Annotated in this window: 102 protein-coding genes, 2 tRNA genes and 6 pseudogenes; 56 read left to right on the top strand and 54 right to left on the bottom strand. The window is 63.1% G+C overall.

What is annotated here, in order from left to right:
• Positions 1–194, top strand: a pseudogene (locus ABQJ48_RS29540) (porin); the annotation flags it as partial.
• 201 nt (positions 195–395) lie between these two features.
• Here ABQJ48_RS29540 and ABQJ48_RS29545 read toward each other — a convergent pair.
• Together ABQJ48_RS29545 and ABQJ48_RS29550 are read right to left on the bottom strand one after the other, a co-directional pair.
• Positions 396–587, bottom strand: a complete 192-nt coding sequence (locus ABQJ48_RS29545; RefSeq protein ID WP_367841500.1) for a 4-oxalocrotonate tautomerase — start codon at positions 585–587, stop codon at positions 396–398.
• Between the two features lie 45 nt (positions 588–632).
• The gene (locus tag ABQJ48_RS29550; RefSeq protein ID WP_367841501.1) at positions 633–1,409 is read right to left on the bottom strand and encodes a class II aldolase/adducin family protein; all 777 of its coding nucleotides are present in this window, start codon (positions 1,407–1,409) and stop codon (positions 633–635) included.
• A 401-nt stretch (positions 1,410–1,810) separates the two neighbouring features.
• Here ABQJ48_RS29550 and ABQJ48_RS29555 point away from each other — a divergent pair, with 401 nt between their 5' ends.
• Complete coding sequence (locus ABQJ48_RS29555; protein ID WP_367841502.1) at positions 1,811–2,365, top strand: putative glycolipid-binding domain-containing protein; 555 nt, start codon at positions 1,811–1,813, stop codon at positions 2,363–2,365.
• A 63-nt stretch (positions 2,366–2,428) separates the two neighbouring features.
• Here ABQJ48_RS29555 and ABQJ48_RS29560 read toward each other — a convergent pair whose 3' ends face one another.
• Entirely contained in the window at positions 2,429–3,064 is a 636-nt protein-coding gene (locus tag ABQJ48_RS29560) for a GNAT family N-acetyltransferase (protein ID WP_367841503.1), read from the bottom strand.
• Positions 3,065–3,433: 369 nt separating this feature from the next.
• Positions 3,434–4,321, bottom strand: a complete 888-nt coding sequence (locus ABQJ48_RS29565; RefSeq protein WP_367841504.1) for a DMT family transporter — start codon at positions 4,319–4,321, stop codon at positions 3,434–3,436.
• Positions 4,322–4,435: 114 nt separating this feature from the next.
• On the opposite strand from ABQJ48_RS29565, the gene ABQJ48_RS29570 reads away from it, so the two are divergent.
• A complete protein-coding gene (locus tag ABQJ48_RS29570) occupies positions 4,436–5,872 on the top strand; it encodes an aminotransferase-like domain-containing protein (protein ID WP_367841505.1) in 1,437 nt (478 codons plus the stop codon).
• Positions 5,873–5,921: 49 nt separating this feature from the next.
• On the opposite strand, the gene ABQJ48_RS29575 is transcribed toward ABQJ48_RS29570, so the two are convergent.
• The 3 genes from ABQJ48_RS29575 to ABQJ48_RS29585 form a co-directional block, all read right to left on the bottom strand.
• On the bottom strand, positions 5,922–7,001 hold the full coding sequence (locus tag ABQJ48_RS29575) for a TAXI family TRAP transporter solute-binding subunit (RefSeq protein ID WP_367841506.1): 1,080 nt from the start codon (positions 6,999–7,001) through the stop codon (positions 5,922–5,924).
• 196 nt (positions 7,002–7,197) lie between these two features.
• Positions 7,198–8,577 carry a hypothetical protein gene (locus ABQJ48_RS29580; protein WP_367841507.1) on the bottom strand — a complete coding sequence of 460 codons (1,380 nt, stop codon included), beginning with the start codon at positions 8,575–8,577 and terminating at the stop codon, positions 7,198–7,200.
• Between the two features lie 392 nt (positions 8,578–8,969).
• The gene (locus ABQJ48_RS29585; RefSeq protein WP_367841508.1) at positions 8,970–10,505 is read right to left on the bottom strand and encodes an MDR family MFS transporter; all 1,536 of its coding nucleotides are present in this window, start codon (positions 10,503–10,505) and stop codon (positions 8,970–8,972) included.
• A 73-nt stretch (positions 10,506–10,578) separates the two neighbouring features.
• On the opposite strand from ABQJ48_RS29585, the gene ABQJ48_RS29590 reads away from it, so the two are divergent.
• Both ABQJ48_RS29590 and ABQJ48_RS29595 read left to right on the top strand, forming a co-directional pair.
• A complete protein-coding gene (locus tag ABQJ48_RS29590; protein WP_367841509.1) occupies positions 10,579–11,352 on the top strand; it encodes a TetR/AcrR family transcriptional regulator in 774 nt (257 codons plus the stop codon).
• Between the two features lie 677 nt (positions 11,353–12,029).
• Positions 12,030–12,542 carry a response regulator gene (locus ABQJ48_RS29595; RefSeq protein WP_367841510.1) on the top strand — a complete coding sequence of 171 codons (513 nt, stop codon included), beginning with the start codon at positions 12,030–12,032 and terminating at the stop codon, positions 12,540–12,542.
• Between the two features lie 162 nt (positions 12,543–12,704).
• On the opposite strand, the gene ABQJ48_RS29600 is transcribed toward ABQJ48_RS29595, so the two are convergent.
• A complete protein-coding gene (locus tag ABQJ48_RS29600; RefSeq protein WP_367841511.1) occupies positions 12,705–13,301 on the bottom strand; it encodes a Fur family transcriptional regulator in 597 nt (198 codons plus the stop codon).
• A 279-nt stretch (positions 13,302–13,580) separates the two neighbouring features.
• Positions 13,581–14,207: a glutathione S-transferase family protein gene (locus ABQJ48_RS29605; RefSeq protein ID WP_367841512.1), complete on the bottom strand. Its 627-nt coding sequence runs from the start codon at positions 14,205–14,207 to the stop codon at positions 13,581–13,583.
• A gap of 174 nt (positions 14,208–14,381) precedes the next feature.
• Here ABQJ48_RS29605 and ABQJ48_RS29610 point away from each other — a divergent pair, with 174 nt between their 5' ends.
• Positions 14,382–16,055 (top strand): ATP-binding domain-containing protein, encoded by a 1,674-nt coding sequence (locus ABQJ48_RS29610; protein ID WP_367841596.1) that lies wholly within the window; start codon positions 14,382–14,384, stop codon positions 16,053–16,055.
• Between the two features lie 7 nt (positions 16,056–16,062).
• Here the strand turns inward: ABQJ48_RS29610 and ABQJ48_RS29615 are convergent, their stop codons facing one another.
• Together ABQJ48_RS29615 and ABQJ48_RS29620 are read right to left on the bottom strand one after the other, a co-directional pair.
• On the bottom strand, positions 16,063–17,010 hold the full coding sequence (locus tag ABQJ48_RS29615; RefSeq protein WP_367841513.1) for a phosphoribosyltransferase: 948 nt from the start codon (positions 17,008–17,010) through the stop codon (positions 16,063–16,065).
• Between the two features lie 269 nt (positions 17,011–17,279).
• Positions 17,280–18,134 (bottom strand): helix-turn-helix domain-containing protein, encoded by an 855-nt coding sequence (locus ABQJ48_RS29620; RefSeq protein WP_367841514.1) that lies wholly within the window; start codon positions 18,132–18,134, stop codon positions 17,280–17,282.
• Positions 18,135–18,384: 250 nt separating this feature from the next.
• Here ABQJ48_RS29620 and ABQJ48_RS29625 point away from each other — a divergent pair.
• The 5 genes and pseudogenes from ABQJ48_RS29625 to zwf form a co-directional block, all read left to right on the top strand.
• Positions 18,385–18,644: pseudogene (locus tag ABQJ48_RS29625) on the top strand (NAD(P)/FAD-dependent oxidoreductase); the annotation flags it as partial.
• A 19-nt stretch (positions 18,645–18,663) separates the two neighbouring features.
• Complete coding sequence (locus ABQJ48_RS29630; RefSeq protein ID WP_367841515.1) at positions 18,664–19,293, top strand: C39 family peptidase; 630 nt, start codon at positions 18,664–18,666, stop codon at positions 19,291–19,293.
• Between the two features lie 143 nt (positions 19,294–19,436).
• Positions 19,437–19,694: a hypothetical protein gene (locus ABQJ48_RS29635; protein WP_367841516.1), complete on the top strand. Its 258-nt coding sequence runs from the start codon at positions 19,437–19,439 to the stop codon at positions 19,692–19,694.
• A gap of 396 nt (positions 19,695–20,090) precedes the next feature.
• Positions 20,091–21,020 (top strand): bifunctional Delta(1)-pyrroline-2-carboxylate/Delta(1)-piperideine-2-carboxylate reductase, encoded by a 930-nt coding sequence (gene lhpI / locus ABQJ48_RS29640; RefSeq protein ID WP_367841517.1) that lies wholly within the window; start codon positions 20,091–20,093, stop codon positions 21,018–21,020.
• 237 nt (positions 21,021–21,257) lie between these two features.
• Positions 21,258–22,739, top strand: coding sequence for a glucose-6-phosphate dehydrogenase (gene zwf / locus ABQJ48_RS29645; protein ID WP_367841518.1), 1,482 nt, complete (start codon positions 21,258–21,260; stop codon positions 22,737–22,739).
• Positions 22,740–23,243: 504 nt separating this feature from the next.
• On the opposite strand, the gene ABQJ48_RS29650 is transcribed toward zwf, so the two are convergent.
• Positions 23,244–24,296, bottom strand: coding sequence for an NAD(P)-dependent alcohol dehydrogenase (locus ABQJ48_RS29650; RefSeq protein WP_367841519.1), 1,053 nt, complete (start codon positions 24,294–24,296; stop codon positions 23,244–23,246).
• 328 nt (positions 24,297–24,624) lie between these two features.
• Here ABQJ48_RS29650 and ABQJ48_RS29655 point away from each other — a divergent pair, with 328 nt between their 5' ends.
• Complete coding sequence (locus tag ABQJ48_RS29655; RefSeq protein ID WP_367841520.1) at positions 24,625–25,593, top strand: AraC family transcriptional regulator; 969 nt, start codon at positions 24,625–24,627, stop codon at positions 25,591–25,593.
• A 34-nt stretch (positions 25,594–25,627) separates the two neighbouring features.
• Here the strand turns inward: ABQJ48_RS29655 and ABQJ48_RS29660 are convergent, their stop codons facing one another.
• The 3 genes from ABQJ48_RS29660 to ABQJ48_RS29670 all read right to left on the bottom strand — a co-directional run bounded on the left by ABQJ48_RS29660 (position 25,628) and on the right by ABQJ48_RS29670 (position 27,765).
• Positions 25,628–26,410: a molybdopterin-dependent oxidoreductase gene (locus ABQJ48_RS29660; RefSeq protein WP_367841521.1), complete on the bottom strand. Its 783-nt coding sequence runs from the start codon at positions 26,408–26,410 to the stop codon at positions 25,628–25,630.
• The gene (locus tag ABQJ48_RS29665; RefSeq protein ID WP_367841522.1) at positions 26,407–27,039 is read right to left on the bottom strand and encodes a cytochrome b/b6 domain-containing protein; all 633 of its coding nucleotides are present in this window, start codon (positions 27,037–27,039) and stop codon (positions 26,407–26,409) included. The genes ABQJ48_RS29660 and ABQJ48_RS29665 overlap by 4 nt, the downstream gene beginning before the upstream one ends.
• 96 nt (positions 27,040–27,135) lie before the next feature.
• A complete protein-coding gene (locus ABQJ48_RS29670) occupies positions 27,136–27,765 on the bottom strand; it encodes a hypothetical protein (RefSeq protein WP_367841523.1) in 630 nt (209 codons plus the stop codon).
• A 258-nt stretch (positions 27,766–28,023) separates the two neighbouring features.
• Here ABQJ48_RS29670 and ABQJ48_RS29675 point away from each other — a divergent pair, with 258 nt between their 5' ends.
• The 3 genes from ABQJ48_RS29675 to ABQJ48_RS29685 all read left to right on the top strand — a co-directional run bounded on the left by ABQJ48_RS29675 (position 28,024) and on the right by ABQJ48_RS29685 (position 30,535).
• Complete coding sequence (locus ABQJ48_RS29675) at positions 28,024–28,695, top strand: heavy metal response regulator transcription factor (RefSeq protein ID WP_367841524.1); 672 nt, start codon at positions 28,024–28,026, stop codon at positions 28,693–28,695.
• Positions 28,692–30,116 (top strand): heavy metal sensor histidine kinase, encoded by a 1,425-nt coding sequence (locus tag ABQJ48_RS29680; protein WP_367841525.1) that lies wholly within the window; start codon positions 28,692–28,694, stop codon positions 30,114–30,116. Before ABQJ48_RS29675 ends, ABQJ48_RS29680 begins: the two co-directional genes overlap by 4 nt.
• Positions 30,117–30,232: 116 nt before the next feature.
• Complete coding sequence (locus ABQJ48_RS29685) at positions 30,233–30,535, top strand: putative quinol monooxygenase (protein ID WP_367841526.1); 303 nt, start codon at positions 30,233–30,235, stop codon at positions 30,533–30,535.
• A 175-nt stretch (positions 30,536–30,710) separates the two neighbouring features.
• Here ABQJ48_RS29685 and ABQJ48_RS29690 read toward each other — a convergent pair whose 3' ends face one another.
• The gene (locus ABQJ48_RS29690; RefSeq protein ID WP_367841528.1) at positions 30,711–31,070 is read right to left on the bottom strand and encodes a UTRA domain-containing protein; all 360 of its coding nucleotides are present in this window, start codon (positions 31,068–31,070) and stop codon (positions 30,711–30,713) included.
• Between the two features lie 60 nt (positions 31,071–31,130).
• Between ABQJ48_RS29690 and ABQJ48_RS29695 the strand changes: the two are divergent.
• The 4 genes and pseudogenes from ABQJ48_RS29695 to ABQJ48_RS29710 form a co-directional block, all read left to right on the top strand.
• Positions 31,131–31,520 (top strand): annotated as a pseudogene (locus ABQJ48_RS29695) (Ldh family oxidoreductase); the annotation flags it as partial.
• A gap of 180 nt (positions 31,521–31,700) precedes the next feature.
• Positions 31,701–34,622, top strand: coding sequence for a molybdopterin-dependent oxidoreductase (locus ABQJ48_RS29700; RefSeq protein ID WP_367841529.1), 2,922 nt, complete (start codon positions 31,701–31,703; stop codon positions 34,620–34,622).
• An 87-nt stretch (positions 34,623–34,709) separates the two neighbouring features.
• Positions 34,710–35,486 (top strand): 4Fe-4S dicluster domain-containing protein, encoded by a 777-nt coding sequence (locus ABQJ48_RS29705; protein ID WP_367841530.1) that lies wholly within the window; start codon positions 34,710–34,712, stop codon positions 35,484–35,486.
• A 21-nt stretch (positions 35,487–35,507) separates the two neighbouring features.
• The gene (locus ABQJ48_RS29710; protein ID WP_367841531.1) at positions 35,508–36,458 is read left to right on the top strand and encodes a dimethyl sulfoxide reductase anchor subunit family protein; all 951 of its coding nucleotides are present in this window, start codon (positions 35,508–35,510) and stop codon (positions 36,456–36,458) included.
• Positions 36,459–36,598: 140 nt separating this feature from the next.
• Here ABQJ48_RS29710 and ABQJ48_RS29715 read toward each other — a convergent pair whose 3' ends face one another.
• Entirely contained in the window at positions 36,599–39,187 is a 2,589-nt protein-coding gene (locus tag ABQJ48_RS29715; RefSeq protein ID WP_367841532.1) for an adenosylcobalamin-dependent ribonucleoside-diphosphate reductase, read from the bottom strand.
• Positions 39,188–39,565: 378 nt separating this feature from the next.
• Positions 39,566–39,853 carry a DUF3331 domain-containing protein gene (locus tag ABQJ48_RS29720; RefSeq protein ID WP_367841597.1) on the bottom strand — a complete coding sequence of 96 codons (288 nt, stop codon included), beginning with the start codon at positions 39,851–39,853 and terminating at the stop codon, positions 39,566–39,568.
• A gap of 338 nt (positions 39,854–40,191) precedes the next feature.
• On the opposite strand from ABQJ48_RS29720, the gene ABQJ48_RS29725 reads away from it, so the two are divergent.
• Positions 40,192–41,274, top strand: a complete 1,083-nt coding sequence (locus tag ABQJ48_RS29725) for an AI-2E family transporter (protein WP_367841533.1) — start codon at positions 40,192–40,194, stop codon at positions 41,272–41,274.
• A gap of 85 nt (positions 41,275–41,359) precedes the next feature.
• On the opposite strand, the gene ABQJ48_RS29730 is transcribed toward ABQJ48_RS29725, so the two are convergent.
• Positions 41,360–42,229, bottom strand: a complete 870-nt coding sequence (locus ABQJ48_RS29730) for an alpha/beta hydrolase (RefSeq protein ID WP_367841534.1) — start codon at positions 42,227–42,229, stop codon at positions 41,360–41,362.
• A 229-nt stretch (positions 42,230–42,458) separates the two neighbouring features.
• On the bottom strand, positions 42,459–43,568 hold the full coding sequence (locus ABQJ48_RS29735) for an OpgC domain-containing protein (RefSeq protein ID WP_367841535.1): 1,110 nt from the start codon (positions 43,566–43,568) through the stop codon (positions 42,459–42,461).
• Positions 43,569–44,159: 591 nt separating this feature from the next.
• On the opposite strand from ABQJ48_RS29735, the gene ABQJ48_RS29740 reads away from it, so the two are divergent.
• From ABQJ48_RS29740 to ABQJ48_RS29755, 4 genes are all read left to right on the top strand, one after another.
• Complete coding sequence (locus ABQJ48_RS29740) at positions 44,160–45,320, top strand: porin (protein WP_367841536.1); 1,161 nt, start codon at positions 44,160–44,162, stop codon at positions 45,318–45,320.
• A 164-nt stretch (positions 45,321–45,484) separates the two neighbouring features.
• Positions 45,485–46,486 (top strand): aldo/keto reductase, encoded by a 1,002-nt coding sequence (locus tag ABQJ48_RS29745; RefSeq protein WP_367841537.1) that lies wholly within the window; start codon positions 45,485–45,487, stop codon positions 46,484–46,486.
• Between the two features lie 266 nt (positions 46,487–46,752).
• Positions 46,753–47,169: a hypothetical protein gene (locus ABQJ48_RS29750; protein WP_367841538.1), complete on the top strand. Its 417-nt coding sequence runs from the start codon at positions 46,753–46,755 to the stop codon at positions 47,167–47,169.
• 606 nt (positions 47,170–47,775) lie between these two features.
• The gene (locus ABQJ48_RS29755; protein WP_367841539.1) at positions 47,776–48,786 is read left to right on the top strand and encodes a peptidoglycan DD-metalloendopeptidase family protein; all 1,011 of its coding nucleotides are present in this window, start codon (positions 47,776–47,778) and stop codon (positions 48,784–48,786) included.
• 20 nt (positions 48,787–48,806) lie between these two features.
• On the opposite strand, the gene ABQJ48_RS29760 is transcribed toward ABQJ48_RS29755, so the two are convergent.
• Entirely contained in the window at positions 48,807–49,625 is an 819-nt protein-coding gene (locus ABQJ48_RS29760; protein ID WP_367841598.1) for an alpha/beta fold hydrolase, read from the bottom strand.
• Positions 49,626–50,012: 387 nt separating this feature from the next.
• Complete coding sequence (locus ABQJ48_RS29765; RefSeq protein WP_367841540.1) at positions 50,013–50,411, bottom strand: hypothetical protein; 399 nt, start codon at positions 50,409–50,411, stop codon at positions 50,013–50,015.
• Positions 50,412–50,654: 243 nt separating this feature from the next.
• On the opposite strand from ABQJ48_RS29765, the pseudogene ABQJ48_RS29770 reads away from it, so the two are divergent.
• Positions 50,655–51,866 (top strand): annotated as a pseudogene (locus ABQJ48_RS29770) (xanthine dehydrogenase family protein molybdopterin-binding subunit); the annotation flags it as partial.
• A 173-nt stretch (positions 51,867–52,039) separates the two neighbouring features.
• Here ABQJ48_RS29770 and ABQJ48_RS29775 read toward each other — a convergent pair.
• The 7 genes from ABQJ48_RS29775 to ABQJ48_RS29805 all read right to left on the bottom strand — a co-directional run bounded on the left by ABQJ48_RS29775 (position 52,040) and on the right by ABQJ48_RS29805 (position 58,519).
• A complete protein-coding gene (locus tag ABQJ48_RS29775; protein WP_367841541.1) occupies positions 52,040–52,696 on the bottom strand; it encodes an amino acid ABC transporter permease in 657 nt (218 codons plus the stop codon).
• A complete protein-coding gene (locus ABQJ48_RS29780) occupies positions 52,693–53,445 on the bottom strand; it encodes an amino acid ABC transporter permease (protein ID WP_367841542.1) in 753 nt (250 codons plus the stop codon). Before ABQJ48_RS29780 ends, ABQJ48_RS29775 begins: the two co-directional genes overlap by 4 nt.
• Positions 53,446–53,486: 41 nt before the next feature.
• Entirely contained in the window at positions 53,487–54,311 is an 825-nt protein-coding gene (locus ABQJ48_RS29785) for a transporter substrate-binding domain-containing protein (protein ID WP_367841543.1), read from the bottom strand.
• A 98-nt stretch (positions 54,312–54,409) separates the two neighbouring features.
• Complete coding sequence (locus ABQJ48_RS29790) at positions 54,410–55,498, bottom strand: ABC transporter ATP-binding protein (protein ID WP_367841544.1); 1,089 nt, start codon at positions 55,496–55,498, stop codon at positions 54,410–54,412.
• 59 nt (positions 55,499–55,557) lie between these two features.
• The gene (locus ABQJ48_RS29795) at positions 55,558–56,460 is read right to left on the bottom strand and encodes an ABC transporter permease (protein ID WP_367841545.1); all 903 of its coding nucleotides are present in this window, start codon (positions 56,458–56,460) and stop codon (positions 55,558–55,560) included.
• Positions 56,457–57,428 (bottom strand): ABC transporter permease, encoded by a 972-nt coding sequence (locus ABQJ48_RS29800; protein ID WP_367841546.1) that lies wholly within the window; start codon positions 57,426–57,428, stop codon positions 56,457–56,459. Before ABQJ48_RS29800 ends, ABQJ48_RS29795 begins: the two co-directional genes overlap by 4 nt.
• A complete protein-coding gene (locus tag ABQJ48_RS29805; RefSeq protein ID WP_367841547.1) occupies positions 57,425–58,519 on the bottom strand; it encodes an ABC transporter substrate-binding protein in 1,095 nt (364 codons plus the stop codon). The genes ABQJ48_RS29800 and ABQJ48_RS29805 overlap by 4 nt, the downstream gene beginning before the upstream one ends.
• 603 nt (positions 58,520–59,122) lie before the next feature.
• Here ABQJ48_RS29805 and ABQJ48_RS29810 point away from each other — a divergent pair.
• Entirely contained in the window at positions 59,123–60,016 is an 894-nt protein-coding gene (locus tag ABQJ48_RS29810; RefSeq protein WP_367841548.1) for a LysR substrate-binding domain-containing protein, read from the top strand.
• A gap of 40 nt (positions 60,017–60,056) precedes the next feature.
• Here ABQJ48_RS29810 and ABQJ48_RS29815 read toward each other — a convergent pair whose 3' ends face one another.
• The 4 genes from ABQJ48_RS29815 to ABQJ48_RS29830 all read right to left on the bottom strand — a co-directional run bounded on the left by ABQJ48_RS29815 (position 60,057) and on the right by ABQJ48_RS29830 (position 63,649).
• Positions 60,057–61,139, bottom strand: coding sequence for a calcium:cation antiporter (locus ABQJ48_RS29815; RefSeq protein ID WP_367841549.1), 1,083 nt, complete (start codon positions 61,137–61,139; stop codon positions 60,057–60,059).
• A 405-nt stretch (positions 61,140–61,544) separates the two neighbouring features.
• A complete protein-coding gene (locus ABQJ48_RS29820; RefSeq protein WP_367841550.1) occupies positions 61,545–61,904 on the bottom strand; it encodes a BON domain-containing protein in 360 nt (119 codons plus the stop codon).
• A 363-nt stretch (positions 61,905–62,267) separates the two neighbouring features.
• The gene (nadE, locus tag ABQJ48_RS29825) at positions 62,268–63,122 is read right to left on the bottom strand and encodes an ammonia-dependent NAD(+) synthetase (protein WP_367841551.1); all 855 of its coding nucleotides are present in this window, start codon (positions 63,120–63,122) and stop codon (positions 62,268–62,270) included.
• Positions 63,119–63,649 (bottom strand): CinA family protein, encoded by a 531-nt coding sequence (locus ABQJ48_RS29830; RefSeq protein WP_367841552.1) that lies wholly within the window; start codon positions 63,647–63,649, stop codon positions 63,119–63,121. Before ABQJ48_RS29830 ends, nadE begins: the two co-directional genes overlap by 4 nt.
• Before the next feature lie 363 nt (positions 63,650–64,012).
• Between ABQJ48_RS29830 and ABQJ48_RS29835 the strand changes: the two genes are divergently transcribed.
• Positions 64,013–65,182 carry a zinc-dependent alcohol dehydrogenase gene (locus ABQJ48_RS29835; RefSeq protein ID WP_367841553.1) on the top strand — a complete coding sequence of 390 codons (1,170 nt, stop codon included), beginning with the start codon at positions 64,013–64,015 and terminating at the stop codon, positions 65,180–65,182.
• Positions 65,183–65,311: 129 nt separating this feature from the next.
• Here the strand turns inward: ABQJ48_RS29835 and ABQJ48_RS29840 are convergent, their stop codons facing one another.
• Together ABQJ48_RS29840 and ABQJ48_RS29845 are read right to left on the bottom strand one after the other, a co-directional pair.
• Entirely contained in the window at positions 65,312–66,190 is an 879-nt protein-coding gene (locus tag ABQJ48_RS29840) for a YsnF/AvaK domain-containing protein (RefSeq protein ID WP_367841554.1), read from the bottom strand.
• A gap of 85 nt (positions 66,191–66,275) precedes the next feature.
• Positions 66,276–66,725 (bottom strand): YsnF/AvaK domain-containing protein, encoded by a 450-nt coding sequence (locus ABQJ48_RS29845; protein WP_367841555.1) that lies wholly within the window; start codon positions 66,723–66,725, stop codon positions 66,276–66,278.
• 588 nt (positions 66,726–67,313) lie between these two features.
• On the opposite strand from ABQJ48_RS29845, the gene ABQJ48_RS29850 reads away from it, so the two are divergent.
• The 12 genes from ABQJ48_RS29850 to ABQJ48_RS29905 all read left to right on the top strand — a co-directional run bounded on the left by ABQJ48_RS29850 (position 67,314) and on the right by ABQJ48_RS29905 (position 78,382).
• Positions 67,314–68,000 carry a GntR family transcriptional regulator gene (locus tag ABQJ48_RS29850; RefSeq protein ID WP_367841556.1) on the top strand — a complete coding sequence of 229 codons (687 nt, stop codon included), beginning with the start codon at positions 67,314–67,316 and terminating at the stop codon, positions 67,998–68,000.
• Positions 68,001–68,307: 307 nt separating this feature from the next.
• Complete coding sequence (locus ABQJ48_RS29855; RefSeq protein WP_367841557.1) at positions 68,308–68,895, top strand: amino acid synthesis family protein; 588 nt, start codon at positions 68,308–68,310, stop codon at positions 68,893–68,895.
• Positions 68,885–69,763 (top strand): alpha/beta fold hydrolase, encoded by an 879-nt coding sequence (locus ABQJ48_RS29860; RefSeq protein ID WP_367841558.1) that lies wholly within the window; start codon positions 68,885–68,887, stop codon positions 69,761–69,763. Before ABQJ48_RS29855 ends, ABQJ48_RS29860 begins: the two co-directional genes overlap by 11 nt.
• The gene (locus tag ABQJ48_RS29865; RefSeq protein WP_367841559.1) at positions 69,756–70,724 is read left to right on the top strand and encodes a flavin reductase; all 969 of its coding nucleotides are present in this window, start codon (positions 69,756–69,758) and stop codon (positions 70,722–70,724) included. Before ABQJ48_RS29860 ends, ABQJ48_RS29865 begins: the two co-directional genes overlap by 8 nt.
• Positions 70,725–70,836: 112 nt before the next feature.
• Entirely contained in the window at positions 70,837–71,880 is a 1,044-nt protein-coding gene (locus ABQJ48_RS29870; RefSeq protein ID WP_367841560.1) for an LLM class flavin-dependent oxidoreductase, read from the top strand.
• A gap of 36 nt (positions 71,881–71,916) precedes the next feature.
• Positions 71,917–73,389 (top strand): aldehyde dehydrogenase, encoded by a 1,473-nt coding sequence (locus ABQJ48_RS29875; protein WP_367841561.1) that lies wholly within the window; start codon positions 71,917–71,919, stop codon positions 73,387–73,389.
• Positions 73,390–73,420: 31 nt separating this feature from the next.
• Complete coding sequence (locus tag ABQJ48_RS29880; RefSeq protein ID WP_367841562.1) at positions 73,421–73,735, top strand: NIPSNAP family protein; 315 nt, start codon at positions 73,421–73,423, stop codon at positions 73,733–73,735.
• A gap of 63 nt (positions 73,736–73,798) precedes the next feature.
• On the top strand, positions 73,799–74,830 hold the full coding sequence (locus ABQJ48_RS29885; RefSeq protein ID WP_367841563.1) for an ABC transporter substrate-binding protein: 1,032 nt from the start codon (positions 73,799–73,801) through the stop codon (positions 74,828–74,830).
• Positions 74,831–74,880: 50 nt separating this feature from the next.
• A complete protein-coding gene (locus ABQJ48_RS29890; RefSeq protein WP_367841564.1) occupies positions 74,881–75,765 on the top strand; it encodes an ABC transporter permease in 885 nt (294 codons plus the stop codon).
• A 1-nt stretch (position 75,766) separates the two neighbouring features.
• Positions 75,767–76,561 carry an ABC transporter permease gene (locus tag ABQJ48_RS29895; protein ID WP_367841565.1) on the top strand — a complete coding sequence of 265 codons (795 nt, stop codon included), beginning with the start codon at positions 75,767–75,769 and terminating at the stop codon, positions 76,559–76,561.
• Positions 76,562–76,577: 16 nt separating this feature from the next.
• Complete coding sequence (locus ABQJ48_RS29900; protein WP_367841566.1) at positions 76,578–77,669, top strand: ABC transporter ATP-binding protein; 1,092 nt, start codon at positions 76,578–76,580, stop codon at positions 77,667–77,669.
• Positions 77,670–77,686: 17 nt separating this feature from the next.
• On the top strand, positions 77,687–78,382 hold the full coding sequence (locus ABQJ48_RS29905) for a GntR family transcriptional regulator (protein ID WP_367841599.1): 696 nt from the start codon (positions 77,687–77,689) through the stop codon (positions 78,380–78,382).
• A gap of 10 nt (positions 78,383–78,392) precedes the next feature.
• On the opposite strand, the gene ABQJ48_RS29910 is transcribed toward ABQJ48_RS29905, so the two are convergent.
• The 6 genes from ABQJ48_RS29910 to ABQJ48_RS29935 all read right to left on the bottom strand — a co-directional run bounded on the left by ABQJ48_RS29910 (position 78,393) and on the right by ABQJ48_RS29935 (position 84,231).
• Complete coding sequence (locus ABQJ48_RS29910) at positions 78,393–81,128, bottom strand: UPF0182 family membrane protein (protein WP_367841567.1); 2,736 nt, start codon at positions 81,126–81,128, stop codon at positions 78,393–78,395.
• 294 nt (positions 81,129–81,422) lie between these two features.
• The gene (locus tag ABQJ48_RS29915) at positions 81,423–82,088 is read right to left on the bottom strand and encodes a Crp/Fnr family transcriptional regulator (RefSeq protein WP_367841568.1); all 666 of its coding nucleotides are present in this window, start codon (positions 82,086–82,088) and stop codon (positions 81,423–81,425) included.
• A 334-nt stretch (positions 82,089–82,422) separates the two neighbouring features.
• The gene (locus ABQJ48_RS29920) at positions 82,423–82,641 is read right to left on the bottom strand and encodes a hypothetical protein (protein ID WP_367841569.1); all 219 of its coding nucleotides are present in this window, start codon (positions 82,639–82,641) and stop codon (positions 82,423–82,425) included.
• A 211-nt stretch (positions 82,642–82,852) separates the two neighbouring features.
• A complete protein-coding gene (locus ABQJ48_RS29925) occupies positions 82,853–84,007 on the bottom strand; it encodes a lysozyme inhibitor LprI family protein (protein ID WP_367841570.1) in 1,155 nt (384 codons plus the stop codon).
• A 50-nt stretch (positions 84,008–84,057) separates the two neighbouring features.
• Positions 84,058–84,132 (bottom strand) — tRNA-Thr (locus ABQJ48_RS29930).
• Between the two features lie 23 nt (positions 84,133–84,155).
• A tRNA-Gly gene (locus tag ABQJ48_RS29935) sits at positions 84,156–84,231 on the bottom strand.
• A 379-nt stretch (positions 84,232–84,610) separates the two neighbouring features.
• Between ABQJ48_RS29935 and ABQJ48_RS29940 the strand changes: the two genes are divergently transcribed.
• Together ABQJ48_RS29940 and ABQJ48_RS29945 are read left to right on the top strand one after the other, a co-directional pair.
• Positions 84,611–85,192 (top strand): hypothetical protein, encoded by a 582-nt coding sequence (locus tag ABQJ48_RS29940; RefSeq protein ID WP_367841571.1) that lies wholly within the window; start codon positions 84,611–84,613, stop codon positions 85,190–85,192.
• 397 nt (positions 85,193–85,589) lie between these two features.
• On the top strand, positions 85,590–85,754 hold the full coding sequence (locus ABQJ48_RS29945; protein WP_367841572.1) for an FmdB family zinc ribbon protein: 165 nt from the start codon (positions 85,590–85,592) through the stop codon (positions 85,752–85,754).
• 558 nt (positions 85,755–86,312) lie between these two features.
• Here ABQJ48_RS29945 and ABQJ48_RS29950 read toward each other — a convergent pair.
• Positions 86,313–86,477: a hypothetical protein gene (locus ABQJ48_RS29950; protein ID WP_367841573.1), complete on the bottom strand. Its 165-nt coding sequence runs from the start codon at positions 86,475–86,477 to the stop codon at positions 86,313–86,315.
• Between the two features lie 679 nt (positions 86,478–87,156).
• On the opposite strand from ABQJ48_RS29950, the gene ABQJ48_RS29955 reads away from it, so the two are divergent.
• The 3 genes from ABQJ48_RS29955 (at position 87,157) to ABQJ48_RS29965 (ending at position 89,954) form a co-directional block, all read left to right on the top strand.
• Positions 87,157–88,185: an AraC family transcriptional regulator gene (locus tag ABQJ48_RS29955; protein WP_367841574.1), complete on the top strand. Its 1,029-nt coding sequence runs from the start codon at positions 87,157–87,159 to the stop codon at positions 88,183–88,185.
• Between the two features lie 222 nt (positions 88,186–88,407).
• Positions 88,408–89,340: a hypothetical protein gene (locus ABQJ48_RS29960; RefSeq protein WP_367841600.1), complete on the top strand. Its 933-nt coding sequence runs from the start codon at positions 88,408–88,410 to the stop codon at positions 89,338–89,340.
• 41 nt (positions 89,341–89,381) lie between these two features.
• On the top strand, positions 89,382–89,954 hold the full coding sequence (locus tag ABQJ48_RS29965; RefSeq protein WP_367841575.1) for an OsmC family protein: 573 nt from the start codon (positions 89,382–89,384) through the stop codon (positions 89,952–89,954).
• An 80-nt stretch (positions 89,955–90,034) separates the two neighbouring features.
• On the opposite strand, the gene ABQJ48_RS29970 is transcribed toward ABQJ48_RS29965, so the two are convergent.
• Entirely contained in the window at positions 90,035–91,387 is a 1,353-nt protein-coding gene (locus ABQJ48_RS29970; RefSeq protein WP_367841576.1) for a dicarboxylate/amino acid:cation symporter, read from the bottom strand.
• Between the two features lie 119 nt (positions 91,388–91,506).
• On the opposite strand from ABQJ48_RS29970, the gene ABQJ48_RS29975 reads away from it, so the two are divergent.
• Positions 91,507–91,905 carry a hypothetical protein gene (locus tag ABQJ48_RS29975; RefSeq protein WP_367841577.1) on the top strand — a complete coding sequence of 133 codons (399 nt, stop codon included), beginning with the start codon at positions 91,507–91,509 and terminating at the stop codon, positions 91,903–91,905.
• Between the two features lie 163 nt (positions 91,906–92,068).
• Positions 92,069–93,116: pseudogene (locus ABQJ48_RS29980) on the top strand (HAMP domain-containing protein); the annotation flags it as partial.
• 218 nt (positions 93,117–93,334) lie between these two features.
• Here the strand turns inward: ABQJ48_RS29980 and ABQJ48_RS29985 are convergent.
• Positions 93,335–93,484 (bottom strand): hypothetical protein, encoded by a 150-nt coding sequence (locus ABQJ48_RS29985; RefSeq protein ID WP_367841578.1) that lies wholly within the window; start codon positions 93,482–93,484, stop codon positions 93,335–93,337.
• A gap of 422 nt (positions 93,485–93,906) precedes the next feature.
• On the opposite strand from ABQJ48_RS29985, the gene ABQJ48_RS29990 reads away from it, so the two are divergent.
• A complete protein-coding gene (locus ABQJ48_RS29990) occupies positions 93,907–94,071 on the top strand; it encodes a hypothetical protein (RefSeq protein ID WP_367841579.1) in 165 nt (54 codons plus the stop codon).
• A complete protein-coding gene (locus ABQJ48_RS29995) occupies positions 94,068–94,370 on the top strand; it encodes a DUF4148 domain-containing protein (RefSeq protein ID WP_367841580.1) in 303 nt (100 codons plus the stop codon). Before ABQJ48_RS29990 ends, ABQJ48_RS29995 begins: the two co-directional genes overlap by 4 nt.
• 81 nt (positions 94,371–94,451) lie before the next feature.
• Here ABQJ48_RS29995 and ABQJ48_RS30000 read toward each other — a convergent pair whose 3' ends face one another.
• Positions 94,452–94,715, bottom strand: coding sequence for a DUF4148 domain-containing protein (locus ABQJ48_RS30000; protein WP_367841581.1), 264 nt, complete (start codon positions 94,713–94,715; stop codon positions 94,452–94,454).
• Positions 94,716–95,312: 597 nt separating this feature from the next.
• Between ABQJ48_RS30000 and ABQJ48_RS30005 the strand changes: the two genes are divergently transcribed.
• The 3 genes from ABQJ48_RS30005 (at position 95,313) to ABQJ48_RS30015 (ending at position 97,706) form a co-directional block, all read left to right on the top strand.
• Positions 95,313–95,954: a dihydrofolate reductase family protein gene (locus tag ABQJ48_RS30005; protein ID WP_367841582.1), complete on the top strand. Its 642-nt coding sequence runs from the start codon at positions 95,313–95,315 to the stop codon at positions 95,952–95,954.
• A 235-nt stretch (positions 95,955–96,189) separates the two neighbouring features.
• Positions 96,190–96,459, top strand: coding sequence for a MoaD/ThiS family protein (locus tag ABQJ48_RS30010; protein ID WP_367841583.1), 270 nt, complete (start codon positions 96,190–96,192; stop codon positions 96,457–96,459).
• Between the two features lie 80 nt (positions 96,460–96,539).
• Positions 96,540–97,706 (top strand): WD40/YVTN/BNR-like repeat-containing protein, encoded by a 1,167-nt coding sequence (locus ABQJ48_RS30015; protein ID WP_367841584.1) that lies wholly within the window; start codon positions 96,540–96,542, stop codon positions 97,704–97,706.
• Positions 97,707–98,095: 389 nt separating this feature from the next.
• Here the strand turns inward: ABQJ48_RS30015 and ABQJ48_RS30025 are convergent, their stop codons facing one another.
• The 3 genes from ABQJ48_RS30025 to ABQJ48_RS30035 form a co-directional block, all read right to left on the bottom strand.
• Positions 98,096–98,407, bottom strand: coding sequence for a DUF4148 domain-containing protein (locus tag ABQJ48_RS30025; RefSeq protein ID WP_367841585.1), 312 nt, complete (start codon positions 98,405–98,407; stop codon positions 98,096–98,098).
• A gap of 354 nt (positions 98,408–98,761) precedes the next feature.
• Positions 98,762–99,208 carry a type II 3-dehydroquinate dehydratase gene (locus tag ABQJ48_RS30030; protein ID WP_367841586.1) on the bottom strand — a complete coding sequence of 149 codons (447 nt, stop codon included), beginning with the start codon at positions 99,206–99,208 and terminating at the stop codon, positions 98,762–98,764.
• A 4-nt stretch (positions 99,209–99,212) separates the two neighbouring features.
• Positions 99,213–100,496, bottom strand: coding sequence for an MFS transporter (locus ABQJ48_RS30035; RefSeq protein WP_367841601.1), 1,284 nt, complete (start codon positions 100,494–100,496; stop codon positions 99,213–99,215).
• A gap of 187 nt (positions 100,497–100,683) precedes the next feature.
• Here ABQJ48_RS30035 and ABQJ48_RS30040 point away from each other — a divergent pair, with 187 nt between their 5' ends.
• Both ABQJ48_RS30040 and ABQJ48_RS30045 read left to right on the top strand, forming a co-directional pair.
• Positions 100,684–101,469: an IclR family transcriptional regulator gene (locus tag ABQJ48_RS30040; protein WP_367841587.1), complete on the top strand. Its 786-nt coding sequence runs from the start codon at positions 100,684–100,686 to the stop codon at positions 101,467–101,469.
• Between the two features lie 236 nt (positions 101,470–101,705).
• Positions 101,706–102,476 (top strand): DUF3047 domain-containing protein, encoded by a 771-nt coding sequence (locus ABQJ48_RS30045; RefSeq protein ID WP_367841602.1) that lies wholly within the window; start codon positions 101,706–101,708, stop codon positions 102,474–102,476.
• Positions 102,477–102,756: 280 nt separating this feature from the next.
• Here ABQJ48_RS30045 and ABQJ48_RS30050 read toward each other — a convergent pair whose 3' ends face one another.
• Genes ABQJ48_RS30050 through ABQJ48_RS30065 form a run of 4 tightly spaced genes read right to left on the bottom strand, consistent with a single transcriptional unit; the run spans position 102,757 to position 106,312 of the window.
• Positions 102,757–103,188: a nuclear transport factor 2 family protein gene (locus ABQJ48_RS30050; RefSeq protein ID WP_367841588.1), complete on the bottom strand. Its 432-nt coding sequence runs from the start codon at positions 103,186–103,188 to the stop codon at positions 102,757–102,759.
• Between the two features lie 34 nt (positions 103,189–103,222).
• Positions 103,223–103,618 (bottom strand): c-type cytochrome, encoded by a 396-nt coding sequence (locus tag ABQJ48_RS30055; protein WP_367841589.1) that lies wholly within the window; start codon positions 103,616–103,618, stop codon positions 103,223–103,225.
• A gap of 13 nt (positions 103,619–103,631) precedes the next feature.
• The gene (locus ABQJ48_RS30060) at positions 103,632–105,365 is read right to left on the bottom strand and encodes an FAD-dependent oxidoreductase (protein WP_367841590.1); all 1,734 of its coding nucleotides are present in this window, start codon (positions 105,363–105,365) and stop codon (positions 103,632–103,634) included.
• 47 nt (positions 105,366–105,412) lie between these two features.
• Positions 105,413–106,312: a transporter gene (locus tag ABQJ48_RS30065; protein ID WP_367841591.1), complete on the bottom strand. Its 900-nt coding sequence runs from the start codon at positions 106,310–106,312 to the stop codon at positions 105,413–105,415.
• A gap of 766 nt (positions 106,313–107,078) precedes the next feature.
• Between ABQJ48_RS30065 and ABQJ48_RS37910 the strand changes: the two genes are divergently transcribed.
• A complete protein-coding gene (locus ABQJ48_RS37910; RefSeq protein WP_473094209.1) occupies positions 107,079–107,519 on the top strand; it encodes a helix-turn-helix domain-containing protein in 441 nt (146 codons plus the stop codon).
• 242 nt (positions 107,520–107,761) lie between these two features.
• Positions 107,762–108,145 (top strand): annotated as a pseudogene (locus ABQJ48_RS30075) (cache domain-containing protein); the annotation flags it as partial.
• A gap of 45 nt (positions 108,146–108,190) precedes the next feature.
• Here the strand turns inward: ABQJ48_RS30075 and ABQJ48_RS30080 are convergent.
• Positions 108,191–110,560: a two-partner secretion domain-containing protein gene (locus tag ABQJ48_RS30080; protein ID WP_367841593.1), complete on the bottom strand. Its 2,370-nt coding sequence runs from the start codon at positions 110,558–110,560 to the stop codon at positions 108,191–108,193.
• A 292-nt stretch (positions 110,561–110,852) separates the two neighbouring features.
• On the opposite strand from ABQJ48_RS30080, the gene ABQJ48_RS30085 reads away from it, so the two are divergent.
• Positions 110,853–111,398, top strand: a complete 546-nt coding sequence (locus tag ABQJ48_RS30085; protein ID WP_367841594.1) for a lipocalin family protein — start codon at positions 110,853–110,855, stop codon at positions 111,396–111,398.
• A 402-nt stretch (positions 111,399–111,800) separates the two neighbouring features.
• On the opposite strand, the gene ABQJ48_RS30090 is transcribed toward ABQJ48_RS30085, so the two are convergent.
• Positions 111,801–112,026, bottom strand: a 226-nt coding sequence (locus ABQJ48_RS30090) for an IS30 family transposase (protein WP_367841595.1), incomplete at its 5' end; no start/stop codon positions are given.

A 112,026-nucleotide genomic window follows, 5' to 3' on the forward strand; every position in this document is an offset into this window, starting at 1 on the left:
AGTACTACTCGCTGTCCAAGCGTACGGGCCTGTATGCGCTCGAAGCGTATCAGCGCGCCAATGGCCAGACGCTCGCCGGCAACGGCAAGACCATCATCGACGCAACGGCCAGCATCGGCGACGGGCAGAACGGCTCACCGTCGTCCTCGCGCAGCCAGGTTGCGGTTGGTGTGGGTATCATCCACAAGTTCTAACCGGCTGCCGGCGTGGCGGCGCGATGTCGTGTCATGCCGCCACGGCAACGCGTTGCAGATCGCGTTGTCGACCAACAAAAGCTGCGCGCGCAACGCGCGCAGCTTTTTCAGCGAGGCGCGGCTTTCCGTGCTGCTCGTGCGGGATGACCTTTGCAGCGCGCACGTATTCCTTTGCGTCATGCACCCGCTCCGCTAAAACGCTCAAGCTTCGGCGTCCGACCATAAACGGCCAGCCGTAGCCCAATTTTCGCGCTTCACGTCCGTCAGAATGATGTCCACGGAGCCCGGTTCGACGCCGAGCGAATCGCAAGTCGCCTTGGTGATGGCCTGGACAAACTCGCGTTTCTGTTCCTGCGTGCGGCCTTCGAAAAGTTCGATATGAAACGTGGGCATGGCATGACTCCGTTGACAAGAAATAGAAGCGAGTGGCACGCGGCTTCAATCGCGATAACTGCGATCGACCCGGTCGAGCTTGCGCAACAACGCGGGCCATTCGAGCGCGCCTTCGATTGCGCCGCCATCGTACAGTTGTTCCGCCGTGCGCGCGGCGACCTCGTGCTTCGGCAGTACGAGTTCCGTGCCGCATGCCTGAGCCTGCAGCTGGATCTCGCAGGCCTTTAGCAGCGTCGCCATCAGCACATAGGCTTCGGCGACCGTTCGGCCGACCGTCAGGGTGCCGTGGTTGCGCAGCAGCATCGCGGGTTTGTCGGCGAGATGCGCGACCAGACGTTCGCCTTCGGCCGGCGTGAACGCGAGGCCCTCGTAGTCGTGATACGCAAGGTGGCCGTAGAAACGCAGCGCATGTTGCGAGGCCGGCAGCAAGCCGGCCGGTTGCGCGGACACCGCCACGCCCGCCGTATTGTGCAGATGCATCACGCAGAAGGCGTCGGCGCGCGCCGCGTGCACGGCCGCGTGTAACGCGAAGCCGGTTACGTTCACCGCATGATCGCTGGCGCCGACGATGTTGCCGGCAATGTCGATCTTCACGAGATTCGACGCCCGCACTTCATCGAAGCCGAGGCCGAACGGATTGATCAGGAAGTGTCCCGGTTCACCGGGCACGCTCGCCGAGATATGCGTGTAGATCAGATCGTCCCAGCCGTTGAGCGCGGTGAGCCGATAGGCAGCAGCCAAATCGACGCGGGCTTGCCGCTCCGCGTCGGAGAGCGGGCCGGTTTCGGCAATGTGCCCGGCCGGTCTGTGAATGAACGACATGTCTATCTCCTGAAGTTGCCGGATCGGTACTGTGTTCCATGAGGCGGCGCGATGATGTGCGCTGCGTCGACCGGTGCGCGGGGTTGGCGCCGTGGCCGAGCTTGCGCTCTGCGGGCGGTGTGCGGGTTCTGCGGCGCGCGTATCGTCATCATGATAGCCGGCCGGTAGCGCGTCGAGATTCGCTGCCACTACGCCAATTAGCGCCGCCCACGCAAGGCGCAGATCGGTTAGCGGCCACCCCACGAGCATAGGCCAGCTTCGCCTCGCCGTGCATCGTTGCGGACGGATAGTGGTTATTTGCAACGAACGCGCATGCGTGCGCCAGGGGGGCGCAGCACGCCTTTTTCGCGCTACGATGATTGCCCGGCGCAGGCCGCGCCATTTCGCGAGGAGACAGGTCGATGCGTGAACTACGGTGGGTATCGGAAGAGGGCGACGGTATCGAACATCTGGCGTTCGACTCGCAGGCGGATGGCTTCGAGGTGCAAAGCGTAGTCGTCGGGCAGCGCTACGGTCGTGCGTACGGGCTGCACTACACGGTGCGCTGTGATGCGCAATGGCGCACCCGCCATGCGTGGCTGAAGATAGTCGGCGGTGCGGAACTCGAATTGCACGGCGATGGCGCGGGTGGTTGGCACGACGGCCATGGTCTCGTGCTGAGCACGATCGAAGGCTGCATCGACATCGATATCGCCGCGACGCCGTTCACCAACACGCTGCCGATCCGCCGTCTGCAATTGGCCGAGGGCCAGCGCCAGCCGATTTCAGTCGCTTATGTCTCGACGCCCGATTTGCAGGTGACGCGCGTCGAGCAGGCCTATACGTGTATCGAGTTGAATCGCGAGTATCGCTACGAGGGCATTTTCCGCAACTTCACCGCGAATATGCGGGTAGATGACGACGGCCTCGTGATCGACTACCCGACCTTGTTCACACGCCTGCCGCGGGCGCGATGAAGCTTACTTGGGCTTTGCCGCGCTAGCCCATCCCACAGCCAGGCGAGCCACCGGTGCGTTGCTTCATTCGCCTCGCTGCGGCGCGCTCTGCGTGACATTGGCGGCCACATCGTCCGGCACCGTGGAGTCGCCACGGCCCAGCTTGCGCTGCATCAGCGTGGTGTCGAGCCAGCGGCCGTGCTTGAACCCGACGGCCTTCAACGTGCCGGTCAACTCGAAGCCCAGTTGCTGGTGCAGCGACAGTGAACCGCCGCTGCCGCCGTCGGCAATGACGGCGACCATCTGACGCCACGGTCCTGCTTCGCAGCGCTCGATCAGCGCCTGCAGCAAGATACGGCCGATGCCCCGGCCGCGAAAGGCATCGTTCACATAGATTGAATCTTCGATTGTGTTGCGATACGCGGCGCGGGGCCGGTAGGGCGTCGCATAGCAGTAGCCGGCGACTTCCCCATCGATCTCCGCGACCATGTACGGCAGGCCATGGCGGCGCACCGACGCGAGCCGCGCACGCAGGTCGTCGACGGAAGGCGGCGTTTCCTCGAACGACGCGACGCCGGTTAGAACGTGGTGGGCGTAGATCGCCTGAATCGCGGGAAGATCGGCTTCCTCGGCGTCGCGGATGCGTGCGGCGGCGAGTGGGTCGGCGCTGGCGGTGTTCGAGGCTGTGCCAGCCAACGGCGCCGGGTGATTGTTACTCATGCGTGAACCTGTCGTGGCCGTGAAGATGAGGATGCTTCACTATGCCTGCCGCCCGCGCCGATTTGAAGCGCGTCAAAAATCGGCGCAAGGTGGCTTCGCGTTGTCGTGTGGCGACGTTCGCCGCAAACGAAGCCGCGCTTCACGAATCGAACCGATCGATTCCGCTTTGCCATTGCGGGGTTTCACGCGACCGGTTCGTCGATTGCCCTTGCGAGCCGTTTCCCGATTGCCGGGATCGCGCAATAGAGCACACAGGTCGGCGGCGCACCTATTCGATCTGCTGACCCTGTGTTGCGCGCCGGTACCTGGCCGTCATTGCCGCCAGCAGCGGCGAGCACGAGCGCCCCCGCGCTGCTCGCCGTGCTGTCTTCAAACCGCCGGTCGCGCCGGGGCGCTCCGCGAGAAACGCCGCGCGCAGGCCACGCAGGCCACCACCACGACGGTGACCAGAATCATTGCGGGCGGCACTTGCTCGTGCAGCAGCAACCCGGCGAGCAGCAGCCCGAAGAAGGGTTGCAGCAACTGCAACTGTCCCACCGCGGCAATGCCGCCGAGCGCCAGCCCACGGTACCAGAACACGAAGCCGATCAGCATGCTGAACAGCGACACGTAGGCAAGGCCCCACAGCGCTGCATGGCTGATTCCGTCGAACGAAGCGGGCCGCGTCCACCATGCGAGCGGCAGCATCAGCGGCAGCGACAGCACAAGTGCCCACGAGATCACCTGCCAGCCGCCGAGATGCCGGGACAGGCGCGCGCCTTCGGCATAGCCCAGCCCGCATGCGACGATCGCGGCCAGCATCAGCGCGTCGCCGACGGGCGATGCGTTCAGGCCGTGGCGCAATGCGAAGGCGACCACCGCGCTGCTGCCGAGCGCCGAGAACAGCCAGAATGCCGGTTGCGGACGTTCGCCGCCGCGCAGCACGCCGAAGATCGCCGTGGCGAGCGGCAAAAGCCCGACGAAGACGATGGCATGCGCGGAACTCACGTGGCGCAGCGCCAACGCCGTCAGCAGCGGAAAGCCGACCACCACGCCGAGCGCGACCACCACCAGCGGAACCAGATCGCTGCGGGCGGGGCGCGTCTGACGGAACACCAGCAAGAGCAAGAGGCCCAGCGTGCCCGCAATCGTGGCGCGCGCCACCGTCAGGAATACCGGCTCGAGCCCTTGCACGGCAAGGCGCGTGGCGGGCAGCGAGCCGCTGAAAATCAGTACGCCTGCGAGGCCGCTCAGCCAGCCGTTCGTTGTCTTATCCATCTGAACAGTGACGCTCCATGAAAGAGAACCCCTAGCATCCGCGTTGCCGTCAAAAAAGGTAAGCTACAGATCAGTACAGTTCGGCAGAACTGTACGGAACATGGAGCAGTACAGATGGCGAACAGTGAACACAGCCGAGCCGGGTCAGGCACGCGCGTCGGCACGGTGATGGACAGCTTGCGCGAGCGGATTGCGAGCCGCTTGCTGACGCCGGGCGCGCGCGTGCCGTCGATTCGCGCGATGACCGAAACGCTGGGCGTCTCGAAGTCGACCGTGGTGGAAGCATACGACAGGCTGGTCGCGGAAGGGGCGATTGTGGCGCGGCGCGGCTCGGGGTTTTTCGTATCGGGGCATGCGCCGCCCTTCGCGCTCGCCGATCTCGGGCCGCGTCTGGATCGCGACCTCGATCCGCTGTGGCTCACGCGCCAGTCGCTGGAGACCGCCGCGACAGTGCTGAAACCGGGTTGCGGCTGGATGCCGCCGTCGTGGCTGCCGGAAGACGGCGTGCGTCGTGCGTTGCGCGCAGTGGCGCGCGATTCGCACGCGCCGCTCGCCGACTACGCGAGCCCGGGCGGTTTGCCCGCGTTGCGCCAGCAGCTCGCGTGGCGGCTCGCGCAGCGTGGCGTGGAGGCGCCGCCCGAGCAGATCGTGCTGACCGACGGCGGCACCCACGCGCTGGACCTGGTGTGCCGCTTCCTGCTCGAACCCGGCGACACCGTGCTGATCGACGATCCTTGCTACTTCAATTTCCAGGCGCTGCTGCTTGCGCATCGCGCGCGCGTCGTGAGCGTGCCGTACACGCCGTCCGGGCCCGATCTGACGGCCTTCGAGCGGGTCTTGGCCGAGTCTCGTCCGCGCCTCTATGTGACCAATTCCGCGCTCCATAATCCTACCGGCGCGACGCTCGCACCGGCCGTCGCGCATCGGCTGCTGAAGCTCGCGGGCGAACATGATCTGCTGATCGTGGAGGACGATATCTTCGCCGACTTCGAAGACGAGGCCGCGCCGCGCCTTGCGGCGTTCGACGGGCTCGCGCGCGTGGTGACGATCGGCAGCTTTTCGAAGACCCTGTCCGCGGCGGTGCGCTGCGGCTACATCGCCGCGCGCGCCGAATGGATCGAACCGCTGATCGATCTGAAGCTCGCGACCACCTTCGGTAACGGCCAGCTCACGGCGAGCGTCGTGCATCGGATGCTGGTGGACGGCACTTACCGGCGCCACCTGGAAGGCATGCGCGCGAAACTCGCCGACGCGATGGGCGAGACGATCCGGCGCCTGGGGCATGCGGGCCTCGACATCTGGACGCGCCCGCGCGGCGGCATCTTCGTGTGGGCGCGTCTGCCCGATTCGCTCGATGCTGCCGACGTCGCGCGGCACGCGCTCGCCGAGAACGTGGTGTTTGCGCCGGGCAACGTGTTCAGCGCGTCGCAGTCGGCGGCCGGCTTTCTGCGCTTTAACGTCTCGCAGTGCAACCGGCCGAAGGTGTACGAGACGTTGCAGCGGGCGATGGAAGCATCAGCCGTGTCGGGGCTCTCGCGTGTGACGGGCTAAAGGCAGCCGAAGCGCGCCTGAACGCGCGCGTCCTCCTATCGACTCGAAGCTACTTGCACAGGAGCAGCAGGCGCTCCTGCTCGGTGCAGGTGGGACGCGGTTTCGGCGTGCCTTGCGCGGCGGCCGTGGCGCTAATCGCCGCGCTGCGGTTCGCCAGACACGCGCGCAAATGCTTCTCGACCGGCCCGTAGTATTTCCAGCCGCGCACGAGCGTCGGCAATTCGAGTTTCACCTGCTTCCATTTCGGATGGCCATGCTCCTGCAGATTGTCGAAGTTCGCGCACAGCGAGTCGGCAAAACGATTCAGATTGCCAACGGTATCGCGCAAGCCGTAATCGTAGGTGACGAGAAAAGCCTTCACGGTCAGCGCGGGCACGTCTTCCTTCAGCCAGGTCGGGTAGCTGCTCGCGCGGATCGTCGCGGGGAAGTAGGTCTGCTTCGCTTTCACCGTTTCGGGCGCCGCCGGGTCGACCCGCAGCAGGCGGATCTGTTGCAGCAGTTCGGGGTTCATGTCGTTGAACAGCTTCGCTGGCTGCCCGACCACGATGATCGCCACGTCCACCTTTTTCACGATCAGCGCGGCCAGTGCATCCTCGTTGCTCAGGTGCACGACGTTCTGTTCGGGAATCGCCTGGCCGAACATCAGGTGATACAGCGTCGTGGCCGTTTGTGCGGTCCCGCTGCCGATCAACCCGACGCTGATGGTTTTGTCCTTGATGTCGGCCAGGGTCTTGAGCGGCGAGTCGGCGCGCACCACGACGTTGATCTCCTCGTCGTAGAGCGGCATGATCAGCCGCAGTGGACGGATGGCCGTGCCGGCGTCGGGGTTGCCCGCGTTAGCCATGTCGATGTAGGCCTGGTACACGTCGGACTGCACCAGCGCGAGTTTCACGCCGGGCTCGAAACGCATGCGCTGCACGTTCTCGGCCGAACCCTTCGACGCCATCACATCCAGATCGATCCCTACCGGCTGCGCCACCCATTTGGACAGGTCCTGACCGATCTGGATATACGTGCCCCGCTCCGGCCCGGTGACGATCTTGTAATGCGCCGGTTCCGCCGCGCCACCCAGCGATGACAGGACCATCAGCGCAAGGCCCAGCCATCCTCCCAAAAGTCTCTTCAGCATGGTCTATCTACCTATCGGTCAGGGTTGTATGGCTTCGAGCACGATGCACACGAAGCGCCGGTGAGCCGGTTGCCATGTCATGTCATGTTCAATGCGCCGCGACGGCCGCGTCCGTGTGCTGCCGCTGAAATAGCCAACACCATTGCGTGCGCTCGGCGCGGGTATGTGCTATGTGATTCGTTCTCCGAACGATGTTCTACTGGCTGGGCGAGGTATTCGCGGCGACCTTGCCGCCGGTCGATGGCGCGCGGTTCCAGCCTGAGTCCTTGATCGCGCGTTGGCGCGCGTCGAGGCCGTTGCCGTGCGCATCGGCGCCTGCCGCGGTTGCCGTGTTTGCCGCCGCGCCCGCAGGCGGCGCGATTGCGCCGAGCTGGCCGTTTGCCGGCATGCCGGGCGGCAACGGCGTTTGCAACTGGACCGCTTGCGATGCCGGCGTGGACTGCGCTTGCGCGAGCGGTTCGCCTTGAGTCGCAGGGTCGGCTGCGGCGTGCGGCTTGAGCGGCGCCCAGCCGGTCTCGCGAATCACGCGTTCGAGGATGAGTTTGGCGGTGTCGTTGCCGCTATCGATTGCGAGCGCCTCGTTAGCGTGCTGGCGCGCGCAGGGCCAGGACTGCTGCGCGATGCACGTTTGCGCCGCCTGCAATGCGCTATCGCGGCGCGCGATCAACGGCCGCAAATCGGCGGCCAGCTTCTGCGCATCGGCGTTGCCTGGCTGCAGCGACCGCGCGGAGGCGAGCGACGCTTGCGCAGTGGACAGATCGTTGGCGCGGAAGGCAACGCGCGCTGCCTGCAACGCTTGCGACGCGTCGTGGAACTGCAGTGCCGGTTTGGCCGGCGCAGTAACCGCGGGCGGCGCGGTGACGACCCGCGGCGGCGCAGTGGCCACCGGCGGCGCGGCCGGCGTCGCCGGAAGGACCGGCGTGCTCTTTAGCGCAGTGTCAGAGGTAGCGGGTCTCACCGCGACGGCCGGCGCAGACTTGACCGCGTTGTTGGAAGTCAAAGGTTTGGCCATGGCTGCCGGGCGGCTCGATTGAGGCGATGCCGCGAGTGGCTCGATGGTGCCGGTCGTCGAACGCGCATCGTGGGTTGCGAGCGTGGTCCGGTTGCCGACGATGTCGTCGGAATCACCGTTATCGCTGAAGAGCACGTACAGCACATACCCCAGAGCGACCAGGAAAACCGCGGCAATCGCGAGGAACACTCTGCGAGCGGTCTGCCCTGTGTTGTACGGAGGATATGGCGGATCGTCGAACTGCGGCGGCGGTGCAACCGGCGCACCCGTCGACACGAGCGACGTGCGGCGCGCCGGTTCGTGATCGAGCGCGTCGGGTGGATGCGCGGCGCGAGCCGTGAGACCGGCCTCATGGCGCAGGGCCGGCTCGTCGTCCAGGTGCTGCCCGGCGGCGCTCAGCGCTTGCGCGCGGCTGCCCGAAAGCGCGCTGCGCTCGAGCGGGCTTTCGTCGAGCGGGTGTACCGCGCCGCAGTAGGGGCAATAGTCGAGTTGGCGGTACAACGCACCGCCGCAACGTTTGCAGGGCGTAGGAAAGCTATGAGCGAAAGCTGTCGGGGTGGACATGCCGTGGACCCACCTGTGGAAATCGATGCCATTACGGCATGCTCCGGATCGTGTTGAGGCTGGAGGCTTGTCCGCGGAATCACGATCCACATGCGCCGGAGAGTCTTGGAGATCCAAGCGCAGGCTTGGTTGTCGTCGCTTGCAATATGTGGTGTTTCGCTCGCAACGTCAATGTGCGTTCCCCCCTATCCCGTGTGCGCTACCGCACACTTCGAAGTAGGAGGAAACGCTGTGCATGCCGTCAGAACGAGCGGACACAGCGTTTTTCAATGTGCTGCCTTGTCTGCGCGCACTACGCCAATGCGTGGTGTAGAAACAGCACGAGGTCGACGTGCGTGCCGTCGACCTCGCGATCAGGCGCTCGCATCGAGCGCCGTTGCAAACTGCAGCGATCAGTGCTTGCGCAGCGGATGATCCTTCAGCAACCACGCGAGCACGAAGGCCAGAACCACCACGCAGGCGGCCGCGAGATAAACCGTATGTAGCGCGCCGGCGAACGCGTGCAGATAGTCGTTGCGCAACGCTTCCGGCAGCTCGCGGATGGCGGCGGGCCCGAGCGCATGCGGCAGTTCGGTGTCGGGCGGAATCAGCTTTTCCAGCCGCGCGGCGAGCCCGTTGGAGAACACGGCGCCAAAGGCGGCCACGCCGATCGAGCCGCCGATTGAACGGAACAAGGTCGCGCCCGAAGTGGCCACGCCCATGTGCCGAAACTCGACGGTGTTCTGCACCGCGAGAATCAGCACTTGCATCACCATGCCGAGACCGCAACCCAGAACACCCATGTAGAGATACATCACATGAATCGGCGTATCGATCTGCAGACGCGAAAGCAGCAGCATCGCGATGGCCACGAGGAAGGTTCCAATGATCGGGAAGATCCTGTACTTGCCGATCTTGCTGATGATGCGGCCCGTCACCATCGACATCAGGAACAGGCCGCCCATCATCGGCAGCATCTGCATGCCGGCTTCCGACGGCGTGGAGCCTTTCACCACCTGTAGATAGAGCGGGACGAACGTGACGGAACCGAACAACGACACGCCGATGATGAAGCCGATCAGGCTGGCCAGCAAGAACGTGCGCTCTTTGAAGAGTTCGAGCGGCATGATCGGTTCGAGCGCGGTGCGTTCCTCGTGAATGAAACCCCACAGCGCGACGAGTCCCATGCCGAGCGTGAACCACAATTGCGGCGACGACCACGGCAGGATCGTGCCGCCCTGGCTGGTGAAGAGGATCATGCAGGTGAGCGCGCCGGCCAGAAACGCGGCGCCCATGTAGTCGATGGTGTGCTTCACGTGCCGGACGTGCGGCTTGAACACCGCGCCGATCACGACGAGCGATACGATGCCTAGCGGCAGGTTGATGTAGAAAATCCAGCGCCATGTGAGGTGCTCGACGAGAAAGCCGCCGAGCAGCGGACCGATCACGGTTGCCAGACCGAACACGCCGCCGAACACGCCCTGGTAGCGGCCGCGGTCAGCCGGCGGTATCACGTCCGCGATGGCGGCCATCGTCACGACCAGCAGTCCGCCGCCGCCGAGTCCTTGCAGCGCGCGCAGCACGATGAGCTGACTCATGTTCTGCGCGATGCCGCACAGCGCCGAGCCCACGAGGAACACGACGATCGCCGTCTGCAGCACGATCTTGCGGCCGAACAGGTCGCCGAATTTGCCGTACAGCGGCACGACGATCGTCGAGCTGAGCAGGTAGGCGGTCACCACCCACGACAGGTTGTTCAGGCCGCCGAGTTCGCCGACGATTGTGGGCAGCGCGGTCGAGACAATCGTTTGATCCAGCGCGGCGAGCAGCATGACCAGCAGCAGCGCCGGAAACAGCAGGCGGACTGGCGGATGATCCGCTGTCGGGGAATGAGCCCGTGACTCCTGCGGCGCAGGGGCGGCGGGGCGCGTCGAGGTCGATTGTTCCATGGCGCGTATCTTGAAATTAATTAATTCAGAGATTAATATATTCGACATCGCTCGACTCGTCAAATTGAATGCAATGGCAAAGATTCCGTCGCAAGACCAGGTGGTGGAAGATCCCCGGCGCGGCGCCGCCTCCGTCAAAGCAGGTACTGCGTCCAAACGGCCGGCGAAAGCGTCAGTCGAATCGGCGAACGCGGCCACGGCGGCGCCCGCACGGCGGCCCGGCCGACCGACGGGGGCCGCGCGCGGCGTCGAGCAGCGCAACCGGCTGCTGGACGCCGCGCTGGAATTGTTCGCGCGGCAGGGCATCGTCGACACGACGCTCGGCCAGATCGCGCGCGAGGCGGGGTTTACGCCCGCGATGATGCATTACTACTTCAAGACCCGCGACCAATTACTCGACGTGCTGGTCGAGGAGCGCTTCGGCCCGTTGCGCGCGGGGCTCGGGGTGCCGTTCCAGGAGAATCCCGATGATGCCGTTGCCGCGATCACGCAACTCGCGCAGCGGCTCGTGCGAGCGGCGACCGAGCACCCGTGGTTCGCGCCGCTGTGGGTGCGCGAGGTCATCAGCGACGGCGGCCTGCTGCGCCAGCGCATCCATGAGCGATTCGGCGACGCGCATCAGCAGGCAGCGCTGGGGGCCATCGCACGCTGGCAGAAGGAAGGGCGCCTCAATGCGGGGCTCGAACCGTCGCTGGTATTCGTCACGCTGATGGGATTGACGCTTCTTCCGCTGGCCACCTCGCAGTTGTGGCGCAATGATCGTTCGCGGCGCAACGTCGGCGGCGAAGAGATTGCGCGGCATGCTGTCGCTTTGCTGGTGCAGGGGATCGGTCCGAAGAAGGGCTGAAGCACCGCGAACACATCGCAACGCGCGGAGTCTCGTCGGATCGTGCGGCCGGCGCGCGCGGCTTGCCGCGTTGCTTCTTGGCTGAACATATTACGCAACCCGCGCTTGAACAACTGCCTGGTGAGCTTCGCTGTGCCGACATGCCGAAGCGCGTCGAGCGTCGCCAGGTCGAGATCGTGCACCGTGCCTCTGTCCGGTACCGGCGATTGCTACGCGCAGGCGGCACGTAACGGCCGAAACGAAGCCGGGCGTGTGCCCCCGCGCTCATGATGACATCGCTGTTCGCACCCCCTCGATGCTCGCGTGAAGATCGCATGAACGGCGAAACCCGTCGCTCAATGGGTGATCCAACTTTTGGCGGGGCGCGGCACGCTACGTGCTGAACCACATGTAGTCGTGCCCGCGTCTTCGCGCAATACGCTGGCCGGCGACGCAAAAAGCTAATACGAATGTCGAAGAGGCGCCAGTGGCAAGCTTGAACGAACACCATTTCGCATCGCATTGCCGCTGCGCAAGGATGTCGGCATCGGGTCTGCCAGAGGTCCGCCAGGCCGCGGCGCCCAGCCACTTTTTCATCGACGTGCAACTTTGGCGCGTTACCGCACACGTGTTGTACCCGGGCCCTGTTCTACAATCGGGCCTGTTTGCAACTCGGCGCATGAAATCGAGTCGGAACCATGAACACCAACATCGCAGCCGCGCAAACCGGCGGCAAGCAGCAAAACGAAACGTTGGCCACCCCTGACGGCCTAACCGGTTTTTTAAAGCAACAACGGAAAATGAACGGAGAATTGAGACTCGATCGGGCCACGATCGTGCTCGTAGAAGACGACCCGGATAGCCGGGAGTCGCTGACCCTGTTACTCGAGGCGGAAGGTGCCAAGGTCTGCGCCGCGGCAGATGCGGAAGAGGGTGTCGAAGCGGCGCTGCGGTTGTCACCCGACGCTGTCGTGTGCGATCTCGACTTGCCTGCCATGGACGGCTTTTACCTGATCCAGCGGCTGCGCGACCACGAAATTCGCAGCGATCAGACGCCCTCGGTCGCGGTGGCGCTCACGGGCCACACTGACGAGGCGTACCGCTTGCGCAGTATCGGCGAAGGCTTCCAGCATTTCATGACCAAACCCGCTTTGCCCGATGACCTCGTGACCTTGCTGCACGATGCGATCGTGGCGCGCTCGGCGAGTTGATCTCGGGATGCGTGTTCGAGGCTGGGTGCGGTGGATTGGCGGCGGGCTCGCGGCGCGTCGGCGGTACGGCTTTGCAGGCGTATCCGGCGTTTCGAGCGTTCAGAGGTTGCCGGCCATCGGCCGTCCTGCTGCGGCCCGCCATCCGAGCCGCCGGAGACGCCTTTACTTGGCGGTGGCCACAGGTGTCGGCGCGATCGGGCGGCCTTCGCTGCTTTCGCCGCTAGCTGTCGCGTCGGCCGTCTCGGCTTGCTGACAGGTGGCGCACAGTCCCTTCAGTTCGATTTCATCGCTGGCGAGGCGGTAGCCCGCGTGCTGGATTTGCGCGACGAGCGCTTGCCGCAGCTTCGGTTGATGCAGTTCGGTGACGCTGCCGCATTGCTGGCAGACCACCAGGATACCGTGCTGACATTGCGTCAGATCGTGGCAAACGGTGAACGCATTGATCGATTCGATCCGATGCACGAGCCCCGCCGACAGCAGGAAGTCCAGCGCGCGATACACCGTGGGCGGCGCCGAGCCCGGGTGGATCTGGCGCATCCCGTCGAGCAGCGAATACGCCTTCGTCGCGCGCCCCGAATTCAGCAGCAATTCCAGCACCTTGCGGCGAATCGGCGTGAGCTTCTCGCCGCGTTCGCGACAATAATCTTCCGCAAGGGTCAGCGCGGCTTCGTGCGGATTGCCATGTGCGTGCCCCGGCTCATGTGCATGAGCGGAGGTGGCCGCCTGGGTGGCGGCCGCGGTGGGCTTGGAGCTCTTCATGCTCCGATTATAAAGGTGCGCGGCTTTTGCGGCGCCTACGGCAGTGCCCATACGCTCCCGCTGAGCACCCGGGCGACGATGGCCCCGGCGGGCGCCAGTATGCGACGGCTCGTGGGCAAGCAGACAGGCAGGCGGCTCGATCACACACGCGCCGAGCCCCTGCGGCGCAATGCAAGCGGTAACTTCCGACGCCGAACAACGCCGAACAACGCCAAAAGACCCTGACGGCGACCAACAACGCCCAATGCCAGGGAACCAACGCAACCGCGCCACAGGGACTCAGGTCAGCGGAAAATCGACGTACTTCCTGAACCCCGAGCGAGTCGCGATGCGCGAATACCAACGCTCGAGACTGGGCAGCGACGGACGCTCGACGCCGTTGAGCCCGAACCAGCGTTTCGCGTACGCGCCGATCACGATGTCGGCCAGCGTGAACTTCTCGGCTTCCAGAAAGAAGCGCCCTTGCAGATGGGCATCCAGCATGCGCCAAAGCAGGCTGACCGCCTCTAGATCGGCGGTCAGTCTGGCGGTATCGCGTTGTGCTTCGGGCGTGCGCACGAGGGTCCAGAACACCGGACGCTCGGCGGGTTGCAGCGTGGACAGCGACCAGTCCAGCCAGCGGTCGATGCTCGCACGCTGTCTCGGCGCCGACGGATACAGCAGGCTGGACTCGCCGTATTGCAACACCAGGTAGCGCAGAATTGCGTTGGATTCCCACAGCACGAAGTCGTCGTCGACCAGGGTCGGAATCTTGCCGGTCGGGTTCATCGCGAGGTAGTCGGGTTCGTTATTGCGGCCGAATTGCAGGCCCGCGTCGATGCGTTCGTATGGCAGCACCAGCTCGTCGCAGCACCACAAGACTTTCTGCACGTTGACAGAGTTGGCGCGTCCCCAGATTGTGATCATCCGGTCAATCCTTTTTCGTGGTTGGCAAGCCGCGCGCCGCGCGCGGCGGTGAACCAGCAACGATACACGATGCGAGCGGCCAGCGCGCTGCAAGCGGCGGCCGGCACCTTCCCACGGTGCGCCGGTGCCATCGCGTTGCGTACAATGACTGCACCCGAATACGACGAGGCACGCATGGCCCGCATTGTCCCCGACGACTGGAAAAACCTGGCCGCCACCGGCGCGGCGGCACGCGAGCGCGAGACCCTCGCGTTGCTCGAAGAAGCGCTTCCCGCCGGGTACACGGTCTACCACGGCGTCCACTGGACGCGGCTGAACCAGAACTTCTCGGTGTTCGGCGAGGCCGACTTCGTGATCGTCAGTCCCGCCGGGCGCGTGATGATCGTCGAGCAGAAAACCGGCTTCCTGCGCGAGACGCCGAAGGGACTCGTCAAGGTCTACCTGCAGACCGAACGCAACGTGGCGATCGCGCTCGCGCATACCATTGAAGGCCTGCATCGCCGCTTTACCGCCGCGTTCGGCGCGGGCACCTATGTCATCGAAGAACTGCTGTACTGCCCCGATCACATCGTCAGGAATACGGCGATTGCGGGCGTGAACCCGTCGCGCATCGTCGACGCGGCGCGCAAGGACCGGCTCGCCGCGGTGATCCGCGAAGCGTTGCCGGCCGACGAGCCGCGCCTTGCGTGCGCGTCGAAGATCCATCATTTTCTCGCCGACGAACTTGCGCTCACGCCGGACACGAGCGCGCTGGTCGGACAGGCAGGCACGCTCGTCACGCGCCTTGCGGGCGGACTCGCGACATGGGCGCGGCGGCTCGAGTTCACGCCGTTCCGGTTGCGCGTGATCGGCACGGCGGGCTCGGGCAAGACGCAACTCGCGGTGCAGGTGATGAAGGATGCGGTGGCGCGCGGCCAGCGGCCCTTATACGTGTGCTTCAACCGGCCGCTCGCCGATCACATCGCGCGCGTCGCGCCGCCCGAGGCGAAGGTCGCGAACTACCACCAGCTGTGCGACTGGATCGCGCGCGACGCGGGCCTAAGGCCCGATTTCGAGTCTGGCCAGGTGTTCGAGCAGCTGGAGACGATGTTCGCCGATACCCCGATCGAGCCGCGCTGGCAATTCGACGTGCTGATCGTCGACGAAGGGCAGGACTTTCAGCAGCCGTGGGTCGCCGCACTGGAGCGGCTGTTGCGACCCGGCGCCGCGTGGTGGTGGCTCGAAGATCCGCTGCAGAATCTGTATATGCGCGAGCCGGTTGCATTGCCGGGCTGGACCATGTTGAAGGAGACCACCAACTATCGTAGTCCGCGCGACATTCTCGACTATGTGCGCGACGTGGTCGGCATAGCGGTGCCGCTGGCGGCGGCGCTCGAGTCGGGCAGCCCGTTCGACGGCTCGGAGATCTCACTGTCCGTCTACGACGAAGCGCAGGGCGCCGAAGCGAGCATCGACGCGACCAAGCGCGCGATCACGCAGGCGCTCTCGCTCGGCTTTCGCAAGCAGGACATCGTGGTGCTGTCGTTTCGCGGCCGCGAAGGCTCGGCGATGACCGCGCACGATAATCTCGGACCGCACCGCTTGCGCAGCTTTACCGGCAAGTACGATCTGTTCGGCAATCCCGAGTACCGCGAAGGAGACGTGCTGCTGGAATCGATCTATCGCTTCAAGGGGCAGGCCGCGCCTTGCGTGATTTTCACGGAAGTCGACTTCGACGCGTTCGACGAGCGGATCGCGCGCAAGCTGTTCGTCGGCGCCACGCGGGCGACGATGAAGCTGATCGTCGTCGCGTCGCAGCGGGCCGCGCGGCATTTGCAGCTGCGGGACGGAAAGCTTGCAGAGAAGTGAGCGAGGCTCAGCTCCACGCCCGTGCGCCGACCAACATACCGGTGCGCGTGAGCGCATCCCACCAGATCACGCGCAGCAGCGGCGCCTGTTGCGCGATCAGCAGCGCCTGCACCGGATCGCTCTCGACAAAATGCGTGACGCCGCCGCGCAACGCGGCGGCGGCCTTGTGCGCGGCCGCGCCGGCGGGACTTTCGTCGTGCGCGTCCGGCGTGCGCATCACCAGTTGCATATGACCGAAGCCATGCCGCGCGAGCCACGCCTCGGTGCGCGCGCGATCGAGTTCCGGCCGGCCGGTGATGATCGTGCGAACGCGCTGCAAATCGATGCCGGGCAGCACGTCGAACGGCAACAGCGCATCGCGTTCGGCGAGCGCGGCGGCGAGATCCTCGTCGTAGCGGGTGAGCGGCACGTCGGGTAGCAAAATGCCGTCGAGGTCGATCGCATAGGTCGCATATTCGTGGTCGTCCGCCATCGCGGGTGCGTTGCCGGTCTGCACCCGTTCCCAGTCCGCGCGATAGCGCTCGGTGCAGGCCTGGCGCTCCCACGGAAAGAGCGCGAAGTAGCCGCGCGCATCGATCGCGTAGTCGGGTTGAATGCGGCTCAGGTCGTCCACGGCGCCGGTCAGCGTCCGGACGTCGAGTCCATGCTGGCGCAGGAATGCGATGCAGTCGGTCAGCGTGAAGCCGCGCCCCGCGATGTCCTCGCACAGCAGCACTTTGGCACCCGCGGGCGGGAGGGGCAGCGTCGAATCCCACGCGACCGCACGCGCCTCGCGCTGATAGCGCAGGAAAGCGACGGGCGTGCCCACTGCATGGGACACCATCAGCGCAAGCGGCGCGCCGCCGCGCAGAATACCGATCGCCATCGCGAAGCGCTCCGCCAGCAACGCGGGTTGCAGCGATTCGATCCAGTGGTCGAGCTGTTCATACGTGAGGGGCAAGACCGGCTTCTTCATGGCTCTCGTGGCGACGCGTGGCGTGCGTAGGGCTGTCGTCGCTTGCCGGCGCGCCCCTTCTGATGGCGGGCGAAGCGCAGAAGCGGCGCGCAGCTCTTTTAGACAACGATTTTTCCGCGACATTATGCATGCGGTTCAAGCTCGGGTGTTGCAGCCTCCATCGCCGCCGCGCAGCGCGCGCTTGCGACATCGAATCTGCAATCCGGGCAACCGGCAGCCGACTCGCGGCGCAGCTTTAGCCGGCGTTCGCAACCGGGTCGCGATCCGCGCTACCGCCGGTTCAGCCGTTTCGAAAGATCGGCGACCAGGATCGCCATGCGCGCCGGCTTTTCATAGCACGCGACGTCGTAATCGCGGATCATCTGGCTGATCTCCGATTCACTGGCCTTGCCGGTCAGCAAATCACCGGTCAGCAGGAAAATCGGCGCGTCGGGGTTCTGTGACCTGCGTACCGCCTGAATCGCAGCCGCCGAAGTCTGGGTGCCGAACAGCCAGTCGATCACGACGCCGTCGAACATCTGGCTTTGCAGTTGTTCCGCGAAAGCCGCAAGGCCGTAAATGGCCACCGCCGCGAAACCACTGCGCGCCAGATAGTCGCGCAGCTTGTCGGCGCTCGCCTGATCGTCGTCGACCACGGCGATGGTTGGCTTCCCGGTTTCAGCGCGGCGCGGATAGATTTCGATCTTGTGGACCTTGTACGCGTTCTCACACAGCGTGCCGTCGTGACGCGTCACGCGCCACTGCCCAAGTTTCGAACAGGCGACGAATTCCGGCCGGCTGCCCGGTTCCAGCGCGGCCCCGATCCACGCGGTGCACGGCAGCTCGAGCGCGCCGATGCACAGCAGCGCTTCGCGCGCGAGCGCGCCGACCATGCCCGGATCCAGCGACTGAGCGCCGAGCAGCTGGGCGGCGGGTTCGCCGAACACCTCGGCGACTTTCCTGATCTGTGACAGTGTCCACGGGCTGTTGCCGCGCAGCTTGCGGTGCCCCTGCGAAAAGCTCAGCTCGAGGATGCGGCAAAGCTCCGTGGTTTGGTGGCGCTTGCCGATTCCGTGACGGCTCATCAACTCGCGCACGCGCTCGGCGACTGCGATTGAGTCCGGCGAGTCTGTTTCGTTGGGCATGCTGCGTGACAATCCACTGTCCTGAAGTATGCTGGTGGCTGCCTACGGCACGCGCGGCGCCCGTGCATCGTCCACGTACCGTGAACATTGTCGCGACTTGCGTCTTGTAGGACCGCCGCCAAGGCCATCAGTGCACCAGAACAACCGACATTGCGTCGATATTCATCTGTTTGGCATAAAAGTATTCTACCGGTGAAAGGGTGGCGCCGCGTGCGCCAGCGCGCCAACGGCGCCACCCATCTGGCCGAGCCAATCGTGGGCCGGCCTGCTCGACGTGTTGCCCGACGGCATGGCGGTGATCGATGCGCCGCCGCAGCGGCGCGGACTGAGATCGCCACCGGTTTTTGCGGCCACGGTTTCGCGATGGCGCCCTTCGTCGGTAAACTGCTCGCCGACATGAACGACGGCGGCGAGGTCTCGCTCGATCGGTCGGCGTTCCGTCCGCAGCGCTTGTTCGACGGCACCATGCAACGGCCGCGCAGCGTGCTGCGAAAATGCCCTTCACCCTGACGCACGATCCATCAACGCGATGAACGAACCGAAAGTCCGCCACGCCGGTGTTCCATACCACACGCAATGGGGCAGCCCCGAATGGGTTCGGCACATCGTCGAGCAGCAGGGCGACCCGTGCGACGATCCGCACTGGCAGCGCAGCGGCTTCGCCGACCCGCAGCGCTACCGCTTCTGGGCCAAGCGCCTGTGCGGCCTGAGTTGCCTCGAATCCGCACTCGACTACTGGCGCATCGCCCACCCGCCGCGCGCCGTGCTGCTCGACGAAGCGCTGGGGCACGGCGTCTACCGGATGCGCGAGGACGGCGGCGTCGACGGGCTGATTTATCAGCCGTTCGCGGACTGGGTGGGCGCGTTCGGCGTGCGGGTGGACGTGCTGCGCGAGGCGCCGCTCGAAGAGATCGCCGCGCGGCTTACCCCCGATACGCTGGCGATCGTCTCGGTGAGCCCGGAGATCCGCTATCCTGATCGGCCGAATCAGCGGCGCGGCGGCCATCTGATTTTGCTGCATGGACGCGATCGCGACGGCGTATGGTTTCATAATCCATCGGGCATTGCGCCGCATCAGGCTGACGTGTACCTGCCGTTCGTCACGATGGCTCGCTTCTATGCGGGGCGTGGGATGGTGCTAAGCCGGATCGCAGGTTAGGCGGGGCGAGTTGCGTTTACCGATGCGGTGTCGGAGGCGCCGTCCGGCAACGGCTTGCACGCGCGGTCGGCGCAGCAGCTCCCGGTGACCGGGCCCGTTTGCTGCTTCCTTCTGTTCGTCGTCTTTCCGCTATTGCACCTGACATGAAACGGACGTACTGCCTGCTGGCTGCCAGTTTGTTAGCGCTGGGCGCCGCGGTCTCGTCGAACGCCGCGAGCCGCGACGAACAGGTCAAAGCCTGTCGCGGCGACGCGCTGCATTTCTGCGCAATTCATATTCCCAATGAAGCAAAGATCACCGCCTGCATGGTGCGGCACATGAACAAACTGAGCCCGGCTTGCCGCGCGATGTTCAAGCACGACGAGAAAGACGATGACGTCGACAAGGCGGCGTCGCAGTGACAGGTCGGGAACGTCATGGTTGCGCAGTACGGCATGCGGCACGATGTTACGCACGGCGTGGATCGTGCGCTCATCGGGGCTTTGTCTGTGGCTCGACGGGCGAGCTCTTCGCAGCCCAAGCGCCTCGTGCGTGCATGGTCGGTGAACGTTCGCCAGCTGTCCCGGCGCAACTGCGCGCCCTGATCCACGACGCCATCGCCAGTTTCATCGCGAAGCCGCCGTCATTTTCGGCGTGACTGGCCAATGCCGCCGCGCTCGGTTACGGTGACGTCCTGGGCGCGATGACTCGCGCGCGGCTCACCAGGCTGCAGTGCGGCGCCCGCGGTCTACCGACCGCGCGTTCGCACTGCGCTGAACCCGAACCTACCTTCATCCGGATCTGGAACGAACCCTCTCATGACCCGCTTGACCACGCAGATTTTCGACGCCGCCGCGACCGCCCGGCTCCTTCCCTATGCAGCGCTCGTCGATGCGCTGAAGCGCGCGAGCATTGACTATGCAGCGCAGCGCATCGTCAGTCCCGAGCGGCTCGTCATGCCGCTCAATGCAGGCGGCATCATGCTGTCGATGCCGGCCACCGCGCCGGACCTCGCCATCCACAAGCTCGTCAACGTGTGCGCAAGCAACGGCGCGCGCCATCTGCCGACGATCCACGGTCAGGTGATGGCGTTCGACGCCGATACCGGGGAGACGCTGTTCGTCGTCGACGGTCCGACCGTGACCGGTCGCCGTACTGCGGCGATGTCGATGCTGGGCGTCGCGACCTTTGGCCGCAGCGCGCCGCGCGAATTCGCGCTGATCGGCACGGGCACCCAGGCGCTCAACCATTTGCAGGCGATCGGCGAACTGTTTCCGGACGCGCGCGTGCGGGTGAAGGGCAGTGCGCCGGCACGAGCCGAGGCGTTTTGCGACGCGCATCGCGGCAGCGCCCGGGACCTGCAACCGGTTGCGGGCGCGGCGATTCCCGAGTCGGCCGATGTCGTGATCGCGCTGACCACCAGCCAACGGCCGGTCTACGACGAAGCCGCGCGTGCCGGACGTCTCGTGATCGGAGTCGGCGCCTTCACGCCGGCAATGGCCGAAATTGGCGCGCGCACGCTGGGCGCCAGTGCGCTTTTCGTCGACGACCTGGCCGGCGCGAAGCACGAAGCGGGCGACTTCATCCAGGCCGGGGTGGATTGGGCGAAGGTCGGCGGGATTGCCACGGCGTTGGACAAACCGGCGCTGGTGCCCGCGGCGACGCCTGTCGTGTTCAAGACCGTCGGCTGCGCAGCGTGGGATCTCGCGGCGTGCCGCGTGGCGCGCGCAGCGTTGTCGGCGGCCTGAACGCCTGAACGAGGGGCCGCGCCGCGCAAATCGCTCAAACGCCATGAAAACAGCCCGTTGCCGTCACAGGTTGGCGTCTTCCTGAAGCTGCGGCGGATCTTGCCGTGCAAACTATCTCAAAACGTTGCACCATAGATGTTTGCCAGAAAAAGGCCGGGTCCGCCGGCGCGTGACATTCGCACGCTTTTTCTGTCCCCTTGACCGATGCCTCCTCCATCACGACGCTGCGACCGCGCTATGACGACCCAACCCGCTTCAGCCACACCCGACCTGCCGCTCGACATGATCATCTTCGGCGGCACCGGCGACCTGTCGTTCCGCAAGCTGCTGCCCGCGCTGTATATGGCGCATCTGCACTGCAATCTGCCGCCCGAGACGCGCATTCTTACGATCGGCCGCAAGCCCTGGTCGCGCGAAGAGTACATTGCCGAATTCATGGAGCAGAAGGCCAAGCCCTTCATCGAAAAGAAAGCGTTCGATGCAGCCGCCTGGGACAAATTCCTTGCGCTGTTCGAATACGTGCGCATGGACGTCGATTCGGCCGACGACTACCAGCGTCTGAAGAGCGCCTCGCGCGACGGCGTGCGCCGTGTGTTCTATCTGGCGACATCGCCGGACCTGTTCACGAGCATCTGCGATCACCTGGCCTCGGCGGGGCTCATCGACGGGAACTCGCGCGTCGTGCTGGAAAAGCCGCTGGGCCATGATCTTGCGTCCGCGCAGGAGATCAACAGGGCGGTCGGCCAGCATTTCAGCGAAGCGCAGATTTACCGGATCGACCACTACCTGGGCAAGGAAACCGTGCAGAACCTGATGGTGCTGCGCTTCGGCAATCCGATTTTCGGCCCGCTGTGGCAGGCGCCGTACATCCGGCGCGTGCAGATCACGGTGGCGGAAACGGTCGGGGTGGGCAGTCGCGCGGGTTTCTACGACAAGACCGGCGCGCTGCGCGACATGGTGCAGAACCACTTGCTGCAATTGCTGTGCATCGTCGCGATGGAACCCCCGGTGTCGCTCGATCCGGACGCGGTCCGTGACGAAAAGCTCAAGGTGCTGCGCTCGCTACGTCCGATGACGCCGGAGGACATCGCTCGCGACACAGTGCGCGGCCAGTACACCGCGGGCGCCGTGGACGGCGAAGCGGTGAAGGGCTACCTCCAGGAAGACAATGTGCCGCCGGGCAGCCGCGCGGAGACGTTTGTCGCGCTGCGCGCGCACATCAACAACTGGCGCTGGGCCAACGTGCCGTTTTACCTGCGCACCGGCAAGCGGATGCAGAAGAAGGTGTCGGAGATCGTAATCGAGTTCTCCGAGTTGCCGTTCTCCATCTTTCCCAACGGCGGGCGCAACTATGGCAACCGCCTGGTGATCCAGTTGCAACCGGAAGAATCGATCCAGTTGCAGATGCTCGCCAAGGAGCCGGGCAGCGGCATGCACATGCTGCCGGTGAATCTGAATCTGGATTTGCAGCAGGCGTTCACCGAACGTCGCGCGGAAGCCTACGAGCGTTTGCTGATCGACGTGATCCGCGGACGCCTCACGCACTTCATGCGCCGCGACGAACTGGAAGCCGCATGGGCGTGGGCCGAGCCGATTCTGGCGGGCTGGGCCAAGTCGGGCGAGCGGCCGCGCGGTTATACGGCCGGAACGTTCGGGCCGGCGGCGTCGACTGCGTTGATGGCGCGCGAAAATGCGGTGTGGGCGGAAGAGTCGCAGTGAGAAGCGCGCGTGCGTGCGACCGGCCTCATGCGGGGTCGATCGCCGCCGCTCGCGTCTCACGGGCTCAGCGTGCCGCGACGGCACGCTCAAAACGCCCACGCTTTACCAGAAACCAACACCAGGCATTCGCCCTCCATCCCTCGCCCCCCGTTGACGCGCTTCAGTATGAACAGGTTGCATTGGCCGCTGTTCACTCATCGGAAACGCAGAGATGCCAACTGGAAAGACTTGTCAAACTTGCGGGCTCAATATGCAGGACTCCTCTTTGACAAGTGAGGAAGTTGCGAAGAAGGACTTGCGGGGAAGTCGCGCGGAGCTTTATGAATTGCTTGCGCGACTTTTATCACTCAATGAACTCCGGACCGAAGTTGGAAAATCGCTTAAGGCCAAGACCCAACGACTACAACCAAAGAACGCCAAGCGAGCAAAAAAACGGAAAGTCCAAACAAACGCCCGCGCCGCAGGCCCAAAAAAGAATCCGCTGCGCAGGCCAAAAAACCACAATTACTTCCGCAACGAATCCATATCAATCACAAACCGATACTTAACATCACTCTTCAGTATCCGTTCAAAAGCCTCATTAATCCGCTGCATAGGAATCAACTCAATATCAGAAGTAATCCCATGCGCACCGCAAAAATCCAGCATTTCCTGCGTTTCCGCGATTCCGCCAATGAGCGACCCGGCCAGGCGCCGGCGCTTCATGATGAGATTGAACACCTGCGGCGACGGATGATCGTGCTCCGGCGCGCCGACCAGCGTCATCGTTCCGTCGCGCCTGAGCAGATTCAGAAACGGATTCAGATCATGTTGCGCGGCAACGGTGTTCACGATGAGATCGAAGCTATTCACATGCGCTTCCATCTCTTGCGGATTCTTCGATATCACCACCTCGTGCGCGCCCAGGCGCTTCGCATCCTCGATCTTCGACGGCGACGTGGTGAACAGCACCACATGTGCACCCATCGCACGAGCAAGCTTCACACCCATGTGCCCCAGTCCGCCGAGTCCCACGATGCCGACCTTCTTGCCCGGACCGGCGCCCCAGGTGCGCAGCGGCGAATACGTGGTAATGCCTGCGCACAGCAGTGGCGCGACGCCAGCCGGATCGAGGTTGTCCGGCACGCGCAGCGTGAACGCTTGGTCCACGACGAGTTGCGTGGAATAGCCGCCGTAAGTCATCTGACCGTCGACGCGGTCAACGCCGTTGTACGTGGCCACGAACCCGTTTTCGCAGTACTGCTCCAGATTTTCCGCGCAACTCGCACAGGTACGGCACGAATCGACCAGACAGCCGACGCCGACCAGGTCGCCTGCCTTGTACTTCGTCACATCGGTACCGACCGCGCTCACGCGGCCGACGATCTCGTGACCCGGCACCACCGGAAACACGGTGTTGTTCCATTCATTGCGCGCCTGATGCAGATCGGAATGACACACGCCGCAAAACAGCACGTCCATCTGCACGTCGTTGGGGCGCAGTTCGCGGCGCTGGATTTCGAACGGGGCGAGCGGCGCGGTCGCGGCGGTCGCTGCATAGGCATAAGTCGTGCTCATGGGTAGCTCCAGCAAATAAGGGCGATGGGGTAAGGCGCCGCGATGGGCGACACGTGTTGCCGATGCAGCGCAGCTTTGCATGAACCGGAATCACGGCGCTGAGTGTGGCCGACCAGGTGTTGGCGCATTCGCCGAAGCATTGAATGGCAAGCGGGCCAGCGCAGCGCGGAACAAGTCGATCCGGCAGGGTTCCCATCATAGGAGCGGGCGACGACTGGGGGAATACCTGAATGTCTTGAAGACTTGCCTAAAACTCCTGGCGAGAAGCGCGACAGGCTGTTTGATGCTAAGTTTCAAGCATTATTCTATTGGCCGTCACTATACCGTCATGTCGATCCGTTCCGCTGACTCCACCCCGACCGATCCCGCGCAGCAGCGTGTGATCGAATTGTTCGACGTGCTCGCTCCCGCGCCAGGCATCTCGCCTTCGAGTCTGGAGGGCGTCAACCTGATGCGCGTGAATAGTCCGATGCCACGCATGCCGGTGATGTACGAGCCGTGCATCGTGATCGTGTGCCAGGGCCGCAAGCGCGGCTTTCTGGGCGATCAGGTGTTCCAGTACGACGCGCAACAGTACCTGGTGCTGTCGGTGCCGCTGCCGTTCGAATGCGAGACCGAGGCGAGCCCGGAAAAGCCGTTTCTCGCCATTTCAGTGCGAGTGGACCTGACCATGGTCGCGGAACTGCTGATGGCGCTCAACGAAACGCAGGGCGCGGCGCACCACGAGCCGGTCGGCATCTACTCGACGCCGCTCGACCCGGCACTATGCAACGCGGTGCAGCGTCTGATGGAAGCGTTGGCTTCGCCGCTCGACGCGCGCATTCTCGCGCCGGGCGTGGTGCGCGAGATCTGCTATCGCGTGCTCACGGGCGAGCAGGGCGACGCGATTCGCGCGGCGCTCACGCATCAGAATCATTTCGGCCGCATTGCCAAGGCACTGCGCCGCATTCACGCCGACTACCACGGAGAACTCGACGTCGATACCCTCGCCGCCGAGGCGGGCATGAGTCTCGCGGTGTTTCATGCGCAGTTCAAGGCCGTTACTGCGACTTCGCCGATGCAGTACGTAAAGACCACGCGTTTGCATCACGCGCGTTTACTGATGGTGCAAGACGGTCTGAATGCGGGCGCGGCAGCGGCGCGCGTCGGCTATGAGAGCGCGTCGCAATTCAGCCGCGAGTTCAAGCGACTCTTCGGCCTCAGTCCGGTCGACGAAGTCAAACGCATGCGCACCGTCTACGATGCGCCGCCGCGGCGCGTGCGAAAGCCGCTGGCGCGCTACGTGACCGCGGTTTAGGCGCGTCGAACGCAAGCCGGCGACTCGTGCACGATCACAGGCCGCTGAACCAGTTGTACCCCTGATCTTCCCAATAGCCGCCAGGGTTGGTATTGGTCACGAAAATCGCCGCAATATGTTTCGGGTTCTTGAAGCCGAGCTTGGTCGGCACGCGCAGCTTGAGCGGGTAGCCGTACCTGGCGGGCAGCGGCGCGCTGCCGAAATCGAGCGTCAACTGCGTTTGCGGATGCAGCGCGGTCGCCATATCGAGGCTCGAGTAATAGCGGTCGGCGCATTTGAAGCCGACGTAACGGGCCGTCAGGTCCGCGCCGATGCGCTCCAGAAACGTGCGAAACGGCACGCCGCGCCATTGGCCGATCGCACTCCATCCTTCTATGCAGATGTGACGCGTGATCTGCGAAGCTTGCGGCAGCGCGCGCAACTGCTCGAGCGTCCAGTTGCGCTTGTCCGACACGAGGCCCGACACTTCGAGCCGATAGGTCGAGCCGTCGATATCCGGCGCGTCGAACTCCGGGTAGAACGCGTTGAACGGAAATGGGTCGGTGATTTCGCGGGCCGAATACGTCGGCGCGAGCCGGTTGCGCTGGAACAGCCAGCCCTGCACGCGATCGTTCCAGCGCGACATCGCCCACAGCACCTTGTCGACGGAATCGTTGTCCTGCATGTTGCAACCGGATAGCATCGCAAGCGCGCCGATCGACAGCGACGAACGCAAGAACAAGCGCCGTTGCAACTGCTCGATCTGCGGTTGATGATCGGCCAGAACGATGCGCGTGTTGCGGGTGTTGCGTGCGCCGGCGGGTTTTGATGCGCTCATGACTGAGTTCCTTCATGCGCCGCGCGACGGGCTCGGCCCGTGAGCATCGGCGCTAACGTGCGCGGGACCAGCAACACCAGCGCGAGATGCACGACGACAAAGCCGACTACACCCGCCATCGCGACGAAGTGCACGCGTCGCGCGAAATCGAAGCCGCCGAACAGCGCGGTCAGCCACCCCAATTGCACCGGCTTCCAGATGGACAGTCCGGACGCGACGAGCAATACGCCGAGGCCCAGCACGAGCAGATAGAGCGCACGCTGCACCGCGTTGTATCGGCCGGTATCGTGCGGCAGGCGCAAGCGCAGCGCCAATGCAGCGTCGTGCGCGATGTCGCGTGGATGAACCGGCAACAGCTTGCGCCGCAAGTGCCCGCTGCCGATGCCATACGCCAGATACAGCAGCCCGTTTGCGCAGAGCAGCCACATCGCCGCGAAATGCCACGCAATGGAGCCGCCGAGCCAACCACCCACTGTCGCCCAAGCGGGAAATCTGAAGGGAAAGAACGGCGACGCGTTGTAGATCGCCCAGCCGCTCATGATCATGCAGACCATCGCGAACGCGTTGATCCAATGCGTCACGCGGACGACGAGCGGGTGAACGAGCAGGCGCGCTTGCGGTTGCGACATGGTCGAAGACGGCGATGTAAGTGGAGAGTCGAAGGCCGCATCAACACGCAACGCGGCGCTTCGAATGGTCGGCCAAAGACTTACCGGAGCGCGGCTTTACATCGGCGGCGTGACACCATGCTCGCCGGCCGAGATGAAGTTCGCCGCCAACGAGCCGTCCGCTTCCTTGTGCGCGAACAGCACGACCTTCGCGCCCGGCAGCAGCAACGAACGGTCGCCTGGTTCCAGACTAACGATAGGCACGTCCTGCGGAATCAGGATTTTCTTTTCGCCGTCCTTGTACTTGACGGTGATCGTGCGGCCATTGCTGACCACGAGCGAGCCGACCGTGCCGTTTGTCATCGAACTGTTCGAACCGAGATCCCACGGACGATGGCCTTCGCCGGAGCCGCGCATGCTGGCCGGAAACACGTGCACTTCGAGCGCCTTGAGCGAGCCGTCCGGCTGCGGAATCGCAGCGGTGCCGACGTAGCTGTCCGGCTTGATGTCGTTGATGTCGGCGAGCTTGACGCCGCGAATCGGCGTGTCGGCCGCGAGCTTCACGTCGACATCTTTGCCGTCGCGCGTGTGGACCTTCAGCAGATCGCCCGTGAGCGAGCTGACCGTGCCGCGCACGCCGGTAGGCGCGGCGTTCTGAGCGTGAGCCGCAGCTGTTGTCATGAGCAAGGCGGCGGCGAGCGCGGGGGCGACGAGTGCGCGCAATGTCTGCGCGGATACGATCTTCATGAATCTGCTCCGGGTGGGTGAACGGTAGGGACAGATTAGGCGGCGCACGGGCTCGGCACAGTGACAGGCTGATGACAAAAACGTCATGAACGGTGCAGCGGCGCCACGTAGAATGACTTCGACGGTGAAGTCTCGCGTTGCTATGCGCGCGTGACTGCGCCGCTAAACGACGCCGCTAAACGACGCCGTTAAACGACGCCGCTAAACGATGCCCCGAACGAACCTTGGGGCTAAGCCCGAGTTGGAGCACCGAGCACCATGAGCATCCTCGTCATCGAAGACGATCCGAAGACCGGCGACTACCTGAAGAAGGGCTTGCGCGAGAGCGGCTATGCGGTCGACCTCGCGCGCACCGGCACGGACGGACTGCATATGGCGCTCGAACACGCGTACGATCTCGTGGTGTTGGACGTGATGCTGCCCGGCATCGACGGGTGGGAAATCATGCGTGCGCTGCGCGCGCGGCGCGATCTGCCGGTTATTTTCCTGACCGCACGCGACAAGGTCAGCGACCGCATTCGCGGCCTTGAACTCGGCGCGGACGACTATCTCGTCAAGCCGTTTTCTTTTACCGAACTCGTGTTGCGCATTCGCACGCTGTTGCGCCGCGGCGTGATCCGCGAGAGCGACCTGTTCGAGGTCGCCGACCTCAAGCTCGACGTGCTGCGTCGCAGGGTGACGCGCGAAGGCGTCGAGATTCCGCTCACCAACAAGGAATTCATGCTGCTGCATCTGCTGGTGCGCCGGCAGGGCGAGGCGCTGTCACGCTCGCAGATCGCCTCGGAAGTGTGGGACATGAACTTCGATAGCGACACCAACGTGGTCGACGTCGCGATCAAACGGCTGCGCGCCAAGGTCGATCATCCGTTCGAAAAGAAGCTGATCCATACGGTACGCAGCATCGGCTACACGTTCGGCGACGGCGCATGAAACTCTGGACCGAACGCTCGCTGACCGCGCGCACTACGCTGCTGTTCGCATCGATTGCTTGCGCGGTGATCGGCACGCTCGGCGCGTATTTTTACCAGTCCGCGCAAGTGTCGCTGCAACGCCGCGCCGATGTCGTGCTCACCGGCCGTGTCGAGCATTTCAGCCGGATCGTGCGCGATCTGTATTCGGTTAGCGAGTTGAAGAAGCGGCCGCTCCTGTTCGAGACCATGCTCGGCGCCGAGCAGGACGTCCTGCTGTTTCGGCGGCCCGGCGAAGCACCGTTCGTCGACGTCAACCCGGCGAACGTGGCGGTGCCTGCGTTACCGGTGGGTGCCGTGAACCGTCCGCCGAGTCTCGCCGACATTCATCAAACGCGCTTGCCGGACGGCGTGCCGGTGCATTGGGCGAGCGCGTCGGCACGAGCGCGTGAGGACGGCACCGAGGTCGAAGTGATCGCCGGCCACCCGATGACGCAGGAAGTGCGGATGCTGGCCGCTTACCGCAACCGCATCCTGCTGGCCACGCTCACCGGCATGCTGGCCGCGACGCTGCTCGCATGGTACGTGCTGCGGCGCGCGTTGCGGCCGGTGCGCAGCATTGCCGCGCGCGCCGCGCAGATCAGTCCCACCAGCCTGTCCGTGCGCCTCGACAGCGAGGGCGCGCCGGTCGAATTGCGGCAGCTCACGCATGCGTTCAACGCGATGCTCGACCGTCTCGCGGACGGCTATCAACGGCTCTCGCAGTTTTCCGCCGACCTCGCGCATGAGATCCGCACGCCCGTCGGTGCGCTGATCGGGCAGACCCAGGTGACGCTCGCCAAACCGCGCGAGGCGCACGACTATCAGCAATTGCTCGAATCGAATCTCGAAGAGCTGAACCGCCTGAGTCATATTGCGGAGAACATCCTGTTTCTGGCCCATGCGGATCATGCGGCGTTGTCCGTCGAGCGCGAACCGGTCGATCTGCGCGCGGAACTCGTGAGGATTGCAGATTATTTTGAAGGCCCGGCCGACGAACGCGGGATGCGCTTCGAAGTCGAAGCGCAAGGCACGGCCTCGGTGAATCCGTTGCTGTGTCGCCGCGCGATCAACAACCTGGTGGTCAACGCGGTGCGCTACGGTGCGCGCGATACGGTCGTGCGTTTGCGCGGCAGTCAGGACGCGCAGGGCGCGACCGTGGCGGTCGAAAACGACGGCGAGCCGATTCCCGAAACGCAACTGGACCGGCTGTTCGATCGTTTCTATCGCGCGGACGCGTCGCGCAGCGCGTTCACGGAATCAAGCGGACTTGGTCTCGCGATCGTCGAGGCGATCATGCATCTGCATGGCGGCACGGCGCGCGTAGTATGTCCGGCGCGCGGGGTGGTGCGCTTTGAACTGCGCTTTCCCGATGCCGGTTCGCACCACGCGCTCGCCACCTAGTGAAGCGTCGCGGCCTATACTCGTTCGATGGCGAAGCGCTGCAGGCCAGTTCGTCGCGTTTTGCGAAGGCTCGCAACGGGTAGCCACCGTCTATGTCTAACATCGGGAGTCGTGTCATGGTCAAACTCGCTCTGTACGTTCATCTCGAAGCCAAGCCCGGCAAGGAGCAGGAAGTCGAGGCTTTCCTGCTCGGCGGCTTGCCGCTCGTGGAGCAGGAGCCGGCCACCGCCGCGTGGTTTGCGCTGAAACTGGGGGCATCCAGCTTCGGCATTTTCGACGCCTTCGACGATGAAGCCGGGCGCGATGCGCATCTGAACGGCAAGGTCGCGGCCGCATTGATGGCGAGGGCGGGCGAGCTGCTCGCGTCGCCGCCGAGCATCAACAAGGTGGATGTGCTGGCGGCGAAGTTGCCGGGTTGATCGAGCGAGAAAAGCCGGTTTTCATTCGGCCAGCCGGATTGCATCGACCATCGCGGCGCCGCCGCGCTGCGGAACGGGTGCCGGCGCCGCATGGGGCCGGCCGCTCCCCGCAGACGATCACGGCCGAGATCGGCGATTTTCTTGCTAACGCAAAGCAGCATTTCAGCTTCCTGGGTCACGCAAAGTCGCATTTTGCGGCGCGTCGGTGTCGGCGCACGCGGACCTGCGTTACACATCTTCCTCGCGCGCCGATGTACTCGTACTCGTCGGTGTTCAGCCGCGACATCCGCAACTCGACAGCATTGCGGTGATACGAATAGGCGATTCGCCGGATCTCCAGTAACGCCGCGCCGACTTCGACGCCGAGATGCGCGCTCTCCAGTTCGTTCGCCCGCGCAACCCTGACACGCTCATCCGTCTCGACCACGTTGATGCCGAAAACATCCTGATAGAAGTTGTACAGCGCGTTTGGACGGTTGCGCAGTCTCTGGCAGCAGCGAGTGGAGGAGACACCATCTTGCGCGTGCTCAAACATCTCTACGTGCAGGTCCTGATCGGACTTGGGCCGGTATTCTGGTCGGTTATCTCGCGCCCGCGCGAGGGCCTGCCGACCACCGACGCCCGTGCGGCGCTCGACGGCATGATGCTGCCGTTCGGCGGCGCGAAGGGCGCGATGCTCGCGCTGATCGTCGAGTTGCTGGCCGCGGCGCTGACCGGCGCGAACTTCGGCTACGAAGCGGGCTCGTTCCTGACCGAGGAGGGCGAGCGCTCGCGCATCGGCCATCTGTTCTGGGCGATCGATCCCGGCGCGCTGGCCGGCGAGGACGCCTATCTATCGCGCATTGAAGCGTTGATCGGGATGATGCTGGAGGACGACGACGTCCGTTTGCCGGGTTATCGGCGCGAAAGCCTCGCGCAGACCGCGCGCAACGAGGGCGTCGAGATTGCGGACGCGCTGATCGCGCAGCTTCAGGCACGCGATTGAAGGCACGCGGGACGAAAGCCGGCGGTCGAAACAGCGTCAAACCGAAAGGCAGGTAGAAACTATCGGCACTGCAGATAGTTTCTCTCGGGAATTGCGATTTCTCTTTCGGGGCCAGTGCGAATAGGATGGTCGGTACGGCATCCCGCTTCGGCACCCTCGCAGCAGCGACGGAGATTTCGCATGCAACACAACGCCCGCACGCAGAACGAACGGCTCGACATCAAAACCACCACCTGCTACATGTGCGCCTGCCGCTGCGGCATTCGCGTGCATCTGCGTGACGGCGAGGTGCGCTACATCGACGGCAATCCCGAGCATCCGCTCAACCAGGGCGTGATCTGCGCGAAGGGCGCCTCGGGCATCATGAAGCAGTACTCGCCCGCGCGCCTCACGCAGCCGCTCATGCGCAAGGCCGGCGCGCTACGGGGCAGCGCGGAGTTCGAGCCGGTGTCGTGGGAGGTCGCGTTCGACGTGCTCGAAAAGCGTCTCGGCGCGATCCGCGCCACCGATCCGAAAAAATTCGCGCTCTTCACCGGCCGCGACCAGATGCAGGCGCTGACCGGGCTGTTCGCCAAACAATTCGGCACGCCTAACTATGCTGCGCATGGCGGCTTCTGCTCGGCCAATATGGCGGCCGGCATGATCTACACGATAGGCGGTTCGTTCTGGGAATTCGGCGGCCCGGATCTGGACAGCGCAAAGCTGTTCTTCATGATCGGCACCGCGGAAGACCATCATTCGAATCCGCTGAAAATCGCGATCTCGAAGTTCAAGCGCGCGGGCGGCCGGTTCATCGCAATCAATCCGATCCGCACCGGCTACGCGGCGATCGCCGACGAATGGGTGCCGATCAAGCCCGGCACCGATGGCGCGCTCTTCATGGCGTTCCTGCACGAACTGATCGCTGCCAACGCGTGGGATCACGAGTTCGTGCAGCGCTATACGAACGCTGCGGAACTCGTCGATCTCGACGAGACCAGTGAAAACTTCGGGCTTTTCGTGCGCGACCCGCAGCGGCCGGTCGGCAATCCGCTGTTTCCGCAGAACCATCTGTGGTGGGATGCGCAGGCCGGGCGCGCTGTCCCGCATCACACGAGCGGGGTGACACCCGCACTCGACGGCCGCTACACGCTCGACGACGGCACGCCCGTGACGCCGTCGTTCGCATTGCTGCGCGAACGCGTGGCCGAATGCACGCCCGAGTGGGCCGCCGCTATCACCGGCATCGCGGCGGACACGATTCGCCGTCTCGCCGGCGAAATGATCCAGACGAGCCGCGAGCATCGCATCACGCTGCCGATCCGCTGGACCGACGCATGGGGCGAGACACACGAGACGGTCGCCGGCAACCCGGTTGCGTTTCACGCAATGCGCGGACTCGCTGCGCACTCCAACGGCTTCCAGTCCATCCGCGCGCTCTCCGTGCTGATGTCGTTGCTCGGCACCATCGACCGGCCCGGCGGCTTTCGCCACAAGTCGCCGTTTCCACGCGCGGTGCCGCCGTCGGCCAAACCGCCGAACAGTCCCGACGCCGTCAAGCCCAATACGCCGCTCGCGACCGGTCCGCTCGGCTGGCCCGCCGCGCCCGAGGACCTGTTCATCGACGAACACGGCGGCCCCGTGCGAATCGACAAGGCGTTCTCGTGGGAGTATCCGCTCGCCGTGCATGGCGTGATGCACAGCGTGATCACCAACGCGTGGCGCGGCGACCCGTATCCGATCGACACGCTGATGATCTTCATGGCCAACATGGCGTGGAATTCGTCGATGAATACGATGAAAGTGCGCGAGATGCTGGTCGACAGGCACGCGAACGGCGAATACAAGATTCCGTTCCTGGTGGTGTGCGACGCGTTCCAGTCGGAGATGACGGCGTTCGCGGACCTGATTCTGCCGGACACGACCTACCTCGAACGGCACGATGCGATGTCGATGCTCGATCGGCCCATCTCCGAATTCGACGGGCCGGTGGATTCGGTGCGCGTGCCGGTCGTCCCGCCCACGGGCGAGTGCAAGCCGTTCCAGGAGGTGCTGATCGAACTCGCCTCGCGGCTGAAATTTCCCGCCTTCACCACGGCCGACGGCGCGCGGCGCTTTCGCGACTATCCCGACTTCATCGTCAATCACACCACCGCGCCGGACTCCGGCGTGGGCTTTCTGATCGGCTGGCGCGGCAAGGACGGCGACAAGGCGCTGGTGGGCGAGCCCAATCCGCGGCAATGGGAGCAGTACGCGAAGAACAATTGCGTGTTCCATTACCGGCTGCCCGAAACCTTGCAGTACATGCGCAACTGCAACGGACCCTACCTCGACTGGGCGGTGACCCACGGCTTTCGCAAATTCCGCGAGCCGATCGTGATCCAGCTCTACTCCGACGTGATGCAGAAATTCAGGCTCGCCGCGCAAGGGCGTACGAGCGGCAGGCAGCCGCCGGACCATTTGCGCGAGCGCGTCGAAAAGTATTTCGACCCGTTGCCGTTCTGGTATGCGCCGCTCGAGAGCGAGGCCACCGATCTTGCCCGCTTCCCGCTCGCCGCGGTCACGCAGCGGCCGATGGCGATGTACCACTCGTGGGACTCGCAGAACGCATGGCTGCGGCAGATTCATGGGGAGAACTATCTGTACATGAATCCGCTGATGGCCGCCGAGCAGGGCATCACCGACGGCAGCTGGATTTACGTCGAGTCGCAATGGGGCCGCGTGCGCTGCATGGCCCGCTTCAGCGAGACTGTCGAGCCTGGCACGGTGTGGACATGGAACGCGATCGGCAAGGCGGCGGGCGCGTGGAATCTCGGCCCGGACGCAAATGAAGCGCAGCGTGGCTTCCTGCTCAATCACCTGATTACCGACGAACTGCCGGGCAGCGATCAGGCGGCCTCGCGGCTGTCGAACTCCGATCCGGTGACTGGCCAGGCCGCGTGGTACGACGTGCGGGTGCGCATTTATCCGGCGGAGGCGGATGCGCGGCACACGCTGCCGCAATTCGCAGCGATGCCCGCGTTGCCCGGATCGAACGGCGTGATCTCCCGCATCGTGCAGACCTACTTCGCGGGACGCGGCGAGTTCGCGGCGCGGCTGCGCAGCGCGAACCGGCGCAAGTAGCGAAGCAACTGCGCAGGCAACGGCCGCCGCAGCCGTGCTTGCAACGATGATGGCGGCGGTAGCGTTAGCGGCTGCAAGGAGCTTTTCATGACCCAGATGGCGTTGGTGATCGATCTGAACGTATGCGTGGGGTGTCAGGCGTGCGTGACGAGTTGCAAGGAGTGGAACACGTCGGGCGAATCGGGCAGTCTCGCCGACCTGAATCCCTACGATGCGGACCCGTCGGGCACCTTCTTCAACCGCGTGCAGAGTTTCGAAGCCGGCAGTTTTCCGGATGCCGAGACGATCCATTTTCCCAAATCCTGTCTGCACTGCGAGGACCCGCCGTGCGTGCCGGTCTGTCCGACCGGCGCGAGCTACAAGCGCAAGGAGGATGGACTGGTGCTGGTCGATTTCGACCGCTGCATCGGCTGCAAGTACTGCGCGTGGGCCTGTCCCTACGGCGCGCGCGAGTTGGATGAAGCGCGCAAGGAGATGACCAAGTGCACGCTGTGCGTCGATCGCATCCACGACGAGAATCTCTCCGAGCGCGACCGGCAGCCCGCCTGCGTGCTGGCGTGCCCGACTTCGGCGCGGCTTTTCGGCGATATTCACGACCCGCAGTCGGTGGTGTCGAAAGCGATCGAGGAGCGCGGCGGTTATCAATTGATGCCCGAGTGGAACACCCGCCCCGCGAACCACTATTTGCCGCGGGTGCCCACGGCGGCCACCGGCTGCGGTGGCGATGCGTGTTCTTGCAAAACAGCCGGCTCCCTTGCACCCGACGCAGCCGGTCCGCTCGACGCGACGCACCCCCCAGCTTCGCTCGACGCGCAGCTGGAAAGCGGTAAATTGCATCTCGCGTCGATGGCGACGCGCATCTAGCCGAACCCACAGGACCTCAAGATGAATCCGGCATTTTCCGTAGTGTTCCTCACTACTTTAAGCGGCGCGGCTCAGGGTTTGCTGATCGCGCTCGTCGGCGTGCAGAGCGCGGCGCAACTGGGTTGGTTCGCGCCCCCCTCGGCTGCGTTCTATGTCATCGGCGCGGCGTTGTCGGTGCTGCTCGGCGGACTCGGACTGCTGGCGTCGTTCTTCCATCTCGGTCATCCCGAGCGGGCCTGGCGCGCGATAGCAATGTGGCGAACTTCCTGGTTGTCGCGCGAATGTCTGTGCCTGCCGGCGTTTCTCGCCTGCGCGTTTTGCTACGGCGTCGCGCACTGGTTCGACTCGCCGTGGTCGCTCGCAATCGGCTGGCTCGGCGTGCTGGCGAGCGCGGCGCTGTTCGTCTGCACCGCGATGATCTACGCGTGCCTGCGCTTCCTGCAGGAATGGGCGACGCCGCTCACGCTGGTCAACTTCGTGCTGCTCGGCTGTGCGTCGGGCTTCACGCTGGCCACGGCACTGAGTGCGTGGTGCGCGCCCGCGTTGACCGTGGGGCTTGCCATTAGCGCTTGTGTGCTCACGCTCGCGGGCTGCGCCAGCCGCTCGGCGTCGCTGGTGCGCAATGCGCGCCTTCGGCCGAAGTCGACGGTGCAGAGCGCGACCGGCATCCACAATCCGAAGCTCGTCCAGGTGTCGCGCGGCTTCACCGCCGGCGCGTTCAATCTGCGCGAGTTTTTTCACGGCCAATCGGCAGGCACGCTGCGCGGCATCAAATGGGGCTTCCTCGTGGCGGCATTCGTCGTGCCGGTCGCATTGATGGCGCTCGGCGCGAACCTGCATTCGATCGGCGTCTCGCTCGGGTTGCTGGCCGCTGCGTGTCTGGTGCAGTACGCGGGGCTCGTCGCGGAACGCTGGTTTTTCTTCGCCGAAGCGAAGCACCCGCAGAACCTCTATTACGCGAGAGTCGGCTGACGCGCGGCCTCGCGTGGCCGCGCGTGTGTCGCGCACGATCAGCTCGTTGGGCAGGCGCTCGTGCGGCGGCGGTTCTCTGCCGGCCAGTCAGTTGAGGACCGCGCGCGCGGCGCGCTCGCTCGATTCATAGGTCGGCAGGGTCATCCGCACGCGCCGACTTCCCCACACGCGGTGCAGAAATCGCACCCGTCCTTGCGAATCACCGCATTCGCGCCACACGACCCGCACTTGCGCCCGAGCATCGTGAACAGTCCGTGCGTGCTGCCGGACGGCGCCAACCCGGCGTCGGCATCATTGTCGGCGTCGGCGGGATGCGCACGGATGCCGAAGTCCGCCGACAACGCCGACTCGGGCTTCATCTGCCCGCGCGGCAAACGCGCCAGGATGCGCGATGGCACCTGATTGCCTTCGGCGTCCAGAAAGCCGCGCCGATGCAGAATCTGCTGGATCGCAAACGCGAGCGCGGCCACTTCCGAATCGTGCCAGCGCGGCGCGCGATGCCCGTCCAGACGTTGCACGTCGCCTAGCCGCACCTGGCCGCGGTCCCACGACACCTTGCGCATGTCCTGCAAATTGCGCGCGACAAACCCGCCGCGCGCGGCGAGCGACAGCGAGCGCATCGTCGCCGTGATCCATTGCTGAGATTCGTCGCGCTGGCCGGTCGGGATGAAGAATTCGATAGGCCGCTCGATGGTCACGTCTTCGCCGCCCAGGCGCCCGGTCACCTCGATGAACGATACCGCCACGTAGAGCGACTTCTTGCCGGCCTGCGTCAGATATTCGACCTTCTCGATGATCGCCGGCAATTCGCCTTTGGGCCGATGGTCGATCGCAATTCGCAGCGGATCGAGATCGCTCTCGGCGAGCGTGTCGTCCGCTTGCGGCGGACTCACGCTGAGCACCGCGCCGAGCGTCTCGTTCGGCCGGTACGTCGCGAGTCCCTTGAGGCCGCTTTTCCATGCGTCGAAATAGAGGCTCTCGAACGCTTCGAACGGATAGTCCGCCGGCACGTTCACGGTCTTCGAGATCGACGTGTCCACGTAAGGCTGCACCGCGGCCATCATGTCGAGGTGGTCGCGCGCCGACATCTGCAGCGCGCTGACGAAATAGTCCGGCAGCTTAGCGACATCGCCGCCCAACTCACGATAGAGCCGGTACGCGTAGTCCTCCACATCGAACGATTCGCGCCCGCCGTCGGCCATCACCTTCATGCGCTTATAAGTCCACGAGAACGGCGGCTCGATGCCGTTGGACGCGTTGTCCGCGAACGCGAGGCTTACGGTGCCGGTCGGCGCGATCGACAGAAGATGGCTGTTGCGGATGCCGTCGCGGCGGATCGCCTGCTTGATGTCCTCGGGCAGGCGCGACGCGAAGGTGCAGGGCTCCAGATAGCGCTCGGCGTCGAACAGCGCAAACGCGCCACGCTCTTTCGCCAGTTCGACCGACGCGCGATACGCCTCGTCGCGCATCAGCTGCGCGATGCGCACGGCGAAGAAGCGGCCTTCCTGCGAGTCGTAGCGCAAACCGAGCATCACGAGCGTATCGCCGAGTCCGGTGAAGCCGACGCCAATGCGCCGCTTCGCGCGCGACTCCTCGTATTGCTGCGGCAGCGGCCACAGCGTCACGTCGAGCACGTTGTCGAGAAAGCGCACCTGCGTGCGGGTGCGCCGCGCGAGGCCGTCCCAGTCGAACGAGGGCTGGCGGCCGTGCAGCTGTGCGAACGGATCGATCACGAAGCGCGTCAGGTTCAACGGCCCGAGATTGCAGCAGCCATAGGCGGGCAGCGGTTGTTCGCCGCATGGGTTGGTCGCGCGAATGGTTTCGACGGCGCGCAGGTTGTTGTCCTCGTTCATCCGCGAGATGAAGACGATGCCGGGTTCCGCGACGTCGTACGTGGAGCGCATGATGCGGTTCCAGATCTCGCGGGCGGGGCGCTCGCTGTACACCCACAGGCCGTCCTCGCGTTGCCGGACGTCGCCGGCCGCGCGCAGCGCCGGCGACGGCTCCGCGTGATGCACCAGTTGCCAGGGCTCGTCCTGTTCCACCGCGCGCATGAATGCGTCGGTCACGCCGACCGACACGTTGAAGTTGTTCCAGCGGCCCTTCGAATGCTTTGCCTCGATGAATTCGGGCAGGTCGGGATGATCGCAGTCGAGCACGGCCATCTGCGCGCCACGCCGCGAGCCGGCGCTTTCGACGGTGCGGCACGACGCGTCGAACACGTCCATATAGCTGCACGGCCCGGACGCCGACGAGCTGGTGGTGTGCACCCGCGCGCCCTTGGGCCGGATCGCCGAGAAGTTGTAGCCGACGCCGCCGCCGCGGCGCATGGTTTCGGCCGCCTGCAGCAGTGCGACGTAGATGCCGGGCAAGCCCTGTTCGTCGACGCCCTGGATCGCGTCGCCGACCGGTTGCACGAAGCAGTTGATCAGCGTGGCCGCGATTCCCGTGCCCGCCGCGCTCATGATGCGCCCGGCGCCGAGCGCGCCGTGCCGCAGATTGTCGACGAACAGTGCTTGCACCGCTTCGCGCAGCTCCGGCGGCTCCGCCTCCGCGACGCCGCGCGCGACGCGCTGGAAGACGTCGTCGGCCGATTGCTCGGTGCCCTTCGCGTATTTTTCGAGCAGGACGTCGACGGAAAACTGCTGGGGTGCGACGGGAACGGCGGGAACGGTGGGGCCAGCGGCAGGCGCCGGTGCCGGGCGAGTTTGCGCCGTGTCTTCTGCCATGGTGAGCCCTCTAGCGGCGCAGCAAGTGAATGCGGCGCGGTGATGGAAATGCGCAGCGCCATACCGTCGCCGAGCGGGCGGCTGACTTCACGCGGAATCAGGTCCACCTTAGCGCACGTGGGGCGGGGCTGCAATCGGAGGGCAACGGGGCGCGCAGCGCAACGCGGCCCGGACGGCCGGGTGCGTTTCGTGCGGGCATGGTTTGCCGGGCAGATGGGTCGCGCAGGTGACGCGCATCGCCGGTAACGCCCGCCCGAGGCGAGGGCGGGAAATTCGACGCGGGATCGAATCAGGACACAGCGTGTTGGGAGTGGGGTCGCAGCATGGCGGATGCTTGGCGCAGCGTGGCAAAACCGGCAGGCATGCCGAAAGGCAAGCTCAGGCGGCTTCTGCGAGCGCCCCTAGAATTTCCGCGCAGATCATCGCGGACGCATTCGATGGCGCCGGCCGTTCGGCCGGCTTGAACACTGCGTCGCCGCGGCGGATCTTGCGGCGCGACACCGCGCAGGTGCCCGACGTATGCGCCGATCTGCGCCGCCAGCGCTGCTCGCCGTAATGACAGCGCCCCGGCTCGACCCAGCGGATGACTAGCGTCGTCTCGGAGCGCTCGAGAATTTCGATGCGTACGCCATTGGCACCGTCAAGGGGGATGGACTCCAGGGTCATCATCGTCGGCTCCGTTTCGTAGAGTGCCGAATGTAGTCCTGCGGGCGCCGGATAGCCATTGTGCCCCCGTTGAAACAGTGTTCTGCAAACAGCAACAATGCCGATCGAACCCCACGATCGGCCGAAATGACCGGCGTTGCCGGCTGTTATTATGTGAACTTTTAATAGCGTCCGTTTTTGCAACGCTGTGTTGTCCTCAGTGCGACAAGCGCCGTGTAGAAGGGCCGCGCCACGCTTCCTTTAAGATGTAGCAGTTCCCGACCGTGCGTAAGAGTCTATCGAGTTTGCCGTTTTCGGGTCGGCTCGCGCGCACCTCTTCAAAAAGATCACCGACCAACATGATTTCGCTCCCGCCTGAACCGTCCGCCGAACGCACCGGCACCCGCGATGGCCTCTTGAAGCAACGGGCGGCCTCGCTAGTGCTGTATATAGGCCTCGTGCTGCTGGCGCTGTGGGTCCTGCGCGATTTCCTGGCGGTGGTCGCCTGGGCCGGCGTGATCGCGATCGCGCTGTGGCCGCTGTTGCGCAAGCTCGAGGGTCACCGCTGGTTGAGGGGCCGCACGACACTGGTCGCCGCCCTGCTGACATTGGCGGTTGCGGTTCTGGTGCTGCTGCCGATTGGGATAGGCATTGTCCAGGCGCTGCGCGAAGCGCACGACCTCAACGAGTGGTTCAAGCAGTTGCTCGAAACCGGTATTGCGATGCCGCATTTCATCGAGCGGCTGCCCTTCGGCGCAACGCAGATTTCGGCTTGGTGGCAGGCCAACCTCGCGCAGCCGCTGCGCGATTCGGCGGCCATGAAGGGGCTGCACGGCAATGCGGCGATGACGCTCGGCCGCCGCTTCGGCGCGCGTGCGCTGCATGCCGCAACCGAATTCCTGTTCATGCTGGTCACGCTGTTCATCATCTTCCAGGCTGGGCCGCGGCTGTCGGGTTCGCTCGTCAGGGCCGCGCGGCGCGGTTTCGGCGACGACGGCGCCGCTCTGATTCAACGCATGGTCGCGGCGGTGCGCGGCACGGTGTCGGGGCTCGTGGTGGTCGGGCTCGGCGAGGGGGCGCTGCTGGGCATTGCCTACTTCGTGACCGGCTTGCCGCATGTCGCGCTACTCGGCTTTGTCACCGCGATTGCCGCAATGCTGCCGTTTTGCGCGCCGATCGTGTTCGGCCTTGCCGCGTTATGGTTGCTCGTCCAAGGCTCCGTTGCAGGGGCGGTTGGGCTCGCCGTGTTCGGCTCGGTGGTGGTGTTCGTCGCCGAGCACTTCGTGCGGCCCGTTCTGATCGGCAACTCGACGCGACTGCCGTTCCTGCTCGTGCTGTTCGGCATTCTCGGCGGGGCGGAGACGTTCGGGCTGCTGGGCATCTTCGTCGGCCCCGCGCTGATGACGGTGCTGATGGTCTTGTGGACCGATCTCGTGCGTTAGGCGCACGGTTTTTCATTCATGCGCATGTGACGCGCTGGCTGTGCGCATCGCGAATGCGGGGGGCGCATGATGGGCTTGCGTGTCGTTACGGCCGCTGAGTCGAAGGATGTTCCACTGCGGGCGGCTTCACGCAGCTGAGCGTGTACTTCAAGGCGGTGGGCAGCAGCGCGCTCCAGACATCCCAGTTGTGGCCGCCCTCGACGATGCGCAGTGCCGCCGGGTTGCCGGCCAGCCGAAGATGCGTGTACAGCTTCGAGGCGTCCGCCTGGATCGACAGGTCGTCATCGCCCGACGCGATGAACATCGGCAGGCGGTACGGCCGGCTCATGTAATGATCCCACTGCGCCGGATAGTTCAGTTCGTGCCAGACTTGCGGATCGAACTGCCGGTCGCCGAACACCCCGACATGCCGTGCGGCCGACGCACGCGGCGGCTCGTTTGCGTAGATGGCCGGGCTGAGCAGCAGCGCGCCGCAGAAGAGCTCCGGTCGTGTGAGCGCGTAACGCAGGGCGCCGAAGCCGCCCATCGACACGCCGCCAATCATCCTGGCGCCGCGCTGCGTCGACACCGCGTAGTGCGCTTCGATCTCGGGCAGCAGATCGTCGAAGAACGCGGTTTCCATGCGCTCCTTGCGATCGACGTACCAGTCCGTGCCGCCTTGCGGCATCACGATGGCCACGGGCGGAATATCCTTGCGCTCGATCAGCGCGTCCGCGGTGTTTTGCAGATGGCCCTGAGTGAGCCAGTCGTTGGCGTTGCCGTTGTTGCCGTGCAGAAGGTAAAGCACGGGAAGCCGGGCGCCGTCCTGGCGATAACCGGTCGGCAGATAAATCACGTAGTTCCAGTCGCGTGCGAGCGCGTCCGAATGGAAGCTGCGGCTGATGACCGTGCCGGCGAAAGCCTGTGCGCTGGCGGCGGCTAGCAGCACGAGTGCGGAATGTATAAATGGACGCATATCACGGTATGAGGCTCAGGCGTAGCCAGGGCGCGCTCGTTATGCTATCAGCCCAGGTGTCGAAGTTTGGACGAATTGGCTCGCGAGGCAGAGGCCCGCTGGCGTGACGAGCGGCGGGTGCCGCTCGTCACATGCGGCTCCATGCGGCTCCATGCGGCTCCATGCGGCTCCATGCGGCTCCATGCGGCTCCATGCACATCCACGTGGCTCCATGCGGCTCAAATGCGGCTCACGGCGAAGTCCCAAGCCGCGCGCCGACGACGCGCCCGGCCAAGCGCCTGAGCGGCTGCGCGCCCACCGCGACCACCAACAGCGCGCCTACCGCGATTGCGTCGGCGAGCAGCCCTAGCGGGTAGTCCAGATACCCGTCGGTAGCGGCATACAACACGGAGTCGACCACCAGCGAAATCACGGCGCCCGCGATGAAGCACAGCAAGCCTTTACGCCCGATCACCCCGATCCACGGCAGCCATTGCGCGAGCTTCTTCGCCCAGCCCAGCTGGATCAGATTGGCGGCCAGCCACGCGATGCAAAGAAAGTTGACCGCACGCAGGTAGGACAGATTCTGCTTCATGCTGTTCTCGAGCGGCGCTTGTTCGACAACCAGCTTGTAATAGGCCGCGGCGACCACCACCGCGAACGCGAGCACGCTCACGGTCCAGCCGAGCCGCTGCGCGCTGACACGCTGATAGACCGGCTGGCAGCGCGCGAGTACGCCGAATACGAACATCAACTGCCACGCGAACGGATTGAAATCCCAGTGCATGTCGGGCGCGGCGGGCAGGTAGGCGTCAATGATAGGTGCACCCGCCCACAACGCGACGCTGCCGGCCAGCAGCAGCCACGGCTTGCTGCGCGCGAGCGGCAGGATCACCGGCGTAAGCAGCGCGAAAAAAGCGTACATCGGCAGCACGGAGGCCAGATAGGGCTGGCGGCGCAACAGTAGAATGTCGCGCAGCGCGGCCACCGGTGCGCTCGTCAGATCGTCGAGATCGGTGGTCGCGAGATTCGGCCCGTCGATGCTGAACGCGCTCAGCACCGCACTGACCAGCAACATGAGTCCGGCCGTGACCAGAAATGCCCGATAGATTTCCAGCGAGCGCCGCAGGAAGCGGCTGCGCGCGGCGGTCTCGTTGCGCCGCTCGGCGAGCGCCGCATAGGCCGTCGCGGTGGCGAAGCCGCCGAGGAACACGAAGACTTCGGCGGCATCGCACAACGCATAGGCGTGCAGCGTGACGCGCGACAGAATGCTGCCGCCGATATGGTCGACGACGATCACCAGCAGGACGAGTCCACGGAAAAAGTCCAGCTCGATCAGACGGGAAGACGATGCTTGCATTGCTTGCGCCAAAAGAAGCCCCGTGCGACGGCGCGCTGATGCAGCGCGGCAGGCGTCTCACAAGGATATTGAAATTGGAATGGGGTGCTGCGGCGGGTATGGGCCCATTTGGGGCCCATTCGGCCGTACGGCCGATTTGCCGTGGTCGACCGGCCTAGCCGGGTGCCGTGTCTGATGGCAGTAAAAAGACCCTTGCGAAGGCGCGGAGTTCCGGTGCGCCGCCGCAAAAGCCGCCGATTAAATTTCTTTCTGTGACAGAGCGACGGCGCGACGGCGCAGGGCGCACGGGTTATTCATGCAGCGCCGGATTCGAGTCCCGACCGACGACACCGCTTACCCTAACGCGCGTCTGCAAAAAAGAGGCATTTGCGCGAAGTGGAGATTTCGCAACGTTTTAAACGATCGACACGTCCCCCAATGGACGGCCAACGAATGGCGTGTGAGGATTTCCTGCAAGCGCGGTGGAATCCGAAGCGTGCCGGGTAGCGCCGGGTAGCGCCGGAAAAGAGCAGAGAAGGGAAGCAGCACAAAGAAGTCAACACGAAAGCGGCTGGATCGAGTTGTCCACTACTCGAGTGCAGGGAGATCATCATGAACAAGCAAGTGTTCGCGCTGGCTGTCTCCACCGCCGTGTCTGCCGCTTTTGCCACACCCGTCGACGCGCAGACGAGCGTCACGCTGTATGGCGTGATCGACGAAGGGATCAACTACACGAACAACGTCGGCCGCGGCCATGTGTACGAACTGGCGAGCGGCTTTGCGCAAGGCAGTCGCTGGGGCCTCAGAGGCGATGAGGAACTCGGCGGCGGGTTGAAAGCGATCTTCCAGCTCGAGAACGGTTTCGACGTCAATTCGGGGCGGCTCGGGCAGGGTGGCCGGATATTCGGCCGGCAGGCGTTCGTCGGCCTGAGCTCGGCGCCCTACGGCACGCTGACATTCGGCCGCCAATACGATTCGGTGGTCGACTATCTGGCGCAAACTACGGCCAACGGCAACTGGGCCGGCACGCTCTTTTCACACCCGCTCGATAACGACAACACCAACAACACGTTCCGCCTCGACAACACGGTCAAGTACAGCAGCCCATCCATCTCCGGCTTCAGGTTCGGCGGCACCTATAGTTTCAGCAACGAAACCGGCTTCGCGAACAATCGCGCCTACAGCATCGGCGGCCAGTATGTGTATGGCGGTCTGCTGGTGGCCGCCGCCTATCTGCAGGCCGACAATCCCGGCAACGGCCCGAACGGAGCGATCCCCGCCAACGACGCGAACTTCATCGCGGCGCGCATGCGTGTGTTCGGCGGCGGCATCACCTACAGCTTCGGCTCGGCGACGGCGGGCTTTGTCTACAGCAACTCGAACTATCTGAACCCGACCGGCAACGGCTATCTCGGCATCACGCCGCTGGTGCCGCCGGGTGTGCTGCTGAACTCGCTCAAGTATCAGAACTTCGAGGTGAACGGCAAATACCAGATTTCTCCGGCGCTGTTCGTCGGCGCGCAGTACGTGTACACGATGGAGACCTACGACGCGTCGAGCGGCGGCGTGAAACCTCGCATCCACTCGTTCGGGCTGATGGCGGACTACAACCTGTCCAAGCGCACCGACGTCTATATCCAGGGCGAATATCAGCAGGTGACCGGCGATCTGACTTTTTCCAGTCTCGATTACGCGTTCATCCCCGGCACCCAGGCGCCGTCGTCGACCAACCGGCAGGTCGTGGTGCGCGCGGCGATCCGACATAAGTTCTAAGTGCTGCCCAGCGGCGGTGAATCGCCGCGATCCGTCGGGGCACGCGATCGCGGCTCGACCCATGGCACCGCTTTCTTCCCGCTCCCGCGAGGCGCAGAATGCTGTTCGGGGGCGGCTCGTCCCGCGCCTGCGACACAATCCAACGACCTTGGGAATGCACTCCAATGAAGCAACGTCAACTGGGCCGCGAGGGCCCCCGAGTTTCCGCGATCGGCCTCGGCTGCATGGGTATGTCCGATGTCTACGGACCCGCCGACCGCGACGAAAGCATTGCCACGATTCACATGGCGCTCCACGCCGGTATCACGTTGCTCGACACCGGCGACTTCTATGGGATGGGCCACAACGAAATGCTGATCCGCGACGCGCTACAAGGGCGCCAGCGCGAGAACGTGGTGATCAGCGTGAAATTCGGCGCGCTGCGCGATCCGGCGGGCGGCTGGAGCGGCCTGGATGCGCGGCCGGTGGCATTGCGCAATTTCCTTGCTTATACGCTGCGGCGGCTTGGCACTGATTACATCGATATTTACCGGCCCGCGCGGCTCGATCCGGCGGTGCCGATCGAAGAGACGGTCGGTGCGATCGCCGATCTCGTGAAGGCCGGCTATGTGCGGCAGATCGGGCTCTCGGAAGTGGGCGTTCAGACGCTGCGCCGCGCGCACGCAGTCGCGCCGATCGCCGATCTGCAGATCGAATACTCGCTGATGTCGCGCGGCATCGAAGCCGCGATCTTGCCGGTATGCCGGGAACTCGGTATTGGCGTGACGGCTTACGGCGTGCTGTCGCGAGGCTTGCTGAGCGGCACGTGGTCAAAAGAGCGTGGTGCGCAGAAAGATTTCCGCAGCGGCAGCCCACGGTTCCAGGGCGAGAATCTGGAACGCAACCTCGCGCTCGTCGACACGCTGCGTTCGATTGCCGAGGCGCGTGGCACCAATCCGGCGCAATTGGCGATTGCGTGGGCGTTCTCGCGCGGCGAGGACATCGTGCCGCTGATCGGTGCGCGTCGGCGCGCGCAGTTGACCGATGCGCTGGCCGCTGCCGAACTCTCGTTGAGTGACGAGGAACTTGCGCGTATCGAAGCGGCGATTCCGCCGGATGCCGTGGCCGGCGACCGTTACAACGAAGCGCAGATGGCGCATCTGGACAGCGAGCGCGACGCACATTGAGCGAGCGGTGGTGTGGGCGGTTGAATGCATGCACGCGCAGGGGTGGGACATGCGACGCTGCTCATCGTGCTGACGGAATTTGCGCACCGAACTCGCGCGCGATGGCTCGATCAAACGGTATCGCGCTTTCGCCGCCCGGCGTTGCGCGTCGGGTCGACCGTAGGGGATTGACGCAGGTAGCCGGCGTTGGTCGGCCACTCAAGTCAGCGGCGAAAGCACGCCACATCAGCAACCCACCCAAGTCACCCTCCTTTCACGGAGACTTCATGGACAATCGCGCGACGCAGATTCTTCCTCATCATCGTTATGTCTATTCGCTGGGCGCACCGCTTGCCTGTGTGCAAGGCACGATCGCCAAGGTGTTCGCGAGTCCGGAAAATCACCACGGCGCCAATCACCAGCACTTCGTCATCAAGATCGATCAGGTGCTGAAGTTGGAAGGCGGCGCGCAAAACCTCGTGGGCACCGAGGTATTCGTCGCCGTGCGTTTCGGCGACAACGAAGGTCTCGCGCAGGAAATCCCCGGCCTCCAGACAGGGCAGCCCATCGAAGTCCAAGGCGAATACATTCCCGAAGCCAGCGCCTATCCCACCGCGGACAATTCCGATCCCGTTTTGCCGGTGCTGCACTTCACCCATCATCCGGTGGGATATGTGAAGTACGAGGGGCAGTACTACAGCTAGCTTGCATCGAGTCGACGCGGGGCGGCTGCAAGCCGTGGGCCGTTGGCGACCGCTGGGCGTCAAGCACTCGCCGTTGCCTGCGATCCATGTCATTCAAGTTTGGGCGGCGCTCTGCCGTTAAAGCATACGATGTCGTCCGCTCGCAGTGCTCGCGCGTGCGCACGGTCGGACGACCTTATAGCATCAGGCGCGACTGAGTCGCGCGCATTGCCCTGCGATCAGTCGGCGCTGCGTCCAGCCGCGCATCGAGCTGTCGAACCGGGCCTGCGCGGCTCGTATGCGTTGCGCTCGCAACGACGATGGCGCCCCTGGGCAAGATTTGTATCAGAGTGTGTGTGGCGGCGAGTTTTGAGTAGAGCGCACTCTACAATTCGGCTGAATTTTTTAGTCGGCAATCGGGCGCTATGGGCTGCAGCGCAGCCGGTCGCGAGACGCCGGGCGCCGGACATCGGGCAAGTGCTGAAGCGTGGCAGTCGGCGAGGCAACGGTAGGTGCCGCGCGACGCGCGCTGCCGTGCCGAAGCGTTGCGCGCGGCGTCGTCGCCCGACTCGCCCACGACATCGCCGCTTGCGGCCCGCCCACGAATAACGCAGGAGTCGAACAAAGATGGGAAAGTGCTTCGACAGAACGATGATGGCCCGTCTGACCGGGGTGTGTGTCGCGCTGGCGATGAACGCGTGCGCAAACGTAGGGCAGCGGGACGCGCAGAGCAGTGCGGCTGGTCGCGCCGATGTGTCCGGCGTGCCGGCGGCGAGCGCGTCGGTTTCCGATCAAGCGTCGGCGGGCAAGCAGTTGCCGATCGGCGCGAACGAAGGGACGCCGCTCAGGAAAGCGCCGCCGCTCGTCTACCGCGTCAAGCGTGGCGACACGCTGGCGCATATCGCGCAGCGCCATCATTGCAGCGTCAAACAGCTGCAGCTGTGGAACGGACTGAAGGGATCGTCGCGGCTGAAGTTGGGACAGGTGCTGCATGTGGCGTCGCCGGAAACGGTGCGGGCGGTGAGTGCTGCCAACACCGCCAACACCGCCAACACAGTTAAACGAGCCGAGGCACCGAACGCAGCCGGCGCCAACCCAGCCGCAGCCAACGCAGCGGCATCTCCCGCATCGGCCGCTTCGCTCGTCGCCCCGCAAGCGTCATCCTCATCGCCACCCGCGGCGACGGTCCCGGCTCAACCCTCAGCGGCGAGGCCCACTGCCCAGGAGGCGCGCGAAGTCACGCAGCGCACCCTGCGACATGCGAACGGCGTCGCGCTGGCGTGGCCGGCGGGCGGACGCGTGGTCGAAGCGTTCCAGGCGGGCGAAACGCGCGGCATCGAAATCGGCGGCAAGCCCGGCGATCCGGTGCGGGCCGCCGCCGACGGCAAGGTGATGTACGCGGGCACCGGTCTGAACGGCTATGGCAGTTTGATCATCGTCCAGCACAACAAGGACTTTCTCACTGCTTACTCGCATAACCGCAAGCTGCTGGTGAAGATCGGCGACATCGTTCGTCAAGGACAGCAGATTGCGGAAATGGGTGACGAAAACAACTCGCGCGTCTCCTTGGGCTTCGAGTTGCGCCACGACGGCAAGCCGATCGACCCGTTGCCGTATCTGCCGCAAGGGCGCGGTTAATCACGCACCACCGTTCGCAGTCAAGCAAACCACCGCAGCGCCGCGGCGACGATCGCTTCCGGCGCGTCTTCCTGCACCAGATGGCCGGCGTGCGGCACCACCTGGAAGCCTGCTCCGGGTATCGCGGCGGCCAGCTCGCGGCCGCGTTCGAGCGGAATCCATTGATCCTGTTCGCCCCACACAATCTGTACGGGGCAGCGCATATTCGCGTAACGCGCCTGCACTTCGTCGGTGTAGCGCTGGTCCATCTGGGCGATCTGGCGGTAGAACGCGGGTTGGCCGGTCGCACCGAGCCAGGGCGTCACGTAGGGCGCAAGCTCGGCATCCGGAATCTCGCGGGCGATCGCCCCGCGCACGTACGCTTTGACCACCGCTTCGTGAATATACGGCGGCAGCCCGGCGAACGCGTCACCGTGTTCGCGCACATGCTGCACGAATGGGGAGCCCCACGGCGCGAGCGCCACCGGATCGATCAGCGTCAGACTGCGGTATTCGCAGCCGTTGAGCAGATGCGCACGTAAGGACGTCGCCCCACCGAAGTCATGTGCGACGACGTCCGGGCTTGCGAGCTTCCAGTGCGCCAGCAGCTCTGCGAGCAACAGATTCTGAATGCCGAGAGAGACGTCCTGTCGGTCGCGCTGCTCCGACTGGCCGTAGCCCAGCAGGTCGTAGTAATAGACGGTGCGCACCGACGCGAGGTGCATGGCGATCCGATGCCATACATAGGACGAGAACGGTGTGCCGTGAACCAGCACCAGCGGCGGACCGTTGCCGGTCACGTTGTAGCGCACGGTTTGATCGCGGAACGTATAGTGTTCGGGGAGCGGCCAGGCTTGCATGGCGGTGAGCATCGCAACGAGGTCCGCTTACCTTAGCAGGGATACGGATGGCGCGCTGCCCGGCTTCTCGTAGGGACACTCGGAGGGCATGAACATCTCCCGTAGAAGCTCACCTTTCTTTTACTCAGCATAACCAGGTAAGTCAGCAAACGCGGCCGTCGAACGCGTGGCTCAATTGCGCACACCGCCCGCACTGTTGCGGGTCGAAGATGGAATCGTCCCAATCCAAGTGCTTTTCGCGTTGTCTACCGTAGAGATGTCGGGTGATCCATCCACCGCAAGCGACTGCGGTGCGTCAGGCGTGTTGCTCGATCGCTCGGAATCGTGCGTTTTCAACGGTGAGGAAATCCGGGAGCGGGCGGCGCCCGCGCCGCCGCGCTTGCCACCTTACTTTGTCTGCACGCCGCGCAACAGTTGCGACACCTGGCCATGATGATGCAGGATCGCGGGGTCGGCCTGCAACAGCGTCAGGTAGCGCGGCAGAAACATGTTGTCGGGCAGATCGGGCGAGAAGAGACCGGTCACGGCTTCCACTGCGGCGATGCGGTCGCGGGCATCGGCTTCCTTGTCGTCGAGGATCTCGTCGACGCTCGCAATGACCGTGGAGAGCGGCGTGAGCCAGCGGAACCCGGAACCATTGATCAGCACCTGCAAAAAGGCGGCGGGCGTCACGGGACCGAACTCTTTCTCATACATTGCGCGCTCATGATCGAGGATGGCCTTGTGCAGCGCCAGCAGCGGTCGCCGAATGTCCGAGAGGAACTGAGTGCATTGCTGGTCGTTCATGGTGCTGCTCCTTCCGAGTGTCTGGCCAGATCGAGCCGGGCAATCGGCTCGCGTCCATGGGGCGATGCGGCGATGGTAACGCATCGATCGAATTCCGTTTGAACCTTGCGCGAGGCAGGCTCCGGCGTGTACGGGGCGCGAGCCGGCGGCACCCCCTCACGGCAAACTTCTTTGTCCACGGCTACAATCTGCGCGGTTCATTCTCGGCCATGCAGGCCGGCTTCATCCGCCATTGCAATAGCACTGCAAGGCGACGTCGGCCATGCGTTTGCCGGCGCGAAGTCACGCGTGGACGCCGTGTATCAGCAGCCGTTTCTCGCGCACGCCACGATGGAGCCGGTCAACTGCACGGTGCACGTGCGCGCCGACGGCTGCGAAATCTGGCTCGGCTCGCAAGTGCCGACGCGCGTGGTGGATGCGGCGGTCGCGGTCACGGGCCTGCCCGCCGGGAAAATCGTCGTGCATAACCATCTGATCGGCGGCGGCTTTGGCCGGCGGCTCGAAGTCGACATGGTCACGCAGGCGGTGAAGGTCGGCAAGCAGGTGCAGGCGCCGGTGAAAGTGGTGTGGACGCGCGAGGAAGACATCCAGCACGACATGTACCGGCCGTACTATTACGACAGGATTTCCGCCGGCCTCGACGCCAACGGCAAGCCGGTCGCGTGGCAGCATCGGATCGTCGGTTCGTCGATTCTCGCGCGCTTCGCGCCGCCCGCGTTCAATAACGGGCTCGACCCCGACGCCGTGCAAGTGGCCGCGAACCTGCCGTACGACCTGCCCAACCAGTTGATCGACTACGTGCGCGAGGAACCGCATGCGGTGCCCACCGCGTTCTGGCGCGGGGTGGGGCCGACGCGCGGCACCTTCGTGGTGGAGAGTTTCGTCGACGAACTTGCCGCGCAGGCGCAGATCGATCCCGTCAAGTACCGGCAGGATCTGTTGGGCACAACCCCGCGCGCGCTGAATGTGTTGAATATCGCCACACAAGCCGCGAACTGGGGCAGCGCGCTGCCCAAGGGACCCGAGCGTGGCGTGTCGGTGAGGCATGCATTCGGCAGCTTCCTCGCGATCGTCGCCGAAGTCGCGGTCGATCAGGGCGAGGTCGCGGTGAAGCGTGTCGTGTGCGCGGTCGACTGCGGGATGGTGGTCAATCCGAACACGATCGAAGCGCAGATGCAGGGCGGCATCATCTTCGGCATCACGGCGGCGCTTTTTAGCGAGATCACGATCAAGGACGGCCGCGTCCAGCAGAACAACTTCACGGACTACCGGATGCTGCGCATCGACCAGACGCCGCCAGTCGACGTGCATATCGTCAAAAGTAGCGAGGCGCCCGGCGGGATCGGCGAACCCGGTACGGCGGCGCTCGCGCCCGCCTTGACCAACGCGATTTACGCGGCCACCGGCAAGCGGCTGCGGCAATTGCCGGTTGGCAGCCAGTTGAAAACCGCCTGACGGGAGGCCGCACACGGAAAACCGTACGCGAAAGAAGAGAGCGGCAACGCGAACTGCAGCGCAACGCGTTGGGCGGATATCAACGTTGCGAAGCCAGTTCAACCGTGCACAACATGGTTGCCGCTTCTTTTCGGATGCGCGCAGGCCGAAGACACCTCGCGCACGTCCACTTCTCAGCGATGCTGTCCGACCTTCTGCCGCTTTTCGAGCACCCGCGCGTACCATGTCAGCGGGAAGCACATCGCGAAGTAGATCATCGCGACCATTCCGTAGATCGGAAATGGCCGGAACGCGGCGTTGGTGATCATCGTGCCGGTCTTGGTCAGTTCGGTGAAGCCGATGATCGAGGCGAGCGCCGTGCTTTTCACCACCTGTACGAGAAAGCCGACCGTCGGCGCAACGGCGATCTTCAGCGCCTGCGGCCACACGATGTAGCGCAACTGTTGGCCGAACGTCATGCCCAGGCTCGCGCCCGCGGCCCACTGGCCGCGCGGCACGGCTTCGACGCAGCCGCGCCAGATGTCGACCAGATACGCGCTCGTATAAAGCGTCAACGTGACGGTCGCCGCAACCCATGGCGACACGTCGACGCCGAGCAACGGCAGGCCGAAAAACGCGAGAAACAGCTGCATGAGCAGCGGCGTGCCCTGAAACACTTCCACATACAGCACAACGATGCGGCGCAGCCACGCGATCGGCGACACGCGCATCGCGAGCAGCAGCAGCCCGACCAGACCGCCGCCGACGAACGCGATCAACGACAGCAGCACCGTCCAGCGGGCCGCGAGCAACAGATTGCGGCCAATGTCCCACAGCGTGAATTCGATCATGATGAGCGCTCCGTCGGCAGGGTGCGCGCGCCGCGCCAGGCGAGGCGCCCGCGCCAGCTGCGCGGCGCACTGCCGTTGCCGCGCGCGACACGGCCTGCGAACAGCCCGCGCCCGAAGCGGTTGAGGATCTGCCGCAGCACGATCGACATCAGCAGATAAGTCGCGGTGATGATCAGGTAGCTCTCGAACGAACGGAAGTTGCGCGACTGGATGAAGTTGGCCGCATACGTCAGATCGGGCACCGAGATTTGCGAGACCACCGCCGAGCCGAGCATCACGATCAGCACCTGGCTCAGCAGCGCGGGAAACACGTTGGCGATCGCCTGCGGCAGCACGACGTAGCGGAACACCTGCCGCCCATGCAGGCCGAGCGCCTGCGCCGCCTGCACCTGGCCGCGCGAAATGGAGTCGATGCCGGCGCGCACGATCTCGATCGCGTACGCGCCGAGGTTGACGGTCATTGCAAGAATCGCGGCCTGGATTTCGTCGATATGGATGCCCAGGCTCGGCAAGCCGAAGAACACGAAGAACAGCTGCACGATGAACGGCGTGTTGCGGATCAGCTCCACGTAACTCGCCACCACCCAGCGCGCCCATTTCGGCCCGGCCACCGCGATGCTCGCGCCGCCGATTCCGACGAGGCCGCCGAGCACCGTGGACAGCGCGGTGAGCCCGAGCGTCACGGCGGCGCCGCGCACGAGCATCCCCGCATAGAGGCCGAAGCCGCTGAAATCGAACGCATAGGTCATGGCGTCGCGCTCATCGTGAGGTCAAACTCCGCTTGAACAAATTAAAGATCCGCGGGCAGCGGCGCGCGCAGCCATTTCTGCGAGATCGCGTTCATCGTGCCGTCCTTGCGGGCCTTGGCGATCGTTTCGTCGACTTTCTGTTTCAGGCGCGGCTCGTTCTTGTTCAGCCCGACGTGATCCGGCGAGCTGAAGAGCGAAAACTTCTGCTCCGGATCGTTCGCCGGATGACGCGCGAGTATCGTGGCGCCGACGTCGTTGCCCACTACCATCAACTGTACCTGACCAGAAAGAAACGCCGAAATTGCGCCGTTCGGATCGTCGAAACGTTTGATGTTGGCCGAGGGCGGTGCGATCTTGGTCACGCTCAGGTCTTCCAGCGTGCCGCGCGCGACCGAGATGGACTTGCCGCCGAGGTCGGCGGCGCTCTTCACGGGCAGCGACTTCGGGCCGAACACGGCCAGATAGTAAGGCGCGTACGGCTGCGAGAAGTCGATCACCTTTTCGCGCTCCGGCGTCTGGCCCACCGACAGCAGCATGTCCGCCTTGTGGTCGGCGAGGTAGGCCATGCGATTGTCGCCCGTCACCTGCACGAGTTCGACTTTCGCGTTGAGCGTCTTGCCGATCAGGTTGGCGACGTCGATGTCGTAGCCCATCGGCTTCATGTCCGGACCGATCGAGCCGAACGGCGGATAGTCCTCGAACACGCCGATGCGCACCGTGCCCGACTTGGCGATGGTGTCGAGCGCATCGGCATGCGCGGCCGACGGCAGTGCGCAAAGCACGCCCGCGCCGGTGAAGGCGAGCGCGGCGGCGAGGGTGGCGAACACGCGGCGGGTCTGCGAGTGAGCAACGGGGCGCTGATTCATGATGTGTCCTCTGTCGAAAAGCGTAGGAAGCGTGGGTCTGTAAATGGTACGTGGTAAGCAGGCGGTAAGCGGGCTCGATGCGGTTGCGCTCGATCTTATCAATGTGTGCGCGCCGCGATCAGCTTGCACGCGTGCGGGGGCAATTCGGCGAGCACCGGCATGCCCAGCGTGAGCCCCGGTGTTTCGCGCGGGGTGGTCGCAGCCGTCAGCGTGAAGCCCGCACAATCGATCGTCGCTTCGAGCGACGCGCCCACGTCGCGAATGAACGTGACCGTGCCGGCGAGCCGATTCGATCCGGCGGCCCCGGCGGTGGCCGAAGCGCTCGACGCCGTCTTCACGCAAATATCTTCCGGCCGGATCAGCAAGCGGATCGCACTGCTGGCGTCCGGCACGCGCGCGCTCTGCGCGAGCGCGATACGCCGGCCGCCCGGCAAGCTGACGGCGCCACCGCCCTCGTACGTGACGGGCAGGATATTACCCAAACCAATGAAGTCGGCGACGAATTCGCTGACCGGATCGCGATAAATGTCGAGCGGCTTGCCGACCTGCGCGATGCGGCCTTTCTCCATTACGACGATTTCATCGGCCATCGTCATCGCTTCGCGCTGGTCGTGCGTGACCATGATCGTCGTGATGCCGAGCCGTTGTTGCAGCAGCCGGATTTCCACCTGCATCGCTTCGCGCAGCTTGGCGTCGAGCGCGGAGAGCGGCTCGTCGAGCAGGAGCAGCTTCGGCTGCGAGGCGATGGCGCGCGCAATCGCCACGCGCTGACGCTGGCCGCCCGAGAGCTGTGTGACCGGCCGGTTCGCCATGTGCGGCAACTGGATCAGCTCGAGCAGTTCGGCGACGCGCTGCGTCCGCTGGTCCTTGGCCGTCTTGCGCAGCTTCAGCGGATACGCGACGTTCTGCGCGACGGTCATGTGCGGAAACAGTGCGAGCGACTGGAACACCATCCCGAAGTCGCGCTGGTTGGCCGGCAGCCGCGTGATGTTGCGGCCCGCGAAATGAATGCTGCCCGAACTCGGCGTCTCCAGCCCCGCGATCATCCGCAACAGCGTGGTCTTGCCGCAGCCGGACGGGCCGAGAAAGCACACCAGCTTGCCGTCGGGCACGCTCAGGTCGACGCTGTCGACGGCATGCGCGGCGCCGAAGCGGCGGGTCACGGCCTGCAAGGTCAGATGGGTCATCGGATGCTCCAGCAAAGTGACGCCGTGCGCGCGCGCAGCGGTGGGAATGAGCGGCGCGCTCAAAGTGCGACCCCTTCGTCGCCGATCAGCTTTTCGAGCAGCCAGATCAGCGCAAAGTCGATCCCGACGATGACGACGGCGAAACAGAACACGGTCGGATCGAGCGAGGATACCGTGCGGCTGTAGAGCCACACCGGCAGCGTCATCGTGTCGATGCCGTACAGGAAGAAGGTCACCGTGAACTCGTTGAACGAGACGATGAACGCGAACAGCATGCCGGCGAGAATGCCAGGACGCATCAGCGGCAGGATCACGTCGACGAGCGCGCGGGTGGGACTCGCGCCCATCACGCAGGCGGCTTCCTCGAACTCCGGGCCGATGGAGGCGACCGACGCCGCGCAATTTTTCACCGTGAACGGCAGCGCCAGGATCACATGCGCGATGATCAGGCGGAACACGCCCAGTTCGACCGGCAGCACATTGAACACCAGCAGCAGTGACAGCCCGAGCATCACCAGCGGATAAACGAGCGGCAGCGCCACCAGCTGTTCGACCGCGGGTTTGCCGCGAAAGCGGTAGCGGCTCAATGCGTACGCGGCGGGGACCGAGACGAGGGTGGCGATGACCATCGTCGAAAGGGCGACGACGAGGCTCGTGGTCAAGGCGGCGCCCATCGACAGCGAGTCGCTCGCATCCGGCGAGACGAAGCTGTGCCATGCGGCGCGATACCAGTGCAGGCTGTATGCGTGCGGCGGAAATTCGAGCGTGTCGGCCGCGCTGAACGACATCGTGATCATCGTCAGAATGGGCAGCGCCGCGAGAAACAACACCAGCGCGGCGCACAGCGCGGTGGCGCGGCCGAGCTGCCCTGGCATCGTGTTCGAGATACGCGGCAAGAGCGGAAAGCGCGGCAGACGCGGCGAATCTCCCGGCAAGCGCGGGGTGGGAAGCGGCGTGCTCATGCGTGGGGCTCCTCGGCAAGACGCTGCGTGCGGCGCACGAGGCGCTGCGACACCGCCATCACGACAAGCGTGGCGATCATCAAAACGACACCCGATGCGGAGGCCGCCGGCCAGTTCAGCAACGGTGCGACCTGGTCGTGGACCAGCACGGCGAGCATCGGCACGCGCCGACCGCCGAGCAGCAACGGCACCGCGAACGCGCTTGCGTTATAAGCGAACACCAGCAGCGCGCCGGACACGAGGCCCGGCATCGCGAGCGGCAACAACACATGACGCAGCGTTTGCCAGCGGGATGCGCCGAGCGTCGCCGCGGCTTCTTCGTAGGCGTTCGAGACGGCGCGCATCGCGCTGGAAAGCGGCAGCACGGCGAGCGGAAACGCGGTCTGGATCAAACCGAGCAATACCCCATGCTCGCGATACAGCCACATCACCGGACGCTGCACGAGGCCGCTCGCAAGCAACGCATGATTGAGCAGCCCAGCCGGGCCGAGAATGATCAGCCAGCCGTAGCCTTGCAGCAGCAGATTGACGAGCAGCGGCAGCAGCACGCCGGCGAGCAGCAGACGGCGCGAGAGCCGCGACTTCGTGCGCGCCATGGCCAGCGCGACCGGAATCGCTAGCACTACCGCGCAGACCATGCTCTGAAACGCGAGCCGCAACGTAAGCCACAGCGACTTGATGAAGTAGCCGTCGAGCAGGTCCGCGTAGTTTTGCAGCGTGAAGCCGCGCCACTCGTTGCCGGGCGCGCCGAAGCTCATGCGCAGCACGACCAGCGCGGCCGCGCCGAGCAGCGCGAGAAACAGCAGGATCGGCGTGAGCAGCAGCCACGGCCGCGCCTTCGCCAGCAGAGCGGCGGCGGGTTGTTCGGGCGGCATGCCAGGCGCCGCGCCCAACTGCGCGGGGGACTCCAGAGCCGGCTGCGACGCCGCCGAAGCCCGCCGCGAAAAGCGCGCAAGCATCGCTGTCATGCCGCGAAGATTTCGGTGTAGCGCTTGATCCATGCCGGTTGCACGATGGCGAGCGCCTTGTCGTCATGTAGCACGGCCTTCTCGGCGATCTGCTGCGGGCTCGGCACGAACGCGCGGCTGGCGGCCGGAATCACCGCCTTCGAATTGACCGGGCCGTTCAGCACGTCGGCGGCCATGCGGCCTTGCACGCCCGCGTCGAGCGAATGATTGATGAACGCGTGGATCAGATCGCTGTCGCCCGGATGCGATTTGGGGATCACCGTGAACATCAGCTGCGTGGCGAAGCCTTCCTTCATTCCATAGGTCACGCCCATCTTGTATTCCGGCTTGCGGATCTGGTCGGGGAAAAAGGCCGGGGAATAGATGCCGCCGATATCCAGCGAGCCCGTGCGAAACAGGTCGGCCACCTGGTTCGGGTTCTCGCCGAGCGTCATCACGTGGTCTTTGAGCTGCATCAGCTTCTTGAAACCCGGCTCGATGTTCTGTTGCGAGCCGCCGTTCATCTTCGCGGCGATGATCGCGAGGTCCACCGCTTCGGCCCATTCGGGCGGCGGCAGGAACACGCGGCCCGCGTACTTCGGGTCCCACAGCGCTTCGTACGAGGTCGGCGCGTTCTTGATGGTCGCCGTGTTGTAGATCAAACCGTCCGACCACAACAGATAACCCACGCCGAAGCCGTTGGCGCCCGTGCGGTATTGCGGCGCGACGTCCTTGAGATTCGGCAGCTTGTCCAGATCGGGCTTCATCAGCAGACCCGCGTCGCCGAGACCCGCCGCGCCGACGCCGGCGAGCGTGATCACGTCGTAGGTCGGGCGCTCGCCCGCCGCCTTGACCTTGGCGACCATGCCGGAGGTGCCGTCGGCGCGATCGGCGATCACCTTGGCGCCCGTCTTCGCGGTGAAGCTGGCGGCGATGTTGCGCAGCGCGGCGGCACCGGTGTCGTCCGACCAGGTCAACAGACGCAGCGTCTTGCCGCTGAAGTTCTGCTCCTGGGCGCGCAGGTTGATGAAGGGCATCGGCAGTGTGGACGCCGCCAGCGCGGTGCCGATCGCCTTGATGACCTGCCTTCTGGCCAGTTTGATGTCTTGCATGGCGGTCTCCTGTGATGAACGCCTGTTGCCTGATGAGATTCGCTAGTGACCGCTGCCGCTGCGCCGCTGATTTCGCTGCCGGGCGTTGCCGCTTGTCCGCTTGTCGTCGCTTGTCGCAGCTTGTTGCCGCTCGGTCGCTTGTTGCCGGCTCCCGCGTTGCCTGCCGGATGGGCCGCGCGTTGATGCACTGTAGGTTTGTCAAAATCCCTCAACAAACGAAATATGCGCATGGCCGGCATGACGGAAGCTCATGCTTCGGTGCTTGAGCGACGGGCGACGCCGGTGCGGTGCATCACGCGGGAGCGCCGGTTCAGCAGCGCGTACGGGTTAACGTCCATGCATGACGCGCCGCTGCGATTGCCATCGAGCCATGAGGAAAGCTCGGTTCTGGTGCGGCGGATGGAGGGGTGCGCTCCGAGCCGGTGCAAAAAGGGCTTGTGAGCGCTGGAGTTCGCCCGGCGCCATGAGCCGAACGCATGCGCACTGATGTGTCTGGCTCTCGTATGGCCAGTGCCGATCGCGTATCCTGTAGGCTTGGCGGGCTGACTGGCGCGTCGCTTCGCGCCGCCCGTTCGATGACTTTTTCTGATTCCGGATACCCCGATGCGACGCCTTCCGCCGCTCAACGCACTGCAGATTTTCGAGACCGTTGCGCGCCATCGGAGCTTTACGCGCGCCGCCGATCACCTATGCCTGACGCAAGGTGCGGTGAGCCGGCAGATCATCGCGCTCGAGGACTACTACAAATTCCCGCTCTTCAGGCGACACGCGAAAGGCCTGACGCTGACCGCCGAAGGCGAGATGCTGTTGCCCGCGGTCAAGGAGAGCTTTGCGCGCATCGAGGAGATTTCGCTGCGGCTGACGCGGCAGCGCACCGATCTGGCGCTGAAGGTGCCGACCTGCGTGATGCGCTGGATGCTGCCGAAAATCATGCGCTTCCAGGCCGAGTATCCCGACTTGCATGTGCAGATCACCACGACCTGGCAACACGCCGTCGATTTCCAGAGCGAGCCGTTCGACGCCGCGATTGTCTACGCGTCCTCGCCCGGCGCGGACGTGCAGACCGTGCCGTTGTTCGAGGAGCGGTTGACGCCGGTATGCGCGCCCGAGTTGCTGCAGGACAAGCCGCTCGCGCAGTTGGCGGACCTCGCGCACCACACGCTGCTGCATCCCACGCGCGATCATCGCGACTGGAAGATGTGGCTCGCCAAGGTGGGCGAGACCGATCCCGTCGACGCCGCCGCGATCGACGCCGAACATGGCCCGAGCTTCGATACGCTCGACATGGCGACCAACGCCGCGTTGCAGGGCTTCGGTGTCGCGATCAGCGACCTCGCGCTGATCGACGAGGATGTCGCGGCGCGGCGGCTGGTGCGGCCGTTCGATACGGTGCTCAAGACCGGCTGGCGCTACTACTTCATCTATCCGGACTCGGTCGCGCATCAGCAGAAGCTGAATCTGTTTCGCGACTGGATCGCGGCGCACTGGCAGGACTAGCGCTGCGCCTGACATGCGGGGCAGCGCGCCGCCCGCCGCGTCAGGGCGCGAACGACAGAAACAGATAGGCCGCGAACAGCGACAGATGCACGGCGCCTTGCAGAATCGTCGTGCGTCCGGTGCTGAGGGTGAGCGTGCCGACCACCAGCGTCAGCGCGAGCAAGACGGTCTCCTTGCCGTCGATGCCGAGCACGAGCGGCTGCCCCGTGTACAGGAACACGCCGGCGACGGTCGGAATGGTCAGGCCGATACTCGCCAGCGCCGAACCGAGCGCGAGATTCAGGCTGTTCTGCAAGCGGTCCGCGCGCGCCGCGCGCACGGCGGCGAGGCCTTCGGGCAACAGCACCAGCGCCGCAATGATGATCCCGACCACCGCCGGCGGCGCGCCGGCATTGTGCACCGCGCCTTCGACGACCGGCGACAGCACCTTCGCGAGCAGCACCACGGCGACGAGGCACACCGGCAGCAGCACGCCGCTCGCAAGCGCGAGGCCGGCGCTGGGCGGCGCGGCATGCACCTCTTCGTCGGGCACGCCGGCGAGGAAGTAGTCGCGATGGCGCACGGTCTGCACGAACACGAACACGCCATACAGCACGAGCGACGAAATTCCGGCAAACGCCAGTTGCGAAGCCGATAGCACTGGACCCGGGCTGGTGGTCGTGTAGTTCGGCATGACCAGCGTCAGCACGGACAACGACGCGAGCACGGCCAGCGCGGCGGCCGCGCCGCGGCTCTGAAAGTCCTGCTCCCGATGGCGGATGCCACCCACCAGCAGGCAAAGTCCGACGATCCCGTTGCACACGAGCATCACCGCCGCGAATACGGTGTCGCGTGCGAGGCCGGCCTTTTCGGGGCCGGACGTCAGCATCACCGACACGATCAGCGCCACTTCGATCACCGTCACGGCGACTGCCAGCACCAGCGTACCGAACGGCTCGCCGACCCGATGGGCGACGACTTCCGCGTGATGTACCGCGGTGAACACCGCTGCGCACAACGCCGCGCCGACTAGCGCGAGCAGTAGCGCATTGCCCGGCATTGCATAAGCGGCGCCGAGCACGACCCACGCGATCACCGGCGCGGCAATGGTCCAGAGGGGCAAGGCGGGCGAGGGTGCGGACATGCGGGCTTCCTTTGGACGGCTTGTCGAGGACGCGGACGGCGCGGCAATGCCCCGCGATTGTGGGGCGAATGGTTAAACCAACGTGTCAGGAATGCGCCGTAACACGTTGGTTATAAGCGGCGTCGATCACGTTTTGACGGCAGAATCCTGGCTGACGTCATGATGCTGCAGTCGCCGAGCCCGCCGTGCGATGCAAGGAAAGAAGTGTCGTGAAGAAAGCGCATCCGCGCAGAACTGCGTGCGGGGAAGAACGGATGTGGTTTCGATGGCAGGCGATTGCATCGCGCCGGCCGATTCCCGGATGCGGTGCCGGACCAACCGGTTCGGCACCGCATCCTGGGGCGCCGATGCCGCACAGTCGGACATGGGCGCCCCAAGGGTTTGCTCTACAGTTAAGCTACTCGATTACTGACCGCCTTCGGTACGAACCGTCAGTGCGTTCTTGACCGACTTCACGCCCTCAACGCCTTGCGCTGCTTGCGTTGCCAGCTCGATCTGCGACTGGTCCGGCACCGAACCGGCCAGAGTCACGTCACCACCGCGCGCGCGCACGGTGATGTTCGCGACGCTCACGCCCTTCGTCTTGGCGAGCGCGCTGCGGACTTTGCGTTGCAAGGCGCGGTTGCTTGCCTTGGTCTGCTTGGCCGTCGGCGCCGCCGTGGTGGCCGCCGGCGCGGCAGCGTCGCTGCTTTGCGCATAGGCATTGAGGGACGCCAGAACGATCAGCGCGCCGCCGATCAACTTCATTGCCGGTAATGTCTTCATTCAACTTCTCCTATTGTCATAAGTCCGCACCCGCGGACCGCAACCGTCTGCTACACCAACGAGTAAAACCGGTGAGGTCCGAATGGAACGGTAGTATTGGCCGTGCGAAACTTTGTGCCTCGATACCCGTCGGGGCACGCACAAGCGTGCGCAACCCCGTGAAGGCTGGGCTACCGGCCGCAAAGAACAATACAGCAATTAGTGCCATGTTGAAGCCAGGCTATCCGGAAATGATGCATCGACACAACGAATAGACTGACCAACGCAGGGCGACGGCGGGATATAGCTATTTGACGTTCGTTTTTCGTTGTCTTTAATGCGCTTTGGTCGCGGCTTTCCCAACTTCTGGGAATGGTGCATCGGTCACGGCTCAACGGAGTCCAGTGTCACCGGAAGAGCACGCTTGTGACGGGTCGCCGTGTAAAAGCGATGAATGGTGGTGAACACTTCGTCGCTCACCGGCTTGCCTTCCAGGAAGTCGTCGATGTTTTCGTAGCTGATGCCGTAGCTGTCCTCGTCGGGCTTTTGCGGCGTCAGCGATTCGAGGTCCGCCGTCGGCACCTTGTACGCAAGGCGCGTTGCCGCGCCCAATGCGAGGGCCAACGTGCGTACGCGCCGCTTTGTCAGACCCGACAGAGGCAGGATGTCGGCGCCGCCGTCGCCGTATTTCGTGAAGAAGCCCATTAGCGACTCGGCCGCATGGTCGGTGCCGATCACCACACCCACTCGCGCTCCGGCGATCGCATATTGCGCGATCATCCGTTGCCGGGCCTTGATGTTGCCGAGCACGAAGTCCTCCTGAAAGTCGTCGACGTATTGCACGTTGCCGCGCTTGAGCGAGAACAGCATCGCGTCCGACGGGTCCTTGATATTGACCGTGAACATCTCGTCCGGACGGACGAATTCCAGCGCGAGCGCGGCGTCTTCCTCGTCGCGCTGGTTGCCGTACGGTAGGCGCACCGCCACGAACTTCGCCTCATAGCCGCGTGCGCGAAGGCGCTCCACCGCAAGCTGCGCGAGGCGGCCGGCAGTGGACGAATCCACGCCGCCGCTGATGCCGAGCACGTAAGTGCGAAGCCCCTGCGAAACGAGATAGTCGCAAAGGAAAGTGACGCGTCGTTCCCGCTCCGTGTCGACGTCGAACTCCTGCGAGACGCCTAGTTCGCGAATGATGGCCTGTTGCCAGGCATTCCTCTCTGTGGCAGGTGGCAGAGTCATGGCGTAGTCCTCTCAGAGTTTTCCCGCCGCGCGCGCGGGAGTTGGTTGAAGTAATGCTCGATGCGCGAGAGCGCGTACAGCGCGGCCGCCGAACGGACGTCGTTCCGGTTGCCCGAAAAATGCCGGGTTTCCGCGAAGGTGCGCAGCTCGCCGTAGCGGTTGCGAAACGACCACGCGAAGCATTGTGTACCGGCCGGCGGACCGCCCTGCGGCGCGCTGTCCGCGAGTCCCGTATTGGAGACCGCCACGTCGGCACAGCAGCCTTCCTGGCGAAGCGCGCCTTCCGCCATTTCGCGGGCGACTTCTTCGCTCGTCAGGCCAGATTTTTCCATCGTCGTTTCCCTGACGCCGAGAAAGCCGGCTTTGCCCGATGGCGAATAACTCACGAAGCCGACGTCCAGGCACGCGCCGCTGCCCGGCACGCTCGCGAGGTAGGAGGCAATCTGGCCACCGGTGCAGGATTCGGCAGTGGCCAGTTTCAGGCCTCGCGATGTGAGAAAAGACACGGCTTGCATGGGAATATTCATGAATGCCTCCAGCAGGGAGCCTGTTGATGTGTTTGCGCGGCAAGTGCGATGGGAGTGGTAAGGGACTAGCAAGGAGCGATCCGCGCACCGCGCACCGCGCGGCGTGCTGCCGTGCTGCCGTGCTGCATGCGTCTGCCTTTGGCCGCGAACGCCCGAGCCTGCGGCGGTAGCCGGCTGTACATCTGGCGGGCCAGTTCGCGGCACACCCGTTGCTCACGACCGGTTGCTGTAACCCGTTGTACTGCCCGCGGCGCTCGAGCATTCCCGGTCCTTGCGCGCCGGACCGGTGTACTGACGAAGACGCTTCGAGACCGCCATCCCCGTTTGCCCGTTCGACGGGTAAGCCTAACTTTGGAGCACGAAATGAGAGCCCTTTGCTGGCACGGCAAGAAGGATGTCCGCGTGGATAATGTCCCGGACCCGACCATCGAGCATCCGCGCGATGCCATCATCAGGGTCTCGAGCTGCGCGATCTGCGGCTCGGATCTTCATCTGTTCGACGGCTTCATGCCGACCATGAAATCGGGGGACATCCTCGGGCATGAGTTCATGGGCGAAGTGATGGAAGTCGGCGCCGGCAACCAGCGTCTGAAAGTGGGCGACCGCGTCGTGGTGCCGTTCACGATATCGTGCGGCGAATGTTATCAATGCCGGCGCGGCTACTTTTCGGTTTGCGAGCGCTCCAACCGGAACAAGGAAATGGCGGACAAGGTCTTCGGCCATACCACCGCCGGCCTGTTCGGCTATTCGCATCTGACCGGCGGTTATCCGGGCGGGCAGGCGGAGTACGTGCGCGTGCCGTATGCCGACGTCACGCCGGTCAAGATTCCCGACGGCTTGACGGACGAACAGGTGCTGTTTCTCGGCGATATCTTCCCGACCGGCTGGCAGGCGGCGGTGCAATGCGACATCGAACCCACGGATACGGTTGCGATCTGGGGCGCGGGTCCGGTGGGGCAGTTCGCGATCAGAAGCGCCATCCTGCTCGGCGCGAGGCAGGTGATCGCGATTGACCGCGTGCCGGAACGGCTCGAAATGGCGAAAGTGGCCGGGGCCATACCGATCAATTTCGACGACGAGAGTGTGCTTGAGCGCCTGAAGGAGCTTACTCAGGGCAACGGACCTGAAAAATGTATCGACGCTGTCGGTATGGAGTCGCATGCAACGCGCTCGCTGGATGCGATCTATGACCGCGCCAAGCAGGCCGTGATGCTCGAAACTGACCGGCCTCATGTATTGCGCGAGATGATTTACGTGTGTCGTCCCGCAGGAATTCTGTCCATTCCGGGTGTGTACGGCGGATTGATCGACAAGATTCCGTTCGGCGCGGCGATGAACAAAGGGCTCACGTTCCGCATGGGCCAGACTCACGTGAATCGCTGGACCGATGACCTGTTGCGCCGGATCCAGGAAGGGCAGATCGATCCGTCGTTCGTCATCACGCACACGGTGTCGCTGGACAAGGGACCGCAGATGTACAAGGTCTTTCGTGACAAGGAGGACGGGTGTGTGAAGGTGGTACTGAAGCCGTAGTCAATTTGCCTGTCGATCGACTCGGCGCCGGCTGCCATGCGTGACAGTGCGCCGGGTCATGGGTCCGGGTGCTCCCTAGGCAAACGCACACGAGCGGCGCGCGGGCCGCCGTGTGTGCAAGTCAAAAAGTCAGATAGTCTTTTTGCCGATCTCATCGGTGCCCGTGGTTCGCTCGGTTCCTTCCACACGTTCGACCTTGACATCCGTACCGCGTACTGTGTCACTGATCGTTTCGGTGCGCTCGCTGGTTTGCTTGCCGACCACCACTTCCTCGACGACCCGCGCTGTCTTCGCTACCACCGCCTGCTCCGCAGTTTCGCGAACTTCGACGGAACCTTCTTTCAGATCGGCCGCCGTTGCAGGGCGATCGACCGCGCGTCGTTCGATCGTCGCGTGTTCCTCGCGCAGGTTGACCGATTCACTGACCGGCGTTTCCGTGACACGTGAATAGACACGCACGCCGCCCGTCGATACCTCGCGCTTGCCGACCTCCAGCGACTCCTGCACAACCGGGAACGCTTGACGTTCGGCGGCGATCTGTTCCGCGGTGTAAGGCGGCGCATTGCGGTCGTATTCGCTATAGCCGGTGTTGCGCCATTGCGCGACGCGCGAGTCGATGTCGATCGCGCCGGCGGCGGACAGCGCCGCGCGCACCCGTTCGATAGCCGACTCATCCCTCACTTCGATCGTGAGCAATGCGCCGCCGCGCCGCACGGCTTCCTGGTAGTGGCCTGTCTCCTCGGGGCGGTCGTCGTCGCCGAACAGACGCTTGAAGAAGTGCTCGATGCGGGCCAGTGCCCCTTCGTGCGGCTCGCCCGTGATGGGGCCTGTGGTCGCGCTGTCCGGTGTGACGTCAGTGCTCGCAGATGCCGCCCCGGGCGCGAGCGCCGCGTCGTCCCCAACGTGCAGTTGCATGTCCGCGCGCGCCACGCCTTCTGCTTCGAGGCGGCTTTGCGCGCTCTGTGCCTGCTCGAAAGAATCGAATACGCCGATGATAGTGTGAGTCATTGCAGTCTCCGTGAAGGGATGGGCCTACGCGAGCCGGAAGTGAAACGCGTGACGCCGGGGCGCGCAACGGCCGTACCCGAGGGCACTAGTCCGGGTCCTTCTCCGGTTTCCATTGACCGTCTGCACCTTCACGGCGCTCGACGACCAATTCTTCGGACGCCAAAACAATCTGGCGCACCACTTCCTGCTGCGATTCGGTCGTGGTGATGTGCACCTCTTCTTTCAACGTGAGTTGCAGTTTTACCACCGGCACATATTCGAAGACGGGAACGATCAGCGTGTCGCCTTCGCGGCGGGGCTCGAAGCGCTCTTCGACGGGCCGGTTGATCGCCACGCGCCGGACTTCTACATGCTGGCTATGCAGGGGCACCGAAACCGGCTGCAGTTCCTCGTGGACGACCTTGCGAACGCGCACTGAGCCGGTCTCGACAGTGTCGGCGCCGACTTCGAGCCGTTCTTGCACTGCCGACACGCGAACCTCGTCGGATGCATCGGCCGCTTGAGGTGCAGGTTTGGCTATTTCAGGCGAATCCATTGGTTTCCCTCCGAGTGGGCTAAAGGCTGGGTTTGCGCGAAACGACAGCGATGATCGCAACGACTATTGGCGTAGCGAACGACAACCCGCGCGTGCGTGTGACGGCGCGCCGCGGTGTCCCCCAATGCGCGGGCCTGCCGTTGGAGGCGCAGGTTCACGAGGTAGGCCGTGTCCTCGGTAAGCGGTCTCATGGTGTCCCCGACCTGATTGCAAGGGAGCGCTGAACGGGTGCACATCGCGCGGTAAGGGGAGTGCGCAAGCGACATGCCGTGTTGCGGCGAGCCGCTCCGCGCTCGCATGGCCGGATGGCTGCGGGGCTTTTGTCCAGGTGAACATTTCTGGTGAAGCGCTTGCCGCTCGCGTGCAGGGCTGGTACCCAAGCGGAGTGCCGGCGCAAAGCACGCGTCGGGCGTTGATCCTCTTCTGTCAAGCTTGCGAAGGCAGTCCCGTCGCCGGGATGCTTTTGGACAGCTTCCGTAGTCAAGCCAGTAGGCACGCAAGCCAGCGAACGCTAATATGGCATTCCAACTTCCGCGGGCCGCGCACAGCGAGCACCGGAGAACCCCACTTCCCCTGTTCCTGCCGCCCATGTCAGACCTCAGAATCGATCGCAATGCCAAGACCCTGCGTGAACTCACGCTGGACAAACTGCGCGGCGCGATAGTGCAAGGATATTTCCGGCCCGGCGCGCGGCTCGTGGAACGCACACTGTGCGACGAGCTCGGCGTAAGCCGCACCGTGGTGCGCGAAGTGCTGCGGCATCTGGAGACGGAGGGGCTCGTCGAGATCGTCGCGCGTCAGGGGCCGATCGTCGCGCGGCTCGATCCCGAACAGGTGGCCGAGATCTACGAGCTGCGCGGCCTGCTCGAAGCCAATGCCGCGCGCGCGTGCGCCGAGCAATCGACGCCCGAACTCGTCGAGCGCTTGCGCGAGATCCGCGCGGTCATCGAGGACGCGTTCGAGAAGCGCGACCTGCCGCGCGTGCTCGACTACACCGAGCGCTTCTACGAAGCGATGTTCGAAGGCGCGCAAAAGCGCGTATCGCTCGCCGTCGTGAAAACGCTGAACGCGCGCATCAACCGGCTGCGGGCGCTGACCATCGCCACGCCTGGCCGCGGCGGCGAGTCCAATCGCGAGATGAACACGCTGCTCGATGCGATCGAGCGGCGTGACGGCGATGCGGCGTCGGCCGCGTCGGCGGCGCACATTAAGCGGACCGCCGAACTGGCGCTGAGCGCGCTCGCGCAGACAGGCCAACCCGCCGACGACGCGTAAGCCGCATTCCCATCCCTCGTTGTAACGAAGGCCGCCGGTGCTCCGGCGGCCTTTTCATTGGTGCGTTTTGGCGGCGCGCGGCCCTGCGCGCGGCGCATCTTCGCGCAGTCAACGTGGCGAGGCAGGCGTGTACCGGCTGTCCGCTCGCTCCCTCGCTCCTCGCTCACTGCCGAAATCGTGCCCAAACCCCGACGCGCCATATCATGGTATTCCATAACATCATTCTGCTTGGTACGGGCCATAAGATGGGATACCATAATCTCAACGAACGACATTCATGGCCTCGGCCGCCGACAGGAGAACGAATATGAAGCTGGAAGTGCGCAAGCTGGTGACTTACGTCGAAGACACGTTCATTGAGGCCGGCAAGGCGGCAGCCCGGCCGCTCAAGCTGTTCGGCGCGGCGGCCGTGTTGCGCAATCCGTGGGCCGGGCGCGGCTTTGTCGAAGACCTGAAGCCTGAGATCCACGCGCTCGCCCCGCAACTGGGCGAAATGCTGACGGCGCAAGTGCTGCGCGTGGCGGGTTCCGGCGATGCGGTGGAAGGCTACGGCAAGGCGGCGATCGTCGGCACCTCGGGCGAGATCGAGCATGCGTCGGCAATGATTCACACGCTGCGCTTCGGCAATCATTATCGCCACGCGGTCGGCGCCAAGAGCTATCTGAGCTTCACCAACCTGCGCGGCGGCCCGAACTGCCCGATCTCCATTCCGCTGATGCACAAGCACGACGAAGGCATGCGCTCGCACTACCTGACCGTGCAGTTTTCGATCGTCGACGCGCCGGCTCCCGACGAGCTGGTGATCGCGCTGGGCGCATCGATTGGCGGCCGTCCGCATCACCGCATCGGCGACCGCTATCAGGACCTCAAGGAGCTCGAGTCCCATGAAGTCTGAACTCGCGTCCGGGCATGCCGTCACGCCTCGCGAGGCCGCCGGCACGAGTTACAGCGTGTACCCGCCGCGCTCGGAAGCAGCGCGCGCCACGGTCGTGCTGATCCACGGCGTGGGCATGAACCGGAGCGTGTGGTCGCCGCAGATCGATGCATTGACGCAGAGCTACCGGGTCGTCGTGTACGACATGCTCGGTCACGGCGACAGCGCATTGCCCAGCGCCACGGCCACGCTCGACGAATACGCGGCGCAACTGAAAGCGCTGCTCGACGCGATGCGGATCGAACGCGCGCATGTGGTCGGACACTCGATGGGCGCGCTCGTCGCCCTCGAATTCGCCCTCAGGCATCCTCGCCGCACGCTGAGCGTCGTCGCGCTGAACGCGGTGTACGACCGCACGCCGGCGCAGCGCGAAGCCGTGATGGCGCGCGCCGCGACGCTCGGCGATGCACCGCTGGAGACGGGCGTCGACGCCACTTTGTCCCGCTGGTTCGGCGAGCCGGTTCCGGCGCATCTGACCCAAGCCGCGCAAGCGGTGCGCGCTCTGCTGCTGTCGGTCGATCCCGTCGGTTATGCGCGCGCTTATCGGCTCTTTGCCTGCTCGGACGACGCGCACGTGGGCCGTCTCGCCAGCCTTGCCGTGCCCGCGCTGTTTCTCACGGGCGAGTGCGATCCGAATTCGAGCCCGGCCATGTCCCGCGCGATGGCGGCGGCCGCGCCGTTCGGCCGCGCGGAGATCATCGCGAACGAGCGGCACATGATGAACGTCACCGATCCGGACGGCGTGAATCAACGGCTGCTGGCGTTTCTCGCCGAAGCGTCGGCGCAGGAAGCGCCGCACAAGTCGATCAACGGAGAACGTCATGACTGAGCCGATGCTTGATCAAACCGCGCAACAGCCCTTCGACCTCGCCGAATTCCGCCGCGCGCTCGGCGCGTTCGTGACGGGTGTGACGGTCGTCACGACGATCCAGCCGGACGGCTCGCCGCGCGGCTTCACGGCCAACTCGTTTACGTCCGTGTCACTCGATCCGCCGCTGGTTCTCGTGTGCATCGCGAAGACCGCATCGAGCTACGAAGTATTTTCGCAGACGCGCCATTTCGCCGTGAGCGTGCTCGCCGAAGATCAGAAGTCGGTGTCCGGTGTGTTCGCATCCAAAGCGGCGGACAAGTTCGCGCAAGTCGCCTGGCAGACGCGTACCACGGGCGCGCCCGTGATGCAGGGCGCCGCGGCGACTTTCGACTGCACGACGCACGAGGTAGTCGATGCCGGCGATCACATCATTCTGATCGGACGGGTGGTCGACTTTCTTCACACCAGCTCGTCGCCGCTCGGCTATTGCCGCGGCGCGTATGTGAATTTCAGTCTGTCGCAAGATGCGCTCGCCGCCGCCGGGTCGCGCGCGCAAGTGGGCGCGATACTCGAACATCGCGACGGACTCGTGCTGCTGGACACGCCCAAGGGCCTGCAGTTGCCGACCGGCATGAAACTCGAACCCGCGAGCGATGCGGCAAGCCTGCGCGGCGCGCTGGCGAAGCTCGGCCTCGACGCGCATCTCGACTTCATCTTCGCCGTATTCGAGTCGGGCAGCGGGCCGGCGTCGAGTGTGCAAATCTACTATCGCGGCCGTGTGATCGACCGCGGCGCGGCGTGGATGGACAGCACCATCCGCATCGTTCCACTGGCGCAGATTCCGTGGAATGAACTGCGCGACGACGCCGTGCGCTCGATGCTCGAACGTTATGTGCGCGAACGCAGCGAAGACGCGTTCGGCATCTATGTCGGCGATACCGAAGCCGGCAAGGTGCAGACGCTCGCGCTCGCGCATTGAAGACAGCGCGGCCCAATCCGCCGACCAACCCTGCTGCGCACGACGCGCAGCCCGCAGTACGGGCCGGAATCCGTGCCAACGCACGAACTCCGGTCGATACGGGAGAGCCATCATGAAGTTTTCGTTGTTCCTGCATATGGAGCGCTACGACAACACCACGTCGCATCGCGCACTATTCGACCAGATGACCGACCTCGTGCAGCTCGCCGAGCGCGGCGGTTTCGAAACAGCGTGGATCGGCGAGCATCACGCGATGGAATTTACGATCGCGCCTAATCCCTTTGTCAATCTGTCGTATCTCGCCGCGAAGACGGAACGTATTCGTCTGGGCACGGGCACCGTGATCGCGCCGTTCTGGCATCCGATCGCGCTGGCGGGCGAGGCGGGCATGGTCGATGTGGCGAGTAACGGGCGGCTCGATCTGGGCATCGCACGCGGCGCCTACTCGTTCGAATACGAGCGCATGTTGCCGGGCCTCGACGCAATGGGCGCGGGCGCGCGCATGCGCGAACTGGTGCCCGCGTTGCGAAAGCTTTTCGAAGGCGATTACGCGCATCAGGGCGAGTTCTGGTCGTGGCCATCGGCCACGCCCGTGCCGCGCCCCATCCAGCAACCCAATCCGCCGATGTGGCTCGCCGCGCGCGATCCGAACTCGCATGCGTTCGCCATCGCTAACGGTTGCAATGTGCAAGTGACCTCGCTCGCTCAGGGCGACGCCGAGGTAGTGAATCTGATGGAGCGCTTCAACGCCGCCTGCGCCGCACACCCCGACGTGCCGCGCCCGCAGGTGATGATGCTGATGCACACGTTCGTCGGCGCGAATGCCGCCGAAGTGGATGCGGCAGTGGACGACCTCGCGCGCTTTTACCGCTATTTCAGCAAATGGTTCAAGAACGAGCGGCCGGTCGAGCAGGGTTTCATCGAGCCGCTGGCGGATGCCGATGTCGAGATGTTCCCGCAGTACTCGCCCGAGGCGATTCGCAAGAACCTGGTGATCGGCGAGCCGAAGCAGGTGATCGCGCGCCTCAAAGGCTACGAGGAGCTTGGCTACGACCAGTACAGCTTCTGGCTCGACAGCCATATGAGCTTCGAGCGCAAGCGCAAGTCGCTGGAGCTGTTCATTTCCGACGTGATGCCCGCGTTCGACGCGCGCTGACGCGCACGCCTTTGTTAATTCCACGGAGTGGCTGACATGGTCCAGCGGTTCCAGCAATACATCGACGGTGCGTTCGAAGACGCGCACGAGCATTTCGACAGCGTCGATCCATCGACCGGCGGCGTGTGGGCGAGCATGCCCGCCGCCAGCGCGGCAGATGTCGACCGCGCGGTCAAGGCGGCGCATCGCGCGCTCAGCGATCCCGCGTGGGCGAATCTGACGGCGAGCGCCCGCGGCAAGCTGCTCTACAAGCTCGCCGAGCTCGTCGGCCAACATGCACCACGACTTGCCGAACTCGAAACGCGGGACACGGGCAAGATCATCCGAGAGACGCGCAGCCAGATTGGCTATGTTTCGGAGTACTACCGTTATTACGCAGGCCTCGCGGACAAGATTCAAGGCGCGTGGCTGCCGGTCGACAAAGCCGACATGGACGTCACGCTGCGGCGCGAGCCGGTGGGCGTGGTCGCGGGCATCGTGCCGTGGAATTCGCAGCTGTTCCTGTCGGCGGTGAAAGTGGGTCCCGCGCTCGCTGCGGGTTGCACGATCGTTCTCAAGGCCTCCGAAGACGGCCCGGCGCCGTTGCTCGAATTCGCGCGGCTCGTGCACGAAGCGGGGTTTCCGAAGGGCGTGGTCAATATCGTGACCGGCTTCGGCAACGATTGCGGGCGTACGTTGACGAGTCATCCGCTGGTCTCGCGCATCGCGTTCACGGGGGGGCCTGAAACGGCGCGCCACGTCGTGCGCAATTCGGCGGAAAACCTCGCGGCGACGTCGCTGGAACTCGGCGGCAAGTCGCCCGTGCTGGTGTTCGACGACGCCGATCTCGAGAGCGCCGGCAATGCCGTCGTCGCGGGCATTTTCGCGGCGACCGGACAAAGTTGCGTGGCGGGCTCGCGCCTCGTCGTTCAGCGCGGCATTCACGACGCGCTGATCGAGAAGCTCGTCGCAAAGGCGCAGACCATTCGCATCGGCGACCCGCAGGACATGGCGACCGAGATGGGGCCGCTCGCGACGCGTCGTCAACTGGAGCACATCGAAAAGGTGCTGCGCGCGAGCGTCGAAGCGGGCGGACGTATCGTCACCGGCGGCAAGCAACCGCAAGGCGTGGGTCAGGGCCACTACTTTTTGCCCACCATCGTCGATTGCGCGAACGCCCAGGTGCCGAGCGTGACGGAAGAACTGTTCGGCCCCGTGCTCAGCGTCGTCACGTTCGATACGGAAGCGGACGCCGTAGCGCTCGCCAACGACACGCGCTATGGCCTCGCTTCGGGCGTGTTCACGCGCGATCTGACGCGGGCGCACCGACTCACGCGCGCGCTGCGCGCAGGCATCGTGTGGGTCAACACGTATCGCGTGGTGTCGCCGATCGTGCCGTTCGGCGGTTATGGCCTGTCCGGCCTGGGTCGCGAAGGCGGGCTCGAAGCGGTGCTCGACTACACGCGCACGAAGTCCGTGTGGATCCGCACGTCGGACGAGCCGATCGCCGATCCGTTCGTGATGCGCTAAACCGCCGACACTCGCAACCGGAGGAGCCCGCATGTTCTACGAAATTCGCACCTACCGCATCAAAACCGGCGCCGTGCCCGCCTATCTGAAACTCGTGGAGGAAGAGGGCATCGAGTTGCAGAAGCGCTATCTAGGTCAACTCGTCGGCTACTTCGTCTCAGAGATTGGACCGCAGAACCAGATCGTGCATATCTGGGCCTATCCGAGTCTCGACGAACGCGAGCGCCGCCGCGCCGCGCTCGCCGAAGATCGCGCGTGGCAGGCCTTTGCGCCGAAGATTCAGGCGCTGATGGAAGAGATGGAAAACAGGATCATGAAGCCAGCGCGTTTTTCGCCGCTGACCTGAGCGCGCCGCCGACGGTCCGCCGTAGATATTGCCACCATAAAACCGACATCTTTGGAGACAGACATGAGCAGCAGAACCCACTTCTCAATCGCGCCGCTGATCGCCCTGTGCGCGGCAACTCTCGCGGCGGCACCGGCGCTGGCCGCGGACCCCATCGTATTCACGAGCTGGGGCGGCACCACGCAGTCGTCGCAACAGAAGAACTGGGCGCAGCCGTTCACGCAAGCGACGGGCGTGAATGTGCTGATGGACGGCCCGACCGATTACGGCAAGCTCAAAGCGATGGTCGACAGCGGCAATGTGAACTGGGACGTGGTGGACGTCGAAGGCGATTTCGCGTACGCCGCGCAGCAGGCGGGACTGATCGAGCCAATCGACTATTCCGTCGTCAAGAAAGACGATCTGGATCCGCGCTTCGCGACATCGGATGCTGTGGGCAGCTTCTATTATTCGTTCGTGCTTGGCTATAACAAGGCGAAGTACACGGCTGCGCAGCCGACCACCTGGGCCGATCTGTTCGATACGAAGAAATTCCCCGGCAAGCGTACGTTCTATAAATGGTCGGCGCCCGGCGTACTCGAGATCGCGCTGCTCGCCGATGGCGTGGCGCCCAACAAGCTCTATCCGCTCGACCTCGACCGTGCGTTCAAGAAGCTCGATACGATCAAGGGCGATATCGTCTGGTGGAGTGGCGGTGCGCAATCGCAGCAACTGCTTGCGTCGGGTGAGGCACCCATCGGCATGTTCTGGAATGGCCGCCTGCACGCGCTGGAACAGACCGGCGTACCGGTCGGCATCTCGTGGAACCAGAACCTGACGGCCGCCGATATGCTGGTGATCCCGAAGGGCGCGAAGCACAGGGCGGAAGCAATGAAATACCTGGCAGCGGCCACGAGCCCGCAGGCTCAGGCAAAGTTCGCGACGGATACCGGCTATGCGCCGATCAACGTGAAGTCGGCCGCGTTGATGTCGCCCGCCATCGCGAAGACGCTGCCTGATCAGTACAAGTCCTCGCAAATCAATCTCGACATGAAGTACTGGGCCCAGAACCGCGATGCGATCGCGAAGCGCTGGTATGCGTGGCAGTCGAAGTAAGCGCGCGGCACGTGAGCGCCGCATCGCAATCTGAGTGGATGGGAGACACCATGCCTAATGTTCTGAGTACCGTCGCGCATCCGCCCGCGACGGCCCCGCGCCGGCGGCGCGACTGGCGCAGCATCCGCCTGCTCGTGCCCGCGCTGTTGCTGCTGGTGATCTTCTTTCTGCTGCCGGTATTGTCGCTGCTGTTGCGCAGCGTGCTCGAACCGACGCCGGGCCTGAGTAACTACGCACAACTACTCGGCTCGACGACCTATCTGCGCGTGTTCGGCAATACGTTTCTGGTGGCGACCGTCGTGACGCTCGCGACGCTCGTGATCGGATTCCCAACCGCATGGTTGCTCGCCATCGCGCCGCGCAAGCTGAGTTCATTGCTGTTCGCCATTCTGCTGCTGTCGATGTGGACCAATCTGCTGGCGCGCACCTTCGCGTGGATGGTGCTGCTGCAGCAGACCGGCCCGATCAACCGTCTGCTGATGGCGCTTGGCGTGATCAACGAACCGCTCACGCTGGTCAACAACCTGATCGGCGTGACCATCGGCATGACGTACATCATGCTGCCGTTCCTGGTCATGCCGCTGCACGCGACGCTGCGCAGCATCGATCCATCCACGCTGCGTGCGGCCGCGATTTGCGGCGCAAGCCGCTGGCAAGCATTCTGGCGCGTGCTGGTGCCGCTCGCGATGCCGGGCATCGCCTCCGGTGCGTTGATGGTGTTCGTGATGGCGCTCGGCTATTTCGTCACGCCCGCGCTGCTAGGCGGCGCGTCCTACATGATGCTCGCGGAGCTCATCGCCCAGCTCGTGCAGCAATTGCTGAACTGGGGCCTCGCCGGTGCAGCCGCTTTCGTGCTGCTCGCCGTGACGCTGACGCTCTACACGCTGCAACTGCGCTTCACCGGCGGTGCGCGTGCAACCACGGGAGGCCGCTGACATGTTGCTCGATTTCGATCGTCTGGGCGCGCTGCGTTATATGTTGCTCGCCGTCGGCGCTGCCGTTGCGCTGTTTCTTCTGCTGCCCATCGTGTTCATCGTCGCACTGTCGTTCGGGGATTCGCAGTGGCTGATCTTTCCGCCGCCCGGTTGGACGCTGGAGTGGTACCGCCAGCTTTTCACCGACGCCGGCTGGGTCGATTCGCTGCTGACGAGCGCGAAGCTCGCGGCGATCGTCACGGCGCTCTCGGTGCTGATCGGCTTTCTCGCATCGCTCGCGCTCGTGCGTGGAAGATTTCGCGGACTCAACGCGGTGCAGGCTTTCTTCCTCACACCGATGGTGCTACCCGTCGTCGTGCTGGCCGTCGCACTGTACGCATTCTTTCTGCGCATCGGCCTGAACGGCACGATGACGGGTTTCGTGATCGGCCATCTGATCATCGCGCTGCCGTTCTCGATCATCTCGATCAGCAACTCGCTATCGAGCTTCGACACCGCGCTCGAAGACGCGGCGCTGATCTGCGGCGCGTCGCCACTGGAGGTGAAGCTGCGTGTCACGTTGCCCGCGATCCGGCTCGGCCTGTTCGCCGCCGCGATCTTTTCGTTCCTCGCGTCGTGGGACGAAGTGGTGGTATCGATCTTCATGTCGAGCCCGACGCTGCAGACGCTGCCCGTGCGGATCTGGGCAACGCTGCGGCAAGACCTGACGCCCGTCGTGGCGGCGGCGTCTTCGCTGCTGGTCGGATTGACGACCGTATTGATGTTGGCGGGCGCCCTGCTGCGCCGCGCACGATAACCGAGGTGAATCAGCCATGACTGCCGCATTTCTGCAAATCCAGCGCCTGCGCAAGACTTACGACGACGTCGTCGCCATCGACCAGGTGTCGCTCGACGTGCGCAAGGGCGAGTTCATGACCTTTCTCGGGCCGTCGGGCTCGGGCAAGAGCACGACGCTTTATATCGTCGCGGGCTTTCAGGAGCCGAGCGACGGGCGCGTGCTGCTCGACGGCAAGCCGCTTTTGTCCGTCGCGCCGAACAAGCGTCACATCGGCATGGTGTTTCAGCGCTATACGCTGTTTCCGCATCTGACGGTTGGCGAGAACATTGCATTCCCCTTGCGCGTGCGCCGCCGTCCCGATGCCGAAGTGAAGGCCAAGGTCGAACAGATGCTCAAGCTCGTGCATCTGGCCGAATGCCGCGACCGGATGCCGGCGCAATTGTCGGGCGGCCAGCAGCAGCGCGTCGCGATCGCCCGCGCACTCGCCTATGATCCGCCCGTGCTGCTGATGGACGAACCACTGTCAGCACTCGATAAGAAACTGCGCGAGGAAATCCAGCTCGAACTGCGCCGCATTCATCAGGAGACGGGCGTCACGATTCTTTATGTGACGCACGATCAGGAAGAGGCGTTGCGGCTGTCGGATCGCATCGCCGTCTTCAACAAGGGGCGCATCGAGCAGGTGGGCACCGGCGAGGAACTGTATGGGAATCCGGCGTCGCGCTTCGTCGCGAGCTTTATCGGCAATTCGAATTTTCTGCCGGTGCGTGTCACGTCGAACAGCGATGGGCGGATGAGCGGTGTCTTCCCCAACGGTCATGCGGTGACGTCCGGCACCTTCAATCCGGTGCTTACGGCAGGCGATGAAGGCACGCTGATGATCCGGCCGGAGCAGATGCGCATTCATGCGCCGCGCAACGCAACCGGTGCGGCGGGTCTGCCCGTCACCGTGCGGGATATCACGTATCTCGGCGACGCAATGCACTACGCCGTCGCGACACCGTGGCAGCAGGAGATTTCGATTCGCATGCCGGCGGGACACCGCTATGACAGCGGCTTGTCGATCGGCACGCAGGCGCTCGTCGATTGGGACACCCGCGATGTGCGGCTGTTCGCGCAGGCATGAGCACGGTCATGCACATCATGAGTGACGCACTGCCTTCGCTGAAAGTCGAACGCCGCACCACGACGCTGCGCGAACTGGCGCTCGAGAAAATGCGCACGGCGATTCTCGACGCGCATTTTCGTCCGGGCGAACGGCTGGTCGAGCGATCGCTGTGTGAGGAACTGGGCGTCAGCAGGACCGTCGTGCGCGAAGTGTTACGGCATCTGGAGACGGAAGGACTGGTCGATTCGATACCCAACCAGGGGCCGATCGTCGCGCGGCTCGATGCCGATACGGCCGCTGAAATCTACGAGATTCGCGCGCTGCTGGAAGGCGACGCGGCAATGGCTTGCGCGCTACATGCGGATGAAGCCGTGATTACGCTGCTGGCCGGGTGCATCGCGCGCATCGGCCAAGCCTTCGAAGCGCACGCGCATCTGGCGGTGCGTGAGCTGACAACCACGTTTTACGAGGCGATGTTCCACGGCGGCGGCAAAAAAGTCTCGTGGGAAATCGTGCAGACGCTCAATGCGCGGATCAACCGATTGCGCGCAATGACCATCGCCTCCGACGACCGCGGCCGGCAGGCCGTCCACGAGATGAACCTGATTCTCGATGCAATCCGCGCGCGTGATCCGCAGCGGGCGCGCGACGCCGCTGCGGATCACGTGTCCCGGGTGGCGGATATCGCAGCGCAGATGCTGCGGCATCCGGTTGCCGAGTCGTCCGTTTGATTTTCCAAGGTCACTTTTGATTCTGCGGCGGCGCACCGCCTAGCGATTCAAGAAGCGGCCGCAGTGCATCGAGCTGCGCGCCGAAGCCGCTCCAATCTCCTGCTCTGAGGCGTTCGAGCGCGCGGTTATAGTTCGCGAGCGCCTCGCGCGCACGCGCGTCAGCTGTACCCGACGATGTCGATGGCGCGGGTGAAATTTCCTTGAAGAGGGCCTGAAGCGCTTGCGCCAAGGTATCTTGCATCACGACCCGGTCGCCATATGCGGCGATCACCCGCTTCAGCTCCGGCAACTGCCCCGACGCTGCGCGCAAGTACAGCGGGGAAACATACAGAATCGAATTCTCGATCGGCACCACGACGAGATGGCCGCGAATGACGCGCGAGCCCATCTGGTTCCACAGTGAAATCTGTTGCGAGATCTCGGTATTCTGCTGGATGCGAGCCTCGATCTGGAACGGCCCATAGACCAGCTTGTCCTTCGGGAACGTGTAGACGATGAGCTTGCCGTACTCCGGTGGATCGCAACGTGCCGCCAGCCACGCAATCATGTTTTCTCGCTGACTGGGCACCATCGGCAGCAGGATGACGAACTCGGCGCGCTGCCCGCCGGGCAAACGCATGATCATGTAGTACGGCGTCATGGGCGTGCCCGCAGTGTTTCCGGCGTCGATGCCGCCCGGCTCTCGTGGAAATTGCCAAAGGTCCTCGCGGTTGTAGAAGACTTCCGGCGCGTCCATATGGTAAGTGCGATAGAGTTGCGCCTGAATCAGAAACAGATCTTCCGGATAGCGGATGTGTTGACGCAGGTCCTGGGGCATTGCATCGAGAGGCCGGAACATGCCTGGGAAGATGCGCTGATACGTACGCAACATCGGATCGGCAGGATCGCTGACGAAGAACGTCACCGTGCCGTTGTATGCGTCCACTGCGATCTTGACCGCATTGCGGATGTAGTTCTTATCGTCGTCGGTGGCAGGCTGGGAATAGGGGAACCAGCGGCTGCCGGTATACGCGTCCACTATCCAGAATAGGTGGCCTCCGCTCACTACAATGTAGGGGTCCTTATCGAGTTGGAGAAATGGCGCGATGGTGCGCACCCGGTCCACAATGTTGCGATGAAGCAGGATCCGGCTGCTCCCGGTGATATAGCTGGACAAAAGGATATTTGGGTCGGCGAGCTGCCAGGAGAAGAGGATGCGTCGTAACAGGCTGCCGACGCCTATACCGTCGTGCCCGTTGTAAGTCGTGTAGACGTTGTCCTTTCCATGCGGATAGTCGAATTCCGGCACGCTGCCCTTGACGATGACGTAGCCCTGAGCGCCTTGCCCGAAATAAAGGCGCGGCTCCTGAACTACCGGGCCGCCAGTGGAGACAGGCGGAATGTCCTGCAGAAAAAGCGACGGCAAACCCTCCGCAGTTTTCTCGGTGACGGGCGACATCACCACACCGTTGCCGTGCGTGAACAGCAGGTGCAGGTTCACCCAGGTCTGCGCATTGGCGGGAAGCCTCGACGTATCGAGCTCGCGAGCGGACAGCATCACTTGCTTGTAGCCGGCGTCGAGCCGGTAGCGGTCGATGTCCACGGAGAGAAACCTGTAGTACGTCCTGATCTCCTGCAACTGCGCGTAGGTATCCATCAGCGGCTGTACATCCCATAGCCGCAGGTTGTCGATGGTCGCGCGATCGCTCTGCAAACCGGCCAGGCTCAACGTCTGCTCCGCAGAAAACGGTCTGACGGCGATTTTTCCGAGGCCATAGGCGGTGCGTGTCAGCGCGATGTTGTGCTTGATATAAGGCGTCTCGAGACTCAGCTCGCTCGGCTTCACATAGAACCGCTGATATAGCGCCGGATAGATGACGGTGAACACAAGCGAGCCGCCGAATACCAGCAGCGCCGAGCCAACAGCGATCCGGTAGCTGCGCCAGCGCATGTTGCCCCAGCAAGCCAGCGCTGCGATGGTGGCAAGCCCAGTCAGCAGCCACAGCATCGGCAACACCACGTGGACGTCGGTATAGCCCGCGCCGACTACCACGCCGTTATTGCCATAGAGCAGCAGGAAGCGATCGAGCCAGTAGGATCCCGCTTTCACCACAAAGAACAAGCCGAGCAGCGCTGAACCATGAATGGCAGCGGCTCGTGACAGCGCGCGCCGCGGCTTCTCGATCTGTATGTCGCCGCGCACGCCGTAGATCACGGCTGCAATAGCGGCGCTGCAAAAGAGCACGCGTAGCAGCCAGTTCTTGAACGCCAGGTAGAGCGGCAAGGAGAAGAGATAGAAGCCGATATCGTTGCCGAAGATCGGATCTCGTTCGTCAAACGGCACCTGATGAAGAAAGCGAAGTACCAGATCCCAGTTGGAGACTTCGCCGGCTGCGATCAACAGGCTCATCGCGATCGCGGCGCCGGCAATCGCATAGCGCCACGGCATGCGGGGCGCGACCTGATCGAGGATGATGCTCTGCAGTGGCAGAGGAAGCCGCGACACATCCGGGCCCACCGCGAAACGATGCGCGAGCAGGCCGGACGCCGCAATGGTCACCGCCGAGCTAGCGAAGATGGCAGCGAATAGCAGGAGCCTCGCGTCGAGGATCGTCCAGAAAACGCCCGTATAGCCGAGTGAAGAAAACCAGAGCCAGTCGACGAGGACGCGAGCCGCGCGTCCGATAACAATGAGGCCGAGGATAACAATGCCAACGATGACCGCGGCGCGTCTGACGCGCGCGCGAGATAGCGCTTGCGGCGGCATGCTTGCTCCTTCGCCGACCTGTCATTCACGACCGGCTGCGATCAGACCGTTGCTCTCTGCGGACTGCGGTTGCCATGGCGGAAGCTGCCCGGCCATGTCATGTCCCAACGATTGTAGACCGGCGGGTACGGCAGTGCTTCGCTGGGTAGTGCCACGTTGAGCTCTGCAACGCGTTGACGCAAGACAGCGCACGCTGTTGAGGGAGCGGCGGGCTTGGGTCAATTCGATGAAACGATGCGAGACCGCGAAGCACTCGCCGAGATGCTCTAGATACAGCGAAGCGCGAGGCAAATATCAGCCAGCAGCCAACCTATGCAGCGTATCGCGATCGCGAACGCGAATCCGTCGGCCTTCCTTCACAATGACGCCGCGAGCCGTTAGAGATTTCAGCACGCGCGACACCGTTTCGCGGCTGACTTTTGCCATTGCCGCGATCGTGGCCTGGTTCGGGAGTTCGATCAGGGGCGATTCATCCTTTTCCGAGTTGCCGATCGTCGACTCGATGACAGCGGAGATTCGAGCGTCCGCGCGCGAGAGCCCCTGCAACGCGTGACGTTCGACAAGATGCATGACCCGGCCGGCCATCGAGCTGTTCAGCGCTCGCGCCACGTTGGGCTCATCGAACAACTGCCGCGCGTGGGCTCGGCTGAAAAGGGCCACGGTACTTTTCCGGACCGCCACGATATTGCCGTGAATGGAAGAGTTCAAAAGGATCGGCTCTTCTCCGACCGATTGCCCGACATTGACCGTGCGCACCGGGATTTCCCGACCGTCCTCAGAGAGAGTGGAGGTACGCAATTGTCCGGAGATCACCAGCATCAGCGGGGATCGCGGGTCGCCCTGAAAGCAAACGTGATCGCCGGGCGCGAATTCGGCCATGCGGACCATCGCGCCGGCTCTCTTCACTATGTCGTCACTTGCCATAGAAAAAAGGGTCTGCTTTCTTAGAAGTGCTTCCATCGGGTGTCGGGTTATGTATTCATCGCCTATATATATCGGCCGCGATTCTACAAGATTTAACAAAAATTTGACGTTCTTTACGATCTCAGGTGGTTGTAGTTTTTGTAAGGTTCGGCTAAATCGGGGCGCACCCGCTCCCCGCAGGCGTTCGCGGCATTCATATGAGGTTTAGCTGTGTTGCAGGCGCGCCGCACTGCAAGCATTTTCCGACGCGCACGCCCCCCAATTTGCGTATCGAGACGACCCTGAGCGCAATTGCCCATCTGATTCCCGGAGTACATCGCTCATCTGTTGTAAGCGTGACTTGCGGACATCGCGCGGCCGGGGCGGCCGCCTAGCTGCGTTGGACAATGCGAAGCGATCTGCGCGCGCCGGTGGACATCCGAGCATGGACAGTCGTGCGAGCGGCGCTGTCGTCCTTGATTTGTTGTCCGAGAAGTGCCTGACGTGCGCAGGTGATCGCGTGGGTCCAGACGTCGATTCCGCGCGGGTCGGTATGCGGGCACTGCGCCTGCAAGGTTTCCAATACCTGCTGCATGCGGTCGAAGTCCATCGCCGTGGCTCCCGGTTGCGTTATGCGTGGAAAGGGGGCATAGATCTACGGACAGTTTACGCGGCAGCCATTCTTGATCTGTGCGGTGCGCCGCTCATGGTGTGATTGTCCAGGTACTGCTTTGGCGCGGACCAGTGCTCCAGAAAAAGGAACGCCCGCTTCGACGGGCCCATTCCTTTTCATCCCGGGTGACGCTGGTGTCGCGTTTGGGTCACAGTCGCGGTATGGGCGCTCCGGGCACGAAGAAACGATCCAGATCGGTCCAAGGTACGGTCACTTCGAGAATGCCCGATGCTATGGCATCTGCCACGCCCGGGTTGAATGAAATAAGAAGTCCCGCCTTCGTGAACGACCACGCCGCCGGATCGCGCACGCCTTCGTTGATCCCATCAGCAAAGAACGTGTCGGGGTTCAATACGCGCGAGGCGCGATTGCTCAGGAACGTTTCCCATCCACTACCCGGCTTGAACAGGTCCTCCGTCCTCAGGCGATGCAGGGCTGGCTTAAGCAGGTAGGAAACGTTGCTCATGGTCTGCGAAGGCGCCCCCGCAGCGCACTGCTCAGTGTGCAACATCTCGACGTTGATAAGGTCGGGCGTGGCAGAGCGAATCTTGAAACGCGTAGAGTGGTCGCCGGGTGTTTGCGCGTCGCCGAAACACCAGTTCGCTCGTGCGCTCGCGGCCGATCGAACTATCGCAGCATTCCATTGCACGGCTTGCGCGGACATCGGACGATCGATTCGCGGCAGGCTGGTGTGCTGCTCCAGTGGCCTGCCGGTGACTTCCTGTTTTCCGATCGACGTGTAATTGTCAACGCGGCTGAACACGAAAGGACCCAGGGAAATGACCGCATTGTTCAGATCGTCGATCCGGTCAGCGTATTGCCGTCGCATACATGAGGCCGGATTTGCATTCTTGCCGCTATCAAGGCACAAAATCTTCACGACTTTTAGCCACTGCTGCTGGCCCGCGCGAAGAAACGTTTTCCCCTGGTCGGACAGTAATTGCAGGTCAGCTTCGTAGCGGTACGTCATTACGACGTCTTGCGCCGATAGCTTCGGATCGGCGCAGACTGTTTTTTCGAAACGGGTCGTTGGGTTGTGGCAGTCGAAGCTTGCTGCTGTCGCGATCGACGGCAGCAAAGAGATGGCCAACAGACTGACGATCAACACGTAGGGAATTTGCCGAGCGCGGTGTCGCTGATTCGCGAGGCGACCTGTGGATGTGTGTCGAGTAGTGGTCTGCTGCTGCATCAGCATGATATTCACGCGTAAGCAAGCGAGGGAGCGCGGCGAGAAGGAGTGAGTTCTGCCGGCGTTAAAACTTGTCCTGGCGTGCCGCTGGCTTGGCATTTCACCCTTGAACAAGGGGCGAAAACTCCAGCCGATCTATGTCTGCAGCCTGACTCGCATATTGTTGGTGCCCATGGGCAGGATCGAACTGCCGACCTCTCCCTTACCAAGGGAGTGCTCTACCACTGAGCCACATGGGCGCCTATTTGCACGCTTTTCTAACTGGAGCGGGAGACGAGGCTCGAACTCGCGACCTCAACCTTGGCAAGGTTGCGCTCTACCAACTGAGCTACTCCCGCATGTCTCACTACAGACCATGGCTCGAACCGAATCTACGTCTTAACGGTTCCACGCTCACCGACTGAACTATTGAGGATCAGGGGCTTATTGGCCGGAGCAGGAGTGTACAGTATTAGCTTGCTTATGGCGTACAAGTTTTTGATTTCTCTCTGCGCCGGAGTGGGTTTTGCGATATCGGCCGGGCGCTCGACCGGACCACAGGTAGCGGCAGTTGACGGTCGGACGCGCGGTCGTTTCTGGACCCGAGCAACAGAATTACTCATCGACGGTCAAGATCGGCACTCGGCAGCCGTTATTCCGGGTGTCCGCGCCGGTTGCAATAAGCGGGTTTGCATGTACTGAACCGGGAAGCGCGGTGCGATGGTAAGCCAACTTCAAATGAAACGACTGTTATTGCTCGCAGTATTCCTCGCCATTACCACCGATCTATCGATAGCCGCGAGTTCCGGTGCCGCCGACATGCATGCCGCGCGGACCCTCAAAACCCAACGCGAGCCAAGCGACATCGAGGGCGTCGACTGGATCGCGTCGTACGAAATCGGCCCGCTACGCGCTGTCTATCAAGCTGAGACCGCGTGCGGCGCACCGCTTGGCGATCCGTACGTAATCGATCGCGACGCGGATAGAGGCTTGGTGGTCCTCAAAGACCAACACGATCGACGTGTCAAGCGGTACGCGGTCCCTGGCGCGCGGATTCGTGCGATCGTCCACGTCAAATACGACATGGCGGTCCTCGACCGGGCGGACCTGGTATTTACCGATGTTCCGGGCCAGAACATCGTGCTGATCCACACCACTGTCGAGAACGCCGGAATATTCACCAGCAGCGACGTTTACCCGCTTGCATACCGGCGCGGCAAGGTAGTCGATAGCTACCACCTGATAAAGGATCCGAGCTTGGCCAAAATGGTCGAGATAGGCGCTTCGCTGTATCGCGAGATGGCAAGGCGCGTTCATTAGGGCGATGCGGGTTGTCTCGGCGGTGAGTGGCGCGGCGTGCATTAGCCACAAGCGGGGCATGGGTTGCTTTCCCGGGCTAAAGCGCTCCGGGTCGCACGGCAACCGGGTCAGGGGAGTGGGCAGTACGGCGCTTCGGCGGACTGCGCTCCCGCGTTCGCGTCGGGCCCGGTCCGTCACGAAGAGCGGCACACAGCCGACGGGGCGCGCCGTTGCTTGCAACAACCTGGTCATGCACGGAATCCGGCCCTTGCCTGCGGCTCATCCGATGAGCGCCGGGCGCGAAGCACTCGCTTGCGCTTGTCGGGCTTTCCTGCACTAGAATGAGTACTATACTGCCGGGCGTTGCTGGCGGTATCTGGCCGCCGTGACGCGCGGGTTTTCGCGTTGGAGGAATGCCATGCCGACTTACCAGTACAGGTGCGAGAAGTGCGGCGAAGTGTTCGAACATGCCGAACATCTGGCTGAACATGCGACCGCTCATCCCAATTGTCCGAAGTGCGGAAGCGAGAAGATTCAGCACATCCCAACGCCGTTTGTCGCGAAGACGTCGCGAAAGAGTTGATCTGCGGCGCTGTTCTTTGTCGTCACCATCTTTCTCGGATGCGATTCGCCGTAAAATCCAGCATGGCATGTCCGAAGGACTGGATGCGGCGGAGAATCGTCGCCGGGAAGTAACTGTTGTCTGGAGAACTTCTATTCCCGGAATCGCGCTCGGTTTCCCACAGGAGCGACTATTCGGAACATGAAATCCCTTTGCCTTTAGAATGTGTTGCGCTGCAGAAAAGTCGGCCGTGTCAAGCCAGTGCGACCCATCAGCAGTGGTCAAGAAAAGACTTGAAAGCAGCGAAGGGGCCGACGTCGTTGTCGCTAGGCTCAGTTGCTGAGGACATCACGAGATCGGGCACATTGAGTGCCGAAGACAGACTCATCATTGCCCACGTTGGCCTCGGCCTCGGTAACCGGACGGGCAGTCCGGCGTCCGACATTTCGACAGCTGAAAAATCCCGGATCACTTTGCTCGGTGTCGACCTCATCGTCTTCAACAGGGTAGCGTGATTGCCAAGTTAGCCAGCGTAAGTTGCAACCGCTCATTCACACTCCTGCCGTACGTCGTATGGCACTATCCCTTGTTGAATAGCCGCACGACATGGGACATCGATTTTGCTGCCAGAACGAGCAAAGCCCCGGCCGGGCTGTAGTCGACGTTGTGCATCAGGTCGGTCAAATAAAACATGGATAGCGCGATGAGCGGGTGGTACATCGCACGGCTTATCAGGCGTTTCATAGGCATCTCACGCTGTTTCGTTGCCCGAACCGGTAAGCCGCTGTGCGTGGACCGATCTGCGCAAGTCTGGAGGCGCGCCGGGCTTCCCGAATCGGTGGAAGGTTTGGCTGCGAAGCACGGATGACGTTGATCTGTCACGTCCCGTCCTATGACGAACTTTGCCTGTCGCAACCTGTCGCCGTCCTGCCCGCGCGTCGACGTTTTTTGCTCAATCGTCCAAGTCTTGCCTTGGGGTTCGCATTGCCATTTCGGCGCGTCTAGAAAGATTGTCCGGCCCTCCCGGCGAAAGGCGCGAGCTGATTCCACGCAGTTGTATCGTGCAGCGATGCGCCCACACTCAAAGGTATCGAGTAGCCCCGCAGGGGCTGAGATGATGAGACAAGACGTCACCGCGCGGGCGCAACGCGAATCCGAACCGCGATTGCCACGCGGAAGCGGAAGCGGAAACTCGGAACGGGCCTGAGGCCGGAACCAACTGGGGTCAGCATGTTCGCTTAACGGCGAGGCGCGAACGTCCACAGTAGTTGCGCGGCGATGGGCTAAAGCGCGGTGAAATCCTCGGTAAGGGATTCGTCATGGAATGCCGCAGCAGGTATAACATGTACGGGGCGGCCAGACCGACGACTGGCCGGCATCCCGGTTCCCTTGCCGGGGAAATCGCATTTCACCCGAGTTATTTATGGATGCTGTTTCTGACGTTCTGCGCGCTGTGCGGCTGAGCGGCGCTGTGTATCTGAACGGAACGTTTACCGCACCGTGGTGTGTTATAGGCCGCACGGATGCTGCGCTCTGCGCGGAGTATCTGCCGCGATCCGAGCGTGTAGTCTCATACCATCTCGTCATCGACGGCAACTGCTGTGCCCAGCTTGCAGGCGACCCCCATTCGGTTATTCATCTTAGTGCTGGGGAACTGCTCGTGGTGCCGCAAGGTGAAACGCATCTGATCGGCAGCGCCGTGGATCTCTCGCCCATTCCATCGGAGTTGCTATTAGCCGGCCCCATGGCGGCAACACCCGGTGAGGTCATGGCGGTGTCCTACGGAGGGGGCGGAGCTACGACTCGCATCGTCTGTGGCTTTCTGGCCTGCGACGATACACTGAGCAACCCACTGCTGTCATCGCTGCCGCGACTCTTCAAGATTGATATGCGTCGCGATCCGCGTGCAGCATGGCTTGAGTCATCTCTGAAGTTGGCTGCCGCCGAGGCAGCCGGTTCGCGTGCGGGCGGAACGATCGTCCTCGCCAGACTGTCCGAACTGTTGTTTGTCGAGGCAGTCCGTAGCTGCATTGAAGCGCTACCTGGCGATCAGACAGGGTGGCTGGCCGGCGTGCGCGATCGCTATGTGGGACGTGCGCTTTCGTTGCTCCATGCTCAATCAGACCACCCCTGGACCGTTGATGAGCTTGCGCGCAAGGTGGGGTTGTCGCGCTCCGCGTTGGCGCAACGCTTTACCCACCTTCTTGGACAACCCCCAATGCAGTACCTGGCGCGATGGCGCATGCACCTCGCGGCGCAGGAACTGCTGATCGGCCGTAAGTCACTCGCCGCTGTAGCGGAGCAGATTGGTTACGAGTCGGAGGCCGCGTTCAGTCGAGCCTTCAGGCGGGAATTTGGAATGCCGCCGGCAGGCTGGCGCAAGAGCAAAGGAAAGACGAATGGCGCTGCAGAGTCTGCGCAGGCCGCACTCGGTGTGACAGGTAACACGTAACTCCGCAGCAGTAGCACCGACCGCTTAATCCAACGGTTCATTCACACGCTTCAAAGCTGACCAGGCGTTTCGGTCATATCTCCCGGCGGCCTGATCATAGAACCTCTCGTCTCCCGATCGTACATTTGAGCGCACCGGAACGCCAGATCAGCCATGTCGTTCCGGCCTGTAGATGGACATCCACAGCTCGACCGCACGTCGGTCCGTATTGGGAGAAATGCCATGAATGCTGTATCGCGACTCTCTGACCGCGATCGTTACGCCCGGTGCATTCGCGCCTCGAAGATGGTCAGTTGGGACATCGACCGTGACGTAATTGGAGGCCGCACCTTTGACAGGTCCCAAAAGTATCTGCCCGACGGGCTCTCACTCGTTCCGAATTTCATCACGCTCTCCGAGAGCGAAAAGCGTTTCGTCAGCCAGATTCAGGGACGCACGTATGCGAAAGTTTTCGGACTGGTAGAGCGCTTCATCAACGCGAAGATGCTGGAAGTCAGCCGTGACTATTGGCTCGGCGACCAGGTGGCGCTTGAGGCGCTGGTCCGATTCAGCGACGAGGAACTCAAGCATCAGGCGCTATTTCGTCGCATCGACGAGATGATCGGTGAAACGCTTCCCCCGGGCTATCGCTTCGACGTCGATCCAGATGCCGTTGCCTCTGTCGTGCTCGGTAAAAGCACGTGGGCCGTCCTGGCGCTGACGCTCGATATCGAACTATTCAGCCAGCTGCACTACCGCCAGAGTATCGATCCAGACGATCAGCTATCGGAGCTATTCAAGAACGTGTTCCTCTACCATTGGAAGGAGGAGAGCCAGCACGCCATCCTCGACGAACTTGAATGGACGCGTCACGACGCGACTGTGACGGCCAGTGATCGCGACAAGGCGGTTGGCGAATTCATCGAGCTGGTCGCCGCCATCGACGGCATTCTGCAGGCGCAGGCCGCAGCCGACACGCGTTACTTCGTGGCGAACTGCGGCCGGCCAGTCGACGACGCAGAAACCCTGTCTGTGCAATCGAATTTCCTCCTGGCTTACCGGTGGCAATACATCCACTCGGGCGCACGTCATCCTCATTTCGGGAAAGTCCTTTATAGCCTCATCTCCGAAGACCAGGGCATGCGCATCCAGGCTGCGTTAACCACGTTTCAATGAGAACCAGGCTGAACAATCCGCGTAGGTAAAGGAGATGGAACATGAATACCGATGCACTGACCAACGAACCGAACATCGTTAACGGCCTTAACGTCGACGACTTATTCGCCCTGATTGAGGGCGTGAAAGGCGATGCCTCGAAAGCCACCACAAGCTGGCGCGTAGCTACGACCTGGCAGGGCCAGACCCGGACTCGCGCCGAGGTAGAGGGGTTCTCGATCGGAGGGCAAGATGTGTCGCGCCGGTTCACCATCGATATCGATGAGCCTTGCGAACTCGGTGGTTCGAATAAGTTTGCCAATCCTCAAGAGCATCTGATCGCGGCGTTAAATGCCTGCATAACGGTGGGTTACGTGGCGCAATGCGCCGTCCGCGGGATTACGCTCGAATCTTTGGAGATTGAGACTGAGGGTGAAATCGACCTCCGGGGTTTTCTTGGGATCGACCCGCAAGTGGCAAACGGTTACGAAAGCCTGCGTTACACCGTTCGTATCAAAGGCAGCGGTACTCAGCAACAATTCGCCGAAATCCATGACGCGGTCATGGCCACTTCTCCCAACGTCTACAACCTGGCGAATGCCGTCACGTTGAAATCGACTCTTCTGGTCGGGTGAACTTCGCGATGTGGGCGTCGCGACCGGAATCGTTTGCGTCGCGCCGCCTTTTTTCCAGGACTGCAGTGTCCGCACCCTGCCTACAGCTTCTGCGATTGTGGTCCCGCCGTGGCGATCGGCATCCGTTCGTCTGTACGGTCAAAGACCTTTTCCGGCTCGTCCGCTTCCTCTGGAGTCTCGTTATCCAACACCCGGCGCATTCTGGGCTGGTCGAGTTCGTTGGTCCACTTGGCGACCACCAGCGTAGCCACAGCGTTGCCGATAAAATTCGTCAGCGCGCGCGCTTCGGACATGAAGCGGTCGATGCCGAGGATCAGCGCAAGACCCGCAACGGGTACATGTCCGACCGCCGACAGCGTTGCCGCCAGCACGATGAACCCGCTGCCCGTCACACCCGCCGCGCCTTTCGAGGTCAGCAGCAATACGGCTAGCAAAGTCAGCTGATGCGTGATGTCGAGCGGCGTATTCGTCGCCTGCGCGATGAAGATGGCGGCCAGTGTGAGGTAGATCGACGTGCCGTCGAGGTTGAAAGAGTATCCGGTGGGAATGACGAGTCCGACCACCGATTTCTTCGCGCCCAGATTCTCCAGCTTCACCATGACGCGAGGCAGCGCTGCTTCGGACGAGGAGGTTCCAAGAACGATAAACAGTTCTTCCTTCAGATACTTGATCAGCTTCCAAACGCTAAAACCATGGAACTTGGCAATCAGTCCGAGCACTACGAAGACGAAGAACAGGCAGGTCGCATAGAACGTGAGCATCAGCATCCCAAGGGAGAGCAGGCTGCCAATGCCGTATTTGCCGATGGTAAAGGCCATCGCGCCAAAGGCGCCGATCGGCGCCACTTTCATGATGATGCCAACGATGCGGAAAAACACGTGCGAGATCTTTTCGACAAAATCGAATATCAATGTGCCTCTGCCGCCGAACCAGTGCAACGCGAAGCCGAACATCAATGCGAACAACAGAACCTGGAGTATTTCGCCCTTGGCAAACGCGTCGACCACGGTCGAGGGGATGATGTTCATTAGAAATTCGGTTGTGCTCTCCAACTTCCGCCCGCTGGTGATCGCAGACACGGCCTTCGCGTCCAGCGTCTTCGGGTCCACGTTCATACCGGCGCCGGGCTGCACCACGTTGACGATCACCAATCCGACCACCAGCGCGAGAGCGCTGACGATCTCGAAGTAGAGCAACGCCAAGCCCCCTGTCTTGCCCACCTTCTTCATGTCTTCCATGCCGGCGATGCCGACGACCACAGTGCAGAAGATGATCGGGGCGATGATCATCTTGATCAGTTTGATGAAGGCGTCGCCGAGCGGCTTCATCGCCTCGGCAGTATGCGGGGCAAAAAATCCCAGTACCATGCCGGCGACGATCGCGACGATCACCTGAAAATAAAGCGATTTGTAGAGCGGTTTGTGCGAAGCCATGTGAGCCTCAAAACGATCACTTCAGTCGTCATTCTGAGCATTGCTTGACACACCAGCGCGACCCATATGCCGACGGGCAAGCATCCCGGCACCGAACTGTCAGTGCAGTCGAGATACCTGTGCAAGCTGTGCAGATCGCCGGAACCGCTCGCTTACCCAGCAACCTGCGAAAAGATTCTGACCAAATCATCACGAAGCCTATGCTTCGTATCCGCTCAGGACAACCGGGCAAACCCGAGCGTGCGCTGCAGCGAACCGGCGGCAAACCTGTCGCTGTGCTGGCGCCGGGGTTGATCTCGCCTGGTTTTGCAAACCTGCGCATTCGCGGTTTTGTACGCAATCTGAGCGAGCCCAGTGAATGGCGGATTGCGAAGTCCAATGGGCGCCATCCGCAGCCACAACGGACGCGAGGCCATGCACCGGGAGTGAACAAGACAACGATGACGATCGCCAAGGTGCCCAGGGGGAAGCTCAACCCTGTATCGGCTTGTCAACATGATAAAAGCCTGAAGCGATAGGGGTCATCGAATGGGTCTCCAGCGCTGTCGAATCCAGCGCCGGGGCTCCCTCAAGCCCGCCAGTTATCTACCGATAACCAATGAGCATTGACGCGCATCGCTGGATCATTAGCGCATCACGAGTCGATATTGGCTGGTAGTTTGTTGTTGGACAAAGGTTATTTTGAAGCTCACCAATTCGATCGCATTCAAATTCAGCGCGGCGTCTGGCGCCGCGCTCGTTGTCACGGTTCTACTTCTCACGACGGTCGGCGCGTTGAACGTGCGTCATCGGGCTGTCGACGAGTTCGAGCAATCCAGTCACGCCAGAATCGTGCAGGCGGACCAATCGCTCGACGTGAGCTTCAAGGAGGTCGAACAGAACCTCACGTATCTTACGCAAACGGCGCAGCTGAGAGCCGATCAGAGCATCACCGACTATCTGAACCATGGCGGTCAGATGGCGCCGGACAAGAACGGCGAAGTCGAGAAGACGATCTTTGCGTTGCTCAAGCAGTTCGGCGACACCCATCCCAACATGCGCTATCTCGACATTGGCACGCATTGGGGCGGCTATGTGCAATGGCCGATTGAAAGCCTGAACGGCGAGCACTACGATCCCCGTGTCAGGCCGTGGTATCAGTTGGCGATGACGGCGCCTGATCGCGTCGTGCGGCCCGCGCCCTATCTGAGCGCAGCCGGCTCGGGCGGCGCGATCATTTCGTTCGCGCGCGTCGTGAAGGACAATAGGACGAGATTCTCGGCGTTCTGGAAGGCGACATCTCGCTCGACGACTTTGCGCGGCTCACCAGCGGCATCCGGTTCGGCGAGACCGGCTATCTGCTCGTCACGGACAGCAGCGGAAAAATTCTGATCGATCCGCGTGATAAGAGCCACGAGTTCAAAGAACTCAAGGGTTTGGGCGGCGGATACGAACAACTGTCCAATAGCAGCGATGGGCTTGTTCATATCCAGATGACAGCGTCGATTATCGGTCGCTCATTTATACGTCGCCTAAGAACGGCTGGAAGTACTACGCACTCGTGCCCGAATCGGAAATGATGGCGGCCGCCCATCGGCTCACGTGGGCGCTGATTACGATAGGGCTGCTGGTGCTGGTGGTTGCCGTGCTCATCATGATTGCATTGGGCCGCCGGATGACCGATCCCATCCGCAACCTCGCAACTTCGATGCACGAAATCGCATCCGGCGACATGACGCGGCGTCTTCCTCAGCGTCGCTATATCGGTCGTTGATGATCGCGCGGATGTTTCTGTGGCCGCCTTACAGCGAGCCCTTCTGAGCCCGCTCTCCGCATGCGCCCAGCCGGAACCAAAATGCGAAGCCGAGCCCGAGGACTCCCAGCAGCCATTCGCTGAGTACGCGAGGCGATGGGCCGAAATTGCCGCTACGGTCCACTTTGGCCCGTGGGGCTACGAGCCTACGTTGTTCAAGGAACCAATCGGGCACGGCTGACGGAATGGAACGCGCCATAACGGCAGGTTGCAATCGCCTCAGCGTCGGACTGTGAAGCGGCCTGTGCGAAGGCAACCGACCAACGGCCGCAGACATCGCGATAACGGATCGAATAGGTGAACATGTCAATCTCCTATGACATCCACGATTCGGGGCTTGGCAACCTTCGTCGAGTCGCCCGGACGAAAGGTGATTGAGCAATCTGGTCAGTGTTCTTCTTATGTATCGCGTAGAAGACGCTGGTCGTTACCGCCGACACCGGATCGTCTGGGCGCAGTTGGACCCAATCTCTTGGGCTTCTGCTCATCGCGACCGCGAAATCAAATCGCGAAGTCCATGGAATCAAGGTAGATGGACGATCAAAGAAAAACCATTGTACGAATGGTCATTGCAGTCCTCCGTGGGCATGACGCGCTCATACTTCTGGATACATCGAGGTGTCCACCTCGCATGCTTCATTCGCGACGCGCTTCGCTGACCTGTCGGTGCGATAGCCGGGCCGGAACAATGCTTGCTATTCACGCAGATCAACGCAAGGAGCGTGACATGGCCGAACAGCACAAACCCGGCGAGAAGGTCCGGACGTCTCGCATCTACAAGGTGGTGAAAGAAGGCGACGGCGGCTCCGGTTTCGAGGTGACATGGGCGCCGGCCGCGGCGGCATGCCACTGGCCATGCTCGCGCATTCTCAGGGAAGGGCACCTATTATGAAAAAGCCGCCCATAACACGGTCAATACTTGCCGCTTCGGTGGTTTTGCTCGCGGGCTGTGCCGCTGGCGGCATGCCGTACACCGGGCCGCATCTCACTCCAACAGAGTGCCGGGACCTGGCGGCGCTCAAGACAAACGCGCCCCCGACGATGGCGCAACACCATAGCGAACTTGCCGCCCTGAGGAAAGCGGGCTACGACCCGTCACCGTGGTATGACGATCCCTACTACCCGGACGATCTGCAAGCGGCGCAGCGCCTGGTCGACTATTGGTTCCAGACGGAGTGCCAGAACCTTTAATCCGGCTGAGACAAAGCAGGTGGAAGCCGTCATGCAAGAACGGGTTCACCCGCCGGCAATAGTGATCATTGCGGTGGGCAGTCAGGACCCGCCGTAGAGCGCGTTCAAGCGATCGAGCGTGCCGTCCTTCTGCGCGCGCTGCAATTCCTGACGGACATCCGCGCGAGTCTTGCCAACGGGTGCTCCGCTCATGCTACCGCCCGCGGGCGTGCCGCCGACTGCCCCCGACGCCATGGCTGCGTTGCTGTCGGTTGCCGTATTCGCTGTGTTGGCGTCGTCGCCTGCATAGGCCAGCGTGGTGCATAACGCCAATGCCGCAATAGGGATCAAAGTCAGAGTTTTCATCACATCCTCCAGCATGCTGTATGACATGCCCGGCGCCAATCGAATCATGCAATTGGCGCCGGGATTTCGTGCCGCTTCGAAAGGCATCGAAGGTTCTTTCAAGCACTCGGCACGCCTTGTAGAACCAGGCCAGAGTTTTCTTTATTCCCGAGTTCCCGAGTGATCTCCTTTTTTACCCCGAGGGCTCTGGGATAGGACCCGACATCCAACCTGGATCTGGTTTCGTTCCCTGCAATTTATTTCTTTTAGTGTTTATGAAGTTCTGCCGGATGTTCTGGTGGGAACGGTATTGATATTTTTTGACATCTCTAAGTAGAACGTCGGCGGAGTGCACGCAAGCCAGCTCGAGGGTCTGTCTGAATGAACGAGTGCCAGGTTCCACGGCCCCTTCATGGGCCAACACAGTGCAGAATTCAGAACTACAGCGCTAAAAGTGGATAGCATCCCGGTTGGCCCGAATGCGACGATGGATCCGGATTAGGGTTTATACGAATCCAATCGTTGTCGATTTGCGATCGCATCGCGCGTCGTGGGGATGAGAGCCGATCATCATCTGGCTTCGGCGCCACTTTACTCACAGCGCAGACGGAGATGTTAATGACTCAAGTGAAAGTTGCCGGGTTTAGTGTCTCGCTTGATGGCTTTGCCGCGGGAACCGCTCAAAGTTTGGATCACCCGCTTGGCGTGCGGGGCGAGGAAATCTTTCAGTGGTTTTTCCCAACGCGGACTTTTCGTCAAATGCAGGGAAAAGAGGGCGGCGACACTGGCCCTGATGACCGATTCGCCCGACGCGCGATGGAAGGTTTCGGTGCCTTCATCCTCGGTCGCAACATGTTCGGACCTGTTCGCGGCGAGTGGCCGGACGACCAATGGAAAGGCTGGTGGGGTGACAATCCACCGTATCATGCGCCGACCTTCGTACTCACGCATCATCCACGACCGCCAATCGAGATGCTAGGCGGAACGACGTTTTATTTTGTTTCTGACGGCATCGAGGATGCGCTGGAAAAAGCGCGCAAAGCGGCGGGCGGAAAGGACGTAAAGATTGGCGGCGGTGTGGAGACGGTGAAGCAATATGTCAAGGGCGGCCACGTCGATGAGATTCACCTCGCCATTGCGCCAATTGCGCTTGGCGCGGGGGAATCGCTGTTTAGCGGCGTAGACCTGCGCGCCCTCGGATACCGGACAGTCGAGCATGTACCGACGGATCGGGCAACGCACATTGTCCTCGCGAAGTAGCGTTGGCGACCGATTGGCTGTGGCGCTCCCCAGGCTGGAGAGCCATTTCTGTAAGCCGTGGACAGCGTCTTGCGGATTTGCAAAATATGGCAGCGATATTTGGTCTGATTCCGATGTTATGCAAGCCACACTGTGCGGCGCCCGTTCCCGATCGCATCGCAGCGGGATAGCGAGACGCTAATCGCCTAACCTTTAAAACCAACGGTCGTCGCCCTTCGCGCGCCGCTACTTTGCCATGGTGCACATCTTCTTCGCTGCTTCCATTCAACGGCATATTGCAACGCCCGAGCGCGAGATCGAGGCGCGCACGCTGCGGGACGCATTTGAGGCCGTCTTCGCCGACCAGCCTCGACTGCGCGGGTACATCCTCGATGACCAGGGCTCACTGCGGCAGCATCTCGCCGTGTTTGTCGACGGCCGGAGGGTGCGTGACCGACAACATCTGGCCGAGCCTCTCGGCGAGGGAAGCCGGATATACGTCGTACAGGCGCTGTCGGGCGGATAAAAAGATTGCATGGGCCTGGACTGTGAAGTGCGCCGGGCCACCACTGAAGTGCTGACTCGAGTCGACAGGAGACGCGCGAGATGAGCGATCAATTGTTTGTTGCAACCCGAAAGGGGCTGTTCGTTTTGCAAGCCGACGGCAACGGCGGCTGGACGCTGGGTGAGCCGTGTTTCGTCGGCGAGCCTGTGAGCATGGTTTTGCCGGATGCGCGCGATGGATCGCTGTATGCCGCGCTCAATCTCGGGCACTTCGGCGTGAAGCTGCATCGCCGGCGCGCGGGTGCCACGCAGTGGGAAGAGTGCGCGGTGCCCGTCTATCCGCCACAGCCTGCCGAGGAGACGCTCGCCGGTGACGGCGGCGACGCGACTACGAATGGGCAAGCGGATACCCGCGGGGAGAATGCCGCCGCGCCCCGCCCGCCGGCCCCGCCCTGGACGCTTCAGCAGATCTGGTCGCTCGAAACCGGCGGCCCGGACGAGCCGGGCGTCGTGTGGGCCGGCACGATTCCCGGCGGGCTTTTCCGTTCCGACAATGGCGGCGACAGCTGGGTGCTCAACCGCGCACTGTGGGATCGCCCGGAGCGGTCCGAATGGTTCGGAGGAGGCTACGACGCGCCGGGCATCCATTCCATCATGGTCGATCCGCGAGACAGCCGGCACGTGACGATTGGCGTGTCGTGCGGCGGCGTCTGGCAAACCCATGACGGCGGTGCCACGTGGCGCGTCACCGCCGCGGGCATGCAGGCCGACTACATGCCGCCGGAGCACAGTGGCGACGCCAACGTGCAAGACCCACACCGCGTCGTGCAATGCCCGGCAAACCCGGATGTGCTGTGGACGCAGCATCACTGCGCGATCTTCCGCTCAACCGATGGTGCGGCGCATTGGCAGCGCGTCGAAGCGCAGCCATCGAGCTTCGGCTTCGCGGTTGCCGTGCATCCGCGCGACCCGGACACTGCGTGGTTCGTGCCCGCCGTCAAAGACCAGTGCCGCATTCCGGTGGACGGCCAGCTCGTCGTCACGCGCACACGCGACGGTGGCCGCACCTTCGAGCGTCTCTCGAACGGGTTGCCGCCCGCACCGGCGTACGACCTCGTGTATCGGCACGGGCTCGCGGTGGATGAGTCCGGCACGCGCCTCGCGATGGGGTCCACTACTGGCGCACTATGGACGTCCGACGACGGCGGCGAAAGCTGGCAATTGCTTTCAGCGCATTTGCCGCCGGTGTACTGTGTCCGGTTTGGATGAGGCCAGCTTGCCGGGCAAGACGGCCGGTAGAGCGGCGAAATCAAAACGAAGCGTAGTCGATGAAGGCGCGCCGCTCGCGCCCGCAATCGCGCAGAATCTTCGCATCCGGGCTGCGCGAGCAGACGCTGTCGTATCGTCTGTCACGGTGTTCCAAGACCTCGAACGGCCTGTCTGCTACCCCTTCAGCACGAGGGACGCTTGCGGGAATTGATAGCACATGAACTCGACAAAAGCGCGAACCTTCGGCGAAGGTAGACGCCGCGAGGTATGCAAGACCCAGAGCGCTGGTTCAACGCATGAGACCGCGCCCCACTGAACGAGCGCCCCCCGACTAAGCTCGTCCCACGCGATGGACTGTTGAAGCAGGTCCGTAGTGCTGCGGGTGCTTGTCACTTAATATGCGACTGCTGGCATTCCGTTTCGAACCAATGGTCGACCTGGCGCTGCGCCGCGTGCAGATTCGCCGGGTAGTGGGGGTCGTCGTGCCATGGTGATGGGTTGTAGCCCGCTTTCCTCAGGGCCGAAAGCTCGCTGTGACGTTGCGACTTGGTTCGAGGCGCGTTGCTTCTCATCTCGGCCAGGTCACGGCACTCCGTTGGGCTCAGATGTTGCCCGCTTTGTGGGGTGCCGGCGACGGCATATCCAGTGAGCAGGAGCGCCAACGCAGCAAGCGTCGAGCAGTTTCTCGTGAGGTTTTTCATAGTGGATCTCCACGCGTCCGATTGGCGCAAGCGAGCGGTGCGATACCGCCGGTCGCGCGTGACTTCCGGGTTTATTTTGTTTTAGTCCAGTCACCGGAAGAAGGCCACTGCGCAAAGAGAAAAAAGTTAGGGCCAGCGCCTCGAATGACCATCGCACTGTCCTCCGGGTCCAAACGAAAGGCGCGGGTGGACCAGTCCGGATTGCCCACCTGAGTTGCGTGACATCCTTGCAATGTAGACGAGTAGATCGTCAGAGCTGGACCAAGGCGCTTGCCAGGTTCCTCGCCTTGCACTGGGCGCAGATCGTCGGGCTTCGTCGCCGAGCACACGTGGTTCATGAAGTGAGGCGCAGGCTCAACTCGGGTTGCCCCACAGATCGTCGATCGCGCGGATCGCCAGCAAATATCCGTTCGCGCCAGCTCCGCAGATCACCGCAGTGGCCGCCACCGAGATCGTCGAGTGCCGATATTCTTCGGAACGTCGGTGGATATTGGTGATGTGCAATTCCACTACAGGTCGGCGGATGAGCTTGACTGCGTCGAGCACCGGAATTCGACCGAACGAAAAGCCGGCCGGATTGATGATCAGCGCCGCGTCCTGCAGGAACGCTTCCTGAATCCAGTCGATCAGCTCGCTTTCGCTGTTGGTCTGACGGAACACGCAGTCGAACTTGAGCGCCTCGGCCAGCGTCAGGCAGTTCTCTTCGATCTCCCTGAGCGTAGTGGCGCCGTAAAGGTGAGGTTCGCGTGCGCCCAGCATATTCAGGTTGGAGCCATTGAGGATGTAGAGTTTGCGAGTCATGGTTTCAATGTGTAGAAGAGCGTTCCAGGGACGTGCCTTGGGTTTCCCGAGATATTGAAATCATCAGGAACGAGATCAGGTTCAGCGAGCCGCAAACCGCTACGATGGCCCACGGGGAACCGTTAAAGGCATTGAGCAGCGCCACGGCGACGATCGGCATCGGGCCGCCGGTGAGCAGGTTGGCTCCCGAGTACGACAGTGCGGACCCCGTGTAGCGCGCCTCGGTCGGAAAGGACTCGGCGAACCAGACCGGCTGGATGCCACTCTGGAACTGTGTGAAGCCGAGGAACGCGCCCATCACAGCCATCGTCATGGCGATCGAGTTCTGGTTGAGAATCGGGAAGTAGATCAGGCAGCAGATCAGCGTGCAGAACGAGCCGATCATCAACGCACGTTTGCGTCCGATCCGATCGCTCAGATAGCCGCCCGCCAACGCCCCCACGATGGCACAGACATTGGCAACCATGAGCAGCATGAAACCGGTCTGCTTGGGTACGCCGAGGTGTTTCGTCAGGTAGCTGAGCGAGAAAACCACGATCAGATAAAACAGCGCGGCCGGGCCACAGAAGAACAGAGTCAGGCGAAGCGCGGTACGCCAGTGGTATTTGAAGACGGTGCCGAGAGGATTGGCGACACGTGCGGGAGCGCCAGTCTGCTTGAGCGCCTCGAAGGCCGGCGTCTCGCTAACCTTCCTGCGGATATAGATGCCCAGCAGCACCAGGACAAAGCTTGCGAGGAACGGGACTCGCCATCCCCAGGAATCGAAGTCGTCCGACGAAAGCAATGCGGCCAGCGTAAACAGCGAGAAATTGGCGAGAATCTGGCTAAGTGGCGAGCAAATGCCGAGCAGGCCCGAATACCACCCGCGTCGGTTAGCGGACGCATGTTCCACCGCCATCAGTTGCGCCCCTGTCGATTCGCCGCCAAGCGCGAAACCCTGAACGATGCGCAGCGATACCAGCAATGTCGGCGCGAGGATGCCAACCTGCTGGTAAGTGGGCAGCAGCCCCATCAGGAACGATGACGCGCCCATCACCGACACGGTGATCAGCATCAGTTTGCGGCGTCCCCAACGGTCGCCGAGCATCCCGCAGATCACCGCGCCGAGCGGACGGGCGGCCAGCCCGGCCCAGAAGCTGGCCAGCGACGCGAGCAGCGAGGCGGTCGGGTCCAGCGATGGGAAAAACATCCTTGGAAAGATGGTGGCCGCGACCACGCCATACAACGCGAAGTCGAACCATTCGAGCGCTGTACCGACGGTTGCGCCTGCCACTGCCCGACGCGCCATCAAATGAGCCTGGGCAGAGCGTTGTTCCGCGGCAAGATCGGAATGAGTAAAAAACGACATGACGTCTCCTGAATTCTCGATATGTTGAAACGTTCGTTTCTGGCGACGAACAAATGCTATTGTTTGCGCTGCAAAGAGGGGTCGTTCCGTACCGGAACTGCATTTCACATTATGAAGTTGGCGGGAAATGTCGCTCAAAAACGGTCTGAGAATTCTCGATCTGCTGGCGTCGCAAGGCGAAGGCGTAGGTCTCGTTGCCATTGCCGATGCCTTGTCGTTGCCGCGCAGCACCTGCCACCGCCTGCTCGCTGAACTCGTTGAAAGCGGGTACGTCAGGCAACTGGTCGATCACAGCAGGTACATCCTGACAATGCGGATGACGTCTAACGGACTCGAGTTTCTGAGCCTGACGGGGATCGCAGATATCGCCCAGCCGATCATCGAACGCGTCGCCGCACAGAGCGGCGAACTGGCGCGGCTGTCGCTGGTGGACGGCGAAGCGATTATCTGGGTGGGTAAGGCGGACGGGCATCGCATAGGCTTCCGCTACGACCCTGACATGGGCCACGCCGCGCGACTTTCATGCACGTCGACCGGACACGCGTGGCTCATGACGATGACCGACGAACAGGCGATCGAACTGGTTCTGAAGCAGGGCTTCGGACCGCCAAATGAGTTCGGACCCAATGCGCCGACGACAATCAAAGCGCTGCTGGGATTCCTGCACGCTGCTCGGATACGGGGTTATGCGATGATCGACGAGGTGTTTGCGCCGCGCATGTCAGCCGTGGCGGTGCCCGTGGTAAGTGGTTCGCGCTGCGTCGGCGTTATCAGTCTGGCCGGTCCGCGGGTGCGGCTGACTGCCGAGAAGATTCACGAGTACTCGGTACTGCTGCGCGAGGCAGCGAATGAGCTGGCTCAGTTGAGCAATATGGCGGGATTCCCCAGTCGGCCACCCCTCGGTAAAGGATGAGGACGGAAAGGGCTCATGCCCTCGGGACGGAGGACCTGTCCGCTTCGACCGAAGTGTTTCTGCATCGTCTCTGCTTGCGCGGTTTATCGGGTTTATGCAGGGTTAGGTCCCGTGCTTCGGTCCGCGTCCGGCGTTCAGATCGAGAGAACCTGATCACCGGCGTAAAGGCTCCGCTGAAATGTCGCCCGTTGACCGGACTACAATGGATGCTAGCCAAAAGACGAATGCGACCAGCCATGCATCTTCATTCGATTCATCGAGCGCGGAAACAAACCGCCCGGCCCGTCTGGATTGCCGTGTGCGTCGCGCTCCTTCTGTCGCCGTCGGCCCTGCTTGCCCAGAACGAAAAGCCGGGTATTGCCTTTTCCACGATCGAGCCGGGCGCTCCACTGCCGGCGGGTTGGCAAAACCTGCCGGTCGCGCGCGGCAAGTCCATGACGCAATACACGCTCGTTCGCGACGGGCACGTCACTGTCCTGCAGGCGGACGCGAACCGCTCTGCTTCTGCGCTGATGCACGAGGGCAATATCGACCTCGTCCGCACACCCGTCGTGGCATGGCGCTGGGAAGCAGAAAAGCCCATCGAAGGCGCCGACAATCGCGTCGGATCGAAGGAAGACGCGCCAGCGCGACTAGTGTTCTTATTCGACGGCGACAAAAGCAAGCTATCGTTTGTCGACCGGGCCAAGATGGATCTGGCAAAGAACCTGAGTGGCAAAGAGTTGCCCTATGCCACGCTGATGTATATCTGGTCGACTACCGCCGCGCCGGGCACCGTCATTGCCAACCCTCACACGAACCGCGTACAGATGATCGTAGTCTCCGGTCTGCCCGGCGACGCGGGTCAGTGGCAAAGCATGCGCCGCAATATCGTGCATGACTACGAACGGGTCTTTCACGAACCGCCAGGACGAATCACCGGCTACGGGCTGCTGACCGATACCGACAATACCGGCACTACGACACGCGCATGGTACGGAGACGTCGAGTTCCTGCCCGGGCCTTGACAACTGAAGCCGCCGGACTAACTGATAAGCGGTAGGTCGCTGAAAGTCCGAAAGCTACTCGATGCGGCCTCTGTCGGCAGGGAGACACCGGTTTCATGAATGAAAGCGGCAAGCAAAGACTGCCTTAGGACGAAGCCGCTCGACGGGTCTCTGCATTACCCGGCCCCAAGAGCTTGCTGCCCACCCACCCGACAACGATAGGAGTGGCGATCATCGCCCGATGAACGGCATTGATGCGTTGAAACGAACGGGTTCGCACCGTTTCAACGCGCCCGAGCCTTTACCTGGAAAGCCATGGATAGCGCTTGATATCAGCGTCCTCGTAGTCGGGGTCAAGGTAAATGAAGCAGCGCTGGATCTTGAAGTCCCGAATTTCGAATACATCGCACCAGCGCCCCGCATGGGTCACGCCCGCGCGCCATTCGACGCCGCCCTTGCTCGTGCCGTAGCTGGTGCCCTCGACGACCACTGTGTCACCCTGCTGGATCACGTTGAGATAAGCGAGGTCGTGCTTGAACTTCAAAACGATCGATCCAAGATCAGCAAATAGCTGCTCGAACGACGCGCGGCCCGTCGCGATGCCCCATTTCGGGAAGAAAACTTCGGCGTTGTCGTCGAAGAGATCGAAGAACGGTGCGCCGCGGTCGAGCCGACGCAGATATTCGAGCGCTATCGTCTTGCGTTGTTCATCGGTCATTGTGGTGGTGTCCATGTCTTGCCTCATGAGTGAATGGCGGAAGTGCTGTTCAGTGCAGCGTGCGCAGATAGGCGATGATCTTCTGGCGCCGAGCCTCGTCGCCCTCGAAGTACGTCATCGCATTGCCGGGCGCCACCGTCTGCGTATCGGTAAGCCAGGCGTCGAGCAACTTGCCGTCCCAAACCTTGCCCGGCGCGGCGGCCTTCATCGCCGCCGAATACCTGAAACCCGGCTCGGAGGCCAGCGGCCTGCCGAAGATGCCGAACAGGTTCGGCCCCTGTCCGCTCGGCTCGTCCTTGCCGAACGTGTGGCACACGGCGCAATTGCTGGTCGTGAGCTTCTTGCCGAGCGCGACAGCGTCCTGCGCGTCCTGGGCGTGGCCCGTGCCGCTTGCCAGCGTCAGCACGGCAGCAAGCATCGTCGATAGGTTGTGAATGCGATTCATGTTCTGGCTCCTGTCATGTGCGTGAAGCGGGCTCTGCATGCGCCGCGTTTGCTGCGCGATACGCGAATGCAAGGATGGGTCCGAGCGTGCCGCCGCCTGCCCAATACGCGCGCGCCGAGGCGGAGGCCACGCAATTGCCGACACCAAACAGCCCCTTGATAGGCGCGTCGGCCACGTCGAGCACCTGGCCGTGCGAATTGGTCTTCGGTCCGCCCTTGGTGTCGAGGTTGCCAGCGACGATCAGCGCGGCATAGTACGGACCCTTGGCGCTGATCGGGTACATCGTTTCGTTTTTCTGGTCGGCCTTCTTTTTGATTGGACCGTTGAACAGCTTTTCGACGATGCGCTCGCCGCGATGGAAATCGCCATCTATTCCGGTCCTGGCGAAGCCGTTGAAGCGCTTGATGGTCGCATCGAGGTCGTGCAGGAAGTTGTCGCTCAGATCGAGGCCACCGAGCGCGCTCCTGTACTTCGCGAGCCGTTCGCGAATCGCATCCGCAAGCTCCGGCAGCGTATTGCCGCGCATCACGTGGCGGTCGTTCGAGCCGGCCGCCACGATCAGGCTGCCGTAATCGTCGCTCGCGCAGTGGTCCTGCGCCTGCTGATCCCAGATCGAGATGAGTGCGAGATTCGGATACTCGCCCTTCGCGCCGTCCCATTGCGAGAACGTCGCGCAGACCTCGTTGTAGGCGAGCTTCTCGTTGACGACCCGCCTGCCGTATTTGTTGACATAGACCATTGAATCGCCGGTCGGGGTGAAAATGCCCGAGAGCGAACCGTCCTTTGCGAGCGCCTTGTCGAGCGAGATCGGCGCCATCCACGAATAGTTCATGTTGCGCAATTGCACGTCGAGAGCGCTCGAGATGCGTACGAAATCGCCTTCGTTTGTCGGCGCCGCGCAACCGCCGTAGACTGCGCCATGCAGGAAGTTCTTGCGCAGTTCCGGGTCATGCGTGAAGCCGCCGGTCGCGAACACCACGGCCTTTTTTGCGCGGGCGCGAAAAAGCGTGCCTTCCTCGGTCTGCGCCTCGACACCGATCACCGCACCGTTTGCATCGACCAGCACCTTCTGCACGCGATAGCCCGTGCGGATATCGATGCCGTCGCGTCGGGCCGCCGCGCTCATCGTGCGGATCGCGACGCGCCCGCCGTCCGACATGCTCGGCAGGCCGTCCTTTGGAAACAGCACGCGGCCGCGGGGCGCCTTGTCTTCGGGCAGTTCGGCCCAATAGTCGGGCACCGACGCCTCATGGCGGTACGGCAGTGCGCCCTTGCTCGCCAGCAGTTCGGCAGCGGGCGACGCGCTGTCGTAGATCGCCTCACACATGTCGTACTCCCAGTCCGAGAGGCCGAGCTTCGGCAGCAACGGATCGTATTGCTCTGGCCGCGACAAGCGCGCGACGTAGCGCAGATAGTCCGCCTTCGGATCGGCCATGCCGGCGCGCCGCATCGGCTCGTTGTTCGGCACCCAGTACCAGAACGCGGCTTTCGCGGCCGTGCCGCCGACGCTGCCGGCCTTCTCCAGGATCGCGATACGGTTGCCGAGCCAGCGCGAGAAGAGCGCGCACGGCAGCCCGCCGCCTCCGCCGCCGCACACGACGATGTCATATTCGGCATCGAATTTCAGCTGGTCAGCGGCCTTCGCGGACAGCGTGACAGCGCCGAAAGCCGCGGCGGCGGAGCCAACGCCCGCAGCCTTGATAAAGTTGCGCCGCGACGCTGCGGGTGGTCTGTTCTCGTCAGTCATGTTCGTCTCCAGGTTTTTCGTTGTCGATCAATGCGTGAGGCGGGCGCTCACCAGTAGTGCCACGCCTGAAGCAGGATTGCGTTGGTCAGCGTGGTGTTGCGGCCCGACACCGAGTGCTGGTATTGAATGGAAAGCTGGTCGTACATCTTCTGGTGCAGGAATGGCAGGCTGTTCGGCTTGAACTGGAACAGCACGCCCGCGCCCACCGTCGTCTCGCGGTTCGAGGTATTGGGTGCCGCGATGCCAAGCGTCTGATTGAAGGTGCCACCGCTCGTCTGGTAGTCAAACCCGATGAACGGGATTGCAAACGGGTTGTCGGGCGGTGCGATGCTGTAGCCCACACGCAGGTTCAGATGAAACGTGTCGCCGGGGCTCAGATCGTCATGGCCCGAGCGCAGCGTGCGTCCGCGCAGAATGCCGCCGACCAGCAGATCCACGTTCACGTGCCCGTACCAGTCGTCATAAAAGACCGAAGGCCAGAACGACCATGTATTGGTCGAAACGCTGTTCTGTCCGATCGGTACCTGCGCGTAGGCCTGAAGGCCAAGCGTCGTCGCGGGCGCCGGGTTGTACCAGACGAGTCCGCCGATTAGCGGATCGCCGATACCGCTCGCGGAAAACTGCGATCCCTGCGTGCGGATCGCGGGCACGGTGATGCTCGCGTTGAAGCCGACATGCGGCAACGACGGCAGCTTCCAGTAGTGGATGAACGTTGACAGCCCAACGAAGGTGTTCGTGCCCGGACCGGCTGTCTGGTTACCCTGCGAATCGAACGCTCGGTTGTCGCGATTCCATTCGATGTTCTGCCCGAACGAATCATATGTACCTTCGAAATCCGAGCTGAATTGCCAGGTCTGAGGGCGGTCGGTGGCGAACGGAATGCCTGAAGCGTGCACCGAGGCCGCCGGCAGCAGGGTGCAGGTTGTGCCGAGCAAGGCGAGCATCATCGCTTCGCGCCGCCGGCGTAATCGATGCCGCAAGGGCCGGATGCTGCTTCGCGTCTGCTGTATTCCCATCGTCGTCTCCGTGTTTTGGTGTCGTGTGCCGCTTGGGCATGGAGCGCACAGTACGGTGACGCAATAGGCGGGTCTTTCACGTTTCGCGGTTTACAGATTCCTGCCCCGCGGCGGACATCAGGGTGATTACCAATGCGAATTTCGCGAATGCCGCGTTCGCGAACTGCGACCAATCGAAGGCGTCATGGCCGCGGCTCGCGCGTTTATACTTGCGACAAAAGTGGCATCTGAACGACATCGAAGCGCGGAAAACGCGCCATCGAGGCAATGGGAGACGACGATGAGCGGAACTGCCCCGCTATCCGCCAACGCGCGGATCGAGCGATTCAGCGCGGTAGCCGGCGCGCCCGGACTCGAATACTGCATTTCCGGTGCGCAGCCCTATACGCTCGAATTGCATAACCCGTCCGATATGATCTGCCTGCTGCTCGGCACGATCGTTGCGCAGACGCGTTACGAAGACGGTCCGATACTCCCGCTCACGTTCCGGGCGGAGACGGCCGCGTTCCATCCGCGCGGCGGCAGCATGCACATCGACGCGCAGCGCGTTGAGCGCGGGTTCATCGCGTTTCGTTATCCTGACGCGTTCCAGCGCCGCATCGGCGAACGGGATGCGGACGCACTGCGTCGCACGGGTAACCGCAGCAACGTCGGTGCCGATGCGATCCGGCATCTGGTGCGCTACGCGCGCCTGAAGATGCCTCTGGAACGCTCTCTGCCGGTCGATCCCTGGGAAATCCAGTGCCTCGCAACGCTCACATGGATCGAGACGACACGCCATCTGGAAAACACTGCCGACAAGCGCAAGCCAGGACTCTCCGACGCCGAGTTTTCCCGTCTCGAACACTTCGTGGCGGACAACATCGAGCACAGTCTGAGTTGCCCGGATATCGCGGCAGCGCTCGATTTGCCGGTTCGCGTGGTGTTCGACGGCGTGAAGGCTCGTACCGGGTATTCACTGTATCGATTCGTGCTGGAAAAGCGCATCAGCGCTGCCGCCGAGATGCTACGCACAACTGACGCGCCGCTTTGTGAAGTCGCCGCGGCTTGCGGATTTTCTTCGCAACAGCACATGACAGCTCTCTTCTCCGAGCGGATCGGTACAACACCATTGCGTTTCAGAAAGAATGCGCTGTAGCCGTGTGTCGTTTTATAGACGCTCGGCGCGGCAAGTTGATTTACTCGAATCCTTGCCGCGCTGAAACCTGGAAAAGCGATGCTTCGCGAGTCGCCCGTGTGATGTCGGAAAACGATTCTGGGCGGCCTACGCTTCGTGGACTATTCTTTTGCCTGCAGGTAGGTGCTGCTCTTCCACTAACTACCTTTCGGTGCTGATCGGGCTTGGCAAAGCGCCACTGTTTCGAGGCAGGAAGAGCATTGATGTACGGAACCAACGGCGCTGCCCTCAATCGTTGGAGATCGTGCTATGAACGGCAAAACGCTCTTGCCAGCATACTGCTGCTCGTTGAATTATTCTGCTTTGCGTCGCTTGCATTGTCTCAGTCATCTCCCCCAACGTCCGACACTGCAAAACAAACCGAAGCGCTGGTCGACAAAGCTGCCGCGTTATTTGACAGCAAGGGCAGGGGCGCGTTTTCCGAGTTCAAAACTAAAGGCAGCGAGTGGTTCCATGGGGATACTTATCTGTTCGTTTACGACCTGCATGCAAATGTCTTGCTGAATCCGGCCTTTCCAGCCCGAGAAGGGACGAACGTCCACGGCCCGAAAGATACCAACGGCAAGCTGTTTCATGACGCCATGATCAAGACGGCCAAAACAGCAGGGTCGGGCTGGGTCGACTACATGTTTCTAAGCGGGCATGACCCATACTCCATTCGGCCCGAAGTCGTAGCTTGGACCGAAACTGGCCGGCATTCCCATCTGCGCCGTGGTCAGGCCTTGCGCAAATCCCACTGTGGCACCCTGGGTCAGACTTACAACCGCGACGCTGGTGCCGGTGGTCTGGGTGTCCCAGAAAACGTCGTTCAGAACATCTCCTGGCCCGACGTTTTGGGCCGCGACGCCACCGCCACCTGCTGGCGCCTGAAGATGACCTGTAGCGAAAGACTGTTCGATAAAGCTGAACAGGTTTTGACCGATGAGCGCGCCGACAGCGCCTTGTTGAGCGGTGACAGCGCCCGTTGCATAGGACTGGGAAATCAATGCGCTGGCTTGACCGACCAGACCGCCCGCTCCGCCGCCGTTCGCCGCTACGTTCCCCGTCGCGAACGACTGCCGGATATTGCCCTCGTCTGCACCTATGAGCCCACCGGTATAGGCGGACAGCGTACTGACATCGGCGCTGCTCGATGAGCGGTATGTCAAGCCTCGGGAGTCCCCTATCAAACCGCCGGCATGTACGCTGATCCCGGCGACCGGAAGGCTGATCACGCCGCTGCTGTGAACCGAGGCAACGATGCCGCTACTGGTCCCCGCGAGAATGCCGTAGTCGCCAAGGGTCGCGGGGCCAGCGATGATCCCCTGAACGTTCAGATCGCGCACGATGCCCGTTGCCCCGATAGCGGAAAAAAGACCTCCCGGCGGTGCGAAGTCGGAAGCGGATGCGTTGATCGAGAGATTCGACAGGGTATGTCCCAGCCCGTCGAACTGTCCGTTGAAGAAGCTATACGATAGAAAGTTGGACGGAAAACCCCCTATTGGCGCATTGAACGTTCCAGGTGGCGGCGCGGCATTCACGTCCCGCCCAAGCGCGTAGTTGCCCGCGAGATCGAGGTTGATATTGTTCAGATCGGTGAGCGAGTTGACGAGCTTATAGGGCGTGTACTGGCTGACAGGGCCGCCAAACGCAGAAGCTGCCCAAGCCGGGTTCAGCATCACAATCCCGGGACTGTTGCCGCCATTCATATCGAAGAACGAACTCACCAAACCTGTGCTGCCGGACCAGTCGATCGCGCCCTGGTTCGACACGCTGCCCTGATTATCGATGCCTGCGGCGTCCGCTCTCAGGCTCAGATTGCCGCTGCCGACATTGCGAATCGTTGTCTGCGGACCGATGGCCACGTGGCGAAAAGCGACGAGAGCCAGCGACGCGGGACCTTGCCAGTCGAGGTTCGACAGGACGGTCATGTCACCGCTTGCGCCGTTTGTGCCGGTCGCGGTGGCGTTGATGAATGTGCCGGCGTTCAGGCTGCGCACGAAAGCGCCGGCGACCGCGCTGTCGATCGTGAAGTTTGGCGTCGATACATTCCACAGTCCCGCCTGGACCGATGCGTCGTTCTTGAGCGTGAGCGTGTTCGCAAGCGTATCGACGGTCCCGCCGCTGCCGTCCGCATTCGTCGCCGTCATCGTGCCTTGTTGGGTGACGTGACCATTGCCGGCCACGAGCCAGATGTGGCCGTCGCGCATGGCCGTGCCGGTCGCGCGGATCCGCGAGCCGCTGCCGGCAAGCGCATAGATATTGCCGTCCGCCGCTTCGAGGTTGATTTGCGCGGCCTGCGTGGTGCCGCGATCGACCACGGTGCCTTTACTGCTTATCTGCACGAATACCTGCCTGCTGCTCGACGATTCGTACAACACGACTTGCTGCCCCGTGACGTATTCGGCCGTGCCGTCCGGTGCGCTCACGGAGCCTGCATTCACCACGACATCATGTGCGATAAGAAAAACATCGCCACCGCTCGAGCTGATCTTGCCGAGATTCACCACCTTCCCATTCGATGATCCCGCGAGCGTGAGCGTCCCGCCAGTGATGAATGCGCAATTCGGTATGTCGAGCGTTGAAGCCACGAATCGTCCGCCCGTGGCAATCACGCCGCTCGGACCGACCAGGACGCCTTGCGGGTTGACCAGATACACACTGCCTGTTGCATTCAGGCTCCCGAAAATCGCCGAACGCGAGCCGCCCGTCACGCGATTGAGCGTGGCGCCCGAATCGTTGTCGAACGTGACAGTGTTTGCCTTGCCGATCGAGAAGCTATTCCAGTCGATCACGCCGCGAGTCGAAGCGGGCTGCGTGACAACGAGCCCGGCGCCTCCGCTAGCGATGGTTCCCGCGCCGGCAACGTAGTGACCGCCTTGCGGGAGGACGCCGCCCGCAACCGCCGCGTGCGCCAATGAAAGTCCAGCGAGAGGGATAACTATCAGGGGTGCGATGCGCCTGGACGACCGCCGGCGAGAAGGCGCGATTCGTATCGGATCACTTAATGACGAGGGTGACATATGTCCTCCTTGCGCGGAGGTTAGATGCCAACGGCCCGCAATCCTGCCGGAGTCGCGTGAACCGTAGCGCTAACCCGCAGATAGAATCGTAGTCACCTTATCGGGGTAGTGCCAGCAACTCTAACGGCGCCGTCCAAACGGTGCTGCTACGCTTTTTGAGCGTGGACTGGATTTGTATCCGTGCGCGTCGCGATGGGTTCAAGCCAGCCATCTATATTGGGCTACATCGTTTGCCGTGCGGTCACACACTATTCGTTCCAAAAGTCTCTTTTCTTTCGGCGGAGCAACCTTCATGCAAAAAAAGTGGTTTTTGGCGCTAACCGGAACAGCAATGCTTCTGGGAGCCTGCGCGCACCTTCCTCGTCGCGGGCCGGTCGGCAATCGTGACGTTCCACAGCCCGCCAGATCAGTCGATCTGAGCAAATATATGGGCCGTTGGTATGAGCAGTTCCGCTATGAAGCCTGGTTTGAAAAGAACATGGACGAAGTCACAGCAGACTATTCGCTCAACGCGGACGGGACGGTCAAGGTTGTCAACCGCGGTCGACATTCCGGTGATTCTGGCGGGTTCAAACAATCGGTCGGAAAAGCAAAGATCTCGGATTCGGCTACGAATGCGAAACTGAAGGTCTCTTTCTTCGGTCCATTTTACGGAGACTACTGGATCCTGGATCACGATGATGACTATGATTGGTCGATCGTGGGCGAGCCATCGGGTCGTTACCTGTGGGTGCTGACGCGGACCGCACACCCTTCGCCAGAAATTCTTGACGGTCTGAAGGCCCGCGTACAAGCGCTCGGATACGATGGGTCGCTTATCAGAGTGACAACGCAGTGACGCCGGTCATGCGACGCGAGTGGCGGGCTTTCTGCAGGTGTAGATCGTGTCGGCTACATCCAGCGCGCCCGCGACTTCGCCCCTTGGCGAGTCGATATCCACAGCGATAGCCCGCACGCGTGGATCGGCGAGCGCGGCCCATGCACGTCATGCTAACGGTCGACGACAGGCTTGACCGCACATCAGGTACGGGTGGCGATGGCAGATGACGCGACATCAAGCGCCGCGATTCCGCCTGCGGGCGCAGCGTAACGCGTCGCGCAGGGCCGCAGCGGTGCCCGCTTGGGTGTCGCGCATGGTGAGGGAAGACGGGGAGCGTTTAACAGCAAAAAGCCGCATTGCGGGCTTCATGCTGCGGAGAAGCCAAGACAAAACCGCGGCGTCCGCTTTACCCGGGCGGATTCAACCGATCGATGCAATAGTTTGGTGGAATCGTTCGGCGGGTGTTTCGTAGTCCAGTGTCTTTCGCGGACGCTCATTCAATCGTCTTGCCACAGCGTTAAGATTGGCCTGTGAATACACTGACAGGTCAGTGCCCTTCGGGAAATACTGTCTTAACAGTCCATTCGTATTTTCGTTCGAGCCGCGCTGCCATGGATGCTGGGGGTCGCAGAAGTAGACCTGGATA

This window comes from Paraburkholderia suaedae, assembly GCF_040812055.1.
GTDB lineage: Bacteria > Pseudomonadota > Gammaproteobacteria > Burkholderiales > Burkholderiaceae > Paraburkholderia.

Excerpts from the sequence above, each read along its gene's own strand:
- ABQJ48_RS29990 (WP_367841579.1), top strand. The coding sequence starts at position 93,907 with ATGGCCGAACAGCACAAACCCGGCGAGAAGGTCCGGACGTCTCGCATC.
- ABQJ48_RS29965 (WP_367841575.1), top strand. The coding sequence starts at position 89,382 with ATGAATACCGATGCACTGACCAACGAACCGAACATCGTTAACGGCCTT.
- lhpI (WP_367841517.1), top strand. The coding sequence starts at position 20,091 with ATGACCCGCTTGACCACGCAGATTTTCGACGCCGCCGCGACCGCCCGG.
- ABQJ48_RS37910 (WP_473094209.1), top strand. The coding sequence starts at position 107,079 with ATGCCTCTGGAACGCTCTCTGCCGGTCGATCCCTGGGAAATCCAGTGC.
- ABQJ48_RS29955 (WP_367841574.1), top strand. The coding sequence starts at position 87,157 with ATGGATGCTGTTTCTGACGTTCTGCGCGCTGTGCGGCTGAGCGGCGCT.
- ABQJ48_RS29905 (WP_367841599.1), top strand. The coding sequence starts at position 77,687 with ATGAGTGACGCACTGCCTTCGCTGAAAGTCGAACGCCGCACCACGACG.
- ABQJ48_RS29690 (WP_367841528.1), bottom strand. The coding sequence starts at position 31,070 with ATGTTTGAGCACGCGCAAGATGGTGTCTCCTCCACTCGCTGCTGCCAG.
- ABQJ48_RS29605 (WP_367841512.1), bottom strand. The coding sequence starts at position 14,207 with ATGATCACAATCTGGGGACGCGCCAACTCTGTCAACGTGCAGAAAGTC.
- ABQJ48_RS30010 (WP_367841583.1), top strand. The coding sequence starts at position 96,190 with ATGGTGCACATCTTCTTCGCTGCTTCCATTCAACGGCATATTGCAACG.
- ABQJ48_RS29740 (WP_367841536.1), top strand. The coding sequence starts at position 44,160 with ATGAACAAGCAAGTGTTCGCGCTGGCTGTCTCCACCGCCGTGTCTGCC.
- ABQJ48_RS29950 (WP_367841573.1), bottom strand. The coding sequence starts at position 86,477 with ATGAAACGCCTGATAAGCCGTGCGATGTACCACCCGCTCATCGCGCTA.
- ABQJ48_RS29685 (WP_367841526.1), top strand. The coding sequence starts at position 30,233 with ATGGTCAAACTCGCTCTGTACGTTCATCTCGAAGCCAAGCCCGGCAAG.
- ABQJ48_RS29755 (WP_367841539.1), top strand. The coding sequence starts at position 47,776 with ATGGGAAAGTGCTTCGACAGAACGATGATGGCCCGTCTGACCGGGGTG.
- ABQJ48_RS29895 (WP_367841565.1), top strand. The coding sequence starts at position 75,767 with ATGTTGCTCGATTTCGATCGTCTGGGCGCGCTGCGTTATATGTTGCTC.
- ABQJ48_RS29875 (WP_367841561.1), top strand. The coding sequence starts at position 71,917 with ATGGTCCAGCGGTTCCAGCAATACATCGACGGTGCGTTCGAAGACGCG.
- ABQJ48_RS29600 (WP_367841511.1), bottom strand. The coding sequence starts at position 13,301 with ATGAAGAGCTCCAAGCCCACCGCGGCCGCCACCCAGGCGGCCACCTCC.
- ABQJ48_RS29560 (WP_367841503.1), bottom strand. The coding sequence starts at position 3,064 with ATGAGTAACAATCACCCGGCGCCGTTGGCTGGCACAGCCTCGAACACC.
- ABQJ48_RS29815 (WP_367841549.1), bottom strand. The coding sequence starts at position 61,139 with ATGTCCGCACCCTCGCCCGCCTTGCCCCTCTGGACCATTGCCGCGCCG.
- ABQJ48_RS29810 (WP_367841548.1), top strand. The coding sequence starts at position 59,123 with ATGCGACGCCTTCCGCCGCTCAACGCACTGCAGATTTTCGAGACCGTT.
- ABQJ48_RS30005 (WP_367841582.1), top strand. The coding sequence starts at position 95,313 with ATGACTCAAGTGAAAGTTGCCGGGTTTAGTGTCTCGCTTGATGGCTTT.
- ABQJ48_RS29870 (WP_367841560.1), top strand. The coding sequence starts at position 70,837 with ATGAAGTTTTCGTTGTTCCTGCATATGGAGCGCTACGACAACACCACG.
- ABQJ48_RS29850 (WP_367841556.1), top strand. The coding sequence starts at position 67,314 with ATGTCAGACCTCAGAATCGATCGCAATGCCAAGACCCTGCGTGAACTC.
- ABQJ48_RS30060 (WP_367841590.1), bottom strand. The coding sequence starts at position 105,365 with ATGACTGACGAGAACAGACCACCCGCAGCGTCGCGGCGCAACTTTATC.
- ABQJ48_RS30045 (WP_367841602.1), top strand. The coding sequence starts at position 101,706 with ATGCATCTTCATTCGATTCATCGAGCGCGGAAACAAACCGCCCGGCCC.
- ABQJ48_RS29660 (WP_367841521.1), bottom strand. The coding sequence starts at position 26,410 with ATGAGCGCATCAAAACCCGCCGGCGCACGCAACACCCGCAACACGCGC.
- ABQJ48_RS29585 (WP_367841508.1), bottom strand. The coding sequence starts at position 10,505 with ATGGAACAATCGACCTCGACGCGCCCCGCCGCCCCTGCGCCGCAGGAG.
- ABQJ48_RS30055 (WP_367841589.1), bottom strand. The coding sequence starts at position 103,618 with ATGAATCGCATTCACAACCTATCGACGATGCTTGCTGCCGTGCTGACG.
- ABQJ48_RS30050 (WP_367841588.1), bottom strand. The coding sequence starts at position 103,188 with ATGGACACCACCACAATGACCGATGAACAACGCAAGACGATAGCGCTC.
- ABQJ48_RS30030 (WP_367841586.1), bottom strand. The coding sequence starts at position 99,208 with ATGACTCGCAAACTCTACATCCTCAATGGCTCCAACCTGAATATGCTG.
- ABQJ48_RS29720 (WP_367841597.1), bottom strand. The coding sequence starts at position 39,853 with ATGACCCTGGAGTCCATCCCCCTTGACGGTGCCAATGGCGTACGCATC.
- nadE (WP_367841551.1), bottom strand. The coding sequence starts at position 63,122 with ATGACTCTGCCACCTGCCACAGAGAGGAATGCCTGGCAACAGGCCATC.
- ABQJ48_RS29700 (WP_367841529.1), top strand. The coding sequence starts at position 31,701 with ATGCAACACAACGCCCGCACGCAGAACGAACGGCTCGACATCAAAACC.
- ABQJ48_RS30035 (WP_367841601.1), bottom strand. The coding sequence starts at position 100,496 with ATGGCGCGTCGGGCAGTGGCAGGCGCAACCGTCGGTACAGCGCTCGAA.
- ABQJ48_RS29805 (WP_367841547.1), bottom strand. The coding sequence starts at position 58,519 with ATGCAAGACATCAAACTGGCCAGAAGGCAGGTCATCAAGGCGATCGGC.
- ABQJ48_RS29795 (WP_367841545.1), bottom strand. The coding sequence starts at position 56,460 with ATGAGCACGCCGCTTCCCACCCCGCGCTTGCCGGGAGATTCGCCGCGT.
- ABQJ48_RS29550 (WP_367841501.1), bottom strand. The coding sequence starts at position 1,409 with ATGTCGTTCATTCACAGACCGGCCGGGCACATTGCCGAAACCGGCCCG.
- ABQJ48_RS29545 (WP_367841500.1), bottom strand. The coding sequence starts at position 587 with ATGCCCACGTTTCATATCGAACTTTTCGAAGGCCGCACGCAGGAACAG.
- ABQJ48_RS29970 (WP_367841576.1), bottom strand. The coding sequence starts at position 91,387 with ATGGCTTCGCACAAACCGCTCTACAAATCGCTTTATTTTCAGGTGATC.
- ABQJ48_RS29855 (WP_367841557.1), top strand. The coding sequence starts at position 68,308 with ATGAAGCTGGAAGTGCGCAAGCTGGTGACTTACGTCGAAGACACGTTC.
- ABQJ48_RS29945 (WP_367841572.1), top strand. The coding sequence starts at position 85,590 with ATGCCGACTTACCAGTACAGGTGCGAGAAGTGCGGCGAAGTGTTCGAA.
- ABQJ48_RS29985 (WP_367841578.1), bottom strand. The coding sequence starts at position 93,484 with ATGTTCACCTATTCGATCCGTTATCGCGATGTCTGCGGCCGTTGGTCG.
- ABQJ48_RS29960 (WP_367841600.1), top strand. The coding sequence starts at position 88,408 with ATGAATGCTGTATCGCGACTCTCTGACCGCGATCGTTACGCCCGGTGC.
- ABQJ48_RS29670 (WP_367841523.1), bottom strand. The coding sequence starts at position 27,765 with ATGAAGATCGTATCCGCGCAGACATTGCGCGCACTCGTCGCCCCCGCG.
- ABQJ48_RS29730 (WP_367841534.1), bottom strand. The coding sequence starts at position 42,229 with ATGCGTCCATTTATACATTCCGCACTCGTGCTGCTAGCCGCCGCCAGC.
- ABQJ48_RS29775 (WP_367841541.1), bottom strand. The coding sequence starts at position 52,696 with ATGATCGAATTCACGCTGTGGGACATTGGCCGCAATCTGTTGCTCGCG.
- ABQJ48_RS29995 (WP_367841580.1), top strand. The coding sequence starts at position 94,068 with ATGAAAAAGCCGCCCATAACACGGTCAATACTTGCCGCTTCGGTGGTT.
- ABQJ48_RS29840 (WP_367841554.1), bottom strand. The coding sequence starts at position 66,190 with ATGACTCACACTATCATCGGCGTATTCGATTCTTTCGAGCAGGCACAG.
- ABQJ48_RS29570 (WP_367841505.1), top strand. The coding sequence starts at position 4,436 with ATGGCGAACAGTGAACACAGCCGAGCCGGGTCAGGCACGCGCGTCGGC.
- ABQJ48_RS29910 (WP_367841567.1), bottom strand. The coding sequence starts at position 81,128 with ATGCCGCCGCAAGCGCTATCTCGCGCGCGCGTCAGACGCGCCGCGGTC.
- ABQJ48_RS29890 (WP_367841564.1), top strand. The coding sequence starts at position 74,881 with ATGCCTAATGTTCTGAGTACCGTCGCGCATCCGCCCGCGACGGCCCCG.
- ABQJ48_RS29900 (WP_367841566.1), top strand. The coding sequence starts at position 76,578 with ATGACTGCCGCATTTCTGCAAATCCAGCGCCTGCGCAAGACTTACGAC.
- ABQJ48_RS29590 (WP_367841509.1), top strand. The coding sequence starts at position 10,579 with ATGGCAAAGATTCCGTCGCAAGACCAGGTGGTGGAAGATCCCCGGCGC.
- ABQJ48_RS29735 (WP_367841535.1), bottom strand. The coding sequence starts at position 43,568 with ATGCAAGCATCGTCTTCCCGTCTGATCGAGCTGGACTTTTTCCGTGGA.
- ABQJ48_RS30065 (WP_367841591.1), bottom strand. The coding sequence starts at position 106,312 with ATGATGCTCGCCTTGCTCGGCACAACCTGCACCCTGCTGCCGGCGGCC.
- zwf (WP_367841518.1), top strand. The coding sequence starts at position 21,258 with ATGACGACCCAACCCGCTTCAGCCACACCCGACCTGCCGCTCGACATG.
- ABQJ48_RS29725 (WP_367841533.1), top strand. The coding sequence starts at position 40,192 with ATGATTTCGCTCCCGCCTGAACCGTCCGCCGAACGCACCGGCACCCGC.
- ABQJ48_RS29830 (WP_367841552.1), bottom strand. The coding sequence starts at position 63,649 with ATGAATATTCCCATGCAAGCCGTGTCTTTTCTCACATCGCGAGGCCTG.
- ABQJ48_RS29665 (WP_367841522.1), bottom strand. The coding sequence starts at position 27,039 with ATGTCGCAACCGCAAGCGCGCCTGCTCGTTCACCCGCTCGTCGTCCGC.
- ABQJ48_RS29575 (WP_367841506.1), bottom strand. The coding sequence starts at position 7,001 with ATGCTGAAGAGACTTTTGGGAGGATGGCTGGGCCTTGCGCTGATGGTC.
- ABQJ48_RS29630 (WP_367841515.1), top strand. The coding sequence starts at position 18,664 with ATGAACGAACCGAAAGTCCGCCACGCCGGTGTTCCATACCACACGCAA.
- ABQJ48_RS29655 (WP_367841520.1), top strand. The coding sequence starts at position 24,625 with ATGTCGATCCGTTCCGCTGACTCCACCCCGACCGATCCCGCGCAGCAG.
- ABQJ48_RS29920 (WP_367841569.1), bottom strand. The coding sequence starts at position 82,641 with ATGGACTTCGACCGCATGCAGCAGGTATTGGAAACCTTGCAGGCGCAG.
- ABQJ48_RS29800 (WP_367841546.1), bottom strand. The coding sequence starts at position 57,428 with ATGACAGCGATGCTTGCGCGCTTTTCGCGGCGGGCTTCGGCGGCGTCG.
- ABQJ48_RS29760 (WP_367841598.1), bottom strand. The coding sequence starts at position 49,625 with ATGCAAGCCTGGCCGCTCCCCGAACACTATACGTTCCGCGATCAAACC.
- ABQJ48_RS29715 (WP_367841532.1), bottom strand. The coding sequence starts at position 39,187 with ATGGCAGAAGACACGGCGCAAACTCGCCCGGCACCGGCGCCTGCCGCT.
- ABQJ48_RS29615 (WP_367841513.1), bottom strand. The coding sequence starts at position 17,010 with ATGAAGAAGCCGGTCTTGCCCCTCACGTATGAACAGCTCGACCACTGG.
- ABQJ48_RS29785 (WP_367841543.1), bottom strand. The coding sequence starts at position 54,311 with ATGAATCAGCGCCCCGTTGCTCACTCGCAGACCCGCCGCGTGTTCGCC.
- ABQJ48_RS29820 (WP_367841550.1), bottom strand. The coding sequence starts at position 61,904 with ATGAAGACATTACCGGCAATGAAGTTGATCGGCGGCGCGCTGATCGTT.
- ABQJ48_RS29610 (WP_367841596.1), top strand. The coding sequence starts at position 14,382 with ATGGCCCGCATTGTCCCCGACGACTGGAAAAACCTGGCCGCCACCGGC.
- ABQJ48_RS30040 (WP_367841587.1), top strand. The coding sequence starts at position 100,684 with ATGTCGCTCAAAAACGGTCTGAGAATTCTCGATCTGCTGGCGTCGCAA.
- ABQJ48_RS29845 (WP_367841555.1), bottom strand. The coding sequence starts at position 66,725 with ATGGATTCGCCTGAAATAGCCAAACCTGCACCTCAAGCGGCCGATGCA.
- ABQJ48_RS29880 (WP_367841562.1), top strand. The coding sequence starts at position 73,421 with ATGTTCTACGAAATTCGCACCTACCGCATCAAAACCGGCGCCGTGCCC.
- ABQJ48_RS29565 (WP_367841504.1), bottom strand. The coding sequence starts at position 4,321 with ATGGATAAGACAACGAACGGCTGGCTGAGCGGCCTCGCAGGCGTACTG.
- ABQJ48_RS29790 (WP_367841544.1), bottom strand. The coding sequence starts at position 55,498 with ATGACCCATCTGACCTTGCAGGCCGTGACCCGCCGCTTCGGCGCCGCG.
- ABQJ48_RS30025 (WP_367841585.1), bottom strand. The coding sequence starts at position 98,407 with ATGAAAAACCTCACGAGAAACTGCTCGACGCTTGCTGCGTTGGCGCTC.
- ABQJ48_RS29750 (WP_367841538.1), top strand. The coding sequence starts at position 46,753 with ATGGACAATCGCGCGACGCAGATTCTTCCTCATCATCGTTATGTCTAT.
- ABQJ48_RS29835 (WP_367841553.1), top strand. The coding sequence starts at position 64,013 with ATGAGAGCCCTTTGCTGGCACGGCAAGAAGGATGTCCGCGTGGATAAT.
- ABQJ48_RS29675 (WP_367841524.1), top strand. The coding sequence starts at position 28,024 with ATGAGCATCCTCGTCATCGAAGACGATCCGAAGACCGGCGACTACCTG.
- ABQJ48_RS29710 (WP_367841531.1), top strand. The coding sequence starts at position 35,508 with ATGAATCCGGCATTTTCCGTAGTGTTCCTCACTACTTTAAGCGGCGCG.
- ABQJ48_RS29620 (WP_367841514.1), bottom strand. The coding sequence starts at position 18,134 with ATGCCCAACGAAACAGACTCGCCGGACTCAATCGCAGTCGCCGAGCGC.
- ABQJ48_RS29650 (WP_367841519.1), bottom strand. The coding sequence starts at position 24,296 with ATGAGCACGACTTATGCCTATGCAGCGACCGCCGCGACCGCGCCGCTC.
- ABQJ48_RS29885 (WP_367841563.1), top strand. The coding sequence starts at position 73,799 with ATGAGCAGCAGAACCCACTTCTCAATCGCGCCGCTGATCGCCCTGTGC.
- ABQJ48_RS29705 (WP_367841530.1), top strand. The coding sequence starts at position 34,710 with ATGACCCAGATGGCGTTGGTGATCGATCTGAACGTATGCGTGGGGTGT.
- ABQJ48_RS29865 (WP_367841559.1), top strand. The coding sequence starts at position 69,756 with ATGACTGAGCCGATGCTTGATCAAACCGCGCAACAGCCCTTCGACCTC.
- ABQJ48_RS29780 (WP_367841542.1), bottom strand. The coding sequence starts at position 53,445 with ATGACCTATGCGTTCGATTTCAGCGGCTTCGGCCTCTATGCGGGGATG.
- ABQJ48_RS29555 (WP_367841502.1), top strand. The coding sequence starts at position 1,811 with ATGCGTGAACTACGGTGGGTATCGGAAGAGGGCGACGGTATCGAACAT.
- ABQJ48_RS29595 (WP_367841510.1), top strand. The coding sequence starts at position 12,030 with ATGAACACCAACATCGCAGCCGCGCAAACCGGCGGCAAGCAGCAAAAC.
- ABQJ48_RS30080 (WP_367841593.1), bottom strand. The coding sequence starts at position 110,560 with ATGTCACCCTCGTCATTAAGTGATCCGATACGAATCGCGCCTTCTCGC.
- ABQJ48_RS29765 (WP_367841540.1), bottom strand. The coding sequence starts at position 50,411 with ATGAACGACCAGCAATGCACTCAGTTCCTCTCGGACATTCGGCGACCG.
- ABQJ48_RS30085 (WP_367841594.1), top strand. The coding sequence starts at position 110,853 with ATGCAAAAAAAGTGGTTTTTGGCGCTAACCGGAACAGCAATGCTTCTG.
- ABQJ48_RS29580 (WP_367841507.1), bottom strand. The coding sequence starts at position 8,577 with ATGTCCACCCCGACAGCTTTCGCTCATAGCTTTCCTACGCCCTGCAAA.
- ABQJ48_RS29860 (WP_367841558.1), top strand. The coding sequence starts at position 68,885 with ATGAAGTCTGAACTCGCGTCCGGGCATGCCGTCACGCCTCGCGAGGCC.
- ABQJ48_RS29680 (WP_367841525.1), top strand. The coding sequence starts at position 28,692 with ATGAAACTCTGGACCGAACGCTCGCTGACCGCGCGCACTACGCTGCTG.
- ABQJ48_RS29915 (WP_367841568.1), bottom strand. The coding sequence starts at position 82,088 with ATGGAAGCACTTCTAAGAAAGCAGACCCTTTTTTCTATGGCAAGTGAC.
- ABQJ48_RS29635 (WP_367841516.1), top strand. The coding sequence starts at position 19,437 with ATGAAACGGACGTACTGCCTGCTGGCTGCCAGTTTGTTAGCGCTGGGC.
- ABQJ48_RS29940 (WP_367841571.1), top strand. The coding sequence starts at position 84,611 with ATGAAACGACTGTTATTGCTCGCAGTATTCCTCGCCATTACCACCGAT.
- ABQJ48_RS30000 (WP_367841581.1), bottom strand. The coding sequence starts at position 94,715 with ATGAAAACTCTGACTTTGATCCCTATTGCGGCATTGGCGTTATGCACC.
- ABQJ48_RS29745 (WP_367841537.1), top strand. The coding sequence starts at position 45,485 with ATGAAGCAACGTCAACTGGGCCGCGAGGGCCCCCGAGTTTCCGCGATC.
- ABQJ48_RS30015 (WP_367841584.1), top strand. The coding sequence starts at position 96,540 with ATGAGCGATCAATTGTTTGTTGCAACCCGAAAGGGGCTGTTCGTTTTG.